Origin of the sequence: Nocardiopsis sp. B62, from assembly GCF_018070675.1 — a bacterium.
Classification (GTDB): Bacteria; Actinomycetota; Actinomycetes; order Streptosporangiales; family Streptosporangiaceae; genus Nocardiopsis; species Nocardiopsis prasina.
The window spans coordinates 1-111,971 of sequence record NZ_JAGPXK010000001.1 but is presented as its reverse complement, the minus strand read 5'-3'; the positions used below and the strand labels follow the sequence as shown (position 1 = coordinate 111,971).

At 72.1% G+C, this 111,971-nt stretch carries 101 protein-coding genes and 2 pseudogenes (1 of these 103 running past the window's edge); 37 read left to right on the top strand and 66 right to left on the bottom strand.

What is annotated here, in order from left to right:
• Positions 1-1,711 carry the 3' portion of a DUF6351 family protein gene (locus tag KBX21_RS00515; protein WP_210840639.1) on the top strand. It extends 545 nt beyond the left edge of the window, so only the last 1,711 of its 2,256 coding nucleotides appear in the window; the start codon falls outside the window, past its left edge; its stop codon occupies positions 1,709-1,711.
• A gap of 41 nt (positions 1,712-1,752) precedes the next feature.
• Here KBX21_RS00515 and KBX21_RS00510 read toward each other — a convergent pair whose 3' ends face one another.
• Positions 1,753-2,301 (bottom strand): winged helix-turn-helix domain-containing protein, encoded by a 549-nt coding sequence (locus tag KBX21_RS00510; protein ID WP_049575259.1) that lies wholly within the window; start codon positions 2,299-2,301, stop codon positions 1,753-1,755.
• Between the two features lie 74 nt (positions 2,302-2,375).
• Between KBX21_RS00510 and KBX21_RS00505 the strand changes: the two genes are divergently transcribed.
• The gene (locus KBX21_RS00505) at positions 2,376-3,710 is read left to right on the top strand and encodes an MFS transporter (protein WP_369801097.1); all 1,335 of its coding nucleotides are present in this window, start codon (positions 2,376-2,378) and stop codon (positions 3,708-3,710) included.
• 90 nt (positions 3,711-3,800) lie between these two features.
• Positions 3,801-4,649 (top strand): phosphotransferase enzyme family protein, encoded by an 849-nt coding sequence (locus tag KBX21_RS00500; RefSeq protein ID WP_210840638.1) that lies wholly within the window; start codon positions 3,801-3,803, stop codon positions 4,647-4,649.
• A gap of 45 nt (positions 4,650-4,694) precedes the next feature.
• Here the strand turns inward: KBX21_RS00500 and KBX21_RS00495 are convergent, their stop codons facing one another.
• Positions 4,695-5,396 (bottom strand): class I SAM-dependent methyltransferase, encoded by a 702-nt coding sequence (locus KBX21_RS00495; protein WP_049575263.1) that lies wholly within the window; start codon positions 5,394-5,396, stop codon positions 4,695-4,697.
• A 554-nt stretch (positions 5,397-5,950) separates the two neighbouring features.
• Between KBX21_RS00495 and erm the strand changes: the two genes are divergently transcribed.
• The 3 genes from erm to KBX21_RS00480 all read left to right on the top strand — a co-directional run bounded on the left by erm (position 5,951) and on the right by KBX21_RS00480 (position 7,809).
• Positions 5,951-6,832, top strand: coding sequence for an ErmE/ErmH/ErmO/ErmR family 23S rRNA (adenine(2058)-N(6))-methyltransferase (gene erm, locus KBX21_RS00490; RefSeq protein WP_210840637.1), 882 nt, complete (start codon positions 5,951-5,953; stop codon positions 6,830-6,832).
• A 24-nt stretch (positions 6,833-6,856) separates the two neighbouring features.
• Positions 6,857-7,438, top strand: coding sequence for a hypothetical protein (locus tag KBX21_RS00485; protein WP_049575271.1), 582 nt, complete (start codon positions 6,857-6,859; stop codon positions 7,436-7,438).
• Positions 7,439-7,521: 83 nt separating this feature from the next.
• The gene (locus KBX21_RS00480; protein WP_210840636.1) at positions 7,522-7,809 is read left to right on the top strand and encodes a hypothetical protein; all 288 of its coding nucleotides are present in this window, start codon (positions 7,522-7,524) and stop codon (positions 7,807-7,809) included.
• 32 nt (positions 7,810-7,841) lie between these two features.
• Here KBX21_RS00480 and treZ read toward each other — a convergent pair whose 3' ends face one another.
• The 7 genes from treZ to treY all read right to left on the bottom strand — a co-directional run bounded on the left by treZ (position 7,842) and on the right by treY (position 16,606).
• Positions 7,842-9,650 carry a malto-oligosyltrehalose trehalohydrolase gene (treZ, locus tag KBX21_RS00475; protein ID WP_210840635.1) on the bottom strand — a complete coding sequence of 603 codons (1,809 nt, stop codon included), beginning with the start codon at positions 9,648-9,650 and terminating at the stop codon, positions 7,842-7,844.
• A gap of 88 nt (positions 9,651-9,738) precedes the next feature.
• Positions 9,739-10,587 carry a putative RNA methyltransferase gene (locus tag KBX21_RS00470; RefSeq protein WP_210840634.1) on the bottom strand — a complete coding sequence of 283 codons (849 nt, stop codon included), beginning with the start codon at positions 10,585-10,587 and terminating at the stop codon, positions 9,739-9,741.
• Between the two features lie 79 nt (positions 10,588-10,666).
• On the bottom strand, positions 10,667-11,119 hold the full coding sequence (locus tag KBX21_RS00465) for a thioesterase family protein (RefSeq protein WP_210840633.1): 453 nt from the start codon (positions 11,117-11,119) through the stop codon (positions 10,667-10,669).
• Positions 11,116-12,105 carry a 3-hydroxyacyl-CoA dehydrogenase NAD-binding domain-containing protein gene (locus KBX21_RS00460; protein WP_049579162.1) on the bottom strand — a complete coding sequence of 330 codons (990 nt, stop codon included), beginning with the start codon at positions 12,103-12,105 and terminating at the stop codon, positions 11,116-11,118. The genes KBX21_RS00465 and KBX21_RS00460 overlap by 4 nt, the downstream gene beginning before the upstream one ends.
• Positions 12,106-12,236: 131 nt before the next feature.
• Positions 12,237-13,136 carry a 3-keto-5-aminohexanoate cleavage protein gene (locus tag KBX21_RS00455; protein ID WP_049579163.1) on the bottom strand — a complete coding sequence of 300 codons (900 nt, stop codon included), beginning with the start codon at positions 13,134-13,136 and terminating at the stop codon, positions 12,237-12,239.
• A gap of 52 nt (positions 13,137-13,188) precedes the next feature.
• On the bottom strand, positions 13,189-14,070 hold the full coding sequence (locus tag KBX21_RS00450; RefSeq protein WP_049579165.1) for a TetR/AcrR family transcriptional regulator: 882 nt from the start codon (positions 14,068-14,070) through the stop codon (positions 13,189-13,191).
• 166 nt (positions 14,071-14,236) lie between these two features.
• Complete coding sequence (treY, locus tag KBX21_RS00445) at positions 14,237-16,606, bottom strand: malto-oligosyltrehalose synthase (RefSeq protein ID WP_210840823.1); 2,370 nt, start codon at positions 16,604-16,606, stop codon at positions 14,237-14,239.
• Between the two features lie 301 nt (positions 16,607-16,907).
• On the opposite strand from treY, the gene pstS reads away from it, so the two are divergent.
• Positions 16,908-18,047: a phosphate ABC transporter substrate-binding protein PstS gene (gene pstS, locus KBX21_RS00440; RefSeq protein WP_049579168.1), complete on the top strand. Its 1,140-nt coding sequence runs from the start codon at positions 16,908-16,910 to the stop codon at positions 18,045-18,047.
• 161 nt (positions 18,048-18,208) lie between these two features.
• Here the strand turns inward: pstS and KBX21_RS00435 are convergent, their stop codons facing one another.
• The 5 genes from KBX21_RS00435 to KBX21_RS00415 all read right to left on the bottom strand — a co-directional run bounded on the left by KBX21_RS00435 (position 18,209) and on the right by KBX21_RS00415 (position 24,572).
• Positions 18,209-19,888, bottom strand: coding sequence for a glycosyltransferase (locus tag KBX21_RS00435; RefSeq protein ID WP_210840632.1), 1,680 nt, complete (start codon positions 19,886-19,888; stop codon positions 18,209-18,211).
• Positions 19,889-20,062: 174 nt separating this feature from the next.
• Entirely contained in the window at positions 20,063-20,239 is a 177-nt protein-coding gene (locus KBX21_RS00430) for a hypothetical protein (RefSeq protein WP_210840631.1), read from the bottom strand.
• Between the two features lie 90 nt (positions 20,240-20,329).
• Entirely contained in the window at positions 20,330-21,331 is a 1,002-nt protein-coding gene (locus KBX21_RS00425; RefSeq protein WP_049579173.1) for a C40 family peptidase, read from the bottom strand.
• 477 nt (positions 21,332-21,808) lie between these two features.
• Positions 21,809-23,707 (bottom strand): S9 family peptidase, encoded by a 1,899-nt coding sequence (locus KBX21_RS00420; RefSeq protein WP_210840630.1) that lies wholly within the window; start codon positions 23,705-23,707, stop codon positions 21,809-21,811.
• Between the two features lie 403 nt (positions 23,708-24,110).
• A complete protein-coding gene (locus KBX21_RS00415) occupies positions 24,111-24,572 on the bottom strand; it encodes an Rv3235 family protein (RefSeq protein ID WP_049579177.1) in 462 nt (153 codons plus the stop codon).
• Between the two features lie 158 nt (positions 24,573-24,730).
• On the opposite strand from KBX21_RS00415, the gene KBX21_RS00410 reads away from it, so the two are divergent.
• The 5 genes from KBX21_RS00410 to KBX21_RS00390 all read left to right on the top strand — a co-directional run bounded on the left by KBX21_RS00410 (position 24,731) and on the right by KBX21_RS00390 (position 31,718).
• Complete coding sequence (locus tag KBX21_RS00410) at positions 24,731-25,543, top strand: glycerophosphodiester phosphodiesterase (protein WP_049579179.1); 813 nt, start codon at positions 24,731-24,733, stop codon at positions 25,541-25,543.
• Positions 25,544-25,552: 9 nt separating this feature from the next.
• The gene (locus KBX21_RS00405) at positions 25,553-26,950 is read left to right on the top strand and encodes an MFS transporter (RefSeq protein ID WP_210840629.1); all 1,398 of its coding nucleotides are present in this window, start codon (positions 25,553-25,555) and stop codon (positions 26,948-26,950) included.
• A gap of 77 nt (positions 26,951-27,027) precedes the next feature.
• Positions 27,028-30,033 (top strand): DEAD/DEAH box helicase, encoded by a 3,006-nt coding sequence (locus KBX21_RS00400; protein WP_210840628.1) that lies wholly within the window; start codon positions 27,028-27,030, stop codon positions 30,031-30,033.
• Entirely contained in the window at positions 30,030-30,755 is a 726-nt protein-coding gene (locus tag KBX21_RS00395) for a hypothetical protein (protein WP_210840627.1), read from the top strand. The genes KBX21_RS00400 and KBX21_RS00395 overlap by 4 nt, the downstream gene beginning before the upstream one ends.
• Before the next feature lie 126 nt (positions 30,756-30,881).
• Positions 30,882-31,718 (top strand): SAM-dependent methyltransferase, encoded by an 837-nt coding sequence (locus KBX21_RS00390; RefSeq protein WP_049574226.1) that lies wholly within the window; start codon positions 30,882-30,884, stop codon positions 31,716-31,718.
• Between the two features lie 12 nt (positions 31,719-31,730).
• Here KBX21_RS00390 and KBX21_RS00385 read toward each other — a convergent pair whose 3' ends face one another.
• From KBX21_RS00385 to KBX21_RS00355, 7 genes are all read right to left on the bottom strand, one after another.
• Positions 31,731-32,570: an oxaloacetate decarboxylase gene (locus KBX21_RS00385; protein WP_210840626.1), complete on the bottom strand. Its 840-nt coding sequence runs from the start codon at positions 32,568-32,570 to the stop codon at positions 31,731-31,733.
• A gap of 86 nt (positions 32,571-32,656) precedes the next feature.
• On the bottom strand, positions 32,657-33,796 hold the full coding sequence (gene pcaD / locus KBX21_RS00380; protein ID WP_210840625.1) for a 3-oxoadipate enol-lactonase: 1,140 nt from the start codon (positions 33,794-33,796) through the stop codon (positions 32,657-32,659).
• On the bottom strand, positions 33,786-35,159 hold the full coding sequence (gene pcaB / locus KBX21_RS00375) for a 3-carboxy-cis,cis-muconate cycloisomerase (protein ID WP_210840624.1): 1,374 nt from the start codon (positions 35,157-35,159) through the stop codon (positions 33,786-33,788). The genes pcaD and pcaB overlap by 11 nt, the downstream gene beginning before the upstream one ends.
• A gap of 70 nt (positions 35,160-35,229) precedes the next feature.
• The gene (gene pcaG, locus KBX21_RS00370) at positions 35,230-35,811 is read right to left on the bottom strand and encodes a protocatechuate 3,4-dioxygenase subunit alpha (protein ID WP_210840623.1); all 582 of its coding nucleotides are present in this window, start codon (positions 35,809-35,811) and stop codon (positions 35,230-35,232) included.
• Entirely contained in the window at positions 35,808-36,560 is a 753-nt protein-coding gene (gene pcaH / locus KBX21_RS00365) for a protocatechuate 3,4-dioxygenase subunit beta (RefSeq protein ID WP_210840622.1), read from the bottom strand. Before pcaH ends, pcaG begins: the two co-directional genes overlap by 4 nt.
• Positions 36,561-36,648: 88 nt before the next feature.
• Positions 36,649-37,404 (bottom strand): CoA-transferase subunit beta, encoded by a 756-nt coding sequence (locus KBX21_RS00360; protein WP_210840621.1) that lies wholly within the window; start codon positions 37,402-37,404, stop codon positions 36,649-36,651.
• On the bottom strand, positions 37,401-38,279 hold the full coding sequence (locus tag KBX21_RS00355) for a CoA transferase subunit A (protein ID WP_049574204.1): 879 nt from the start codon (positions 38,277-38,279) through the stop codon (positions 37,401-37,403). The genes KBX21_RS00360 and KBX21_RS00355 overlap by 4 nt, the downstream gene beginning before the upstream one ends.
• Before the next feature lie 179 nt (positions 38,280-38,458).
• On the opposite strand from KBX21_RS00355, the gene KBX21_RS00350 reads away from it, so the two are divergent.
• Positions 38,459-39,262: an IclR family transcriptional regulator C-terminal domain-containing protein gene (locus KBX21_RS00350; RefSeq protein WP_210840620.1), complete on the top strand. Its 804-nt coding sequence runs from the start codon at positions 38,459-38,461 to the stop codon at positions 39,260-39,262.
• Between the two features lie 63 nt (positions 39,263-39,325).
• On the opposite strand, the gene KBX21_RS00345 is transcribed toward KBX21_RS00350, so the two are convergent.
• The 5 genes from KBX21_RS00345 to KBX21_RS00325 form a co-directional block, all read right to left on the bottom strand.
• Positions 39,326-40,714, bottom strand: a complete 1,389-nt coding sequence (locus tag KBX21_RS00345; RefSeq protein WP_049574200.1) for a tripartite tricarboxylate transporter permease — start codon at positions 40,712-40,714, stop codon at positions 39,326-39,328.
• Complete coding sequence (locus tag KBX21_RS00340) at positions 40,711-41,160, bottom strand: hypothetical protein (RefSeq protein WP_210840619.1); 450 nt, start codon at positions 41,158-41,160, stop codon at positions 40,711-40,713. Before KBX21_RS00340 ends, KBX21_RS00345 begins: the two co-directional genes overlap by 4 nt.
• A complete protein-coding gene (locus tag KBX21_RS00335; protein WP_210840618.1) occupies positions 41,160-42,428 on the bottom strand; it encodes a hydroxymethylglutaryl-CoA reductase, degradative in 1,269 nt (422 codons plus the stop codon). Before KBX21_RS00335 ends, KBX21_RS00340 begins: the two co-directional genes overlap by 1 nt.
• Before the next feature lie 129 nt (positions 42,429-42,557).
• Positions 42,558-44,441 (bottom strand): helix-turn-helix domain-containing protein, encoded by a 1,884-nt coding sequence (locus KBX21_RS00330; protein WP_210840617.1) that lies wholly within the window; start codon positions 44,439-44,441, stop codon positions 42,558-42,560.
• Positions 44,442-44,524: 83 nt separating this feature from the next.
• On the bottom strand, positions 44,525-45,073 hold the full coding sequence (locus KBX21_RS00325) for a CGNR zinc finger domain-containing protein (protein ID WP_210840616.1): 549 nt from the start codon (positions 45,071-45,073) through the stop codon (positions 44,525-44,527).
• Positions 45,074-45,098: 25 nt separating this feature from the next.
• Here KBX21_RS00325 and KBX21_RS00320 point away from each other — a divergent pair, with 25 nt between their 5' ends.
• Positions 45,099-45,254, top strand: coding sequence for a hypothetical protein (locus KBX21_RS00320; RefSeq protein ID WP_210840615.1), 156 nt, complete (start codon positions 45,099-45,101; stop codon positions 45,252-45,254).
• Between the two features lie 26 nt (positions 45,255-45,280).
• Here KBX21_RS00320 and KBX21_RS00315 read toward each other — a convergent pair whose 3' ends face one another.
• Positions 45,281-45,586, bottom strand: coding sequence for a hypothetical protein (locus KBX21_RS00315; protein ID WP_247665019.1), 306 nt, complete (start codon positions 45,584-45,586; stop codon positions 45,281-45,283).
• A gap of 195 nt (positions 45,587-45,781) precedes the next feature.
• Between KBX21_RS00315 and KBX21_RS00310 the strand changes: the two genes are divergently transcribed.
• Positions 45,782-46,660 carry an aldo/keto reductase gene (locus KBX21_RS00310; protein ID WP_049574182.1) on the top strand — a complete coding sequence of 293 codons (879 nt, stop codon included), beginning with the start codon at positions 45,782-45,784 and terminating at the stop codon, positions 46,658-46,660.
• Positions 46,661-46,758: 98 nt separating this feature from the next.
• Here the strand turns inward: KBX21_RS00310 and KBX21_RS00305 are convergent, their stop codons facing one another.
• Complete coding sequence (locus tag KBX21_RS00305) at positions 46,759-47,280, bottom strand: GNAT family N-acetyltransferase (protein WP_049574180.1); 522 nt, start codon at positions 47,278-47,280, stop codon at positions 46,759-46,761.
• A 215-nt stretch (positions 47,281-47,495) separates the two neighbouring features.
• Between KBX21_RS00305 and KBX21_RS00300 the strand changes: the two genes are divergently transcribed.
• Positions 47,496-49,325, top strand: a complete 1,830-nt coding sequence (locus tag KBX21_RS00300) for a glycoside hydrolase family 13 protein (protein ID WP_049574176.1) — start codon at positions 47,496-47,498, stop codon at positions 49,323-49,325.
• Positions 49,326-49,392: 67 nt separating this feature from the next.
• Here KBX21_RS00300 and KBX21_RS00295 read toward each other — a convergent pair whose 3' ends face one another.
• Positions 49,393-50,139, bottom strand: a complete 747-nt coding sequence (locus KBX21_RS00295; RefSeq protein WP_049574173.1) for a thioesterase II family protein — start codon at positions 50,137-50,139, stop codon at positions 49,393-49,395.
• A 268-nt stretch (positions 50,140-50,407) separates the two neighbouring features.
• On the opposite strand from KBX21_RS00295, the gene KBX21_RS00290 reads away from it, so the two are divergent.
• Complete coding sequence (locus tag KBX21_RS00290; RefSeq protein WP_210840614.1) at positions 50,408-52,714, top strand: penicillin acylase family protein; 2,307 nt, start codon at positions 50,408-50,410, stop codon at positions 52,712-52,714.
• Positions 52,715-52,732: 18 nt separating this feature from the next.
• Here KBX21_RS00290 and KBX21_RS00285 read toward each other — a convergent pair whose 3' ends face one another.
• Positions 52,733-53,704, bottom strand: a complete 972-nt coding sequence (locus KBX21_RS00285) for a YafY family protein (RefSeq protein ID WP_210840613.1) — start codon at positions 53,702-53,704, stop codon at positions 52,733-52,735.
• A gap of 71 nt (positions 53,705-53,775) precedes the next feature.
• Here KBX21_RS00285 and KBX21_RS00280 point away from each other — a divergent pair, with 71 nt between their 5' ends.
• Together KBX21_RS00280 and KBX21_RS00275 are read left to right on the top strand one after the other, a co-directional pair.
• Positions 53,776-56,043: an excinuclease ABC subunit UvrA gene (locus KBX21_RS00280; protein ID WP_210840612.1), complete on the top strand. Its 2,268-nt coding sequence runs from the start codon at positions 53,776-53,778 to the stop codon at positions 56,041-56,043.
• Positions 56,044-56,258: 215 nt separating this feature from the next.
• Positions 56,259-57,608, top strand: a complete 1,350-nt coding sequence (locus KBX21_RS00275) for a PepSY domain-containing protein (protein WP_210840611.1) — start codon at positions 56,259-56,261, stop codon at positions 57,606-57,608.
• Here the strand turns inward: KBX21_RS00275 and KBX21_RS00270 are convergent.
• Complete coding sequence (locus KBX21_RS00270) at positions 57,589-57,915, bottom strand: hypothetical protein (protein WP_210840610.1); 327 nt, start codon at positions 57,913-57,915, stop codon at positions 57,589-57,591. The genes KBX21_RS00275 and KBX21_RS00270 overlap by 20 nt on opposite strands.
• Positions 57,916-57,933: 18 nt before the next feature.
• On the opposite strand from KBX21_RS00270, the gene KBX21_RS00265 reads away from it, so the two are divergent.
• Positions 57,934-58,083, top strand: a complete 150-nt coding sequence (locus KBX21_RS00265) for a hypothetical protein (protein WP_210840609.1) — start codon at positions 57,934-57,936, stop codon at positions 58,081-58,083.
• 172 nt (positions 58,084-58,255) lie between these two features.
• On the opposite strand, the gene KBX21_RS00260 is transcribed toward KBX21_RS00265, so the two are convergent.
• Positions 58,256-59,152, bottom strand: coding sequence for a UTP--glucose-1-phosphate uridylyltransferase (locus KBX21_RS00260; RefSeq protein WP_247665016.1), 897 nt, complete (start codon positions 59,150-59,152; stop codon positions 58,256-58,258).
• Between the two features lie 153 nt (positions 59,153-59,305).
• On the opposite strand from KBX21_RS00260, the gene KBX21_RS00255 reads away from it, so the two are divergent.
• Both KBX21_RS00255 and KBX21_RS00250 read left to right on the top strand, forming a co-directional pair.
• Positions 59,306-59,932: a TetR/AcrR family transcriptional regulator gene (locus KBX21_RS00255; RefSeq protein ID WP_307869117.1), complete on the top strand. Its 627-nt coding sequence runs from the start codon at positions 59,306-59,308 to the stop codon at positions 59,930-59,932.
• Complete coding sequence (locus KBX21_RS00250; RefSeq protein WP_210840608.1) at positions 59,925-60,542, top strand: GNAT family N-acetyltransferase; 618 nt, start codon at positions 59,925-59,927, stop codon at positions 60,540-60,542. Before KBX21_RS00255 ends, KBX21_RS00250 begins: the two co-directional genes overlap by 8 nt.
• A gap of 6 nt (positions 60,543-60,548) precedes the next feature.
• Here the strand turns inward: KBX21_RS00250 and KBX21_RS00245 are convergent, their stop codons facing one another.
• The gene (locus KBX21_RS00245) at positions 60,549-60,878 is read right to left on the bottom strand and encodes a hypothetical protein (protein ID WP_049574145.1); all 330 of its coding nucleotides are present in this window, start codon (positions 60,876-60,878) and stop codon (positions 60,549-60,551) included.
• 271 nt (positions 60,879-61,149) lie between these two features.
• Entirely contained in the window at positions 61,150-61,419 is a 270-nt protein-coding gene (locus tag KBX21_RS00240) for a hypothetical protein (protein WP_247665015.1), read from the bottom strand.
• Between the two features lie 183 nt (positions 61,420-61,602).
• On the opposite strand from KBX21_RS00240, the gene KBX21_RS00235 reads away from it, so the two are divergent.
• Positions 61,603-62,178: a snapalysin family zinc-dependent metalloprotease gene (locus KBX21_RS00235; protein WP_210840607.1), complete on the top strand. Its 576-nt coding sequence runs from the start codon at positions 61,603-61,605 to the stop codon at positions 62,176-62,178.
• 52 nt (positions 62,179-62,230) lie between these two features.
• Here KBX21_RS00235 and KBX21_RS00230 read toward each other — a convergent pair whose 3' ends face one another.
• Entirely contained in the window at positions 62,231-64,108 is a 1,878-nt protein-coding gene (locus tag KBX21_RS00230) for a calcineurin-like phosphoesterase C-terminal domain-containing protein (protein ID WP_210840606.1), read from the bottom strand.
• A 352-nt stretch (positions 64,109-64,460) separates the two neighbouring features.
• Between KBX21_RS00230 and KBX21_RS00225 the strand changes: the two genes are divergently transcribed.
• Entirely contained in the window at positions 64,461-64,721 is a 261-nt protein-coding gene (locus KBX21_RS00225; RefSeq protein ID WP_210840605.1) for a PLD nuclease N-terminal domain-containing protein, read from the top strand.
• 66 nt (positions 64,722-64,787) lie between these two features.
• On the opposite strand, the gene KBX21_RS00220 is transcribed toward KBX21_RS00225, so the two are convergent.
• The 8 genes from KBX21_RS00220 to KBX21_RS00185 form a co-directional block, all read right to left on the bottom strand.
• Entirely contained in the window at positions 64,788-66,140 is a 1,353-nt protein-coding gene (locus tag KBX21_RS00220; protein ID WP_210840604.1) for a carboxylesterase family protein, read from the bottom strand.
• Positions 66,141-66,174: 34 nt separating this feature from the next.
• On the bottom strand, positions 66,175-66,921 hold the full coding sequence (locus KBX21_RS00215; RefSeq protein WP_210840603.1) for a GntR family transcriptional regulator: 747 nt from the start codon (positions 66,919-66,921) through the stop codon (positions 66,175-66,177).
• A 259-nt stretch (positions 66,922-67,180) separates the two neighbouring features.
• Positions 67,181-68,392 (bottom strand): MmgE/PrpD family protein, encoded by a 1,212-nt coding sequence (locus KBX21_RS00210; protein WP_210840602.1) that lies wholly within the window; start codon positions 68,390-68,392, stop codon positions 67,181-67,183.
• A 469-nt stretch (positions 68,393-68,861) separates the two neighbouring features.
• Positions 68,862-69,638, bottom strand: a complete 777-nt coding sequence (locus KBX21_RS00205) for an MBL fold metallo-hydrolase (protein WP_049574120.1) — start codon at positions 69,636-69,638, stop codon at positions 68,862-68,864.
• Between the two features lie 50 nt (positions 69,639-69,688).
• Complete coding sequence (locus KBX21_RS00200) at positions 69,689-70,789, bottom strand: ABC transporter ATP-binding protein (RefSeq protein ID WP_210840601.1); 1,101 nt, start codon at positions 70,787-70,789, stop codon at positions 69,689-69,691.
• The gene (locus tag KBX21_RS00195; protein WP_049574113.1) at positions 70,786-71,547 is read right to left on the bottom strand and encodes an ABC transporter permease; all 762 of its coding nucleotides are present in this window, start codon (positions 71,545-71,547) and stop codon (positions 70,786-70,788) included. Before KBX21_RS00195 ends, KBX21_RS00200 begins: the two co-directional genes overlap by 4 nt.
• Complete coding sequence (locus KBX21_RS00190) at positions 71,544-72,371, bottom strand: ABC transporter permease subunit (protein ID WP_210840820.1); 828 nt, start codon at positions 72,369-72,371, stop codon at positions 71,544-71,546. Before KBX21_RS00190 ends, KBX21_RS00195 begins: the two co-directional genes overlap by 4 nt.
• 80 nt (positions 72,372-72,451) lie before the next feature.
• Positions 72,452-73,495: an extracellular solute-binding protein gene (locus KBX21_RS00185; RefSeq protein ID WP_049574110.1), complete on the bottom strand. Its 1,044-nt coding sequence runs from the start codon at positions 73,493-73,495 to the stop codon at positions 72,452-72,454.
• Between the two features lie 312 nt (positions 73,496-73,807).
• Between KBX21_RS00185 and KBX21_RS00180 the strand changes: the two genes are divergently transcribed.
• Together KBX21_RS00180 and KBX21_RS00175 are read left to right on the top strand one after the other, a co-directional pair.
• Entirely contained in the window at positions 73,808-74,851 is a 1,044-nt protein-coding gene (locus KBX21_RS00180) for a LacI family DNA-binding transcriptional regulator (protein ID WP_210840600.1), read from the top strand.
• A 248-nt stretch (positions 74,852-75,099) separates the two neighbouring features.
• Positions 75,100-76,713 carry a BCCT family transporter gene (locus KBX21_RS00175; protein WP_210840599.1) on the top strand — a complete coding sequence of 538 codons (1,614 nt, stop codon included), beginning with the start codon at positions 75,100-75,102 and terminating at the stop codon, positions 76,711-76,713.
• Here the strand turns inward: KBX21_RS00175 and KBX21_RS00170 are convergent.
• Positions 76,710-77,639 (bottom strand): DMT family transporter, encoded by a 930-nt coding sequence (locus tag KBX21_RS00170; protein WP_210840598.1) that lies wholly within the window; start codon positions 77,637-77,639, stop codon positions 76,710-76,712. The two genes, KBX21_RS00175 and KBX21_RS00170, sit on opposite strands and share 4 nt — an antisense overlap.
• Positions 77,640-77,676: 37 nt before the next feature.
• Between KBX21_RS00170 and KBX21_RS00165 the strand changes: the two genes are divergently transcribed.
• Entirely contained in the window at positions 77,677-79,083 is a 1,407-nt protein-coding gene (locus tag KBX21_RS00165; protein WP_049568846.1) for a PLP-dependent aminotransferase family protein, read from the top strand.
• A gap of 22 nt (positions 79,084-79,105) precedes the next feature.
• Here the strand turns inward: KBX21_RS00165 and KBX21_RS00160 are convergent, their stop codons facing one another.
• Positions 79,106-79,672, bottom strand: coding sequence for a TIGR03086 family metal-binding protein (locus KBX21_RS00160; RefSeq protein WP_210840597.1), 567 nt, complete (start codon positions 79,670-79,672; stop codon positions 79,106-79,108).
• A gap of 129 nt (positions 79,673-79,801) precedes the next feature.
• Here KBX21_RS00160 and KBX21_RS00155 point away from each other — a divergent pair, with 129 nt between their 5' ends.
• Both KBX21_RS00155 and KBX21_RS00150 read left to right on the top strand, forming a co-directional pair.
• Entirely contained in the window at positions 79,802-80,980 is a 1,179-nt protein-coding gene (locus tag KBX21_RS00155) for a trans-acting enoyl reductase family protein (protein ID WP_210840596.1), read from the top strand.
• Positions 80,981-81,029: 49 nt separating this feature from the next.
• Complete coding sequence (locus tag KBX21_RS00150; protein ID WP_307869116.1) at positions 81,030-81,941, top strand: patatin-like phospholipase family protein; 912 nt, start codon at positions 81,030-81,032, stop codon at positions 81,939-81,941.
• A gap of 818 nt (positions 81,942-82,759) precedes the next feature.
• Here KBX21_RS00150 and KBX21_RS00145 read toward each other — a convergent pair.
• From KBX21_RS00145 to KBX21_RS00135, 3 genes are all read right to left on the bottom strand, one after another.
• A complete protein-coding gene (locus KBX21_RS00145) occupies positions 82,760-83,761 on the bottom strand; it encodes a hypothetical protein (protein ID WP_049568855.1) in 1,002 nt (333 codons plus the stop codon).
• A gap of 325 nt (positions 83,762-84,086) precedes the next feature.
• Positions 84,087-85,580: an aminopeptidase P family protein gene (locus tag KBX21_RS00140; protein WP_049568858.1), complete on the bottom strand. Its 1,494-nt coding sequence runs from the start codon at positions 85,578-85,580 to the stop codon at positions 84,087-84,089.
• Positions 85,581-85,744: 164 nt separating this feature from the next.
• A complete protein-coding gene (locus tag KBX21_RS00135; protein ID WP_210840595.1) occupies positions 85,745-86,290 on the bottom strand; it encodes a GNAT family N-acetyltransferase in 546 nt (181 codons plus the stop codon).
• A gap of 185 nt (positions 86,291-86,475) precedes the next feature.
• Here KBX21_RS00135 and KBX21_RS00130 point away from each other — a divergent pair, with 185 nt between their 5' ends.
• A complete protein-coding gene (locus tag KBX21_RS00130) occupies positions 86,476-87,573 on the top strand; it encodes an alanine--glyoxylate aminotransferase family protein (RefSeq protein WP_210840594.1) in 1,098 nt (365 codons plus the stop codon).
• A 47-nt stretch (positions 87,574-87,620) separates the two neighbouring features.
• Here the strand turns inward: KBX21_RS00130 and KBX21_RS00125 are convergent, their stop codons facing one another.
• Together KBX21_RS00125 and KBX21_RS00120 are read right to left on the bottom strand one after the other, a co-directional pair.
• Entirely contained in the window at positions 87,621-87,842 is a 222-nt protein-coding gene (locus tag KBX21_RS00125; protein ID WP_049568867.1) for a DUF3099 domain-containing protein, read from the bottom strand.
• Positions 87,843-87,934: 92 nt separating this feature from the next.
• A pseudogene (locus KBX21_RS00120) lies at positions 87,935-88,840 on the bottom strand (oxygenase MpaB family protein); the annotation flags it as partial.
• A gap of 188 nt (positions 88,841-89,028) precedes the next feature.
• Between KBX21_RS00120 and KBX21_RS00115 the strand changes: the two are divergent.
• Complete coding sequence (locus tag KBX21_RS00115) at positions 89,029-89,742, top strand: nuclear transport factor 2 family protein (protein ID WP_049568870.1); 714 nt, start codon at positions 89,029-89,031, stop codon at positions 89,740-89,742.
• Between the two features lie 18 nt (positions 89,743-89,760).
• Here KBX21_RS00115 and KBX21_RS00110 read toward each other — a convergent pair whose 3' ends face one another.
• Together KBX21_RS00110 and KBX21_RS00105 are read right to left on the bottom strand one after the other, a co-directional pair.
• On the bottom strand, positions 89,761-90,450 hold the full coding sequence (locus tag KBX21_RS00110; protein WP_049568873.1) for a response regulator transcription factor: 690 nt from the start codon (positions 90,448-90,450) through the stop codon (positions 89,761-89,763).
• Complete coding sequence (locus KBX21_RS00105) at positions 90,417-91,832, bottom strand: sensor histidine kinase (RefSeq protein ID WP_210840593.1); 1,416 nt, start codon at positions 91,830-91,832, stop codon at positions 90,417-90,419. The genes KBX21_RS00110 and KBX21_RS00105 overlap by 34 nt, the downstream gene beginning before the upstream one ends.
• Positions 91,833-91,968: 136 nt before the next feature.
• Here KBX21_RS00105 and purB point away from each other — a divergent pair, with 136 nt between their 5' ends.
• Entirely contained in the window at positions 91,969-93,399 is a 1,431-nt protein-coding gene (gene purB / locus KBX21_RS00100; RefSeq protein ID WP_210840592.1) for an adenylosuccinate lyase, read from the top strand.
• A 64-nt stretch (positions 93,400-93,463) separates the two neighbouring features.
• On the opposite strand, the pseudogene KBX21_RS00095 reads toward purB, so the two are convergent.
• Together KBX21_RS00095 and KBX21_RS00090 are read right to left on the bottom strand one after the other, a co-directional pair.
• A pseudogene (locus tag KBX21_RS00095) lies at positions 93,464-93,627 on the bottom strand (IS30 family transposase); the annotation flags it as partial.
• A gap of 14 nt (positions 93,628-93,641) precedes the next feature.
• Positions 93,642-94,889, bottom strand: coding sequence for a sensor histidine kinase (locus KBX21_RS00090; RefSeq protein WP_210840591.1), 1,248 nt, complete (start codon positions 94,887-94,889; stop codon positions 93,642-93,644).
• 271 nt (positions 94,890-95,160) lie between these two features.
• On the opposite strand from KBX21_RS00090, the gene KBX21_RS00085 reads away from it, so the two are divergent.
• Entirely contained in the window at positions 95,161-96,624 is a 1,464-nt protein-coding gene (locus KBX21_RS00085) for an alpha/beta fold hydrolase (RefSeq protein WP_210840590.1), read from the top strand.
• A gap of 83 nt (positions 96,625-96,707) precedes the next feature.
• Here the strand turns inward: KBX21_RS00085 and KBX21_RS00080 are convergent, their stop codons facing one another.
• Positions 96,708-97,013 carry a hypothetical protein gene (locus tag KBX21_RS00080; RefSeq protein WP_049568890.1) on the bottom strand — a complete coding sequence of 102 codons (306 nt, stop codon included), beginning with the start codon at positions 97,011-97,013 and terminating at the stop codon, positions 96,708-96,710.
• Positions 97,014-97,182: 169 nt separating this feature from the next.
• On the opposite strand from KBX21_RS00080, the gene KBX21_RS00075 reads away from it, so the two are divergent.
• The 3 genes from KBX21_RS00075 to KBX21_RS00065 all read left to right on the top strand — a co-directional run bounded on the left by KBX21_RS00075 (position 97,183) and on the right by KBX21_RS00065 (position 99,138).
• Positions 97,183-97,335 carry a hypothetical protein gene (locus tag KBX21_RS00075; RefSeq protein WP_210840589.1) on the top strand — a complete coding sequence of 51 codons (153 nt, stop codon included), beginning with the start codon at positions 97,183-97,185 and terminating at the stop codon, positions 97,333-97,335.
• A gap of 430 nt (positions 97,336-97,765) precedes the next feature.
• Positions 97,766-98,635, top strand: coding sequence for a serine/threonine kinase (locus tag KBX21_RS00070; protein WP_307869115.1), 870 nt, complete (start codon positions 97,766-97,768; stop codon positions 98,633-98,635).
• Between the two features lie 203 nt (positions 98,636-98,838).
• Positions 98,839-99,138 (top strand): hypothetical protein, encoded by a 300-nt coding sequence (locus KBX21_RS00065; RefSeq protein ID WP_234003854.1) that lies wholly within the window; start codon positions 98,839-98,841, stop codon positions 99,136-99,138.
• 7 nt (positions 99,139-99,145) lie between these two features.
• Here the strand turns inward: KBX21_RS00065 and KBX21_RS00060 are convergent, their stop codons facing one another.
• Positions 99,146-100,105, bottom strand: coding sequence for a threonine/serine dehydratase (locus tag KBX21_RS00060; RefSeq protein ID WP_049568895.1), 960 nt, complete (start codon positions 100,103-100,105; stop codon positions 99,146-99,148).
• A 49-nt stretch (positions 100,106-100,154) separates the two neighbouring features.
• Here KBX21_RS00060 and KBX21_RS00055 point away from each other — a divergent pair, with 49 nt between their 5' ends.
• On the top strand, positions 100,155-100,748 hold the full coding sequence (locus tag KBX21_RS00055; protein ID WP_049568898.1) for a flavin reductase family protein: 594 nt from the start codon (positions 100,155-100,157) through the stop codon (positions 100,746-100,748).
• 90 nt (positions 100,749-100,838) lie between these two features.
• Here KBX21_RS00055 and KBX21_RS00050 read toward each other — a convergent pair whose 3' ends face one another.
• From KBX21_RS00050 to KBX21_RS00005, 10 genes are all read right to left on the bottom strand, one after another.
• Positions 100,839-101,510, bottom strand: coding sequence for a maleylpyruvate isomerase family mycothiol-dependent enzyme (locus tag KBX21_RS00050; RefSeq protein ID WP_049568901.1), 672 nt, complete (start codon positions 101,508-101,510; stop codon positions 100,839-100,841).
• Positions 101,511-101,595: 85 nt separating this feature from the next.
• Complete coding sequence (locus KBX21_RS00045) at positions 101,596-102,669, bottom strand: lytic polysaccharide monooxygenase (RefSeq protein WP_210840588.1); 1,074 nt, start codon at positions 102,667-102,669, stop codon at positions 101,596-101,598.
• Between the two features lie 62 nt (positions 102,670-102,731).
• Positions 102,732-103,754 carry a glycoside hydrolase family 5 protein gene (locus tag KBX21_RS00040; RefSeq protein WP_049568908.1) on the bottom strand — a complete coding sequence of 341 codons (1,023 nt, stop codon included), beginning with the start codon at positions 103,752-103,754 and terminating at the stop codon, positions 102,732-102,734.
• 81 nt (positions 103,755-103,835) lie between these two features.
• Positions 103,836-105,599, bottom strand: coding sequence for a glycoside hydrolase family 6 protein (locus KBX21_RS00035; protein WP_049568912.1), 1,764 nt, complete (start codon positions 105,597-105,599; stop codon positions 103,836-103,838).
• 344 nt (positions 105,600-105,943) lie between these two features.
• A complete protein-coding gene (locus KBX21_RS00030; RefSeq protein ID WP_210840587.1) occupies positions 105,944-106,765 on the bottom strand; it encodes an IclR family transcriptional regulator in 822 nt (273 codons plus the stop codon).
• Entirely contained in the window at positions 106,762-107,601 is an 840-nt protein-coding gene (locus KBX21_RS00025) for a carbohydrate ABC transporter permease (RefSeq protein ID WP_017543575.1), read from the bottom strand. The genes KBX21_RS00030 and KBX21_RS00025 overlap by 4 nt, the downstream gene beginning before the upstream one ends.
• Entirely contained in the window at positions 107,598-108,467 is an 870-nt protein-coding gene (locus KBX21_RS00020; RefSeq protein WP_017543576.1) for a carbohydrate ABC transporter permease, read from the bottom strand. The genes KBX21_RS00025 and KBX21_RS00020 overlap by 4 nt, the downstream gene beginning before the upstream one ends.
• A 104-nt stretch (positions 108,468-108,571) precedes the next feature.
• Entirely contained in the window at positions 108,572-109,870 is a 1,299-nt protein-coding gene (locus KBX21_RS00015; protein WP_049568920.1) for an extracellular solute-binding protein, read from the bottom strand.
• A 171-nt stretch (positions 109,871-110,041) separates the two neighbouring features.
• Entirely contained in the window at positions 110,042-110,659 is a 618-nt protein-coding gene (locus KBX21_RS00010) for an FMN reductase (protein WP_210840585.1), read from the bottom strand.
• Positions 110,656-111,759 (bottom strand): LLM class flavin-dependent oxidoreductase, encoded by a 1,104-nt coding sequence (locus KBX21_RS00005; protein ID WP_210840584.1) that lies wholly within the window; start codon positions 111,757-111,759, stop codon positions 110,656-110,658. The genes KBX21_RS00010 and KBX21_RS00005 overlap by 4 nt, the downstream gene beginning before the upstream one ends.
• Positions 111,760-111,971 lie beyond the last annotated feature (212 nt).

Genomic DNA, 111,971 nt, shown 5'->3' with positions numbered 1-111,971 from the left:
TGACCTGGGTGCCCCCATGGACGCCGACTGTTCGGTCGAGACCGTGGTGGGATACGTGTACCGCACCACGGACGGCAGCTTCGCCCCGCTGCCGGAGGGCCGCTCCCTGCCCTCCGACGTCGCCCGCACGACCACCTCCACCGGGGAGGAGGTTCCCTACACGGTCCGGGTGGAGACCGGTACGGCCAACCGGGCCGTGTACGAGACGGCCGTCCTGCACGACCCCCGCGACCCCGAACCCGACCCGTGGACCGCTCCGGAGGGCTGGAACCGCCGCCTGGTGTACAAGTTCGGCGGGGGCTGCCCCGGGGGCTGGTTCGTGCAAGGGGATCGGACCGCCGGGGTGGTGGACCACGGGATGCTCTCACAGGGGTACGCGGTGGCCTCCGCCTCTCTGAACGTGTTCGGGCACAACTGCGACGACCTGCTGGCGGCCGAGACCACGAGCGCCGTCAAGGAGCGATTCGCCCTCTCCCACGGCGTCCCCGACCACACGCTGGGTTGGGGTTCCTCCGGCGGCGCCTACCAGGCGCACCAGATCTCCGACAACTATCCCGGGCTGCTCGACGGGATCGTGGTCTCCCAGAGCTACCCAGACGTCGGCTTCTCGACCGTTCCTGCCGTCTCCGACGCCCTCCTGTTGCGCTCCTACGCCGAGGCGCATCCGGACGCCCTGACCAGGGAGCAGCTGCGCGCGGTGTCCGGGTTCGGCACCTGGGAGGGGATCAGCGCGATGGCGGACGCCGCCGCCCGGCTCGACCCCCGGGGCGTGTGTCCGTCCGCGCTTGCGCCCGAGGAGCGCTACCACCCGGACGACAACCCGGACGGCGCCCGCTGCGACGTGTTCTCCCACGCCCGCAACGTCTACGGAACCGACCCCGACACCGGTCTACCGCGCCGCCCGCTGGACAACGTGGGGGTGCAGTACGGGTTGTCCGCCCTGCTCGACGGCGACATCGACGTCGACCGGTTCCTGCACCTGAACGAGCACGTGGGCGGTCTCGACGAGGACGGCGCCGTGGTGCCCGAACGCACCGTGGGAGATCCGGTGGCGGTCCGGGCCGCCCACGACAGCGGTCGTCTGCTCCACGGAGGCGGCGGTCTCGCCGACGTCCCGGTGGTGGACCACCGCCCCCACCAGGACCACGCCCCGGACGGCGACATCCACATGCGCTACCACTCGTTCAGCACCCGGGAACGCCTGTTGGCCGCCAACGGCACCGCCGACAACCACGTGATGCTGGTGGAGGCGCACCGCGGCGGCGTGTTCTCCGCCGACCAGCCGGTGGCCGGTCGGGCGCTGACCGAACTCGACGCGTGGGTGACCGGCGCCGCCGAGCTGGCCCTGGCCGACCCCGGGGGGACGCCCGTCGACCACCTGCGACGGTCCCGTCCGGAGTGGCTGACGGACTCCTGCTGGATCGATGGGGAACGCGTGGTCGCCCCGCAGCGGCCGCTGCCGGAGGGCCGCGGAGACCGCTGCGCCGACGCCTTCCCCACCTACGGATCACCCAGGATCGGTGCGGGCGGTCCGCTCGCCTCCGACGTCGTCAAGTGCCGGCTCACCGAGTTCGACGAGGCCGCGCACCCGGCGGAGTTCGACGAGGAACAGGCCGAACGCGCCCGGGAGGTGTTCGCGGACGGAGTCTGTGACTGGTCGCGGCCGGGCGAGGGACAGCGGCCGCCCAGGGGTCCGTGGCAGTCCTTCTGACCTGATCACGGGTGCCGCGGAGCAGGAGCGCCGCCAGCCGGTCAGTCCTCGGGGATGTCGTGCCAGAGGAGGGCGCCGCCGCGCAGGGGGCGGTCGCGGCGCTCGTGGTCGGTGGTGACGTACTCGTCCACGACGTCGAGGAGCCGCCGGTTGAACTCCGAGAGCTCCTCGTCGTTGAGGTGCAGGGCGAACCGCCCGACGATCTGTACTGAGTCAGGTCCCGCTTCGTCGAGTTCGGTGGTGAACGCGGTGAGCGGTGAGGAGCGCTCGGCGGGCGGCGTGTCACCGAGGGGGTCATCCAGCCACCAGGTCTCCCCGGTGGCCCGGTAGGGCTTCTCCAACGCTCCGGCGGCGCCCTTGCGTGCAGGACCCGCGACGAGGAATCCGACGTCCACCAGGGTGCGCACGTGGTGGAGCACCGTGCCCGGGTTGGTGTCGAGCCGGTCGGCGAGCTCCCGGTTGGTGCGGTCCCTGATCAGGCACAGACGCAGGATGCGCAGGCGCAACGGGTGCCCGAGCGCCTTGGCCTCACGAGCTGTGGCCGGGCGCCGTCGGCGCCGGGTGGGCTGTTCGGGGTCCGGTTCTGCCATGGGTGCAGCCTAGTCGATTGATTGAACAACCCCAATCGATTGAGTTTTCTCAATCGACATGGCAGGCTCCGTGCATGTCCGATCCCCAAGGGCCGACGCCCATCGATCCCCCCGACTCCGCCACACCCGAACCCCCGCCCGGCACCGTGGACGCGTCCGACTCCGCGAGCGTGCCCGACTCCCTGGGCCACGCCTTCTGGCGGGTGTGGGTCTCCTCCGGCCTCTCCAACCTGGCCGACGGTGTACTGAAGGTCGCCCTGCCCCTGGCGGCCCTGCGCTTCACCGACTCCCCCGTACTCGTCGCCGGGGTCGCCGTGGCCCTGGGCCTGCCCTGGCTCCTGTGCGCCCTGCCCGCGGGGGCCCTGGCCGACCGCGTCGACCGGCGGTGGGCGATGGTCGGGGCCAACGTCGTGCGCGGTGCCCTGGTGCTCGTAGTGGCCCTGGGTCTGGCTCTGGACGTGGGCTCGATCTGGCTGCTGTACGCGGCCGCGTTCCTGATCGGGACGACCGAGACCCTCTACGACACCTCGGCGCAGTCGATCCTGCCGCAGATGGTCCACCGGGACCGGCTCTCCCGTGCCAACGGGCGGCTGTACGCCGTGGAGCTGACCACCAATCAGTTCGTCGGCCCGCCCCTGGGCGGCGCGCTGGTGGCGGTGAGCGTGGCCCTGGCCTTCGTGACCCCGGCCGCGCTGTGGGTGGCCGCCGTGGGCGTCCTGCTCCTGGTCCGCGGCCGGTTCCGGGTGGACCGTACCGGTCCGCCCACCGGCATGCGCGCCGACATCGCCGAGGGGCTGCGGTTCCTGTGGTCCCACCGCCTCCTGCGTTCGTTCGCCGTGATGGTCGGCGTCTCAAACTTCGCGACCAGTGCCGCGTTCGCGATCATGGTGCTGTACGCGGTGGGCCCGGACTCCCCCATGGGCCTGTCCGAACCCGCCTTCGGCGTGCTGCTGACGGCCACCGCCGTGGGCAGCCTCCTGGGTTCGTTCGTGGCGGAGGGGTGCGAGCGGTCGTTGGGCCGGGCCCGTTCGCTGTGGCTGTGCGTGCCCCTGTTCGCCCTGCTGGTCCTGGTACCCGGTCTGACCTCCAGCGCCTGGTTGGTGGGGGCAGGCTTCCTCCTCGGCGGGGTCGGGATCACTGTGTGGAACGTCATCACCGTGTCCCTGCGCCAGCGTGTGACCCCTGCGGCGCTGATGGGTCGGGTCAACAGCGTCTACCGTCTGCTGGCCTGGGGCACCATGCCGTTGGGCGCGGTGGCCGGCGGTCTGATCGCCGAGTTCCTCGGGCTCAGGGCGGTCTTCCTGAGCATGGGGGTACTCATGCTCACCCTGTTGGTCCCCTTGGCGCGCATGGACGAGGCGACCCTGGCCGCCGGGGAGAGCGCGGTCGAAGAACGCGGCACGGTCTGAGGAACGGGGCCAGGGGGCGGGTCCCGGAGCGGTTCCACGGCACGGCGAAACCCGGTGGACACCGTCCGTGCCCGCGGTGAGGATGGCACTGTGACAAGCGACCACCCCTCCGGCCCCGTCCCTCTCCCCGCGGACGACTCCGACGACGTCGAGATCCTGGAGGGCGGCAACGTCTCGGACCAGGTCCTGCGGATCGGCGCGACCGTGCGCAAGCCCTGGCTTCGTTCCTCCCCGGCCGTGACCGCCCTGCTGCACCACCTCCACCGGCACGGGTTCACCGGCGCCCCGGTCAGCCACGGCGAAGTCCCCGAGGGCTACCAGCGGCTGGTGTACGTCCCCGGCACCCTGGCCGACCGGATGCCGCCCCTGACCACGGGTGAACTCCGCGAACTGGGCGCGATGGCCCGGCGGCTGCACGACCTCACCGCTGACTTTCGACCTCCCGAGGGCGCGGAGTGGGACCACCTCTTCCCACCCGAGGAACCCGAGGTGATCTGCCACAACGACCTCGCTCCGTGGAACCTGGTCCGGAATCCGGAGGGCATCCAGGAGGCGTTCGACGGAGGCGGCCCACGGGCCGGGTCCTGGTGCCTCATCGACTGGGACGGCGCCGGTCCGGCCAGCCGCATGGGTGACCTCGGCTACGCCGCGCACGGGTTCGTCCCCCTGCACGCCGGGGGCGACCCCGGGGCCGACGGCGTCAGGCTGCGGGCCCTGGCGGACGGCTACGGCTGTGACACCGAGCAGCGCCGTGCCCTGCCCGGCGCCGCGCTGCGGCGGGTGCGCGGGATGTTCCACGTCCTTGAGGAGGGCTCGCGGACCGGTCGGCAGCCCTGGGCTCGCCTGCACGCCGAGGGGCACGCCGACCACTGGGGTCCGGCCGCCGACTACGTCGAACGGCACCAGGAGCGTTGGATCGAGGCGTTGACCGAACCGTGAGCCCCGCCCCGCAGGGGCAGGGTGCGCGCGGGGCCCCGGGTCCGGTCAGTCCGGCCGGACCCACACGAACGCGGCCGAGATCGGCAAGCCCCGGAACCTCTCCCACCTGGGTTTGGCCGCCACCCAGCCGTCGTCCACGACAGCCTCGTTCAGCTCCTCCAGACGCCAGCCACTGGCCAGGGCGGCGCTCACGTGGTCGCCGAGCAGGTGCACGTGGGTGGTGATGGCGACCTCCTCCCCGGAGGCGTCCGTGAAGTGCGTGGGCATGCCCGAGGCCATGATGAACTGCGGGTGGTAGGCGACCAGCACGCAGTGCCCACCCGGCCTGCTCAGCCGCCACGCCTCGGCGTAGAGGGGTGCGAGGTCGGGCAGGTGTTCGTCGATGAGCGAGGCGATGACGAGGTCGTAGGTGGCGCCCGGCAGACCGCTCGCCCGGACGTCGCCCTGGGTGAGGGTGTCGTGGGCGCCCCGGCTCCGCGCCAGGCCGAGCATTCCGGCGCTGAGGTCCACCCCGTCCACGTGTGCCACGTCCCTGCGGCGCAGCCAGGCTCCGGTGCGGCCGGTGCCGCAGCCGAGGTCGGCGGCGCGTCGGACGCGTGACCAGTCGGGTGCGGTGAGCCCGTCCAGCAGCGCCAGGTCCATGGCGTCGAGCACGGAGTCCTCGTAGGTGCTGGACCACCCGTCGTAGCCGGTGGCCACATCGACCGTGCGGTAGTGGCGGGTGTCGAAGTCGGAGAAGTCGGGCATGGGGCCGAGTATGGCTCGGCCGGAGCCGTCAGCGCGAGTGAGTTTCGCGGGGCCTGAGCTCACCGCTCGGTGGTCCGGGCTGCCCGGGTGGCGTGGACGGAACTCGCCGAAAAACCCGTTGCGGCGTCCTCATCCGCTCCCCTACCGTGCTGTCCATGGCAGCCTTCCACGCGATCTTCCGCGGCCAGCACGCCTGGCCCGTGGTCGCCCACGCCCTCACCCGTCTCCGGTCCGTTCCTCTGGACCGGTAGCCGAACCCCTCCGAGCGCACCGCCGTTTCCGCGCCCCGTTTTCCCCGGGGGCGACGTCGGCGGTGCCAGGGGGGATCGCGTTCACGCTCGGGCACGTCCTGCCTGTGACATGCCTTCGCCGTGACGGGTGTTCGCTCAGCCACGTATCGGTCCAGGCCCCGCCGACGTCCTCCTTCCTTCGGACGGGCAGCCGCGGACCTCTCCGGTTCCTTCTGCGCGCGCCCACCCCCTTGCGGGGTGGGGCGTTCCCTCGTGCTGCCCGTCCACGTCAGCCCGCCTCCAAGGCGGCAGAACGGACCACACGTGGCACGCCACTCCCGCGGAACCCCCGCCCACCGCGACCCCACCCACCGCGAGCGCGGTCCGGGCCGGGACGGGGGCCGACCGAACAACCGGCGGCGCCTCTCACAGAACTTCCTCGCCGACCCCGACACCGCGCGCTGGTTCGTGCGGCTCTCCGGGGTGAGCGCCGACGACCTGGTGGTCGAGGTCGGTCCCGGCGAGGGAGCCATCACCCGGTTCCTGGCACCGACCGCCCGTCGGGTGATCGCCCACGAACTCGACCCCCGGCTGGCCGAGCGGCTGGCCGACCGCTACCGGGACCCCGACGAAGGGGTGCGGGTGGTGCACGGCGACTTCACACGGTCGCGGCCACCGCGCGAACCGTTCTCGGTGGTGGGCAACATCCCCTACTCCCGAACCTCCGACATCGTCCGGTGGTGCCTGGAGGCGCCGATGCTGACCTCGGCCGTACTCGTCACCCAGCTGGAGTACGCCCGCAAACGCACCGGGGCCTACGGAAGATGGAGCCTGGTCACCGTGCTCAGTTGGCCGTGGTGGTCGTGGCGGCTGGCGGGGCGGATCGACCGGAACCGCTTCCGTCCCGCGCCCCGGGTGGACGCCGGAGTGCTGGTGCTGGGCAGGCGCACCGAACCCCTGGTGCCCGTGGGGCGCCGGGCACAGTACCGGCGCATGGTCGAACTCGGTTTCAGCGGCGTGGGCGGTTCGTTGTCGGCGTCCCTGTCCCGGGAGTTTCCGGCCGGGCGCGTGGGAGACGCGCTGCGGTCGGCGGGGGTGGACACGGGCACACCGGTGGGGCTCGTGCGCCCCGACCAGTGGCTGGAGGTCTTCCGCGCGCTGCGCGGTCCCGGTCGGCCGGGGCCTCGGCGCGACAGGCGAGGGTGAGAGCCCCTCACTTAGCGTGGAGGCATGCGACGATTCCTCCCCTGTGTCCTGACTCTTCCGATCCTCCTGCTCACCGGTTGCGGCACCCCCGAACAGGAGGTGTCACCGGACCCGTCGACCGTGACGGAGACCGCCACCGACGACGAATCCGTGCCCGAGGACCCGACCAACGAGACGGAGGAGCCCGAGGAGGGAGGCGACGCCCCCGTCGGGAGCCACGGGGACGGATCGGAGTACCGCTTCGGTGAGGGCGCGGTCCTCCCCCACCCGGTCGGCGCCTACGAGGAGGAGTTTCAGGAGGGCGTCGAGGAGGACGTTGTCTACACGGTGGACGACGTCGTCCTCGCCCCGTCCGGGCGGGTGGGGTTCACGCTGACGGTGGAGGTTCCGGAGCTGGGCCGCGTCTTCGGCACGGGCCTGCTGGACGTGCGGTGTTCCTACGAGGAACTGGAGGGGCCCGCCACCTCCGAGGCGATGCTCGGGGAGCTGGAGACCGGGACTCACGCGGTGGACATGGAGTGCGAGGCGCCGGACTCCCCGTCCTCCGTGCTGATCTCGGTGGTGAACGGGGAGGACGAGGCGGACTTCCGTGGCCCCGTGGGGTGAGCGGTGCGCTCGGTCAAGGAGCGTGGCCGCATACGGCCACGCTCCTTGGCAACCCGACCGGGGATCGAAGGTGTCCGACGAGCATGGACACCTTCGTCGCGTACCTCGGTTCGTCCTCCCCCGTGACCAGCTCCCTGGGAGAGACTCCCGGCCAGACCATCGCCCTCCTCCTCGTCCTCGGCTCGACGCTCCTCTTCCTCTGCGTCACCTTCCTGATCGCGCCGTCCGACAGAGGTGGTCAGCGGGGAGAGCACCGCAGCGGTGCGGGAGGCCACTCCGCCTCGGGCGGTGACGTCGGTGGAGGCGGCGTCAGTGACGGTGGTGGCGGGGGTGGTGGAGGCGGCGGTGACGGCGGGGGCGGCGGCTGCTGAGCACCGCCGCCGCGCCCGTGAGCCGATCCGGTTCAGACGCGCAGCACCGCGAAGGACGCGCCCGGGAGGGCGACCGTGCTCCCGCTGACCCTCGGCCGTCCCTGCTCCAGCAGCACATCCCGGGGCTCCGCCGTCAGCTCCACCTTGGTCTCCTCGTCTCCGAGGTTGCAGACCAGTCGCAGCGAACCCCGGGTCAGGGTCAGCGTGCGGCCGTCCTCGCTCGCGTCGACGCCGAACCGGTCCAGACGCGGATCGGCGAGTTCGGGTTCGGCCCGGCGCAGGGCGATCAGGGCCCGGTAGGTCTCCAGGGCGCGCGCGTGTGGCCCGTGTTCGGCCTCGGACCAGTCCAGCACGGCGCTGTCCCGGGTGGCGGGATCCATCGGGTCGGGCACGTCCTCCTCCGCCCAGCCGAGGTCGGCGAACTCGCGCCGCCGCCCCTGGCGCACGCCTTCGGCCAGGGCGGGGTCGGTGAAGGAGGCGAAGAACGGCCAGGGGGTTGTGGCCCCCCACTCCTCCCCCATGAAGATCATCGGGGTGTAGGGGGAGCAGAGGACGATGGCGGCGCCGCAGGTGAGAAGGTCCGGTGGGACGTGCTCGCCCATCCGGTCACCCCGGGCCCGGTTGCCGATCTGGTCGTGGGTGCTGAGGTAGCCGAGGAACCTGCTGCCGGGGACGCGTGCGGTGTCGACCCTGGCCCCGTGGTCACGCCCTCGGAACGTGGAGTGGGTCCCGTCGTGCCAGAAGACACGGCGGAGCGTCCGGGCGAGCACCTCCGGCCCCTCGAAGTCGGCGTAGTAGCCGTGGTTCTCACCCGTGAGGGCGACGTGCAGCGCGTGGTGGAGGTCGTCCGACCACTGCGCCGTCATGCCGAGGCCGCCGGCCTCCCGGGCCAGGACCGTGCGCGGGTCGTTGCGGTCGGACTCGGCGATCAGGGACAGCGGGCGTCCCAGACCGGCGGCCAGGGCATCGACCTCGGCGGAGAGTTCGGCGAGCAGGGGGACGGCGCGGTCGTCGCGCAGCGCGTGCACGGCGTCCAGACGGAGCCCGTCCAGGTGGTAGTGGCGGAGCCAGTCCAGAGCGCCGTCGACGATCAGCCGCCGGACCGGGTCGGAGTCGGGGCCGTCCAGGTTGAGGGCGGGACCCCAGGCGTTCTTCCCGGAGAAGTAGGGGCCAAAGCGCGGCAGGTAGGCGCCGGAGGGACCGAGGTGGTTGTAGACGACGTCCAGGAGGACGGCCAGGCCGCGGTGGTGGCAGGCGTCGACGAACCCCTTGAGCGCGTCGGGGCCTCCGTAGGGTTCGTGGACCGTGGACCACAGGACCCCGTCGTAGCCCCAGCCGTGGGTGCCGTCGAAGGCGTTGAGCGGCAGGAGCTCGACGTGGGTGACGCCGAGTTCGGCCAGATGCTCGAGGCGCTCGATGGCGGAGGTGAGGGTGCCCTCGGCTGTGAAGGTGCCGACGTGGAGCTCGTAGACGACAGCTCCGGCGAGTGGTCGGCCGGTCCAGGTGGGACGGGCGGTGTCGGTCCACGCGTACGCGGCGTGGTCGTGGACCCGGCTGGGGGCGTGCACGCCCTCCGGCTGCCAGAGGGATCGGGGGTCGGGCAGGGGTCGGGGGTCCTCGTCGAGGAGGTAGGCGTAGTCGGATCCGGGACCGGCGCCCTCCACCCACGCGTGCCACCATCCGTCCGCGGTGCGTTCCATGGGGTGGTCGGCGCCGTCCACGCGCACGCGCACGCGACGGGCCCGGGGTGCCCAGACGGAGAAGTCACCCTGGACGCCGCGTCCGGGGGTGACGGGCGGGACGGGGCTGGACGGGGCGGGGTGCGCGGCCGGTTCGTTCACGGGGGTGGCCTACCCAGGTGACCTGGACGCCACGCCGACCGTGGAATGGAGGGCGTGGTCCGGGCCCAACGCTTTCCGCCCCGGCCCGCTACTCGGCCCTGCGGTAGGTCTGGACGCGGACCGAGGCCGTGGTGGTGAAGGGGTCCGGGAGGGCCGCCACGCGGGACCTCAGCTCCTCGGGGGTGACGTGCCTGGCGCTGGGGCCCATTCCCACCACGGTCAGCACGTCCTCGTGGGCCAGCTCCATGGTGAAGCGCAACTCACGGGTGGCGACGTGGTCGAAGTGGCCCCCCAGGCTGTCGGCCAGGCGTTCGTCCTTGCGCGGGTCGACGTCGAGCAGGCCCAGGGCCTCACGGGGTTCCCGGAGGTGGTCGGGTGCAGGAGTGACGACCAGCAGGACCCCGGCGGGCTGGAGGACGCGGTGGAACTCGGGGGCGTTGCGGGGGGCGAAGACGTTGATCACGGCGTCGGCCGTGTGGTCGGCCAGGGGCAGGCGGCGCCAGGAGTCCGCGGTGACCGCACCGCTGCGGGGGTGCGCCCTGGCGGCCCTGCGCGCGGCGAACTTGGAGACGTCGGTGGTCAGGCCGACAGCGTCGGGGAGCGCGGTGAGCACCTGGGTGAGGTAGTGCCCGGTGCCGCCGCCGACGTCGACGATGACGCGACGTTGCGCGAGCTCCTCGGCCAGGGCCCGGCCGATGGGGTCGTAGTGCCCCCGTTCCTGGAAGCGCTGCCGTGCGGCGACCATGTCCCTGCTGTCTCCGGACCCGGGCGGGGTGGCGCCGGTGAGCAGGCTCGCGTAACCCTCCCTGGCGACGTCGAAGCTGTGGCCGCGGGCGCAGGTGAGCCCCTGGTCCAGAGGACGCGCGCAGACGGGGCAGGTCAGGGAGGCCGCCAGGGAGGCGGGCATGCGCAGCAGGGGGCCGGTCTTGTTCGTCATGATCGCGGTCAGCCTACCGTCTGACCAGGGTGGGGCCCGTCGCACACCCGCGTCCGCCGACGGGACCCCCTGGCTCCGGCTACGGGCCGACGGACCGGCCCGCGTAGTCGGGGGCGGGCTCGGCGAGGGCCGCGAGGTTCGCGGCGACCCCCTCGGGCAGGGGCACCGTCCGTCCCAGGGCCTGGTCGACGTGGAGCGCCATCAGTTCCTCGGTCGCCGCCAGGACGTCTCCGACCCACATCTCGTGGCAGATCCGCACCTTCTTGGCTCCCGGGCGCTCCGGCCCCGGACCGATCACCCGGGTGTGGATCTCGACCTCGGCGTCCGCCGTCACCTCGTTCAGGTACCGCACGTGCGCCTCAACCGTGTACAGCGAACAGCCGGACGCCTCACGGTAGGCGGCGTCGAGACCGACCCGGTCCATCAGCGCGTCCGTGGCGAACCCGAAGACCAGGACGTAGTAGGCCTCGCTGAGGTGGCCGTTGTAGTCGATCCACTCGGGTCGCAGCCGCTGGGTGAGTGTGGCGCTCACGCGGCCTCCCCGTTCCGCTCGGCGGCCTCCGCCCGTTCGACCTCCTCCAGCGCGCGGGCCACCGCGATCAGACGGCGGTCGCGCTGGGCGATCAGTTCGGCGGTGGAGCGCCCGGCCACGACCTCGTCGGTGCCCGCGACCATGCGGTCGCGCAGGTCCTCGGTGAGTTCGGGCGCCTCCAGACGGGTCCACGGCGACTTCAGGGACGGCCCGAAGTGGTCGAGCATGTGGGCCATGCCGCCCTCTCCCCCGGCCAGGTGGAAGGTCAGGCAGGGGCCGAAGAAGGCCCAGCGCAGCCCGGGGCCGCTGGTCATCGCCTGGTCGATCTGCTCGACGGTCGCCTCGCCCTCGGCGACCATGTGCAGGGCCTCGCGCCAGGCGGCCTCCTGGATGCGGTTGCCGATGAACCCCGGGAGCTCCTGGTCCATGCTGATCACGGACTTGCCCGCCGCGCGGTAGAAGTCCGAGGCCCAGTCGACGGCCCAGCGATCAGTGCGCTCACCGCCGACGACCTCGACCAGGGGCACCAGGTAGGGCGGGTTGAAGGGGTGACCGACGACGAGCCGTTCCGGCGTGGCGGCCGCCACCTGCATCTCACTCATGCTGTAACCGGAGGTGGACGAGGCGATGACCACGCCCTCCGGAGTGGCCGCGTCGAGTTCGGCCAGCAGGTCGATCTTGAGGTCGAGGCGCTCCGGAGCGCTCTCCTGCACGAAGTCCGCCTCCGCGACGGCCTCGGCCAGCGTGCCCACCACACGCAGGTTCTCCATGGAGGCGCCCTCGGCCAGGCCCAGTTCCTCCAGGGCGGGCCACGCCGAGGCGACCAGCCCGCGCAGCTTGCTCTCGGCGTCGGGGGCGGGGTCCCAGGCGACCACCTGGTAGCCGCGCCCCAGGTAGTGGGCGACCCAGCCGCCGCCGATCACGCCCGCTCCGACGCAGGCGACCGTGCGCACGGTCTCGGGGGTGGTTCTCGCGTTCTCCGTCATCGTGCTTCTCCTGTCGGGGGGTTCGGGGTGCTCGGTCGTCTTTTGTGGATCATTCCGCGCTCGCGACCACCAGGCCGCTCGCATCGGTGGTGGCTCCGCCGCCACCGGCGAAAGCATCCAAGAAACACGCCCTAGGACGCGCTGCGCAGCTGGAGCATGGCGCGGGCCTCGTCCGGTGTGGCCACCCGGGCGCCGAGCTGCTCGATGATGGAGACGGCCTTCTCGGTGAGCTGGCCGTTGGTGGCCTTCACTCCGCGGCTGAGGTAGAGGTTGTCCTCCAGGCCCACTCGGGCGTGTCCGCCGAGCAGCACCGACTGCGCCACCCACGGCATCTGCTTGCGACCGATGGAGAAGCTCGCCCACTGCGCGCCCGCCGGGAGCAGGTTCACCATCGACTGGAGCACGCCCGGGTCCGAGGGCGCCCCGTAGGGAATGCCGGTGCACAGCTGGAACATCGACGGGTCGTCGATGAGGCCCTCGGCGTGCATCGTCTTGGCGAACCACAGCTGGCCGGTGTCGAAGATCTCCAGCTCGGGGCGGACCCCCAGCTCCTGGATGCGCTTGGCGCCCGCGCGCAGCATGTCCGGGGTGGAGATGTACACCTGGCTGCCGTCCCCGAAGTTGAGGCTTCCGCAGTCCAGGGTGCAGATGTCGGGCAGCAGCTCCTCCACGTGTGGCAGGCGGTCCAGCCCGTTGACGAGGTCGGTGCCCTCCTCGAACCGGAGCGGGTCGTCCTGGCCGATCACCAGGTCACCGCCCATCCCCGCCGTGAGGTTGATGACGATGTCGACGCCGGTCTGGCGGATGCGGTCGACCACCTCCCGGTAGAGGGCGTTGTCACGGGAGGGAGCGCCCGTCTCGGGGTCGCGGACGTGGATGTGCACCACGCTGGCGCCCGCCTCGGCGGCCTCGACGGCGGCGGCCGCGATCTGCCGGGGGGTGACGGGGACGTGCTCGCTGCGGCCGACGGTGTCTCCCGCGCCGGTGAGGGCGCAGGTGAGGATGGGTGTGGGGTTCATGAGGTCGCTCAAGGCGGGGCTCCGTCTCTGGGCGTGTGCGGTGATGGTGCGGGTACGGGGGGTCTCACCCGAGAACGTCTCGGTCGATGACCGAGCGCAGGGTGTGGCGCATGTGGTCGACGGACCGTCCGGGCATCCCGGTCATGACCTGGATGCCCAGGCCGTCGATGAGGGCGGTGAGGCGTCTGGTCGTCTCCTCGACGTCGAGGTCGCCGAAGGTCCCGCTCTCCTTCCCCTCCCGGAGGGTGCGGGCGATGGTCTCGTGCCAGCGCCGGTAGGAGTCGGCGTGCAGCTCACGCATCCGGGGGTCCAGTGCGGCCGCCGTCCACACCTGGAGCCAGATCGACCACTCCAGGCGCAGGCGGTCCGATCCGGGCAGCTGGAGCTCGATGAGCTGGAGCAGGCGCTCGTACGGGTCCTCGATGGTGTGCAGCCCGGCGACCTGGCGGTCGAACGCCTGCTTGACCGAGTGGCGCAGCGCCTCCACGAGGAGGTCGTTCAGGGTCGGGAAGTGGTAGTGGACGGTGGCGCTGGAGGTGCCGCAGGCCTGGGCGACCTGGGCGACGCGCACCGAGTGGTAGCCGTGCTCCGCGATGAGGGTCCAGGCGGCCTCGATGATCTGGAGACGCCGGTTGTGTTCCCGGGCGGCCTTCGGGTGATCCGCCAGACTCGCGGACGGCGGTCTGACCGCCGACGAGTCGCGCGGGGCGGCCGAGACCGTGTCGGCGTCGTCCTCACCGTTGATGAGCCAGTTGACCGTCACCCCGGTCTCGTCGGCGATACCGGCCAGTTCCAGGGCGGTGAACCGCCGGGTGCCGGTCAGGGACTTGGAGAGTTTGCTGGGCTCGATGCCGAGTCTGGTCGCGAACTGCCGCTGGGAGAGACCGGATCGGCGGATCGCCTCCCGGGCCCTGCCTCGTACGTCGTCGACCACGTTGTCGTTCACGATGAGAACGTAACAACGCCATGGCGATTATCGCAACATGTGATCGAGAAACACTTCGCCGCAGACCCGTCGATCCGACCGCTCCGACCTGACCACAACCCCGCACGAGCAGGGACTACCGGCTCGGATGCACCACCTCGACAGTCATGCGCAACTGACTGATTGATCAGTCAGCGAGCGAACCAACGGCGCCCTGCCGGACCAGGACCGCCACCGGGTAGTGGTCCAGGACCTCGGAGAGTCGGGCGGTGGTGAGGCCGTCCACGCGTTCGGGGGCGAGCGTCCGGCCGGTGAGGAGGTCGGTCCACTCCCCGGGCCCCGAGGGCAGCGGCAGCACGGTGTCGGCCCAGCCCCCGGCGTCGGCCAGCGTCACCGGCAGCCGCGTGGCCACCACCGCCAGGGCGGGCTCACGGGAGCCGCGCACCGTGCGGGCGAAGGACAGGGCGTGCGCGGCGGACGGCCCCTGAGCGGCCAGCGGCAGGTACCCGGTCGGGCGAAGCTCCTCACGGGCGCGCAGGCAGGTGCGGACCAGGTGGAGCTTGGCGGCGCCGGACCCGTCCACGGGCGGACGCCACCCCTGTTCCAACCGGTCCAGGAGCGCGGCGCGGGCCTCGTGGTCCACGGGCCTGCGGTTGTCCGGGTCGACCAGGGACAGGTCCCACAGCTCGGTCCCCTGGTAGACGTCGGGCACACCCGGCCCCAGCAGCTGGACGGCCTTCTGCCCCAAAGCGTTGCTCCACCCCGGCTCACGCAGGGACTCGGCCATGGCCCCGACCTCCGCGTACAGGTCGGCGTCGGCGCGCAGACGCTCGGGCCAGGAGCGGACGCGGTCCTCGAAGTCGGTGTCAGGGGCGGTCCAGGAAGTGCCGAGGCGAGCCTCGCGGGCGGCCTTGAGCAGGTAGTCGACCAGGCGTTCGTCGCTCAGTGGCCAGGCCCCGAGCAGGGTCTGCCAGCCGAGGAGGTCCAGTGCGGGTTCGGGCAACGGTACGCGCGCGCCCCAGCGGTGGACCGCGTCAGCGAACTCCGTGGGGACCTCCGACAGGACAGCCAGGCGGGCGCGGACGTCCTCGGAGCGTTTGGTGTCGTGGGTGGAGAGCGCCGTCATGGTGAGGGGTTCGGCGGCCTCTCGGCGCAGGTTGGCCTCGTGGAAGGCGGCCGTGTCGACGCCGAAGCGGGCCGGTTCGCCGCCGACCTCGTTGAGGGCGACGAAGCGGGTCGCCCTGTAGAAGGCGGTGTTCTCGGTGCCCATGGCCACGACCATGCCGCTGGTCTGCTGGACGCGGCGGGCGGTCTCACCGTGGGGGTCGTCGCGGACGGCGCGGTCGAGGGTCTTGAGGGCGGGTTGGAGGTCGGGGCGGCGTTCGGCGGCGGCGCGCACCGCGCGGGCCCAGGCGGGTTCGGCCTCGGGCAGGTAGGAGCGGTAGACGTCGAAGGAGGCGAGGAGTTCGGTGACGGCCTCCTCACTGCCCTCGGCGTCGGGCAGGGTCGCGGCGATCCGGCGCACCTCCGCGCGCAGGAGTTCGTTGGCGGCGTGGGAGCGGGCCTGGTGGTCGACGGCGCCGGTGTCGGTGGGCACGCCGTGGTCGCGGGCCAGGGCGGTCAGGACGGGTTCGGCGTCGGGGTCGACGAACACCCCGCACACCGTGCGCAGCGCCTCGTATCCCGTGGTCCCGGCGACCGGCCAGGAGGCGGGCAGGGACTCACCGGGGGCGAGGATCTTCTCCACCACGATCCACCCGGGGAAGCGTTCGGCGAGACGGCGGAGGTAGCCGCCGGGGTCGCTGAGCCCGTCGACGTGGTCCACGCGCAGACCGTCGACGCCCCAGCGCAGGATCTCGGCGTGGGTGGCCTCGAAGACCCCGGGGTCCTCCACGCGGACGGCGGCGAGGTGGTCGACGTCGAAGAAGCGGCGGTAGTTGAGTTCGCTGTCGCCGCGCCGCCAGGAGACCAGGCGGTAGTGCTGGCGTTCGTGCACGTCCGCCGGGTCGTCGCCGGGGGTGTACGTGCCCGGGGCCACGGGGAATCGCTGGTCGAAGTGGACCAGGTCGCCGTCGGTGAGGGTGAGCTCGGACAGGGCGGCGCGGCCGTCGTCGCCGTCGTCCGCCAGGACCGGGACCAGGATCGGCCCGGAGCCGTGGTCGAGGTCGAAGCAGCGGGCGTACACGGAGTCGCGGCCGTGCCGAAGCACGTCCCACCACCACGGGTTGGCGTCGGGGCGGGCCACGGACATGTGGTTGGGGACGATGTCGACGACCACCTTCATGCCGAGCGCGTGCGCCCGGTCGACGAGGTCCGCTCGGGCACGTTCACCGCCCAGCGCCTCGGAGACGCGTGTGGCGTCCACCACGTCGTACCCGTGGTCCGACCCGGGGGTGGCGGCGAGGAGGGGTGACAGGTACACGGCGCCCACCCCGAGCCGGTGCAGCTGGTCCAGGAGTACGGTCGCCTCGGCCAGGCCGAAACCGGGCCTCAGCTGGAGTCGGTAGGTCGAGGTGGGTGCCTGCTGCCCGTTCGGGTCGGTGCTGTGCGCGCTCATCACCCAGGACCACTGCCCGGTCGTTCGGCGTGTCATACATGCCCGCTCCTACGGGCGCCCGAAGGCTGGGACAAAGGACCTTCACCGGGCGAAAACGCCTCGTTCACCTCCCGTCCACCCGGAGTCCCCCGTGCCGCCACGGACACGTCCGGTTCCGCACACACCCGCGTTGGGGAAGTCGGTCCGGCAATGGTTAAATTCATCGGCGGTGTTCCATCACCAGCGACGACGCGCCGGGTACCGGCGGCCCGTGGTCAAGACAACGAGGACCACCGACTCCGACGAAGGGGATAGAAGCAGCGTGCTCCCGTCCAACAAGCGCACCCGCACCCAGCGCCGTTCGAGCGCCCACCGGGGCGCGGCCTCGGCCGCGCTGGCCGGACTTCTTCTCGCGTCCACCGCCTGCGGCAGCGACGACGCCGTCCAGGGGGCGGGCCCGGCGGTCCCCGACGACCTGGAGTGCTTCTCGGGGAGCCTGCACGGCTCCGGTTCCAGCGCCCAGGAGAACGCGATGACGACGTGGATCGCGGGCTTCCAGTCGGCCTGCGAGGACGCGCGCATCTACTACGACTCGATCGGTTCGGGCGGCGGCCGCAACCAGTTCATCGACGGCGCGGTGACCTTCGCCGGGACCGACGCGGCCATGGACGCCGACGAGAACGCCGACGCCATGTCGCGCTGCGGCGGTTCGGACACCATCAACCTGCCCGCGTACGTGGTGGCGATCGCGGTGGTGTTCAACCTGGACGGGATCGAGGACCTCAACCTGCGCCCGGACACCGTGGCGAAGATCTTCAACCAGGACATCACACGCTGGAACGACCCGGAGATCGCCGAGGACAACCCCGACGTCGACCTGCCGGACCTGGCGATCACACAGGTCAACCGGGCCGACGACTCCGGGACGACGGAGAACTTCACCCGCTACCTGGCCGACGCCGCCCCCGACTCGTGGCCGCACGAGGCCGGCGGACAGTGGCCGATCACCCCGCGTGAGTCCGCGCAGGGCAACAGCGGCATCGCCGACACGGTCTCGCGGGCCGACGGCGCCATCGGTTACGTGGAGATGTCCCACCTGCACGGCCTGCCCGCAGCGAGCATCGGCGTGGGCGACGAGTTCGTGGACATCTCGCCGGAGGCGGCCGCCAAGGTCGTGGCCGACTCACCGCGCCGCGAGGAGAACACCAGCGAGTACGACCTCGCGCTGGACCTGGACTACGGCACCACCGAACCGGGCAGCTACCCGCTGGTGCTGGTCAGCTACGAGACCGTGTGCCTGGACTTCCCGGACCAGGGCGAGGCCGAGCGGGTCAAGGCGTTCCTGCGGTACGTGGTGAGCCCCGAGGGCCAGGAGGCGGCCTCCGAGGAGACCGACTCGACCCCGGTGAACGACTCCCTGCGCGAGGACCTGCTGACGTCCATCGAGGCGATCGGCTCCTAGGACGCACCTTCGTCCACGGGCGCGTCACCACGGTGGCGCGCCCGTCGCACGCGTACGATCCGGTACCTTACGTACTGTCCGGGTAGCGCTGGGTCACGTGTGATTTGCGAGCGCTGTGCGGTGCGTCCGGGTCCGCCGTCCGGGTCGGTGTCTTCCCCCACCTACCCGGTCGCGGCCGGACCCCCGCCGGGGTCGTCCTCGTCGGGCATCTCGCGTCCGCAGGCCCGGCAGGCCCGGTACCAGAGTGAACGGATCCGGTGGCGGGGCCTGCTGCGGCGTCGCCCGCGCCACCAGCGCCCGCGTCTCTCCTCGTCGTCTCCCTCCTCGTCACCGGACCAGTCATCAGTGTCGACGGGCTCGGTCGGGACCGGCCCCCGGAGCCCGCCCGCGGCCCGGAGCGGCGGCGGGACCGAACGGTGCAGGGTGAGGTCGGTGAGGGTGCCCTCTCCTCCGTGGATGCGGTAGCGGCCGTGGAGTTCGGCGACCACGTCGGCTAGGTCCTCCTCGTCGTCGCACACCCGCATGGCCCGAGCCAGGGCCCGGGTGCGCCAGAGCCGCACCCCGGCGTCGCGGGTGGGCGAGGCGGCCAGGAAGAGTTCGGTGAGCCCGGCGCGGGCCCGTTCGGCGCTGGCCAGGAGCCGGGACAGGGCCAGTTCGCCCAACCCCCAGGCGACGGGTACCTGGAGGAGGAACGGGGAGGGGAACCCGGTCCTGGGCGCGGTGGCGGCGAAGGAGATCCGCGGCTCCCGCAGGTAGTTGGCCTGGATCAGGCGCAGGTCGATCTGGGGGCCCTCGAACCCTCCCGGTGCCGCCTCGGCGCCCTCCCAGTCGGCGACCAGGGTCACCGCGAGATCGGTCTCGGTGCCGTTGAGCAGCCGGTCCACGCAACCCCGGACGAGGTCGTAGGGCGCGCCGGACACGTCCACCACGGCGTGGACCAGCGGGGTGCGGCGGCGCGCCTCGGGGACCCGTTCACGGTAGGCGTGCGGGTGCGGCATGAGTTCGGCCAGGACCTCGGTGCGGAAACGTTCCGAGGGCAGGCGGGTTCGGGCGGTGGAGGCCGGGCCCACGTGCCAGGCGGTGGCGGTGGGCTCGGGGACCATGACGGCTCCGGCCTGCCAGAGCCGGTAGCCGAACTCGGTGTCCTGGCCGAGGTCGAGGTCGGGATCCACACCGCCGGCCGCTTCGTAGAGGCTGCGGCGTACCGCAGCCGCCGCGCCCAGGTAGGCGTGGAAGCCGAGGTGGTCCGCGTCGCGCAGGTCGTCGCTCTGGTCGAGCAGGTGCTCGATCCAGTCGTGGCGGCCCCCGGTGTCCAGGTCGTGGTGGAGGTCTCCGGAACGGGCGGCGGCCAGGACCGCTCCGGGTCCGTGGGGGTCGGTGTCGGTGAAGCGGACGCGGCCGAGGGTGACGCACTCGGCGTGGGCGTGCTGCCAACGGGCCTGGGCCTCGACGAACTCGGGGCAGGCGACCATGTCGGCGTCCATCCACATGAGGATGTCGCCGGTGCTGGCGTGGGCTCCGTAGGCGCGGGCGTACCCGGCGCCCCATCCGCCGTCGGGCGCGGCGACCACGCGGCAGCGGCGGGGTCGGTGGTCCGGGAGCGTGAGCGGTGGCGCGGAGTGGTCGTCGACGACGACGACCTCGAAGAGGTGTTCGGGGTAGGTCTGCGCGGAGAGCGAGGCCAGCGCCAGGTCGAGGTGGGCCTGCCCGCCCCGCGCGGGGATGATGACGCTGACCGTGAGTTCGGGTGTCCAGCGGCCGGTGGCGGGTGGTGTCAGCGCGCTCCAGTCGTTGCGGAAGACGCGGGTCGCGACCCGTTCCACCCGGCCACGGTGCGACACCCCGTCGACATGAGACCCTACGTGCTTATTCAGTGACACAGAGTCACTATAGCGATGTTTCCCCACACAGAGTGAGTGTCGACCCTCCTCGATGTGTCATCGAAGCGGGTTCCGGGCGTCACGAGGGACTGGTCCGGCACTCGCGGGGGCGCCGGAGCGGCCCGAGGGGAGGGGTCAGCGGCGCCGGTCGGAGGACTCGGACCTCAGCATGCGCAGGCCCAGCAGGACGACCCCGACGACCAGGGCGATCATCACTCCCCACACCAACAGGCCGACGATCACCGACAGCAGCCAGAACAGGGCGATGACGACCGCGACACCCGCGGCGACCCTGAGAACGAGACGACCCATGCGCCGAAGGATACGCGGGCACCGCTTCGGGCGGAACCCCGGTCCACCCTCCGGGGAAGGTCGACCGGGGAGCACCGCCCGTGGCGTTTCCTAGCCCGGACGGACGGCGCTGGTGAAGACACCGTCCCAGTAGGCGGCCAGTGAGACCTCCTCCAGCGGCTTCGACGGGTTCGAGCCGTGGATCATCATCCCGTTGCCGGCGTAGATCCCCACGTGGCTCGGCGCCGAGACGTCGTAGAAGAACATCAGGTCGCCGGGCTGGAGCTGGTCACGCGAGACCGGGGTCCCGGCGTTGACCTGGTCGTAGGTGGTGCGCGGCAGGCTCACGCCCGCCTGGGCCCACGCGGCCTGGGTCAGACCGGAGCAGTCGTAGCCGTCGGGCCCGGTGCCGCCCCAGACGTAGGGCTTGCCGATCTGCGCGCGGGCGAAGTCCAATACGGCCTGGACGTCACCGGAGACGGCCGCAGTGCCCGCGGCCGATCCGCCGCCCGTGTCGGCGGCCTCGCCCACGGTCGGGTCGACGCCGCCCAGGCTCTCCAGCACGGCGGCCTGCTCCTCCAGCGCGGCCTCGCTCTGGGTCACGGCCTCCTCGGCGGCCTCCATCGACTGGGCCGCGGCCTGCTCGGTCGCCCCCGCCGCGTTGTACAGCTCCTCGGCGTTCTCGACCTCGGTCACGTAGTCGGCCAGGGTCGCCTGCTGCCCCTCGGACAGGTAGTCGAGGTCGGCGATGTTCTGGAGCGCGTTGTCCGCGTCCGCGCCGAACAGCACGCCCATCGAGCTGTGGGTGGCGCCGGTGTAGGCGCCCTGCACGATGACGGAGACCTGGCCGGACTTGGCGTCCAGCTCCTCCTCGGCGTCCTCCAGGCGTTCCTGGAGGTCCTCGAGTTCGGCCTCGGCCGCGGCGTGGTCCTCCTTGGCCTCGTTGAAGTCCGCGTTCAGCCCGGAGAGCTCCTCCTGGAGCTCCTCGTAGCGCTCACGGGCCTCCGACTCGGTCTGGTCGGCCAGGGCCACGCCGGAGGACAGGACCACGGCACCGAGAGCGACGAAGCCGACCGTCGTCAGGCGACGGGTGGGTTCGGGGTTGCGAGTCAAAGCACCGACTGCCTTTCTCCCACACCCGTTTACCGACACTCGGGCATCCCGAAGGCACGCCGAGGGACGGCGCGGGGATGCGTGGTGGAGGGGTACCGGCGGCGACGGGAAGGGTCGCGGGAACTCGCCGGCGTCGTGACGGCCCCCGCTCCTGGGACAAGGACAGCTGCTGAGCGGGGTGCAACGGCAGATCGGACGCTGTCACCCTGGTGGTGACGAACTGGGGCGTTCCGACCTGGGGGAACACTAATTCATCCCCCGGACCCGAAGCGACCCTTTCGTTACTTGCCGATGGGCAACCCGGTCCTCCCGAACCGGGCACGCCCCGTCCCGGAACCCCGCCGGGGGCGCGGGTGGCGCCTCGTTCTTCCCGTGGATGTCGAGTCAAAACCGGACCAAGCGCGGACTTGACCGTGACGCGTCTCACATCCGGGCGGGGAAGGGGTCGGACACCCGGAGGTGTCCGACCCCGCCGCGTCACAGGTGGCGGGCCCACCAGTCGAGGACCGCCTCGAGCCGGGCCACCCGGTGGCTGGGCAGACCGGAACGCGACAGCTCGTGTCCCTCCCCCGGGAACAGCAGCATCTCGGTCTCGTGTCCCCGCTTCCTGAGCGCCACGAACAGGCGCTGGGCCTGCTCCACGGGGCAGCGCCAGTCCTGCTCGGAGTGGATGATCAGGAACGGCCTGTCGATCCGGTCCGCGTGGCTGAGCGGGCTCTCCTTGGCCCAGGTCTCCTCCGGGCCGTACAGCGGCTCCGGGAAGAACCCCCCGATGTCGGACGAGCCCTGGAAGCTGTCGATCGCGTTGACCGCGCGCTCACTGATGGCGGCGCGGAAGCGCTCGCCGTGGTGGGCCGCGATCCACGTGGTCATGAACCCGCCGTGCGATCCGCCCATGACCCCCACTCTGGAGGCGTCCAGCCGCTCGTCCCCGAGGGCCTCGTCCAGGAAGGACAGGACGTCGACGGAGGTGGTGGCGCCCACCGAACCGATGACCGCCCGACCGTGCTCCTGGCCGTAGCCCGACGAACCACGAGGGTTGCAGTAGAGCACCGCGTACCCGGCCGCCGCGTACACCTGGGTCTCGTCGAAGAGCTGCCAGCCGTACTGGGCGAACGGACCACCGTGGATCATCAGCACCACCGGGTGCGGGCCCTCGCCCTCGGGCACCGCCAACCAGCCGTGGACCTCGTTGCCGTCCTCGGTGCGGGCGGTCAGTTCGGTGACCGCGAGCGGCTCCAGCTCCTGGTCCGCGAAGGAGGTCAGGGCCCGGGCGCCGTCCTCGGCGACGACGTACAGCTCACCGCTGTGTCGCTCACCGGCGGCCGCCACCACGGTGACTCCGCCGGCGTGGTCGAAGGAGCCCACCTGGACGCGCCCGCCGAACAGCGTGGTGCGCACACCGCCGGGGGTGACCAGGTACAGCTCGACCGCGCCCCGGTTCTCACCGGCGACCAGGACACCCTCGTCGGTCGCCTGGGTGCGCAGACTCATGCGGGGGTCCTCGGTCCCGGTGAGTCTCCTGGGAGCCTCGGAGCCGTCGAAGGGCACCGACCACAGGCCCGTCACCCGACCCACGAAGTCGTCGAGATCCGGGCCGAGCTCGTTGCCGAGGAAGTACACGGTGGCGCCGTCCTCGGACAGGCTCACCGACCCGACGCCCAGGTCGCCCCGGGTGATCCGGCGCGGCTCCGCCCCCGCCTCGGGAGGGCAGACCCACACGTCACTGACCAGATCGGCGTCGCGCGTCCCGTGCAGTGAGGCGTCGAAGACCAGCCCCGTCCCGTCCGGGGTCCACGACGGGCGACCGTGGTCTGCGTCCCCCTCCGTGACCTGGACCGGTTCGCCCACCTCACCCGACGGGTCGACGGGGGCGCTCACGAAGACGTGCTGACGTCGGTCGATGGTGAACCCGAAGTCGTCGCTGCGGTACTTCAGGGTGGTGATCCGGCGCGGCGGCTCCTGGTCCGGCGCGCCCTCCACGTAGCGGTTCTCCTCGGGCACCCGCGCGTTGTAGGCCAGGCGGGAGGAGTCGGGGCTCCACGTGAACGCTCCGGTGCCGAGCGGGTGGTCGGTGATCTTCCACGGCTCGCCGCCGTCCGAGGGCAGGACGTGGATCTGGGGGCGTTTGTCCTCGTCGGGGCGCAGGAAGGCGATCCAGCGACCGTCGGGTGAGAAGGCGGGGGCGTTGTCGCGCGTGCCCCGGGTGAGCCTGCGGGCGGGTTCGGAGCCGTCGGTGGGAACGATCCAGAGGGAACCGAGGTAGGCGTCCTCCTCCAGGTCGGGGCGGGACACGGCGAGGACCGCCAGGGCACCGTCCGGGGACAGTGACGGTGCGCTGAGGCTGTGCAGGCGAGCGATGTCAACGGGTTTCATACACGAGTGGCGGCCGCGCGCGGGCGCGGTCCGCCTTCTCCTTCCCATGGGTACGGGGATGCCGATGACCGAAGGCGCCCCCCGGTCAGGGGGTCATCCCACACGGACCCTATCGACGCGCGATCGGCCGCATCCATAGCTTTTGCGCCATTGGTGCGTATTCGAGCCGGGTGGTGTCCGTGGTCCGTCGGAGCCGTTTTCTCCCTCCCCCGCCGCCCTTCGGCGACGGCTCCACCTCGACACCCGAGGTGCCCTGGAGCCGCCGCGTGCGACCACCGGGATCCACCGGTGGGTCTCCCCTCGCCCACGAGCCGGCAGCCGTCTCCAGGTCGGGCGGGTGGGGCCCAGTCTCGGCGCGGCCGCCACCGGGGCGCCGTCGAACCCGGGCCCCCAGCGCGCCCCGTCAGCGGGTCCTGTCGGTCTCAAGGCGGGTGCAGACCCAGCGTTCCCCCTCTCGACGAAGACGGAAGGCGAACACCCGGGTACGGCTGTCGCAGGAGATCACGGCGCTGGCCTCCACCCCGCCAGCGCCGAGCGGTTGGTGGAACACCCGCGTCAGCCGGGGCGCCATCGCGCAGTCCACCGATCCGCGCAGGCGGCGCAGTTCCTCCCGCACCGGAACCGTCACGTGGTCCCGCAGCACCTCCGGGGCCCGCCTGCCGACCAGGACCTCCGCCATCTGCTGCGCCAGCCGGTGCACGTCGCCGGGGGTCCGGTGGCCCGCCAGCGGGGACGCCGCGCACCGGCCCGAGGTCATTCCTCGGCGCGGGGAGCGGGCGGGGGTCCGCACCGGTCGCCACGGGTTGGCCGCGCCGCGGGCGCAGACCGGCTGCTGGCAGGGGTGGCGGTGAGAGGAGTGCGACATGAACGGATTCCTTCCGGGGGGGGAACGACACCCTGACGCCCGTCAAGGAGCGGGCGGGCGCTCTCCCGTGCCACCTGGCATTCCAGGTTTCTCACGACCGTCGACACGGCCGCCCCTCGGCGAGCGGGCCCCACCTGGGAACCGTCATACTTCAAGACGTGACTCACGCGTACCTTTCCTCCCCCGTGCCCGTCGCCCTCGCCCACCGGGGCGGGTGGCTCACCGACGACCAGGGTGTGCGCCGCACCGAGCTGGAGAACACGGCGGTGGCCTTCCAGCACGCCGTCGACCTGGGCTACACGTACCTGGAGACGGACGTGCACGCCACCAGCGACGGCGTGCTCATGGCCTTCCACGACCGCACCCTGGACCGCACCACCGACCGGGACGGCGCCATCTCCGCGCTCCCCCACCGGGAGGTCGCCCGAGCCCGGGTGGCGGGCAAGGAACCCGTCCCACTCCTGGAGGATCTGCTCGGCGCCTGGCCGGAGGCGCGCTTCAACATCGACCTCAAGGCGGACGGCGCCGTCCTTCCCCTGTTGGAGGTGCTCCGCCGCACCCAGGCCTGGGACCGCGTGTGCGTGGGCTCCTTCGACCAGAACCGTCTGGAGCGGGCCCGACGGATCTACGGCCCCCGCGTGGCCACCTCCTGCGGCCCCGTCGACGTGGCCCGCCTCCGCCTGGCCTCGCTCTCCCCGCTCCTGCGCCCCACCGCCAGCCGCACCCCGATCTGCGCGCAGATCCCGATGAGCCACGGCGGTTTCCCGATCCTCAGCCGGGACGTGATCAGCGCCGCGCACCGGATCGGCATGCAGGTGCACGTGTGGACCGTCAACGAGCCCGAGGTGATGGAGCGTCTGCTGGACGCGGGCGTGGACGGCATCATCACCGACAACACCGTCGCGCTGCGCGAGGTGCTCCTTCGACGCGGCCGTTGGAACCAGCCCCCCAGAACGACGAAGAACGGATAGCCCCCCTCGATGTCCACCACACCCCCACCCCCGACGGCGGACAACTCCCCCGCGTCAGACCCCGCGCTGCGCAGACGCGAACAGCGCGGCTGGTACACCTACGACTGGGCCAACCAGGTGTTCATCACCTCGGTGGTCACGGTGCTCATCGGCCCCTACCTGTCGGGGCTGGCCTGCTCGGAGGCGGGTGCGGCCGGTGACTGCTCCCAACCGGGCCTGGTGCTGTACCCGCTCGGGGTCGAGTGGTTCAGCCTGCACCCGAACTCCCTGCACCCGATGGTCACCACGGTCGCGGGGCTCATCCTCCTGGTGATGCTGCCGGTCGTGGGAGCCCTGGCCGACCACACCCAGCACAAGAAGCGCTGGCTGTTCTGGCTGGCCGCCGCCGGTTCCCTGTGCGTCAGCTCGTTGTACTTCACCAGCGACTACCAGGTGGCCGTGCTGCTCTTCGTGGCGGGCAACACCTTCTACGGGATGTCCCTGGTGGTGTTCAACGCCTTCCTGCCGGAGATCGCCACGGCCGACGAACGCAACCGCGTGTCGGTGACGGGGTGGGCGATGGCCTACCTGGGCGGCGGTCTCCTCCTGGCCGCGCACATGGGTCTGCTCGCCTCCGCCGACACCCTGGGGGTCTCTGAGGGGCACGCGGTCCGCATCGCCTTCGCCTCGGTGGGCCTGTGGTGGTTCGTGTTCTCGGTGATCGGCATCCGTCTGCTGCGCAACCGCTACGGCAAGCTCGCGGCCGAGCCCGGTCCCCCGAAGCTGGGCGCGTCGCTGAAGCAGTACTGGCGCACGCTGCGGGAGATGCGCCGCTTCCCGAACACGCTGAAGTTCCTCATCGCGTTCGTGCTGTTCAACAACGGCATCCAGGCCGTCATCTACTTCGCGGGCAGCTTCGCCAGCCAGGACCTCAACCTGTCGCTGGCGATCCTGAGCGCCACCATCCTGCTCATCCAGTTCGTCGCCTTCGCGGGCGCGCTCCTCATGGGGTGGGTCGGCCGCCGGTTCGGCACCAAGAACACCGTCCTGGCGAGCCTGGTCGCCTGGTGCGCCCTGGTCACCTGCGGCTACTACCTGCCGCCCAACGACCCGGTGCTGTTCCTGCTGCTGGGCGCGGGCATCGGCATGGTGCTGGGCGGCACGCAGTCCCTCGCGCGGGCGCTGTACTCGCTGCTCATCCCGCGCGGGCACGAGGCGGAGTACTTCAGCCTGTTCCAGCTGGCCGACCGCGGATCGGTGCTGCTGGGCGCGGCCTCGATCACCCTGGTCGTCAACCTGACCGGCGGCTTCCGTACCGCCATCTTCTCGCTGGTGGTCTTCTTCGTCATCGGCGGTGTGCTGCTGTGGCGCACCGACCTGAAGAAGGGCATCGAGTCCGTCGGCAACACGGTGCCCGACAACCTCTGACCCGCGCGTCCCCGAACGTCGTCGGCCCCGGTGATACTGGGTGCCGACGACGTTCGTGTTCGATGCGGGGGGTGTGCGTGCGGGTTCTGCACGCGGTGTGGTCCAGGGACTCGCTGGTGCTCTGGGGCGAGGCGGACGAACGGGTCCCCGCCGCCCCGGCGACGGGGACCCACCCCGGCGCCGTCGGGGTTCAGGAGCTGCGCGCGATGGCCGCCAAGGCCGGGATCGACCCCGACTCCCCCGACTCCGTCACTCCGGTCCTGTGGCTGCCGGGGACGCGGGAGGCCCCCGCCCCGTCCGACACCGGCGACACCGCTCCCGCGGAGTTCCGCGCCTGGTCGGTCCCGGGGCTGGAGCTGTCCCCCGCGCGGGCCGACGCCCTGCTGTCGGCGCTGGACTCCCTCCCCGTGGCACTCGGCCCCGCCCTGACCCACCTTCGGGCGGTGCACGCCCTCGCCGAAGGGCTGGTCCGAGCCGGATGCGTCCTGCCCGACCTGGTCGGCGACCCGCCCCGGGCCCGGTGGCGGCCCGCCCCGCTCGACACCGCCGAGGAGCACCTGTCGGCGCTCACCCGGGCGCTTCCCCCTGCGGCCGTGGCGCACCTGACCCAGGAGGACCGGGGGGAGGCGGCCCGCCTGTGTGTGCTGGCCCCGCTCGAACTCCTCACCGACGCCGTCGCCCGGCGGTTGGCCACGGCGGCACCCGGAGCCCGCGGGAACGCGCGCCCGGACTCCGACGCACCACCGGCCGCACGGCTGGCGGGCGCGCTCACCGGGGCGCACTCCCGGGTGGACGTCGACACCGCACGGGAGCTGCGCGGCCCCCTGCGGGAGTGGCGGTCCCGGGTGCGCGGAGGCGGCCGGGCCCAGCTCCTCTTCGTCCTGCGCGAACCCGAACCCGAGAGCGCGCAAGGCGGTCCGCGCCCCTGGACGGTGGAGTTCTGGGTGCGTTCCACCACCGACCCCGGCCTGCGCCTGCCCCTGGAACGGGTGTGGTTGGGAGAGGGCGCCGCCTGGCTGCCCGAGGACGTCGCGACCACCGCCCTGGCCGACCTGCGCCGGGCCGTACGCCACATGCCCTGTCTCCAGCGAGCCCTGGGCGACCTGGCCCCGGCCCGCCTCGCCATGGACACCGCACGGGCCCAGGCCTTCGTGGGACAGACCGCCGCCCGGCTCACCTCGGCGGGGTTCGGCGTGGTCCTGCCCGAATGGAGCGGCCGCGGCGCCCTCGCGCTGCGCATGACGGTCAGCGAGGAACCGAAACGGCGCGGGCGCGGCGGGGTGGGCCCCACCGAGCTGGTGGACGTGTCCTTCGAGGCGCTGTTGCGCGGCCCCGGGGCGCAGGAGCCACTGGACGAGGGGGAACTGGACGAGCTCGCCGAGCTGGCCCGGCTCAAGCGCTCCCTGGTCCAGGTGCGCGGCCGGTGGATGGAGATGGACCCCGAACGCGTCGAGGCCGCCCTGGACCTAATGCGGCGGAGCGGTCGGGGGCCGATCCGCCGCGAGGAGGCCCTGCGGACGGCGATCGGCGCGGAGCCCACCCCGCTGCCGGTGGCGGACGTGGTGGCCGGGGGGCCGCTGGGCGCCCTGCTGGACGGCGGGGCCAAGGCCGCGCACCGCCCCATGGGCACCCCACCCGGGTTCGAGGGGGCCCTGCGCCCCTACCAGGACCGGGGTTCGGCCTGGCTGCGGTTCCTGGGAGAGCTCGGGCTGGGCGCGGTGCTGGCCGACGACATGGGGCTGGGCAAGACCGTGCAGCTGCTGGCCCTGCTCACCGACGAGCGCGCCGGGAGTCCGGCGCCCGGGCCGACGCTGCTGGTGTGCCCGGTGTCGCTGGTCGGCAACTGGCGCAAGGAGGCGGGGAAGTTCGCCCCGGGACTGCGGGTGCACGTCCAGCACGGGCCGGACCGGCCGACCGGCAACGCGCTGGCGCGGATCGTGGGCTCCTGCGACCTGGTGGTCACCACCTACGGGGTGGTGACGCGCGACGCCGAGGAACTGGCGGGGATGCCCTGGCACCGGGTGGTCTGCGACGAGGCCCAGGCGCTGAAGAACCACGCCACGGCGCAGGCGCGGGCGGTGCGCTCGCTGCCCGCCGCCACCCGGATCGCGCTCACCGGGACCCCGGTGGAGAACAACCTGGGCGAGCTGTGGTCGGTGATGGAGTTCGCCAACCCCGGGTTGCTGGGGACGGCCGCGGACTTCCAGCGCGCGGTGGCCGACCGGGCCGAGGCGGAGGAGGGTGCGGGTGAGGGCACTGACCTGGTGCGTCGGCTGACCGGGCCGTTCGTGCTGCGTCGGCTGAAGACCGACCGTTCGATCATCGCGGACCTGCCGGAGAAGCAGGAGATGCGCACCTGGTGCACGCTCACCCCCGAGCAGGCCTCCCTGTACAAGGCCGTGGTGGACGACCTGGCGGAGCGGATGGCCGAGGCCGACGAGAAGGAGCGCAAGGGGCTGGTGCTGTCGTCCATGTCCCGGCTCAAGCAGATCTGCAACCACCCGGCCCAGTTCCTCGGAGACGGTTCGGCGCTCGCGGGCCGGTCCGGCAAGCTCGACCGCCTGGAGTCGATCCTGGGCGAGGCGGTGGCCGAGGGCGACAAGGCGCTGTGCTTCACGCAGTACGCGCGCTGGGGTGAGCGGCTGGCGCCCTATCTTCGGTCCCGGTTGGGCGTGCCCGTGCTGTGGTTGCACGGCGGCACCTCCCGCGCCGAGCGCGAGCGGATGACCGAGCACTTCCAGACGGTGGCGGGTCCGGTGGTGTTCCTGCTGTCCCTCAAGGCGGCCGGGACCGGGCTGAACCTGACCGCCGCCAACCACGTGGTGCACGTGGACCGCTGGTGGAACCCGGCGGTGGAGAACCAGGCCACGGACCGGGCCTTCCGGATCGGTCAGCGCCGGAACGTGCAGGTGCGCAAGCTGGTGTGCGTGGGCACCGTGGAGGAACGGGTGGACGAGATGATCGAACGCAAGAGCGTGCTGGCCGACGGCGCGGTGGCCACCGGGGAGGGGTGGCTGGGCGGGTTGTCGGTGGAGGACCTGCGCGAGGTCGTGCGGCTGGCGCCGGAGGCGGTCTCGGGATGAGCTGGTCGGAACTGGTGGGCGGGGCCCTGGGAACGGTGGGCGCCGATCCCGGGGCGGTGGAGCGGTTCTCGGTGCGGGCCGGTGAGGTGGGCGCCAGGGTCCGGGGACACGAGGTGAGCCTGATCCGGACCGTGTGGGAGAGCGCGGACTGGGAGCGGGTGGGCGCGGCGCTGGCCTCGCAGCCGCTGTTCAGGGCGCGTCTGCTCGCCGGTGAACTGCCCGAGGCCGCGGCACGCGTGTTCACCCTGCTCGGCCTGGACCTGGTGCCGCAGGGTTGGGCGGGACTGGTCGCGACGTGCTCCTGCGACTACTGGGGCGGACGGTGCGCGCACCTGACGGCGGTCGCGGCCGCGCTGGGGGCCGAGGCCGACCGTGACCCCTTCGCGCTCACCCGGTGGGCGGGCCGGGAACGGCGCGCCTTGGTGGAACTGGTCAGGACCCGGCCCATCGGCCCGAAGGTCCCCTCGGCCGGTGGCACTCAGTTCGAGGAGGACGGCTCCCCGGGCCATTCCCGGGAACTCAGTGAAACCGGAATCGACGTTTTCGCCGCCCAGGCACAAACAACCAATCCCCTTTCCCCGGCGGGCTTCTGGTCCCACCCCGTGACACCCCCGCCACCACCACTGCCGGAGGGGATCGGAGACCGCGTGAGGGCCGTCGCCCCAGGGCGTGTAGCCGATCACCTGCCCGGTTTCGACCGTTCCGTGAAGCGCTATTCGTAGACGGGCGATGACCCCCGAGGTGTCCGATCGATTTTCTTGTGGAAAACGCCGGTAAGAACGCCGAAACACGGTTACGATTCGCCTGGAGATGACCCCGCACGACTAGTCCTGATTGGTACCTCTCCTATGGCCGATCGCTTCCCCCCACACCTCGACATGGACACTCCGAGCATCGCGCGGATGTACGACTACCTGTTGGGAGGGAAAGACAACTTCGAGGCGGACCGCAAGGCCTGCGAGACGTTGGCCGAGGGCATCCCCGAACTGGTCGCCTTCGCCCGCGACAACAGGGCGTTCCTGGGCCGGGCCGTCGAGACGGTGAGCTCCCGGGGGGTGGAGCAGTTCCTCGACCTCGGGGCCGGACTGCCCACGGGGGAGAACACCCACCAGGTGGCGCAGGCGATCAACCCGGGGGCGCGCGTCCTCTACGTGGACCACGACCCCATCGTGCTCGCCCACGGCCGGGCCCTGGTCACCGACAGCGCCGGGACGGCGTTCCTGGGAGCGGACGTCCGGGACGTCGACGACATCCTGAACTCCTCCGAGGCGGAGGGGCTGATCGACCCGGACCTTCCGGTCTGCGTCATGCTGGTCTCCCTGCTGCACTGCCTGCCGGACGAGAGCGACCCCTTCGGCATGGTGCGCGGCCTGGTGGACCGGCTCGCCCCGGGTTCCTGCGTGATCTTCTCCCACATCGTCTCGGACGACCACGCGGCGGGGGCGTGGATGACCGAGAAGATCCTTTCCTTCGGCACCCCCTGGGGTCGGGTGCGCGCCCCCGAGGAGGTGACCACGGTCTTCGACGGGCTGGAGTTGGTCAGTCCCTGGACGGACGGGCGCGACCAGGGCCCACGGGCGGTGGACTGCGCCACCTGGCGCCACCCCGAGCGCGACCCGCTCCGGCGCCCTGACGACGCCGACACCAAGCGGTGGGAGATGGCCGGGGTCGCCTTCAAACACTGATCCGGCGGGGCGTCAGTCCCTGAGCGACCCGTCGACCTCGGACTTCGACACCGCCTCAGTCATCCGCCCGAAGGTCCCCTGCTGCGCGACCTCCCGTGCCGCTGCCAGAGCGCCGGACAGCGCGGACCTCGACAGCCCCGAGCCGAGGCTGATCCGCCGGGCGCCCAGGGCACCCAGCTCCGCCACGGACATCCCCGCCGCCGCCCCGGAGGCGAGCACGTTGACCGGGCGCTCCACCGAGGAGCACACGGCTCGGATGGCCTCGGCGTCCGGCAACCCGGGTGCGAACAGGACGTCGGCCCCGGCCTCCTCGAAGGCCCTGAGCCGACGAATGGTGTCCGCCAGGTCCCGTCTGCCGTGGAGGAAGTTCTCCGCGCGGGCGGTCAGCGTGAACGGGAAGGGCAGGGTCCGTGCCGCCTCCACGGCCGCACGGACCCGCTCGACTGCCAGCTCGAACCCGTGGATCGGGGCGTGGGGGTCGGCGGTGGTGTCCTCCACCGAACCCCCCACGATCCCCGTGGCACCGGCCTCCACGATGGTGCGGGCCACTTCCTCGGGGGCCTGCCCGAACCCGTCCTCGAGGTCTGCCGAGACCGGCAGGTCCGTGGCGGCCGCGATCACCGAGGCGTTGCGCAGGGTCTCCTCGCGCGAGACCAGTCCGGCGCCGTCCGCCCTTCCCAGCCCGTGCGCGAGCCCCGCGCTGGTGGTGGCCAGCGCCGCGAAGCCGAGCCCGCCCAGCAGCCGCGCCGACCCGGCGTCCCAGGCGTTGGCGATCACGAAGGGCTCCGGCCCCCTGTGCAGCTCGCGCAGCCGTTCGCCCCGAGCCGTCAGTTCCTGTGCGCTGTGGTCCATACGGTCCCTTGTACATCAGGCCACCGACGGAACGGGGCGGGGATGTGCGCCGGGCCGTTCTGACGGCGGCCCTCACTCCGTGCCGTTCACTCCGTCGGATCCTCGTCGAGGACTCCCTGAGCGATCGCGAACGCCTTGTTCGCGGCCGGGACACCGCAGTAGACCGCGGTCTGGAGGAGGACCTCGCCGATCTCGTCCGGGGTCAGACCGTTGCGCAGGGCGGCCCGCACGTGCATGGCCAGCTCGTCCCAGTGCCCCTGGGCGACCATGGCGGTGAGCACCATGCAGCTGCGGGTGCGCCGGTCCAGTCCGGGCCGGGTCCACACCTCACCCCACGCGTAACGGGTGATGAGGTCCTGGAAGGGCTCGGTGAAGGCGGTCCTGCGGGCCTCGGCCCGGTCCACGTGGGCGTCCCCGAGGACGGCGCGACGCACCCGTGTCCCGGCTCCGCGTCGGTCGGCCTCGGCCAGGTGCTGTGTGATGAGCGTGTTGACGCGGGCCGCGTGCGTCCACGACAGAAGGTGGGCGGCGCCCTCCAGCACCACGAACCGGGCCCCGGGCACCCGCTCCGCGATGAGCGCGGCGTGGCCCTCGGGCGGGGTGGAGGGGTCCTCGGCCCCGGCCAAGACCAGTGTGGGCGCGGTGATCCGGTGCAGGTCGTCGCGGACGTCGTGGTGCTCGATGGCGCCGCAGCATCCCGCGTAGCCCTCGTCCGGGGTGTCGACGATCTGGTCGCGCAGGAGTGTGACGTCGTGGGGGTGCTCGGAGGCGAAGGCCGGGGTGAACCACCGTTGCACCACCCCGTCGGCCAGGGCGGTGGTGCCCTGGTCCCTGGCCATGGCGGCCCGGTCACGCCAGTTCTGGGCGGGGCCCATGTGGGGGGAGGTGGCCATCAACACGAGGCTGTCGACGCGCTCGGGCGCGTGGATGGCCAGCCACTGGCCGACCATGCCGCCGATGGACAGGCCCGCGAAGTGGGCGCGCCCGATCCCGAGCCGGTCGAGCAGGGCCACGACGTCGCCGCCCAGGTCGGCCATGCTGTAGGGGCCCTCCGGCGCGGGTGACTCCCCGTGTCCGCGCAGGTCCACGCGGATCACCCGGAAGACGGCGGAGAGCGCTTCGACCTGTGGCTCCCACATCCGCCCGGTGGTGCCGAGGGACCCGGCCAGCACCAGCGGCGGTGCGTCCGCCGGTCCGCTCACGACGTGGTGGAGGTCAACGCTCATCGGTTCCTTCTTCGTTGTCGGTGGGGTCCGTCCGGCCGGTCCTACCCGTCACCCGGTCGGCGAACACCGGTGCGGCGCCAAGGTAGTCGGCGGGGTCGAGCAGCGAGCTGATCCGGTCGCGGGTGCGCAGGCCGTGGAGGTGTTCGGCCAGGACCTCCACCGGGTCGCGGCCCTCGTCCACGGCGGCCCGGCAGGCGGTGGTGACGCGCTGGTGGGCCTCCAGGCGGCCGAGTTCGGGGGTCAGGTCCGCGGTGAGTCGTTCGCTGAGGGCCAGCCCGCCGGTGAGGTCGAGGTTGGCGGCCATGCGGTCCGGGTGCACGCGGAGGCGTTCGACGCTCACGCGCAGCCAGGAGACGGCGGAGCCGGTGCGCCGGAGCAGGTCGGTCAGGGGCAGCCACTCGGCGTGCCAGGCCCCCGCCGCGCGTTGGTGCTCCTGGATCTGCGCCGCGAACAGGGTGGCCACGAGGCCGGGTGTCTGGCGGGCGGCGGCCAGCGCGCTGACGGCGGCGACCGGGTTGCGCTTGTGCGGCATGGTGGAGGAACCGCCCACACCGCTTCCGCCCTCCTCGGAGACCTCGCCGACCTCGGTCTGGGCCAGCAGCACGATGTCCTGGGCGACGTTCCCGGCCGCGCCGCTCACCCGGCCGAGCGCGGCGGCGATCTCGGCGATCCGTCCGCGTTCGGTGTGCCAGGGCAGGAGGGGTTCGGGCAGGTCGAGGCGGGCGGCGAAGGCGGACGCCACCGCCGGGCCGTGCGGGTGCAGTGAGGCGAGGGTGCCCACGGCTCCGCCGAGCTGGGCGGCCAGGTGGTGGTCCAGCACGTGGTCGAGGCGGTCGGCCGCACCGGCCAGTCCGGACGTCCAGCTCGCGGCGACGGCGCCGAAGGTGGTGGGCAGGGCCTGTTGGAGCAGGGTCCGGCCGGGCGCGGGGGTGGCGCGGTGGCGGTGGGACAGGGATCGCAGGTCCCCCGTGAGTGCGGCCAGTTCGGTGCGCAGGGCGGTCCCGGCCCGGCGGACCAGGAGCATGGCCGCGGTGTCCATGACGTCCTGGCTGGTGGCCCCCTGGTGGACGTGCCGGGCGGCGTCGGGATGGGTCGCGCGCACGTTCTGGGTGAGCCGTGCGACCAGCGGGATGACCGGGTTGCCGCCGGCCGCCGCAGCCCTGCCGAGGTCGGCCGGGTCGTAGCGGTCGGCCACACACGCGGCGGCGACGGCCTCGGCCCGCTCCGCAGTGATGAGGCCGGTGTCGGCCAGGGCTCGGGCCAGGGCGGCCTCGGTGTCGAGCAGGGCCCGGAGCCAGGCGGTGTCGTCGGTGAGCGGCCCGAGGGGGCCGTGGTTGAGGACACCGTCGAACAGGCCGGTCATGGTGGTCCCTCACTGGGTCGGGTGGGGTTGCGGAGCGGGTCGGGGCCGACGGGGCGGCGGGGAGCTCGGGTCAGACGTCGAAGAAGACCGTCTCCCCCTCGCCCTGGAGGCGGATGTCGAAGCGGTAGCCGCCCTCCTCCCGGCTGGCGACGAGGGTGGCTCGGTCAGCGGGGTCGGTCACGGAGCGCAGGACGGGGTCGGCCGCGTTGGCCGCCTCCTCCTCGGGAAAGTACAGGCGGGTGACCACCCGGTGCAGCATGCCGCGCGCGAAGACGGAGATGTCGACGTGGGGCGCCTGCTCGCCACCGGGCCCCGGAACGGATCCGGGCTTGAGGGTGAGGATCTCGTAGGAGCCCGCCGCGTCGGTGGGGCAGCGACCGAACCCCCGGAAGCCGGGCAGGGAGCGGGCGCCGCGCGGGTCGTCCGGGTGGTCGAACCGCCCGTGCGGGTCAGCCTGCCAGGTCTCGACCAGGGCGTCGGTGACCGGGGCGCCCGCACCGTCGTACACGGTGCCGCGCAGTCGGACGGCGCCGGGCGTGCCCTCGGCGACGGCGAAGGGGCCGTCCGGCCAGGGCAGGCCGATGTGCAGGTAGGGGCCGACGGTCTGGGACGGGGTGGTGGGCACCTGGTCGGCGGTGGGTCGGGTGGTCATTCGTCGTCCTCCAGGACCTCTTCCTCGGACTCGAACGGGGTCTGGTCGCGTCCGCGCAGCACGATGTCCCACCGGTAGGCCAGGGCCCACTCGGGTTGGGTGGAGTCGTGGTCGTAGCGGGCCAGCATGCGCTCGCGGGCCCGATCGTCGGGGACCGACTGCCACATGGGGTCCTGGAAGAACAGGGGGTCGTCGGGGAAGTACATCTGGGTGACCAGCCGCTGGGTGAAGGCCCGTCCGAACAGCGAGAAGTGGATGTGGGCGGGGCGCCAGGCGTTCTGGTGGTTCTTCCAGGGGTAGGCGCCGGGCCGCACGGTGACGAACCTGTAGCGTCCCTCCGCGTCGGTGAGGACACGCCCCACACCGGAGAAGTTCGGGTCGAGCGGGGCGGGCCAGTTGTCACCGGTGTGGCGGTAGCGTCCGGCGGCGTTGGCCTGCCAGACCTCCACGAGGCTGTGCGGCACGGGGAGGCCGTCGCTGTCACGGACCTGACCGTGGACGATGATGCGCTGGCCCTGGGGTTCGCCGTCGTGCTGGCGGGTGAGGTCGTGGTCGTGGGCGCCGAGGCGGTCCTCGCCCAGGACGGGTGAGGTGATCTCGGTGAGCGTGTGCGGCAGCAGGGTGAGCGGGCGCTGGGGATGGCGCAGCGCGGTGCTCCCGTAACCGGGGTAGTCCAGGGGCGGGTGGGAGCCGTGGTCGCGGACGTATCCGCGCGGGTGCGACCCGGACCCGTCGGAGGTGGTGGGCATGCGGTCCTTCCTTTCGGAGCGGGCCCCGGGGGGACGGCCGGGTCCCGGGGCCTCCAGCGGCGAGGGGGTGGGTCCGTGAACGGGTGGTTCAGGCGGCGCCGGTCAGGGAGCGGACCACGGAGAGTTCGGTGTCGGTGGGTGCGGGAGTGCGGACGAGGTCGTCGGACACCCGCAGGTCCCAGCCGGTGGCCTCCTGGACCTGCGGGAGTTCCACACCCGGGTGCAGTCCCACCAGGGTGAGCTCGCGTGTGGTGGGGTCGGGTTCGAGGACCCCGAGATCGGTGATGACCCTAACCGGCCCCGCCCCGGTCAGTCCGAGCCGCTCGCGATCACCCGGGCCCGATCCGTGGCCCACCGAGGTCACGAAGTCCACCCTCTCCACGAACGCGCGGCGGCTGTGACGCATGATCACGATGACCTCGCGGCAGGAGGCGGCGATCTCGGGGGCGCCGCCCGCTCCGGGCAGGCGCACCTTCGGGTCCGCGTAGTCGCCGATGACGGTGGTGTTGATGTTGGCGAACCGGTCGATCTGCGCGGCGCCGAGGAACCCGGCGTCGATGCGCCCGGCCTGGAGCCAGTAGTTGAAGACCTCGGGGACCGAGACCACCGTGTCGGCGGTGTCGGCCAGGATCCCGTCCCCGATGGAGAGCGGCAGGTGGTCGGGGGAGGCGCCCAGGGTGCCGGACTCGTAGATCATCCACAGGTCGGGGGCGTGCGTTCGACTGGCCACGTTCGCGGCGGTGCTGGGCAGGCCGATACCGACGAAACAGGCCATCCCGTCGCGCAGCGAACGCGCGGCGGTGACGGTCATGATCTCGTCGGAGGTCCAGGTCACGGTGGTCACGCGCCTCTCCCAGCGGGCTCGGTGTCGCTGTCCGGGGACTCGGGCGACGGGGTGGCGGGAGGGGCGGAGCGGGGCTGTGAGCCCGCGGTGAGGTCGGCGAGCCAGGCGGTGAAGGCCTCGCGGTCGCGCCCGACCTCGTCCCAGGCACGGTAGGCGGCGTTGTCCCGCTCGTAGTAGCCGTGGGCGTAGGAGGGGGCGGCGCCGCCGGGAACGACGCTGACCGCGTCCACGACCCGGCTGGGCAGGATCACCTGGCCCGGGACGGGATCGAGGGTGTCCACGACCTCCTCCACCGTGACCAACACCCGGTCGGACGCCAGGGCGGCCTCCTTCTGGATTCCGGTGATGCCCCACAGCTGGACGTTGCCCCGGGTGTCCGCCCGCTGGGCGTGGATGACGGCGACGTCGGGGTTGAGCGCGGGCACAGCGGCCAGCTCCTGCCCGGTGAAGGGGCAGGTGATGGTCCTGATGTGAGGGTTGTGCTCGACCAGATCGGTACCGGCGTACCCGCGCATCACCGCGAACGGCAGGCCCGAGGCGCCCGCGACGTAGCGGTTGGCCATCCCCGCGTGACTGTGCTCCTCGATCTCCAGCGGGACCGGCCAGGAGCGGGTGACCGCGTCACGGAAGCGGTGCAGCGAGCCGACGCCGGGGTTGCCGCCCCAGGAGAAGACCAGGCGACGCGCGCATCCGGCGCCGATGAGCTGGTCGTAGACGATGTCGGGCGTCATACGGACCAGGGTCAGGTCCCGCAGGCCCTGGCGGATGATCTCGTGCCCGGCGGCCACGGGGATGAGATGGGTGAACCCCTCCAGAGCGACGGTGTCGCCGTGATGGATGAGCTGCCGGACCGCCTCGTCCAGGGGCACGGCCATGGCGACCCTCCGGTTCGTATAGCGAATTGATGTTCACACTGCGAACAATTGGGAATGACGTTAGCGCCGATCACAGGAAGGGTCAAGGCTCGTCCCAGCTGTTCGGTATGAGAACATCGCGATGACCGTGACCCGAAGCGGCGCGACCGCCACTTCCGCACCCGGACCTGGAAGGCCCCATGACCACCGAAGACGCCCCCGAACGCGGCGCACACTTCGTGCAGTCCCTGGAGCGGGGGCTCATGGTCGTCCGCGCCTTCTCGGCCGAGCGTCCGTCGATGACCCTGAGCGAGGTCGCGCGCGTCACCGACCTCACCCGGGCCGCGGCCCGCCGCTTCCTGCTGACCCTGGGTGACCTCGGGTACGTGCGCACCGACGGCCGGATGTTCGCCCTCACCCCGCGCGTGCTGGAGCTGGGGTACGCCTACGTGGCCTCCGCCGGGCTGCCCGACGTGGCCCAGCCGCACCTGGAGGACCTGTCCGCCAAGGTCCGCGAGTCAGCCTCGGTGTCGGTCCTGGAGGGGGACGACGTCCTCTACGTCGCCCGAGTGGCGACCTCGCGGATCATGGCCGTGTCCATCGCCGTGGGCACCCGTTTCCCCGCCTCCACCACGTCCATGGGCAGGGTGTTGCTGGCGGGCTACGGCGACTCCGAGCTCGACGCCTACCTGGACCGGGTCGAGCTGAGGCCGCTGACCCGCTTCACCCTCACCAGCTCCGCCGCCCTGAGGACCGAGATCCTGCGCGTGCGCGAGCAGGGGTACGCGATCGTCGACCAGGAACTGGAGGAGGGGCTGCGCTCACTGGCCGCGCCGATCCGCGACGCCAGCGGCCGCGTCATCGCCGCGACCAACGTGTCCGCGCACGCCAACCGCTCCTCCATCGAGGACGTGCGACGCGACCTGCTCCCCGCCCTGTTGGAGACCACCGCGCGCATCGAGGCCGACCTCGCCTCCGTGGCCCGGCGCGACGCCGCGCACTGACCCCCGGACACGGCTCCGCGGCCCGACCAGGACGGGGTCGGGCCGCGGAGTTCCCCTGTGGGTTCAGGCCGCCAGCGCGAGCAGCTGGGGGACGGTCAGGACCGCCACGTAGAAGCCCATGAACTGCACACCGCTGTGCATGTTGAACATCTTGCCGAAGAGTCCGCCGACCAGGCCCACGGTGAGGGTCACGCCCACCGCGAGCAGACCGCCCTCGTACAGGCAGATCACCAGGATCAGCCCGGCGAAGGCGCCGATGATCGCCTCGTGCGAGATCCGGCGCATGACGAACGACGCCGCCCGGTGCGCGTAGGTCATCGCGAACGGGTAGGCGATGACGGAGGCGATGATCACGCCCAGCAGTCCGTAGACCAGGAACTCGCCGCTGGACATCAGGTCGTGCAGGTTGTGCGTCTCGCCGGTCTCGGTGTTGACCGTGTGCACCGGCGGCGCGTTGAACAGCGGCGCGGCCGGTCCGGCGGCCATCGGCGAGAGCGGCAGCCCCAGCGCGATCAGCGGGATCAGCGTCTCGGCGATGTAGGTGGACTCGGTGGTGCCGTTGCGCACCGACATCACCGTCGTGAGCCGGTGGTACCCGTTCTTGATCCGGGCACCGACGATCTCGCCCATGAGCACCGTCATGGCCACCGGGGAGAACACGAACGTCGCGCTGGAGACTCCGGCGGCGGCGCTCGTGTACGCGACCTGCTTGCGGTCCAGCACCTTGAGCGGGTTGGGCAGGCGCCCGGACCAGGTCCGGGTGTCGGGGGCCAGGTCGAAGCGGCGACGGGCGCGGCGCCGCAGCGTGGCCCGGCCCGAGGGCGCCAGCGACAGGAACAGGTCAGCGATCAGCGGCCCGGTGGCGATGCCCAGGAAGAAGCTGATGGTCAGCGTCCCCCCGGTCGTCTGGGACACGAAGGCCTGCATGCCCACGACGAGCAGGACGAACGGCACCAGGGCGAGTACCGCCGCCAGCCTCCCCTTGGACGTGTAGGCGATGAGCACGGCCGCGACCACGAAGATCCACGGCGCCGCCTCGCCGATGGCGTCGGCGAAGGGGCTCAGCGCCCACGCGAACAGCACGGCCAGGGGCACCGACAGGAAGGCGGCGATCACGCCGCCCGAGATCGCCTTGCGCAGCGCGATGTGCGGCACCCCGAGCTCACGGAGCAGCTGGGCGTCCCTGAGCATGGGCACGGCGAGGGTGTCGCCGGGGATGCCCAACAGGGCCGTGGGGATGGCGTGGGTGATGTGCTTGGCGACGATCCCCGCCATGAAGAAGGTGAACACTCCGGCGGGCGGAACTCCGAGCAGCACCACCAGCAGGGTCAGCGGCGCGATCGTGGCCGTCTCGTCGGTGTAGGAGGCCAGGCCGATGAAGGCGAAGACCACGGCGCCGATCAGGCCCATGCCCAGGGCCCATGAGGCGTCGGTCAGCAGTTCGGGACTCACGGGTTCTGCTCCTCGCCGCGGCGGCGGTGCTGCGCCAGCAGGTCGTCGAAGAGTCCGAGCGCACGCAGTTCCCTCTGCACGGGTTCGGACAGTTCGGTGGGGTCGCCGAGCGGGCCGTAGTCGGCCTCGACGGCGTCCATGGCGGCCCGCCTGCTCTGCTCGGTGGGTGCGTGTTCGGTGACCACGCGCTTGGGCGGGAACAGCAGCGCCCCGCCGAACCCGGCCAGCAGACAGCCGACGAGTCCGACCAGGAGGGCGTAGGTCCCGGCGACGGTCTGGTCGTCGACCAGGCGGGAGAACAGCAGTTCGGCCCCCAGGTACAGGGGCACGGTCAGACCGATGCCCAGGGCGATCGCCCAGATCGTGTGGCGGGAGTCGACGGTGTCGCCCCAGATCTCCAGGAGGCGGCCGCCGTCCTCCTCCTGCTCCGTCGTGGGTTCGGTCATCATCGTCCCCTCAGCTGGCCGAGGACCGCCTCGGCCCGGTCCTGCCGGATGGCCTTCTCCTGGACGAGGACGGCCACGACGCGGTCCACCTCGTCGCCGCTCGCTCCGGCGGCGACCGCGATGTTCCTGGCGTGCAGCGACATGTGGCCGCGCTGGATGCCCTCGCCCGCGAGGGCGCGCACCGCGGCGATGTTCTGGGCCAGCCCCACGGCGGTGATGAGCTCACCGAGCTCCGTGGCGTCGGCGACCCCGGTGAGGGCGACGGCGGCCTGGGCGGCCGGGTGGGTGCGGGTCGCGCCGCCGACCAGGCCCACGGGGGTGGGCAGTTCGAGCGTGGCCACGACGTTGCCGTCGGCGTCGCGCTCGAAGGTGGACAGCGAGGTGTAGCGACCCTCGGCGTCGACGGCGTGGGAGTGGGCCCCGGCCTCGACCGCTCGGGTGTCGTTGCCGGTGGCCAGCACGACGGCGGAGACACCGTTCATGATGCCCTTGTTGTGGGTGGCGGCGCGGTAGGGGTCGGCGGCGGCCAGGCGGTAACCATGGATCATGTCGGTGGCGATGGCCTCGCCCCCGAGGGCCTCGGTGTCCAGGACGGCCCGCGCGCGGGTGAGCCGCAGGTCAGCCTTGTTGGTGAGGATACGCAGGACCGGACGGCCCCCGGCGGCCTCGGCCAGGCGGGGCGCCACCGCCTCGGCCATGGTGTTGACCGCGTTGGCCCCCATGGCGTCGCGCACGTCGACCACCAGGTGGGCCACGACGTAGGTCTCCTCGAACGCCCTGACCGTGCGCACGGTGAGGTCACGCACGCCACCGCCGACCTCGACGAGTCGGGGGTCCTGTTCGTTGGCCAGTGCCACGAGTTCGGCGCGGGCCTCCAGGACGCGCAGGCGGGCGGCCTCGGGGTCGGCCACGTCCACGACCTGGATCTGCGCCTGCATCACCGGGCCGGTCGAGCTCGTGCTGAACCCGCCCCGGACCCGGGCGATGCGGGCGGCGTTGCTGGCGGCGGCCACCACCGAGGGCTCCTCGGTGGCCATCGGAACGAGGACGTCGCGTCCGTTGACCGTGAAGTTGGTGGCGACGCCGACCGGGACGCCCATCACGCCGACGGCGTTCTCGATCATGTGGTCGGCCGCCGCCACGCTCAAGCCGTGCTGGTCGAGGGCGTCGAACACGGTCGCGTCCAGGCCGCTGACGGAGGCCAGGCTCGCGCGCCGCTCCTGGACGCTGAGGGAACGGAAACCGGACAACCTGCTGGTTTGCACCACGTGTGGATTCACTCCTGAGGGAAGGGGCGCCCCCAATGTGGGGTACGTCACTGCGGATTGGTCCATCCAAGCAGTGCCGTTCACCCCCGGGACATGTCCGAAACGGACAGGAAACCCACGGTTAACCTGTCACTTCCCGCCCCGTCCGAGCAGGTGGAGGCGGGTGGCCACGGTCACCCGGAACATGGAGTCGGCGGACCGCCAGTCCTCGCCCAGCAACGAGGTGATCCTCTCCAGACGCTGTTTGACGGTGTTGGGGTGGACGTACAGGGCGCGCGCGGCGCGGGTCACGCTCCCGCCGTTCGCGGCGAGCGCGGTGATGGTCCCGGTCAGGTCGGAGTGGTGCCGCTCGTCCCAGGCGAGGACGGGGCCGATCACCCGTTCGACGAAGGTCAGCGCGCGGCCCCCGTCGGTGCCGAACATCGCCAGGTAGGGGGCGTAGTCGTCCACCTCGAAGGCTCCCCGGCGCACGCCCAGGGCGGGCAGGAACGCGGCGCACTCCCAGGCCTCCGTGAGGACGGCGGGCAGGTCGGGGAGGGTGCCGACCGCCGAGCCCACCGCCAGGACCGGTGCGTCCGTGGCCGTTCCGACCCTCTGGGCCACCTGTTCGGCGGCGGCGGTGGGGTTCCTTCCGGGGACGAGGACGCTCACCCCCTCCCCCTGCGGTGCGGCCATCCACCCCTGATGAACGGCCAGGGCCCGGTGCAGGGCGTGCCGGTGGCGGTCGGGGACGGGGACGACGACCACGGTCCAGGGCTGGTCGAGGACGATGCCGCGCGCCGAGGCCCGGCGGCGGAGGGTGTCGGTGTCCGCCGTGCCGGAGAACAGGTCGAGGGCGAGCTCACCGCGCACCCGTTCCTCGGCGTGGGCGACGGCCTCGCTCTGCATGGTCAGCAGGGCCAGGATCTGCCCCGATCGTTCGACGGTGCGGCGCTCGACGTCACTGAGGACGCCGTCGCCCTCCCCCACCAGCAGCATGCCCAGCAGCTCGGCCCCCGCGGAGACCGCTGCCACCACCTCGGGGCCCGGCCCCTCCACCGGAACGCAGTGGCCGGACTCGCGGCTGCGAGCGAGTGCCCTCGTGGCGGCGGGGGCCAGTCGCCCGTCCGGCCACCACCCGGCGGCCTCCTCGGAGGTGCGGGTGACCGCTTGGTGGTCGCGGTCGGCGATGGCGACGGTGCGCCCCAGGGACTCCGCGAGGGTCAGGGCCACCTCGCGGGGGCCGTGCCCGGACAGGACCAGGGCGGTCAGCCGTTCGTGCACCCGCGCGGCGGCCGCCATGGCCTCCGCGTGGCGCTCGGCCCGCTCCGCCGCCTCCGTAGCGGCGGCGAACAGGCGGGCCGTGTGCAGGATGACCGCCGCCTGGTCGGCGAAGGCCGAGAGCAGGGCGATCTCCTCCCGGGCGAAGGGGCGCGATGCGCGGTCGGCGGCGAAGAGGACACCCAGGATCTCCCCGTTGGCGGACATCGGCACACCGACGAGGGAGCGCAGCTGTTCCTCGGCGATGGCGGCGTCGATCCCGGGGTCTCGGTCGAAGTCGTCCCGCACGCCGTAGTCGGAGGTCCACTGGGGGGTGTTGGTGCGCACCACACGGCTCGCGATCCCGGCCCCGGCGGGGACGCGCAGTCCCGGGAAGCGCGGGGAGACCGTGCCCCGGCTGGCCCGCACGAAGAGTTCGTCGGTGTCCCTGTCGTGGACGGACAGGTAGGTGACGTCCGTTCCGACGAGGTCGTGGGCGCGGTCGACCAGCCGCCTGAGCAGTGGTTCCACGTCACGGACCTCGACGAGGTCGCGTGTGCTGGCGATCAGCGCCGAGAGTTCTCCCTCGCGGCGTCGGAGTCGGGACAGGCGTGCGGACAGGCTCCTGACGCGCTCCACCAGAGCGTCGTCCACGGGGCCGAGGAGAGCGGTGACGTCGTCCGTGGACGGGTGTTCGCCCTCCTCCAACCGGACCAGCAGCTCCGCGAGCGCGCGCTGGCTGCTCGCGTCGAAACGCGGGAGACCTTCTTGCATCGCACCAGTCTCACATCCTCGCTGGTGGGGCGGTGCGTCCGCCCTGCGGTTCGGCGCGTGCGGCCCGTCCGCGCGCGGTCGGATCAGAGCGCGGCGTCGGCACCTTCCGGTTCGTCGGCGGCGCGGGCGCGGTGGCGGCGGACGGCGTCGCGGTTACCGCAGGCGGGCGAGCAGTACCGCTGGCGGCCGTTGCGGGAGAAGTCGGCGTAGACGAGTGCGCAACCGCGGGCGGCGCAGCGGCCCAGGCGGTGCATGCCACGGCCGGTCAGGTGCAGGGCGGTGCCCACGGCGATCAGCGAGGCGATCTGCCGATGGGCGGGCAGGTCGTCGGGGCGGTAGTGCAGGTGCCAGCCGGTGCCCGCGTGGTCGGTCAGCCTCGGCGGACCGGAGTACTCGATGAGCAGGGCGTTGAGGCGTTCGGCTCGGGTGGGCGGGTCCGCGCTGTCGACGACGGCGGCCCACCCGGTCAGGAAGTCGTGGACCCGGGCGAGGTCGCCCTCCCCCACCGCACGTTCCAGGAGGAAGCCCACCTCCGCGCAGCGGCGCTCCAGGTCGGCGGTCTCGGAGCACGGCCGGTTGGCCAGGTCCACCGCCAGGGAGAGGGGACCCTGACCGTAAGGGTTGAGATGCATAATGCCATTACATCAGACTGAGGCCATGACCGAGCACGAACACCGCTGGACCACCGACTCCACCCATCCCACCAGTGAGGGCGTGGTCATCTACCTGCGCTGCCGCTGCGGGGAGCACCGCGTGGCCCTGGCCGCGCCGATCCTCCAGACGCACACGTCCACCCGGCCGGGGCACGACTGACCTTCCACCAAGCTGTCTCCCCCCGATCACCTCCGGACGCCGATCCCCCGCTCCAGGGTGCGCACGACCGCCGGGGCCACCGCGTGCCGGGGCATCTGTCCCCGTGAGGCCCGCTCCAGCCCGGTGAAGACCAGCGCCCACAGGACCTGCACCGCCCATGCGGGATCGGCGTCCGGGTCGAACACCCCCTCCTCCTGCCCCCGGCGCACCAGGCCCGTGAGGATCTCGGGCTCGGGTTCCGTGGCGTCGGGGGCGTCGTCGAAGACCTCGCTGGCGGTGTCGCCGAAGGCGAAGACCACCCAGTCCCCCACCTCCACGTGCGCGGCGACCACCTCGGCGCCTTCCGGTAGTCGCGCCCCGACCGGATCGCCCCGGCCGGGTCCCGGGTTGCTTGCGCGCCCCGGCGCCACCTGGAATCCTGCGGTCCCCGGCCGAGGGCGACACGGGGCGGCGGACACCGGCCGCACCCGCGCCGACCTGGCACCATGGCACGAACCCGGCCGTCGTGCCGCAGCGGAAGGAAGACAGTGACCGACGCACACACCACTCCCCACGTCGCAGAGCAGGCGGGCACCCTCCTCCTCGGAGGGGACCTGCCGGTCCACCGTCTGGGGTTCGGGGCCATGCGGATCGTCGGCGAGGGGGTGTGGGGGCCGCCCCGCGACCGCGACGAGGCCCTGGCCGTCCTGCGCCGGACCGCCGAACTCGGGGTGAACTTCATCGACACCGCCGACTCCTACGGCCCGCAGATCAGCGAACAGCTGATCCGTGAGGCGCTCTACCCGTACGCGGACGACCTGGTCATCGGTACCAAGGCCGGTTTCGTGCGCACCGGCCCCGCGCAGTGGCACCGGCTGGGACGCCCGGAGTACCTCAGGCAGCAGGTGGAGCTGAGCCTGCGCAACCTCGGTGTGGAGCGCATCGACCTCATGCAGCTGCACCGGATCGACCCGGACGTGCCGCTGGCCGACCAGCTCGGTGTGCTCACCGAACTCCGGAGCGAGGGCAAGATCCGGCACATCGGACTGAGCGAGGTGGGCGTGGACGAGCTGTCGGCGGCTCGCGCGATCACCCCGATCGCCTCGGTGCAGAACCAGTACGCGCCGTCCTTCCGTCAGTCCGAGGACGTCCTGGAGCAGTGCGAGAAGGACGGGATCGCCTTCCTGCCGTGGGCCCCGGTCGGCCGCGGCGAGATGGCGGCGGCCGACTCCCCGCTGGCCGGGATCGCGGCCCAGCACGGCGTGAGCCCGGTCCAGCTGGCTCTGTCCTGGCTGCTGCACCGCTCCCCCGTGATGCTGCCGATCCCGGGGACCTCGCGCGTGTCCCACCTGGAGGAGAACACGGCCGCGGCCGCCGTCCGCCTGTCCGAGGAGGAGGTCGAGCGGATCAGCCAGCTCCTGTCCTGACCCGCGCTCCCCCGGACACGGGCGCGGCCCGGCGGAGCGTTCCTCCGTCGGGCCGCGCCCGTGGGACCGCCCGTCGCCGCGGCGGCCTTCGTCCCGGGTCAGCCAGGACGCATGCGGAACACCTGGAGACGCATGTCGTAGTACTTCTCGGTCTCGCCGACCCATTCCATCCCGAGTCTGCGAGCCACCGCGAGCGCTCGCTCGTTGCGGGGGCGCGCGACCGCGAACACCTCCTCGATCCCCTGGCGGAAGGCCCAGTCGATGATGGCCCGGCTCGCCTCGGTGGCGTAGCCCTGCCCCCACACGTCCGGACGCAGCACCCAGGAGAGCTCGAAGTCCTCCTCGAAGGGCGGGAGCAGCTTAAGGGACAGCCCTCCCACCAGTTGTCCGTCCTTCTGGTTGATGATCGCCCAGCGCCCGGCGGGTGGGATGAGGTTCGGTCCCGCCTCGATCCACGCGTGGAGCACTGAGCGCATCGCGCTGATGTCGGTCACCGGGTGCCACTCCGGTGTCAGCCAGTGCGCGACCTCCTCGGCCCCGTAGATCTGGAGGGCCGCGTCGGCATCGCCCAGCTCCCACTCCCTGATCAGGAGTCTTTCGGTTGGCAGCTCAAGGCTCATATACCAACGGTAACCCGGAAGAATCCGGCGGGACAGGGGGGCGGCCGAAGAGACTGGGCCCGTTGCGACTCCTCCCCGGTCATCGGAGCGAGGGAGCGGTCCGGGGCCCGTGCGAATCTCGGATTCTGCAAGAGAACTGCGTAAGAACTTTCGCATCGACGACGTTTTCTTGCCATGATGTGACTTGCACTTTCCCTCGGTACCTGGAGTCCCACATGCTCTTCAGCCACGACCCCCACCACGACGGCTCCCCCGGCCACGTGATCCTCGACGGGGACCGGGCACGGCTTCGGGTGCGGGTCCCCGGCGGCGCGGACTCCGTGTACGCGTACGTGGTGGAGGACGGTGAGGCGGGCCTGGTGGAGGGGTCGCTGGAGAGCAATGCGAACGGGGTGAGCTGGTTCGTCGTCGAGATCCCCCTCCAGCCCGTGGTGACCCCCTACCGATTCGCGATCGTGCGCGAGCGCCGCTACACCTGGCTCAACCAGGCGGGCGCCCACGATCACGAGGTCACCGACGACGCCGACTTCCGGCTGGTGAACGCGCCCAACCCGCCCTCCTGGGTCCCGGGGACCACCGTCTACCAGATCTTTCCGGACCGCTTCGCCCGCGACGACGACTCCGTGGACGCCCCGACAGAACACCCCGAGTGGGCGACGCCCCGGGCCTGGGACGACGAACCCTCCGGCTCCGGCCCGGCGGCCCCCGGCGAGTACTACGGAGGCACCCTGGAGGGGGTGCGCCGCCATCTGGACCACCTAGCCGACCTCGGCGCCCGGGTCGTGTACCTGACCCCCTTCTTCCCGGCCCGGTCCACGCACCGCTACGACGCCTCCAGCTTCGACGAGGTGGACCCGCTGCTCGGCGGTGACGGGGCCCTGCGCGCGCTGACCCGCGAGGCGCACGCGCGCGGCATGCGGGTGATGGGCGACCTCACCACCAACCACACCGGAGACGAGCACGAGTGGTTCCTGGCGGCCAGCGCCGACCCGGACTCGGAGGAGGCAGGGTACTACTACTTCGACGAGCACCCCGACTCCTACGTGAGCTGGCTCGGCGTGCGTACGCTGCCCAAGCTCGACTACTCCTCGGCCGCCCTGCGCGAGCGCGTCTACGGGGCCGACGACTCCGTTCTGGTGGACCGGCTGGGCGGTGACGAGGGCCTGGACGGCTGGCGGATCGACGTGGCCAACATGACCGGCCGCCTGGGGGCCCAGGACGTCAACCACGAGGTGTCCGGCGAGATCGCCGCGCGGGTGCGCGAGGCCGCGCCCCAGGCATGGCTGCTGGCCGAGCACTTCTACGACGCCGGCCCCGACACCCGCCACGACGGCTGGCACGGGGTGATGAACTACGCCGGGTTCACGCGGCCGGTGTGGGCCTGGCTGAACACCGGCCCGGAAGGGGTCCGGTACGCGGCCACGCACACGTCGGCGCCGCTCCCGAGGAGCGGGGCCGTCGAGGCCGTGCGGGCGATGCGGGCCACCAACGCGGGGCTGCCCTGGCGGGTGCGCGTGCACAGCGTCAACGCCCTGAGCACCCACGACTCCGCGCGGTTTCGCACCGTGGTGGGCGATCCCCTCCGCCAGGCGGTGGGAGTGGCGGCGCAGGCCGCGCTGCCGGGTGTTCCCTTCGTGTTCGCGGGGGACGAGATCGGGCTGGAGGGGCGCGACGGGGAGAACGGGCGGCGCACCATGCCCTGGCACCGTCCCCAGGACTGGGACCGGAGGGTGCTGGACTCCCACCGTCGCCTGCTCGCGCTGCACCGGGACCTGCCCGCGCTCCAGGGCGGCGGGCTGCGCTGGCTGGACGCGGGCGAGCACCACATGACGTTCCTGCGGACACTGGGCGAGCAGGTGGTGCTGGTGCACCTGACCGACGGCCCGCACGAGGAGCGCACGGCCGCGCTGGGCGATCTGGACGCGGCGGGGCTGGAGGTCGTGGAGAGCGACGGCTCGGTGCGGGCGCGGCTGGGCGACACGGTGGTGCTGTCCGCCGAGGGACCCGGCTACCTCTTCGCGGTCGGAACGCGGTCCGTGGGCTGAACACGGTCGGGGCGGTCGAGGAGCCGCCCGCCCCGCAGCCGCGCCGCCGGGGCGGGGCGTCGGCGGATCAGTCCAGGAGGGGTTCCACGTCCTGGGTGATCCGGTTGACCACCTCGGCTGTGCGGCCGCTGAAGTAGAAGTGGTCTCCGGGCAGGGTGTGGTGGGCGAAGCCGCCCTCGACGTGCTCGGACCAGCCGGCGAGACGTTCGGGGGTCATGCCCCGGTCCTGCGCGCCGCCGAAGACCGACAGCGGGACCCTCAGCGGCCGCTCCCTGGGGGTCGGACTCCAGGTGTCGACCAGTTCCAGGTCGGCGCGGACCAGCGGCTCCACGAAGGACCACAGGTCGGGGTCGTCCAGAGCGCGTCGGGGGGTGCCACCCATGCGGGCGATGGTCTCGCGCAGACGGTCCGCGGAGACCAGGTGGCGGGGCGCGGCGCGTTCGGGACCGGGCGCGGGGCTCCAGGCGGAGGCGCCGAGCCAGAGCGGCGGCGTACCCGCGTCGGTCAGGCGAAGGGCGAGTTCGTAGGCGACCAGCGCGCCCATGCTGTGCCCGAAGAGGCCGAAGGGCCGGTCGAGTTCGGGGCGGACCACCTCGTGCATGCGCTCGGCCAGGGCCTCGGCGTTGCGCAGGGGTGGCTCGTGGGCGCTGCGGGCGCGTCCGGGCGCGTCCAGCAGGCAGATCTCCCAGTCTTCGGGGAAATGGCGGACCCAGCCCCGGTATCCCAGGTGGGAGCCGCCCGCGTGGTGGAGGACGAAGAGCCGGAACCGGCTGTGGGGGACGGGTCTGAGCCGGTTCAGTGCGCCCTCGTGCACGGCTCTCCACTCCTTTCTACCGATGGGTAACAACGCGAACCTACCAGTCGGTAATCGGCTTCGGGTAACCCGGAGAACCCGGGCCACTCCCCCGCGTGAGCGCGACCACACTCGCCCCTCGTTCCCCTCCCCCGTGTAGCCCCACTCCCGTCGCCGCCACCAAAGTCCTTCCCGCTCCGCACGGTGACAAAGGAGCTCGAAGGGTACGAAGCGTGCTAGCCACCCCTGTTACCGTCGCCCGGCCCGCGCTCCGTCCTGAGAGGTCCCCATGGAACACACCCACGTCGTCGCCGGGCTCACCTCGCCGGTCGAGGTGGTGTACGACCACTGGGGCGTTCCGCACGTGCGCGCGCACGGAGCCGACGACGCGTTCGTCGCCCAGGGCTTCACCGCGGCGCGGGACCGGCTGTTCCAGCTCGACCTGTGGCGGCGCCGCGGCCTCGGCCTGCTCTCCGAGGTCCTGGGCGAGCGGTACCTGGAACGCGACCGCGCGGCCCGCCTCTTCCTCTACCGGGGCGACATGGAGGCCGAGTGGTCCGCGTACGGCGAGGGCGTGCGCCGGATCGCCGAGCTCTTCACCACGGGGATCAACGCCTACGTCGACCTCACCGAACGCGAGCCCGGGCTGCTCGGACCGGAGTTCGCCGAGCTCGGGTTCGCTCCCTGCCGCTGGGCCCCCGAGGACCTGGCCCGCATCCGCTCCCATGGCCTCTACGCCAACGTGGAGAAGGAGCTGGCCCGCGCCCTCACCCTGCGCGACCTCGGCCCCGAGGCCGAGGACCTGCGCGCGGTCCGTGAACCCAGTGGTCCGCTCCGCGTCCCCGAGGGCCTGGACCTGGACGTCCTGCACCCCGAGGTCCTGGACGTGTACCGGCTGGCCTGCGCGCCCCTGGACCTGTCCGGCGCGGCGCCGCCGCGCGCCCCGCACGAACCCGACGGCAGCAACAACTGGGTGATCGGCGCCCAGCGCACCGCCACCGGCCGCCCGATCCTGGCCAACGACCCGCACCGGGCGGTCGGCGATCCGGCGTTGCGCTACCTCACCCACCTGAGCTGCCCGGAGTTCGACGTGATCGGCGCGGGCGAGCCCGCGCTGCCCGGGGTGTCGATCGGGCACAACGGGCACGTCGCCTTCGGGCTCACCATCTTCCCGATCGACCAAGAGGACCTGTACGTCTACGAGCTCCACCCCGACGACCCCGGACGGTACCGCCACCGCGACGGCTGGCGGGCCCTGGAGAGGGTCACCGAACGCGTGCCGGTGCGCGGCGGGCCCGACCGCGAGGTGCGGCTGGAGTTCACCGTGCACGGTCCGCTCGTGCGCTCCGACCCCGAGCGCAACGCCGCCTTCGCGGTGCGCGCGGCCTGGCTGGGGCCGGGGATGGCCCCCTACCTGGGCAGTGTGCAATACATGCGGGCCCGCAACGGCCGCGACTTCCGCGACGCCCTGCGGGTGTGGGGCGCCCCGGGTGAGAACCAGGTGTACGCCGACGCGGAGGGGTTCGGCTGGATCGCGGCGGGCCGGGTGCCCGTGCGCCCGAACTGGGACGGCTCACTTCCCGTGCCCGGCGACGGGAGCCACGAGTGGGCGGGCTTCCACTCCGGTGGGGACCTGCCCGCCGTGCACCGGCCGGAACAGGGGTGGTTCGCCTCCGCTAACGAGTACAACACCCACCGGGCGCCCGGGTGGGAGTCGTTCACCGTGACCCGGGACTGGGCGGCTCCGCTGCGCTACGAACGCATCGCCGAGGAGCTGTCGGCGCGCGCCGACTGGACCGTCGAGGACGCGTGTCGCCTCCAGGGCGACCACGTGAGCCCGGTCGCGCGCGCCGCCCTGACCATGCTGGACGGACTTCCCGACACCTTCCCCGGGACCGCCCAAGCGCTGGAGCTGCTGGGCGACGGGGGTTGGGACGGGACGATGGCGGTCGACCTGGCCCAGCCGACCCTCTTCGAGCACTGGTTCGCGCACCGGCTTCGCCCCGCCCTGCTGCACGAGCGCCTGCTGGGGCTGGTCGGCCCCGACCGCGTCGAGGCGGCGGTCGCGGCGCTCACCCCGGATCCGGACCGGGCGGCCGACCCGCGCGTGTGCCTGCGCCTGCTGGCGGAGGCGGTCCTCAGCGAACGGGGGCTCGCGCTGGTGGCGCGCTCACTCGGGGAGGCCCACCGGGACCTGGCCGAGCGTCTGGGTCCGCCCGGCCCCGCCTGGCACTGGGGAGAACACCACTTCGCCCGACTGGACCACCCTCTGGCCGCCCTCCCCGACCCTCCGCTGTGGGCTCAGGGGCGGCGGGTGGCCCGGCCCGGCAGCGCGGACACCGTCGACCTCACCGCCTCGGACTCCTCGGGCCGCCAGTACCACGGCGCCTCCTTCCGGATCGTGGTGGACGTCGGTTCCTGGGACGAGTCCGTGGCGGTCAACGCGCCCGGCCAGTCCGGGGACCCCCGTGACCCCCACCGTGACGACCTCACCGACCTGTGGGCGCGGGGTCGCCACTTCCCCCTGCCCTACTCCCGCGAGGCCGTGGACCGCCACCGCGCCTCCACCCTCCACCTGGTCCCGGCCACTCCGTGACCTCCCGGCCGGGTCGCGTCACGGAGTTCGGGGTGTGACCGCACGTTCGAGCCGGGCGGAGAGTTCGGCGGTGTGGGTCCGGAACTCCTCCGGCCCCTCCACGGTGAAGTCCAGTCCGGTCAGGGCCAACAGGAGGGCGATCCACTCGTAGGAGTCCACCCGGGCCACGTACCGGCAGCGGTCGGGACCGACGGCCTCCAGGGAGCCGTCCACCCGGGTGAGCCGGGCGGCCACCTGCGCCGCGGGAGCGTGGAAGACCACCGTGACGGTGTGCCGGGCGCGGCCCGCGCCGAACCCCTCCTCCAGGTACGCGGCCAGATCCTCGGCCGGGAGTTCCCTCGGGGGGAACGCGGCGCGGGTCGGGGTGAGGCCGCTGATCCGGTCCAGCCGGAAGGACCGCCAGTCCTCGCGGTCCCGGTCCCAGGCGAACAGGTACCAGCGCCTCCCCAACAGGAGCAGCCGGTAGGGGTCCACGTGGCGGCGGAGTTCCCGACCGTCGCGGCCCCGGTGGGTCATCCGGATCCGGTGCCCGGCGGCGACCGCCTCGCCCAGGCCGGTGAGCACGTCGACCGGCGCCCCGGGCCAGACACTGCGGCCGGGGTCCACCGCGGACGCCAGGGAGCTGGCCCTCCGGGACAACCGGGACGGGAGCACCCGTTCGATCTTGCCCAGGGCGCGCTCGGCGCCCTCCTCCGTGTCCTGGACACCGCTGAGTCCGCCCGCTACCATCCGCAGCCCCAGCGCCACGGTGACCACCTCGTCGTCCTCGAACATCAGCGGCGGCACGGCGTTGCCCGCCACCAGCCGGTAGTGGCCGCCGGGGCCGCGCAGGCTCTCCACCGGGTATCCGAGCTCGCGGAGGCGGTCGATGTCGCGCCGCATGGACCGGGGACTGGTGCCCAGAGCCTCGGTCAGGGTGGTGCCGGACCAGGCGCGTCCGTCCTGGAGCAGGGAGAGCAGGCGCAGCATGCGCTGACTGGTGTCGGCCATGCTCGCATTCTTCCCGATCGCCGCCGAGTTGTGGCCGGAATCTGACCGCAACCCCGCCTACCGTGACCACCATGAGCACCACACCACACGCCAAGCCGGGGATCACCGTGACCGGGGCCCGCGAGAACAACCTGAGAGGGGTGGACCTGACCCTGCCCCGGGAACGGCTCGTCGTGTTCACCGGGGTTTCGGGGTCGGGCAAGTCGTCCCTGGTGTACGGCACCATCGCGGCGGAGTCCCAGCGCCAGCTCAACGAGGCCCACGACAGTTTCACCCGGAGCCGCATGGCCCACCTGGGCGTGCCGGACGCGGACCGGTTGGAGAATCTCACCGTGACCCTCGCCGTTGACCAGAGGCGGTTCGGCGGCAACGCGCGCTCGACCCTGGGCACCGCCACCGACCTCGCCCCGCTCCTGCGTCTGCTGTTCTCCCGGATCGGTCGGCCCTGGGCGGGCTACTCCCCCGCGTTCTCGTTCAACGATCCCAGCGGCATGTGCCCGGAGTGCGAGGGCCTGGGCGCCGTCCGGCGCGTGGACGCCGACGCCCTCCTGGACGACACCCTCTCCCTGGACGAGGGGGCGATCCGGCTGCGCACCTTCGCTCCGGGGACCTGGCGGTGGAAGCGCTACGTGCACGCGGGACTGTTCGACCGGCGCAAGCCGGTGGGCCGCTACACCTCCGAGGAACGCGACCTGCTCCTGCGCGCCGAGGGGGTCAGGCCCCCGGACCCGGACCCCGAGTTCCCGGTGACCGGGGTGTTCGAGGGGGTGGTCCCCCGCATCACCCGCAGCCTGCTGGACGTGGCCAAACTCAGGCAGACGGACCGGGACGAGCTGGAACGGGTGGTGTGGCGCGGAACCTGTCCCGAGTGCGAGGGCGCGCGCCTGAACCCGGCCGCGCTGGCCTGCCGGATCGGTCGGCACAACATCGCCGACCTGTGCGCGCTGCCGGTGTCCCTGCTCGCTCCCGAGATCGCGGAGATCGACGACCCGCGCGTGGCCCCGGTGACCGCCGCGCTGCTGGAACGACTGCACGGCTTGGAGGAGGTGGGGCTGGGCTACCTCAGCCTGGACCGGCACTCGGCCACGCTGTCCGGCGGCGAGGCCCAACGGGTAAGGCTCGTGCGGCACCTGGGTGGTGCCCTGACCGGGCTGACCTACGTGCTGGACGAACCCAGTTCCGGGCTGCACCCCGCCGACGTGCACCGGCTCACCGGCCTGCTGCGGCGCCTGCGCGACAAGGGCAACACGGTGCTGGTGGTCGAACACGACCCGGACGTGATCGCGGTGGCCGACCACGTGGTGGACCTCGGACCGGGCGCCGGAAACGAGGGCGGCCGCGTGGTCTACGAGGGGAGCGTGGAGGGTCTGCGCCGCGCCGCCACTCCCACCGGCCGCTACCTGCGTCAGCCCCGTTCGGTGCGGTCCCGCACGCGTACCCCCGACGGGTCGGTGGAGGTGCGCGGCGCACGTCTGCACAACCTGCGCGGGATCGACGTGTCCGTGCCCACCGGGGTGCTGACGGCCGTGACCGGTGTGGCGGGATCGGGCAAGAGCTCACTGGTGCACGGGGAACTGCCCCGGGTCCGCCCGGACGCGGTGGTGCTCACCCAGGGCACACTGCACGGCGGTCCCCGGTCCACGCCGGTGACCTACCTGGGGATCCAGGACACCCTGCGCGCGCTGTTCGCCCGCGCCAACGGGGTGGCGTCCGGGTGGTTCAGCGCCAACTCCACGGGCGCCTGCCCCACCTGCCGGGGGCGCGGCGTGATCGTCACCGACCTCGCCTTCCTCGACGACGTCGAGACGGTGTGCGAGCGCTGCGGCGGACTGCGGTTCAACGACCGGGCACTGTCGTACACCCTGGGCGGGCGCACGATCGCCGACGTGCTGGCGATGACGGCGGCGCGCGCACGGGAGGTGTTCGATGGGCCGGTGTCCGAGGCACTGGACCGGATGGAACGGGTCGGGCTGGGCTACCTGCGCCTGGGGCAGGCACTGGACACGCTCTCGGGCGGGGAGCGCCAGCGTCTCCGGTTGGCTCGCGAGCTGGCCGAACCCGCTCGGCTGTACGTGCTGGACGAACCCACCACCGGCCTGCACGGCGGCGACGTGGCCGGGCTCGTCGCCCTGTTCGACCACATGGTTGACGAGGGCGCGACGGTGGTGGTCGTCGAGCACCGGATGGACGTGGTGGCGGCGGCCGACCACGTGGTGGACCTGGGTCCCGGCGCGGGGAGCGAGGGCGGACGCGTGGTGTTCGAGGGGACGCCCTCGCGGATGGCCGCCTCCGGGAGGGGTGCGACGGCTGACGCCCTGCGCTCCCACCTGGCCGGGTGAGACCCGCGTGGGCGGCACCACCGTGACGCGACCCTTCGCCCCGTCCCTCCCAGCAGGGGGGAACGGGGCGAAGGCAGCGAAACAAGGGCCGGTGCTGTCGCGGTGCGATCCGGGCGTTCGGTGCGTTTCCGGCAACGAATTCCCTTCCTCGGGAACTCCTCGGGTCCGCCGGACGACATCAGTGTCGACCGGGACGGCGACGCCAGAGGAGACCCATGGAACCGGAGACCACGAGGCCCGTGACCGAGGACGAGGCACCCCCGCCGAGGCCGGGCGTGTGGGCCCAGCTCAGGCCGCTCGTGCTGCGACTGCACTTCTACGCCGGCGTGCTGGTGGCGCCCTTCCTCCTGGTGGCGACGATCTCCGGGCTGTTGTACGTGTGGACGCCCCAGGTCGAACAGGTGCTGTACGCCGACCAGCTGAGGGTGCCCGCCTCGGAGGGATCGCTGCCCCTGGCCGAACAAGTGCGGATCGCCCGGGCCGAGGTACCCGACGCCAACGTGCACTCGGTACGCCCGGCCACCGCCCCGGAGGACTCCACATGGGTGCTGATGGACCTGGCCGAGAGCGGCACCGGGGCGCGCACGGCGGTGTTCGTCGACCCCCACGCGGGCGAGGTCCTGGGGGTGTCCGAGAGCTACGGGACCAGCGGCGCGCTGCCGGTGCGCACCTGGATCGACCTGCTCCACCGGCAGCTGCACCTGGGTGAGGTCGGGCGGCTGTACAGCGAACTCGCGGCGAGCTGGCTCGGGGTGGTCGCCCTGGGCGGGCTGGCGCTGTGGGTGGCCAGGCGACGACGCGGACGCCAGCGCGGAGCGCGGGCGCGCTCGGTCTCCCTGCACGCCACCACGGGGGCGTGGATCCTCCTGGTGCTGCTGTTCCTGTCCGCCACCGGCCTGACCTGGTCCCAGTACGCGGGCGCGAACATCTCCGACCTGCGGGAGCGGATGTCGTGGACCACCCCGGCGGTGTCCACGCAGACGCCCTCAGCCAGCCCCGGGGTGGACGTCGGTCCGGACGCGGTCCTGGCCAGCGCCCGGGAGGCCGGGCTCGACGGGCGGGTCACCGTCGACCTGCCCACCGACCACACCTCTCCGTACGTGGTCACCCAGCTCGAACGTTCGTGGCCGACCCAGGCGGACTCGGTCGCCGTCGCCCAGGACACCGGCGAGGTCGTCGACGTCGTCCGCTTCGATGACCACCCCCTCATGGCGAAACTGAGCCGCTGGGGTGTGGACGCCCACATGGGGCTGCTGTTCGGCGTGCCCAACCAGCTCGTCCTCACGGCCGTCTGCGGTGGGCTGCTCTGGGTGATCGTCCTGGGCTACCGGATGTGGTGGCGGCGCAGGCCCTCGCGGGCCGGGGCATGGGCTCTGGGCAGGCCGTATCCGCGTGGTGCGTTCCTCGCGCTCTCCTGGCCCCTGAGGATCGCGGTCGTGCTGTCCTGCGCGGCCCTCGGCCTGGCCCTGCCCCTGCTGGGGGTCTCGCTGCTGGCCTTCCTGGTGATCGACGCCCTGGTCGGACGGTTCTCCGGGGGCGGTCGGGTCAGGACCGGTTCCGGGTGAGTTCGGGGAACCGCCGGAGCGCCCGGTCGGCCACCTGGGACGGGCCGAGGTCGGTGTCGTCGACCGCCAGGTCCGCCCATGCGGCCATCCACTCCCGGTGGGCACGGTAGAACGCCTCGGCCCTGGAGCTCCGGAAGGCCCGGGCGTCCTCGCTGACCTCGGGGTGCCCTGGGGCGACCTCGTGGTCGGCGATGCGCGCCGCCAGGGCGGCACGGTCGGGGCGCAGCAGAACTCGGCGCACTTCCGGGCCCTCGGCGCGCAGGCCCCTGAGAATCTCGTCGGCGTAATCCCGGCGCAGGATGCTCATGGGGGCGACCAGGGTCCGGTGATCGAGTCCTTGCTGGCGGTCCGTGGCCTGACACTGCGGGGCAGTGTCCTTGGCGTCCCCAAGGACCTGGACGTACGGACCCGCCTCCTGGAAGCAGGGGTCGCGGAGGAGGATCTCGCTCGACTGCGGGCACGACTCATGGGCTGATCTGAACCCAAGAACCCTCGTGGGCCATTCCGCGGTCGTTCGGCGCCCCTGGGGACCGTGCCCGCACGGCGCCGGGCACGACCGTCCGGCGTGACGCGTGCGGCCCGTCCCCTGCGGCGAGAGAGCCCCGGTCCCCCGTGCGGGCGGTCCACCTCCTGGCAACCCCCGTGGCTCAGGGGGTTTCGGGGTGGGCGGCGAGACGGCGCAGGAGCGGGCCGTACTCGGGGTGGGCCAGGGCGGAGGCGAACTGGGCGACCAGGTAGTCGGCGGGGTTGCCGGTGTCGTACCAGCGCCCCTGGATGACCTGTCCGTAGACCGGGTGGTCGGCGGCGTGGGCGTTGATGGCGTCGGTCAGGTAGATCTCGCCGGTGCGGTGCGTGTACCAGCGCTCGGTCTGGGCGCGCAGCTGGTCGACGATGTCGGGGGTGACCACGTAGCCGCCGATGGCCGCGTAGGCGGAAGGGGCGTCCTCGGGCTTGGGCTTCTCCACCAGTCCATCGATGCGCAGGAGTCCGTCGGACAGGTCCTCGGCGACCCGGGGCACCCCGTAGCGGCGGGATTCCTCGGGCTCCATGGGCATGAGGGCGAGCACGGGGTGGCCGGTGCGCTCGTAGGCGCTCACGAGCTGTTGTGCGCGGGGGACGTCGGCGACGAAGACGTCGTCGGGCCACAGGACGAGCGCCGGTTCGTCGCGGGCGTCCCGGTAGGCGTTGAGCACCGGTGTCCCGTTGCCGTAGGGGCCGTGTTGGTCCAGATAGGTGATGTGTCCCAGGCGGGCCAGTTCGGCGACCTCCTCGACGGCGTCGGCGTACTCCCGTTTCCCGTCACCGCGCAGACGCTCGACCAACGCGGGGTCGGGGCGGAAGTGGTCCTGGATGAGGGTCTTGCCGCCGGAGACGACGATCGTGATGTCGGTGATGCCCGAGGCCACGAGTTCGCGGACGGTGTGTTCGATGACGGGCTTGTCACCGACGGGGAGCATCTCCTTGGGAGTGGCCTTGGTGAGTGGCAGGAGCCGCGATCCCATGCCGGCCGCGGGGATCACTGCGCGTCGGATCGTCCTGGTCATGAGTCTCCCCTGGTCGCGGCTGGGTGCGGTGGAGGCCGATGGTATCGGCGCGGGGGTCGGCGGGCCGGGATGGCGGGGCCCGGGTCCTGGGGTCGGTTGCGATCAGGATAGAATGAACAGATGTTCATTCAAAAATTCGGGAGTTGAGGCCCGGTGCCACGGAGTCCGGAGCAGCACGAGGCGATGCGCGCCGCCACCCGGGAGCGGGTACGGTCCGCCGCCGTGCGGCTGTTCGCACGCCAGGGGTTCGCCGCGGTGAACATGCGACAAATCTCGGCGGAGGCGGGTATCAGCACCGGCTCCATCTACCGCCACTTCAGCACCAAGGAGGAGCTGTTCGAGGGGCTGGTCGCCGAGGCCGCGACAGGGATGGGCGCCGTCGTGGAGCTGTTCCGGGGCTCGCAGGACCCCGTGGATTCCCTGCGGACCTTCACCGACGAGTTCCTGTCGGACCTGGCCGGACCCGGGGACTTCGTCGAGTTCTTCCAGCTCATGCATCAGGCGTTCACGCAGGGGGACTCCTCGGAGGGTGACGCACCCTCTGTGGTCGGCGATCTGGTCAGCCGCAACACGGAACTGCTCCGCGCGGCAGTGGAGCTCATGGAACGCGGCCAGGAGCGCGGCGCGCTGCGGGAGGGCCCCGCCGACGAGTTGGCGTCGTGCTACTTCGCCCTGTTGGACGGTCTGGTGACGATGCGTTCGGCCATGGGCGAGCGGTGTGTGCTGCCGAGTACGTCCACGGTGATGGGTCTGCTCCTCAAGGAGGGAAACGATGGGTGACGAAAGCGGGGAACCGGTGGTGATCGAGGTCCGGCGCGGCGACGTGCTGGGCGAGGGGTACCGGAGGGCGATCGCGGAGGTGTTCGTCGAGGGCTTCGGCGAGGACCTGGCCTGGTTCGCGAAGGACCCAGCGCTGCTCACCGAGGCCGTGGAGCACATGCTGGTACTGGAGCGCTTCCACGTGGCGCTCATCGACGGCCGACCAGCGGCGCTGGCCAGCCTCACCGAGGGCGGGCAGGAGGCGATCGACCACGACGCCCGCACGTTGCGCCAGCACCTGGGTCTGTTCAGGGGCACCGTCGCGGACCGGGTGTTCCGTTCCCACTTCCAAGGAGGCTCCGCCGAGTCCGGACCCGGCCGCGCCGAGATCGGGTTCGTCGCCAGCGCCCGGCGCTTCCGGGGGCGGGGCGCCGCCAAGGCCGTGCTGCACCACGTCCTTTCGTTGCCCGGATACGACGAGTACACGCTGGAGGACATCAAGGACACCAACGCTCCCGCTCTCGGGCTCTACGAGCGCGTGGGCTTTCGCGAGTACAGGCGGCGCGGGGTCGGCCACTCCCGGTGGAGCGGGTTCCACGCGTACGTGTCCATGAAGCTCACCCAGGGATGACGGGGTTCACAGGACGGTGACGTCGACCCGTCGGCCGTCGGGATCGGTCAGCAGGTGCTCCCCACGGGAGAGCGGAGGATCGGTCTCGGTGACGTCCAGGGCCAGGCTCAGCCGGAGGTCGCTGGCCCCGTGGCCGTCAGGAGCCGTCTGTATCTCCAGAACGGGCCCCAGAGGGAGCCGACTGGTGTAGCGGCTCGGCCCGTCCCGGACGGGATCGGGCTCCTCTCCGAAGGCCAGGCCCAGCGCGTTGTAGAAGTCCCTGCACTCCTGGGCACGGGTGGTGTAGAGGACGATGGAGTCGAGGCAGGCGTGCGTGGCGAAGATGGATTCCGGCATGGCGTCCCTACTGCTCGGAGGGTGGGAGGAGGGGGTACTCCTCCCAGTCTGCGAGGCGGTGCGGGCGGCCACAAGTGGGTCTGCTCCGGCTGTGGACAACCCGAGCTCGGAGGTCCAGGGATCGCAGAACCGGACGTGCGGGTGCCTCGGCACCCCCGGGTCCGTACCCGCGCCCACGGACCGGAGGCGGGCCGGACGCAGAGGTGACCGGGTCCACCACGGCGCGGGCCCTCCGCTTCGTTTGCCGCGACGTGTGACCGCTCCTCGTGGCTCAGTCCTGCTCGGGCAGCCGGTAGACGGACACGTGGGAGCCGGAGTCGCCGGTGAACGGGCCGCCCTTCCAATCCTCGTGCCTGGACTCCAGCGCGAAGCCGGCCATCGGCGCCATGAGGTCCAGCTCGGACGGCCACACGTAGCGCTGCTTCACCCGGATCACGCTGGGTTCGCCTCCCTCCTCGAACCTGATGTGGTGCGAGACCAGGTGCTGGTGTTCGAGGTCGAAGGTGTCCAGCCCCACGTAGCCGTCGCGGTGGGCGAACACCAACCCGTCCTGGCCGGGAGGGAGCCGCCGCGGTCCCGAGCCCCGCCCTCGGTGGCCCCGCGGGGAGGCGCTGCGCAATCTTAGCGTTATGCCCTCCTTGTGGTGATGGGTCGCTACACATAGCATCACCGCGACCCCACCGGGTCACGAAGATCATCAGCACCCTCACCCCAGGGAGACCCCATGCTGAGACGCGTCCTCACGCCCCTCCTGGTCGCGCTGAGCGCACTGGCACTCACGCTGGTGGGCACCGCACCGGCGAGTGCGGCGCCCACCGATCCGTCCCTCCAGCAGAACCCGACCGTCCTCTACTACGACTCCAGCCAGGCCGCCGAGTTCACCTCGGTCGTCGCCTCCGCCGTGGACGTGTGGAACTCCAGCGTCGACAACGTCCGCCTCGAACCCGCCTCCCCCGGGCAGCGCGCCGAGATCCGCGTCATCGCTGACGACGGCTGGCCCCGCGCCCACCTCGGACCGGTTCGTCCGGGCGGTCAGGTCACCGTCTGGATGGGTCGTCAGGGCACCGCGGAGGGCCACGACCCGCTGCGGATCGCCGCGCACGAACTCGGCCACAGCCTGGGCCTGCCCGACGCCAAGCCCGGCCCCTGCTCGTCCCTGATGTCGGGCTCCACCGGCGGCGTGGGCTGCACCAACGCCCAGCCCAACGCCTCCGAGCGGTCTCGGGTCGAGGCCAACTACGGCGGCGGCCTGGCTGGCGGGCAGGCCGCTGACGGACAGCTTCTGGTCGACCGCCACTAGGTACACGGGAGGGCCGACGCGGACGCGTCGACCCTCCTCCCTTCGTTCCGGGCTACTCCACGACCTCGAACTCCAGAGTGTCGGTGAACGAACGCCCGTGGGCGTCGGTGGCGGTGACCTCCGCCGTGTGGGCGCCGGCCCCGAGGTCCTCGGGCAGATCGAAGCGCCACAGGTGCATGGTGCGGTCGGCGAGGCTGCCGCCGTGGACCAGCTGCTGGGCGACGGCGTGGGGGTCGGAGTACTCCACACCGACGTTGACGGCCTCGCCTTGGAGCTGCTGGGTGCGCTCGGCCTCTGCGGCGGGTGCCCCGTCGAGGCTGACCTCCACGGTGGAGCCCGTGGACCCGAGGAAAAGGTTGGTGGTCAGCCAGGTGCCCCTGGCCAGGTCGTCGGCGTCGACCACCAGCGGTTCCGTGAGCTCGGGGGCCTCACCGACGGGGTCGGCGTTCCACTCGCGGCGTTCGGTGTACCACTCGCGGTAGGTGGGGCTGTTCAGGCCGAGCTGGGTCTGCACCTCGTCGGACTCCCCCGTCACGGTGTAGCGCTCCGCGAACCGGTTGCCCTCGATGTCCAGGGTCACCACACCGGGACGCCCACCGTCACGACCGAGGGCCGTGGGGTAGCCGTCCTCGCCGACCTCTCCCGAGTACCAGTCGCCCGAGATCGCGCCCACGGTGATGTGCGGGAACGGCAGTCCCTCGATCCCGAAGAGCTCCCGCCAGCCTGCGACGTCGTCACCGGTCCTCAGGTTCTCGATGCTGTGGCTGTGTCCGGCCACCGCCACGGCCTCGCGACCCTCGAGGAGTTCGTGGACGCGCGTGACCTGGTCGACCTGGTGGACCGGGGAGCCCTCGTCGGCGTAGTTGAGCAGACCGATGTGGCCCGCCACGACGATCAGCTTGTCCTCGTCGACGTTGGCCAGGTCCTGTTCGAGCCAGGTGAGCTGGTCGTCGCTGATCCGGCCGTTGTAGGCCGGGGAGCCCCCGGGGTCGCAGTGCGCCTCGATGCCCTCGGGACTGTCGCCAGCCGCCGTGCACGGGTAGTCGACGGTGTTCAGGGCCACGACGTGCGCGTCGCCGACCTCGTAGGAGTAGTACGCGGGCGCCAGCGTCGCACGGAAGGTGTCGAAGGAGTGGTCCGCGTGGGGCGCGTCGAAGTCGAGGTCGTGGTTGCCGGGCAGGAAGCGCGCCGGACCGTTGGTCTCGGCGACCAGTTCCTTGATGTCGGGGTAGAGCGACAGGTCGTCACCGGCGACGTCGCCGACGAACAGCGTGCCGCAGCCCGCGTAGTCGTCGCGCTCGGACAGGTCCTTGATGGCACCGGCGCGCGCGTACTCGATCTCCTGTCTGTCGTAGGTCTGGAGGTCCCCGGCGATGACGCAGCTCTGGGTGTCGGCGGCGGTCAGCTCGCTCTCCACGAGCGGGAAGTTGACCTCGGACGGCAGCGGACCGGTGGGCTCGATGCCGCCGTAGCGCAGCTCCGGGGAGCCCTCGGGCAGGTGGTTGTAGTGGAACTGCGGCACGTTGTACTCGTCCAGCGGCACCTGGTAGCCGGACGGCTGCGTGATCGACACCGTCATGTTGTCGAACGCCGGCAGCTGGTAGCGGCCCTGGTCGTCGGTCCGGACCACGTCGCGGCCGTTGGTCACCACTACCCCGGCGAGGCCGGGTTCGTCGTCGCTGACGCCGTCGCGGTCGGTGTCGACGAACACCCTGCCGTCGAGCCGCGGGGTGTCCGGGGAGTCATCGGGGGTGCGGACGATCTCGACCGCGCCTCTGTAGACGGGCTCGTCCCCGCCGTCCGAGGGCGCCGCCACGGCCGGGGCGATCGCCACGGTCACGGAGGCGGTGAGGGTGACGACCACCGAGGCGGTCAGCGCGGCACGCAGTCCGCGGCGGGTCCGGTCGTTGGGGGCGTGTGTCGTGAGCATGCGGTTGCTCTCCGATACGTGAGGGGGCCTGACCGGTCGGGGGACCGGCGCAACGCCACCCTCCTCGACGAGACTGAACGCGGGCACAGGCGCCAGCCAACGGACGACCACCGTTCGGTGACCAGTGGTCTCACTCCGTGACCGCGCACCCCCGACGAAAGTCGGTGCGTGCCGTCCGCCAAAAGACCCACCCGGGGCGTCGTGTCGCCTTCTTAGGCGACCCGACGGAGCGTCCCGCAGGTGGATGCGACGGAGGGTGTGCTGGACCTAGCGTTGAGTACGTAGCCAGGGGGTCCGGTTCCGCACCACGACGGGGGCGGCCGGAACCCGCAAGAGACTGAGGAGACCCGCGATGACGCTGTTGAACCTGTTCGAGTCGATGACCCCGGAGACCGGGATCGCGTTGGCCCTGATGATCGGCGCGCTGCTGGTGAGTCTGGCCGCCGTCGTGCTCATCGTCGCGGCCGTGTTCAGCATCCTGTTCTCCCGGCTGGACGTCCCCATGAAGCTGGTCTGGATCATCCTCGTCTTCCTCGCGCCTCTGATCGGTGCGCTCCTGTGGTTCCTGATCGGACGCAACCGGGTTCCGGCCCAGCAGTACGGGTACCGCTGACCCTCGAACCCTCAGCGGGCCCGAGCCACCGTCCGGGGCTCGGGCCCGCTGGCGTGCGGGAGGGTGTCAGGAACGGTGGACGGTGAGGCTTTCGGCGGCGGCTTCGGCGTTGCTCGGGCGGACCGTCCCGGTGCGGGCGAAGTCGGCCCACAGGCGCCGGACCACCCGGCCGCGCCGGTCGAGTTCCGCCCAGCTGGTGCGGCCGACGAGCTTGGTGTTCTCCCAGGCCTTCCGGTTGCCGAGCAGCAGGGGAACGTCCACGATGTGGGCGGCGCCGTAGGGGCTGCCCTTCGGTCGCCAGGTGACGGTGTAGCGGGTGGCCCTTCCGCCTGACCTGCGGTGGTGGCGGGCGAAGCGCTTGGTCGGGCCGGTGTAGATGCGGTACGTGGTGGCCCACACCAGGAACCGGCGCAGCGACGCCCCCACGAGCGGCAGCGCGGCCAGGCGTCGGATCGCGGGGAGGAACTCGGCGAACAGCCCGGTCTCCTCGCTGGTCGCGCCGATCAGCAGGTCGATCCCGGGGGCGGCCGCGCCCCAGGCGCGGAGCCGGATCGTCTCGGCGGGCAGGGGGGCGTGCCCGTACTGGGTACCGAACGGCATGGCGCTGGCCAGGCCGTGCCCCTTGGCGGCGGCGCCGGCGCGCTCTTCGAGGGCCACCAGCTCGGTGGCGGTCGCTTCGGGGTCGGGAACGCCCACGGCCCGCGCCATGGCCTCGGACATCCGGGAGCGTCCGGTGATGATGCCCAGCGGGGCGCTCTGGACCACGGCGCGTCGGAAGAGGCCCTCGGCGCCCTGGCTGATCATGAGGTGGGCGACGGCGTCGCCTCCCGCGGACTGGCCGAAGAGGGTGACGAGGTCGGGGTCTCCCCCGAAGGCGGCGATGTTGGCGCGGACCCAGCGCAACGCCTGGATCTGGTCGAGGAGACCGAGGTTGGCGGGGGCGGAGTCGCCGATGCGCAGGTAGCCGAGCACCCCGAGACGGTAAGTGACGGCGACGACGATGACGCGCTGCTCGGTGACCAGGCGGGTGGGGTCGAAGATCTCCATGTCTCCGGCTCCGGTGACGTAGGAGCCGCCGTGGATCCACACCATGACGGGCAGGCGCTCGTCCTCGGAGAGGTCGGCGGGGAAGGTGACGGAGAGCCGCTGGCAGTCCTCGTCGTGGCGGCCGACCGAGACGCCGTCGACCGCCGCCGACACCACCTTGGAGGTGAGCTGCGGTGAGGCGGGCGCGGGCCGGGTGGCCTCGAAGGGTTCGGTGAACGGGGGCGCGGGCCGGGGCGGGGCGAACCGTTCGGCGCGCGCGTAGGGGATGCCGAGGGCTCGGACCACCTCTCCCCGGACCGCGCCGACGACGGGTCCGGTGGGGGTGTCGACGCGGCGGAGCTCGTCCCGGGAGACGGAGGTCTGTTCAGTCATGGTTTCCCTGTTCGGTCGGTCCGGTGGTGGGCCGTCAGCGCGTGCTGCGTCGCAGCCGGACACGGTAGGAGTACTGCTCCGGCAGGAAGTGGCTGGTGGCCAGCTCGACGGGGGACCCGGTCACGTCCAGGTAGACGCGGTCCACCCTCAGCAGGGGCTGCCCGGGTGCGCATCCCAGGTCCCTTGCGATGTCCTCCCCCGCGTCCACGGCGGTGATGCTCTGCTCCGCTTCGGCGATGGGGTGGTCCAGCCCCGGATCGAGCAGCCCGATGACGGTGATGGTACTGCTCACGCCCTCGGAGGCCAGTTCCGGCACGGCGCCGAGCACGGATGCCACGGTCGGCGGCAGGTGCACCGTGGTCACGCAGAACGGCTGTTCCGCATGCGAGCGCACGAAGTCGACGGAGCACACCGTGTCGTTGTCCAGGCGCAGGCGGCCCGCCGCGTCGATGTCCACCCTGCGGCGCAGGGGTCGGAGCACACGCATCCGGGTGTCCTCGGACAGGGCCATGAGGTCGTCGATCGAACCGAACTGGCGCAGGTAGCGTCCCTGGTCGCGGGGGGCGGGAAAGGTGCCCCGGCCGCGGACCCGGTGGACCAGCCCCTCGGAGACCAGGTCCTGGAAGGCTCGCCGGACCGTCTGGCGGCTGACGTGGTACCGGTCGGCGAGCTCGGCCTCGGTGGGCAGGCGGGAGCCGTCGTCGAACGTGCCGTCGAGCAGCGCCGAGCGCAGTTCCCGCGCGACCTTCTGGTAGGCCGCCTCACCGTTGTTGACCGCCATCGCCCCCGACCTCGCCCGAATGTTCCGAGGTCCCATTGTCCCCGGCCCGGGAGGGGACGGGGACAACGCGCGCCCGGGGGCGTCGGACCGCCCCCTACTCGACCCGGTGGCCTTCCACCGGCTGGCGGACGTTCACGTCGCACTGGATCTCGTCTGCATCGCGGCGGGTGGCGAAGGCCTCGGTGAAGCCTGTTCCGGGCCGTGGCTGTGACACCGGCGAGCGCGGTTGGCTCATCCGTGCACCTCGGTGTTCGGAGCGTTACCCCGTGGCACGCCCCCCGGGGGCTCCGGGAAACCGGGAGCGCAGCAGATCCGGGGCATTGGACCAGGCGCTCCTGTCCAACAGCTCCGGGACGTCGGCTCCGCAGTCGGCGAACTTCGCGGCGAGCTCGGTGTCGGTCGCCGGTCGCCGGGGAGCTCCGGCCGGCAGGTCCAGGGTGGTGTCGAGCACGGCGCCGTCCCGGGTGCGGACCCTGACCGTGGTGGACCCGTCGAGGAGACCGTGGCCGCCGGGGGTGGTCCGGACGTCCACCGCCGCGACCAGGCGCCGGGCCTCGGGGCGCTGGGCGGCCCGATCGGTGAAGCCGGCGAATCCCGGGTGGCCGTCCATGACGGCGGCGGCGAGCGCGTACTCCAGGCTGAACTTGGCCTGGAGCCCGGTGTCGGGCCGGTGGTGGATGAGCGGGTGCAGGGTCGCCTCCGGGGCCTCGACCTCGATGCGCTCGACGGCGGAGTGGTCGATCGGCCCCAGCGAGCGGACCGCCTCGATGGGCCGCTGCATGGCGTAGCAGCAGGGATGGATCTTGGTGGCCAGGCCGTCGGGGACGGCGTCGCCACCGGTGTCGAGGGCCGCGGGTTCGCCTCCCATGATGGCGAGCCACTGGTCGAGCGCGGTCGGGTCGGCGTCGGCTCCGGCGGCGGCGAGGCGGGCTGCGCGGACACCGGCGTGCGCGGCGAAGCCGACCTGGAGGGACTTGGCGTCGGTGCCGAACGCGCGCTGGACTCCCCCCGCGGCCGGGACCGCCAGGGCCATGGCGGTGGCCACGCGGTCGGCTGGGAGCCCGAGTGCCAGGGCCGCCCCCGCCGCCGCGGCCGGTGCGCCCGCCGTGCAGGTGGCGTGCCAGCCGTCCGTGTAGTGCCGCCACCCCAGCGCCGTACCGAGTCGCGCCATGACCCCGGCCGCGGCCAGGTAGTCGCGTTCGCCTCCCCCCACGGCGAGCACGGCGGGAACGCACACGACGCTGATGTGGGTCGTCGAGGGCAGGTGCAGGTCGTCGAAGTCGAGTACGTGTCCGATCGCGGCCCAGCGGGCCTCTTCCGGGAGGCCGTGTGTCAGCGGAACCAGGGGGTGGTCGCGTGCGGCCAGGGTGACGGCGAGCGTGTCGCGGAGCGAGCGACGCGCCAGGGCGCGATCGTCCTCGCTGGGATCCAGGTCGTGGGCCCAGTCGGCGAGCGTTCGGGCGGCGGCCATGCGCGGGGCTCCCTACGGAGGGGAGGGTCGGCGACCCTCGGATGGATTTGTACGGCCATTTTCAGTACGCGGACTCGCGTTGTCAATGAACCTGGAGCCCTGGCCCATTTGCACTCCCAGGCAGGGTGGCACTCGAAGCCTTGGCACACTGGCACTGAAATGGCCGTACATATTGGGGCGCGAGATGCGGAAGAAGGATCCGCAGACCACGACGGGCCCGCCACCGCTACCGACGGGGTTTCGGTGCCTCCCGCCAGCACCCAGGGGGCGGACTGGAGCAACGGGACGCGGGTGATCCACCCGACCAGACAGGAACCACCCTCCGCACGTCCCCCCGCCCCCGCCTGCCGGGGCCACGCGACCTCGGCCCCGGGAACCTCGGACCACGCTGGGAGGGAGGGGGCTGGGCGCGGTGTCCCTGACGGCGGTCCCGCCCGTACCGGGAGACCGCTGTCAGGGGCCGTCGTCGTCAGAACCGGCGGCCCGGGACGGCGACGCTGATCCTGCCTCCGAAGGCACCCTCCGCGTGACGGCGGCCCTCGTCCCAGTCGGCGGGGCTGGCGAAGTGGGTGAGCACAAGGTGGCGCGCCTGCGCCTCGGCGGCCAGCTCCCCCGCCATCCGCGCCGTGAGGTGTCCGTGGCCGTGCAGAGCCCGCTCGTCCGCCTCGAGGTAGGTGGCCTCGCACACGAACACGTCGGCCTCGCGGGCGGCCTCGGCGACCGGGGCACAGTAGCCGGTGTCGGAGGAGAAGGCGACGACCCGCCCGTCCGGCGACTCGAAGCGCAGCGCCGCGGAGGGCACGCTGTGGTGAGCGGCGTACGAACGGAACGCGACCCCGTCCACCTCGTGCACGGTCCGGCCGTCCCTGGGCATGGCGGTGATCCCGAAGGACTGTGTGATGGGCTGGTTCATGGTCGGCAGGGTGGGGATGCCGAAGACCGCGTCGAAGGCGGCCACGCGCTCGGCCTCACCCTCGGGGAGGAAGAGCGGGACGCGCGGCAACACCTCGGGGAAGGTCCACCGGTAGGCCCAGGCCATGAGGTCCAGGCTGTGGTCGGCGTGCATGTGGGTCACGACGATCCCGCGCAGCTGCTCCAGCTCGTACCGGGAGCAGTAGGCCAGCAGCGACCCGGGCCCGGCGTCCACCAGCACCAGGCCGGTCTCCGTGTGGAGCAGGTAGCAGGAGGCGGGCCCCTCCTTGGTGGGCGCGGTCGCGTTCGATCCGAGGATCTCCAGTTCCAGCATGCGTGTTTCCTCTCGTGGCTGTCGTCGGGGGTGGGTCGGGGGCGGTCGGATCAGGGGCGCAGCAGGGTGGCCCGCCCCGGGGCGACCGCCAGCGCCACCGAACGGCCGATCCGCGCGTCGGGCGGTACCCGCACCCCCAGGAGGTGTTCCCCCGCCCGGACGGTGAGGTGTACGCCGTCACCGGTGAACTCCGAGTGGGTCACCTCCGCGACCAGCGCCGACTCGTCCGCCTCGTCGGTGACGGCGAGACTGTCATGGCGCAGCAGTAGTCGGACGGCACCGTGCGCGGTGGAACGCACCGCCAGGTCCGCGACCGGGAGCCGCCAGCGCCCGTCCAGGGCCACGGCGTGGCCGTCGGCGAGTTCGGCGTCGAGCAGGACCGCGCCGGCGAGGAAGTCGGCAGCGAAGGCGTCAACCGGGTCGTCCCAGAGCTTCTGGGGGGTGTCGAACTGAACCAGCTTCCCGTCGCGGAGCAGGGCGATCCGCGACCCCAGCGACAGTGCCTCGCGCTGATCGTGGGTGACGATGAGGGTGGCGCACTCGGTCGCGGCCAGCATGGCGGCGAGTTCCCGGCGCAGTCCGCCGCGCAGCTGCGGGTCCAGCGCGGCCAGGGGCTCGTCCAACAGCAGGGCGTCCGGCTGGATCGCGAGAGCCCGGGCCAGAGCGACCCGTTGGCGCTGTCCTCCGGAGAGCTGGTCGGGGCGGCGTTCGGCGAGGTCGGTGAGGTGGGTCAGCTCCAGCATCTCCCGCACCAGCCGCTCGCGGCGGGCCGCCGCCGTGCCCCGGGCCCGCAGTCCGTAGCCGATGTTGGCCGCCACGCTCATGTGCGGGAAGACGGCGTAGTTCTGCGGGACCAGTCCGATGTTGCGCCTGGCGGGGCCCAGGCCGGTGACGTCCCGCCCCGCCAGGGTGAGGGCTCCCCCCGAGACCGGGACCAGCCCGGCCACGGCGCGCAACGTGGTGCTCTTGCCGCAGCCGGAGGGGCCGATCACGGCGACCGTCTCGGCCGGGGCCACGTCCAGGGAAACGCGCTCCACGGCGGTGGTGGAGCCATAGCGCACGGTGAGGTCGTCCACGGCCAGCCCGGACGCGCGTGCGACGGCTGGCGCTGGTCCGGTCGTGGTGTCGGGTGCGGTGGCTTGGGTACTCACGGGGTTCTCCTCGGGGCCCGGCGTCGAGCCAGGACGATGGCGGTCAGCACCGGCGCGACGAAGGCGACGAAGATCATCGACTGCGCCGAGGCGAGTTCGAGGCGCTGAGTGGAGTAGGAGTCGAACAGGGCGAAGGGTGCGGTGGGCGTGGCCGGTGGGTTCACGAAGAAGCTGACGTTGAACTCCCCGAACGACAGCGCGAACACCATGGTCACCGCCTGGGTGACGGCGACCAGGCAGGCCGGGACGGTGACGGTGCGAAGGACGCGGACCGATCCGGCGCCGAGGCTGCGCGCGACGCCCTCGTTGGTGCGCAGTTCGTCGTTGGCCAGGGCGGGCACCAGGGCCGCCAGTGTGAACGGCAGGGTGAAGACGAGGTGGCCCAGGACCAGCAGCAGACCGCTGGGACGCAGCATGGGATAGGTGCCGACGAGTGCGACGCTCAGCGCGATACCGGGCACGGCCAGCGGCACGTTCACCAGGTAGCCGGTGAGGCGGGTGAGCACCGAGGGGTGGCGGGCCACCCACCAGGCGAGCGGCCCGCCGACGGCCAGGTTCAGCAGCACCACCAGCGCGGCCACGGCCAGGCTGCGGCCGATCACCGGGGCCAGTGGCGGCCACGCGTGGGCGAACCAGTCCAGTGTGGGCCCGCCGCCCCAGGGCCCCTGGGAGAAGTCGACGCTGGTGGCGGCGATGAGGGTGGCCAGGAGCGGGATGGCCACGAACGCGCATGTCAGGCGGGTGATGATCCGGGTCATGAGGACACCGCCCGGCGGACGACTCGGGCCAGGACCCGGCCCAGGACCAGCGCCAGCACGGCCGTGGCGGCGAGGATCACCGCGAGGGTCGACGAGGCGGCGAGCCGGTAGCCGGTGGTGAGTTCGTTGGCCACGTTCAGCGGCAGGAGCCGCACCCCCTCGGACAGGGTGGCGACGGTGCCGTACCCGCCCAGGGCGACCGCGATGGCGGTGCCGCTGGTCTCGATGGCGGCGGGCAGCAGCAGCGGCAGGGTCACGGTGAGGAACACGCGCGGACGGGAGGCGCCCAGGGTGCGGGCGCTCTCGGGCAGGGAGGGGTCCAGGGTGGCGGCGGCGCCGCGCAGTGGGCCGAGCACGCGGGGCAGGGAGAAGTACAGGTAGGCGATGAGCAGTCCGGGGAAGGTGTAGGCCAGGCCGGAGAAGCCGTCCCACGCCAGACCCAGCAGTCCGGTGCGTCCGGTGAGGACGATCGCGAAGAACCCGATGATGATCCCGGGCAGGGCGATGGGCAGGGTGAGCAGGGCATCGGTGGTGGCGCCGCCCCGGCCCTCGCGGTCGTCGTCGGCCTGGCGCAGCACCACGGGCACGGCGACGCAGAGCGTGAACAGGACCGAGCCCACGGCGATGTAGAGCGAGTTCAGGAGGGCGTCGCGGACGGCGGCCGAACCGAACGCCCGGGCGTAGTGCTCCAGCGTGGGTCCTCCGTCGGCCGGGGGCTGGCCCAGACCGAGGGAGTTGGCGACCATCACGGCGACGGGGTAGGCGCTGAACAGGCCGATGACGACCAGGGCGGGGAGCGCGGCGAGCCAGGCCGGGGGTGCCAGGGCGCGTCCGTGGACGGCGGGGGCGGTGCCCTCTCCGGTGGCGGGTTCCGTGCGGCTCCCGACGGCGGTGCGGGAGGGCACTAGAAGCCGACCTCGTCCTGGTAGAGCTCGATGAACTCCTGCTGGCGCAGTCCCTGCTCGACGTAGTCGACGGTGGCGGCCCGCTCGTAGTCCTCGGGCGGCAGCACCCTGTCCGCGAGTTCGTCGGGCATCTCGCCGGTCACCGGGCGCATGTACCCGGCGGCGAACAGGGCCTGGCCCTGCTCGGAGAAGTAGAAGTCGAGGAGCTCCCTGCCGTTGTCCTCGTTGGGGGCGCCCTCGACCAGTCCGACGATGTAGGGGATCTGGAGCGATCCCTCCTCGGGGATGACCACGGAGACGTTGGCGCCCTCGTCGCGGAGCTTGTAGCCGTTGAAGTCGGTGTCGATGAGGATGGGGATCTCGCCCTGGGCGACCTTGGCGGTGGCGGTCTGGGCGGAGGTGGCGGCCCCGTTGTCCCTGAGGGCGTTGAGGTAGTCCAGGCCCGGGCCCCAGTCGTCGAAGTCGCCGCCGAGGGCGACGTTGACGGCGGTGGCGGCGGAGTAGCCCACGGCGGCCTGGGTGGGGTCGAGGTAGCCGACCCTGCCCTCGTAGGCCGGGTCGAGGAGGTCGTCCCAGCTCTGGGGCACCGGGGCTCCGTCGAGGTGGTCCTCGTTGACGATGAGGGCGATGGTGCCGGTGTGGACGCTGGTCCAGGCGCCGTCCGGGTCACGGAGTTCGTCGGGGACCTGCTCGGCGCCCTCGGGCACGTACTCCCGGAGGACCCCGGCCTCCACCAGCTGCTCGCCGAAGGCGATGCCGGTGTAGGCGACGTCGGCGACGGGTGAGCCCCTCTCGGCCTGGAGCGCGGCCAGGGCCTGCCCCGAGTTCTTGGGGTCGTTCGGGGCGCTGATGCCCGTCTCCTCCGTGAAGGCGCGCAGGACCTCGCCGTAGTTGCCCCACTCGGAGGGCGAGTTGTAGGTGATGACGACGTCGCCGTCGCCCGAGGCCGATCCCGCGGGGGCGTCGACGTTGCCGCACGAGGTCAGGGCCAGGACGGAGAGGGTCACGACGGCGCCGGTGATCGCCGTGCGTCGGTGGGACATGAGGGCTCCGAGGGTGATCAGGCGGCCCGGTCGGCGGGCCGAGGGTGGGTTGGGGGTGCTTCGTGATGAAACGATTCAGCATGGGGGTGACCTGCACTGTCGTGATCAGTGTCCGGCGGGCCAACACCCTGGGAATCCTCGGCCAACGCCGCCACCCGGTCCCGCCCGGCCCTGCGCCGAAGACCCGCTGTCCAGGGCGGGCACGGGCCCCGCTCGACCGCCGGGCACCGGCCCCCGCCCGCCCGGACCGCCGTGGCACACCCGCCGCCGCCCCGGCATCATGGCCGGACACCTCCCTTCGGAAGGACCACCATGCCCGCCTCTCGCAAGCGCGTGACCCTGCGCGACGTCGCCACCCGAGCCGGGGTCTCGGTCGCCCAGGCCAGCTTCGCGCTCAACGGCCAGGGGCGGGTGGCTCCGGCGACCGTGGAGCGGGTCCGCCGGGCCGCCGCCGACCTCGACTACCAGGTGGACGGTCGGGCGCGGGCGCTGCGCACCGGACAGAGGTCGGCCTACGGGGTGGTCATCCGCAACATGCGCAACCCCTTCTTCCTGGACGTGCTGCGGGGCATGGAGGTGCGGGCGCATCGTGAGGGCGCGTTCCTGCTCATCCTCAGCTCCGACTACGACGTGGACCGCGAGGCCGCCGCGCTGCGCAGGCTCGCCGCCGAGGGGGTCGGCGGGGTCGCGATCAGCCCGATCGGTCGGCACGGTCCGCTGACCGACTGGCTCCCCCGTCACCCCGACGTCCCCGTGGTGGCCTTCAACCGCACGCCCGACCCCGCGCTCTCCGGTGGGGCGCGGCTGTCGACGGTGGGCCCCGACGACGGGGCCGCCGTCGCCCTGGCACTGGGGCACCTGCGCGCGCGGGGCCATCGGGGGGCCACGCTGGTCGTGGCCCCCGAGGGGCTGGCCGCCGACTGGGGACGCGAGGAGGAGTTCGTCCGTCGATGCGAGGAGTGGGGCCTGGCGGGAACCGTGGTGCGCTGTCACCTGGACCACGACAGCGTCGCCCGCATGGTGGTGGAGCGGCTGGGCGTCGGCTCCCGTGGGCGCGGCGGGGCGGGCGGGCACGAGGCCTTCGTGGTCAACTCCGACTACCTGGGCTCGGCCGTGTACGCCGCCGCCCGCTCCCTGGGGATACGGGTCGGTCGGGACGTGAGCGTGGTCGGGCACGACGACCTGGCCACCTCCGGGCTGCTCGACCCGGGCCTGACCACCGTGGGCCTGGACCGGGAGCTGCTGGGCGATCACGCCATGCGCCTGCTGGTCTCCCCGGACGAGGACCCCGAAGGGCGCCGCGTCCGACTTCCCGTGCACCTGGTGGAGCGGGACTCGGTGGCCCTCCTCTGTTGAGGCGGCCGCTGTCGTCCCCGAGCCGGGGGGCGACGGTGGGTGGCCGGTACGACGGATCGCCCCGTGCGCGGGGGTTCTCGGCGCCTGCGCCGTACGCAGACACCGGCGCGAAAGCGTTCACGGCCACACACCGGCGTGGCGCGACGCACCCTCTCATCTCCGCTCCAACCTGGACGAACGCACGTAGACTCGGCCGGTCTGCCGGGGCTTCCGGTGGATGATTCCAATCGAGGGGCATCCTCTACTCCATGTCTTCCACCCCGAGCACACGCGTGCCCGAAACCGGCCGACGACCGGATCCCTGGGTCGTCGGAATCTCCGGCGGCCTGCTGATCGCCTTCGTCCTGGCGGCGCTCGTGTCCCCCTCCGGTGTCAGCGCCGCCGTTGACGCCGCGTTCGCGTGGTCGGCGCGCTGGTTCGGCGCCTACTGGCAGGTCCTGCTCCTGGCCACCGTGGTCATCGCCACGATCCTGGCCTTCTCCCGCTACGGGCGGGTGCGGATGGGCGGAACCGACGCCCCCGGGTTCACCTGGTTCCGGTGGGTCGCCATGGTCCTGACCACCCTGCTGGCCGCGGGCGGCGTCTTCTGGGCCGCCGCCGAGCCCCTGGCCCACTACGTCGACCCGCCGCCGCAGTACGCGCACATGGCGGGCGGCATGGAAGGCGCCTCGGTCGCCCTCGCGCAGACCTTCGTCCACTGGGGCTTCCCGGCCTGGGCGATCGGTGGTTCGCTGGCCACGCTGGTGATGATGCGCGGTGTGGAGAAGGGCATGCCCCTGCGACCCCGCACACTGCTGTGGCCGCTCATGGGTGAGCGCATCCGCACCCACTGGATCGGCACCGTCGCCGACATCAGCTGCGTGGTCGCCGTGGTCGCCGGAACCGTCGGCCCGATCGGTTTCCTCGGTCTCCAGATGTCCTACATCGGCGGCGAGATGTTCGGGGTGGGTTCCGGGTTCGGCACCCAGGTGGCGATCATCCTGGGCCTGACGGTCGTGGCGACCATCTCGGTACTCAGCGGCCTCGACCGGGGCATCCAGCTGCTCAGCCGGATCAACGTCTGGGCCGCGCTGGTGCTGATCGTGTGCGTCGTCGGGCTTTCCTCCCTGCCCTTCGTCGTCGACCTGTTCCTCCAGGCCAGCGCCGTGCACGTGCGTGAGTTCGTACCCATGGCCCTGTTCCGGGGCGACACCGAGTGGCTCGGCTACTGGACCGTCTTCTTCTTCGGCTGGTTCATCGGCTACGGCCCGATCATGGCCATCTTCATCGCTCGCATCTCGAAGGGCCGCACGGTCCGCCAGATCTATGTGGGCGCCACGGTGCTGCCCGCCGTCGTCACCTCCGTGTGGTTCACCGCCCTGGGCGGCAGCGGGCTGTGGCTCGAGCAGCGCGACCCGGGGGCCGTCTCCGGCCCGTACGAGGAGCACGGCCTTCCCGCCGCGGCACTGGCCATCGTTCAGGCCCTGCCGCTGAGCGCGGTGCTGGCGCTGATCATGGTGGTCGTCACGCTCATCTTCTTCGCCGCCACGCTCGACGCCATGTCGTACTCGATCTCCTCCGCCAGCATGCACTCGGGCGAGCCCTTCCCGTGGGTGCGGGCGTTCTGGTGCCTCGGTATGGGCGCCGCCGCCATCGTGCTGCTCACGGTGGGCGACAACGGCGTGCAGGCCCTCCAGTCGTTCATCGTGGTGACCGCCGTACCGGTGGGGCTGATCCTGCTGCCCACGCTGTGGAGCGCTCCGCGCCTGGTCCGGGAGATGGCGGTGGAGCAGGGGATCGTCCCCGCCCCCGCTCCCCGCGCCGCGGGCGAGGACGAGGGTTCCGAGACTGACGCCGAGGCGGAGCGGGTGACCACGGGTTAGGTCCCGCTTCTCCGTACGGCGGGGCCGCCCCTGACCACCGTCGTCCGTCCGAGCCTGGACCGGACGGCGACGGTGGCGCACAGGACCACCGCGGCCCCGCCGAGGACCGTGGGCCAGGTCAGGTGCTCACCGAGCAGCAGGGCGGCCCATCCGAGGGTCATCACCGGCTGGGTGAGCTGGATCTGGCTCACCCGGGTCATCGGGCCGATCGCCAGGCCCCGGTACCAGGCGAAGAAGCCCAGGTACATGCTGACCACCGCCAGGTAGGCGAACGAGGCCCACTCGGCCGGGGTCCCGCTCGGCGGCTGCTGGGCCACCGCGACCCCGCACAGGGCGATCATGAACGGGGCGGAGAGCACCAGGGCCCAGGAGACGGTCTGCCACGCGCCGAGCTCGCGGGCGAGGAGACCGCCCTCCGTGTAGCCGATCGCGGCCGCGATGACCGCGCCGAACAGCAGCAGGTCGGACCAGACCAGGCCGGAACCGGCCCCCGCTCCCTGGAGGCTCGCGAAGCCTACCGCCGCGGCCGCGCCCACCGCCGCCATGGCCCAGAACACCGCCGGGGGCCGTTCGTGACCACGCAGCACCGCCGTCACGGCGGTCGCGGCGGGCAGCAGAGCGATGACGACCGCGCCGTGGCTGGCCGACGCGGTGGTGAGGGCGAACGAGGTCAGTAGCGGAAACCCCGCCACCACTCCCCCGCCGACCAGCGCCAGACGGAACCACTGGCCGCCCCGGGGAAGACGCTGCCGGGTGAGCGCGAGCGCGGTGCCAGCCAGCAGGGCGGCGGCCACCCCGCGCCCTGAGCCGACGAACAGGGGTGACATGGTTCCGCCCGCCACCGCGACGCGGGTGAACGGGACGGTCAGGGAGAAGGCCGCGACCCCCAGAAGCCCCCACCAGAGCCCGGTTCGAGTGGATAGCACCCTGGGCTGATCATGAGTAGCGCTACTATTGATCCTCATGTCCAACGATAGCAGTGCGCGAATCGTCGAGGGGCTGCGCGCGTGGATCGCCGGCGCGCCGCCCGGAGCCAGGCTGCCCTCGACCCGGGCCCTGGTGGCCGAGTACGCCGCGAGTCCGGTCACGGTGCAAAAGGCCCTGCGAACGCTGGCCGCGCAGGGAGTGCTGGAGAGCCGTCCGGGCGTGGGCACCTTCGTTCGCGCGATCCGGGTTGCCCGGCCTCACGACTACGGGTGGCAGACCGCCGCGCTCGGCGCGCCCCGGCACCGCTCCCCCGGTCTGAACACGGCGCTGCGCACCCCGCCCAACGACGCGATCGCGCTCCACTCGGGCTACCCGGACCGGGAACTGCTCCCCGAACGACTGGTGCGCGCCGCCTTCGCGCGCGCGGCCCGCAGCGAGGCGACCGTGGCCAGGCCCCCGTCTGCCGGGTTGCCCGACCTCCAGGCCTGGTTCGCCGCCGGGCTGACCGCGCACACCCCCGTGGGTGTCACGCCACCCGCGCCCGGCGACGTGCTCGTCCTCCCCGGAAGCCAGAGCGGGTTGAGCGGTGTGTTCCGCTCCCTGGTGGGTGCCGGACGGCCCGCCCTGATCGAGTCACCCACCTACTGGGGCGCGACCCGCGCGGCCGCGCAGGCGGGTGTGGAGGCGGTTCCGGTGCCCAGCGGGATCCACGGACCGGACCCGGACGAACTGGACCGCGCGTTCGAGCGGACCGGGGCGCGTGTGCTCTACGCGCAGCCCAACTTCGCCAACCCCACCGGAGCCCGCTGGTCCACCGACCTGGGCGACCGGGTGCTGGAGATCGTGCGTCGCCACGGCGCCTTCCTCGTGGAGGACGACTGGGCGCACGACTTCGGGATCGACGCGCGGCCGACCCCTCTGGCGGCGCGTGACGACGGCGGGCACGTGGTGTACCTGCGCTCACTCACCAAGAGCGTGTCACCGTCCGTGCGCGTGGCCGGGCTGGTCGCCCGGGGTCCGGCCCGGGAGCGCGTGCTCGCGGACGCGCAGTCCGAGGCCATGTACGTCAGCGGGGTTTTGCAGGCGGTGGCGCTGGACGTGGTCACCCAGCCCGCCTGGCGCACCCACCTGCGGGGGCTGCGCCAGCAGCTGGCCGCGCGCCGCGACCTCCTCGTCGAGGCGCTGCGCGAGCACGCGCCCAGCACGTATCTGGAGGCGGTTCCCCAGGGCGGGCTCAACCTGTGGCTGCGGCTGCCGGACGCCACCGACCTGCCCCGTGTCGTCCGCGAGTGCGAGGAGGCCGGGGTCGTCGTCGCCCCCGGCGGCGAGTGGTTCCCAGCCGAGCCCACCGGCCCCTACCTCCGGCTCAACTACGCGGGCCCACGCCCGGGTGCCTTCCCCGAGGGGGCCCGCGTGCTGGGCCGGGCCCTGGAGCGCGGCTGAGGGCACCGCCCGGGGACTCCGTCTAGGCCTTGCGCCCGGTCAGGGCGAGGAGCCGGGTCTGGGGGTCGGCGTCGGGCCCCACGGGGACCTGTTCGGCGAACAGGCTGCTGCCGGACAGCACCGCCTGGTTCTCACCGGCCCATTCGAGGAGCTCCGCGACCAGAGCGGGATCGAGCCGCTCGTCGGCGCCGACCGCCCTGGCCAGGTCCCAGGCGTGGACCCCGAGGTCGAAGGTCATCTGCCACAGGTACACGTGGCCCGGGACGTCGCCGAAGGACAGGTGCACCGTCCGTTCCAGCGCGGAGGGGGCCAGCCAGGCGGTGCGGGCCTCTCGGGAGGCCACGGACCAGGTGGCGGCCGGTTCCTCGCCGAGGACGTCGCCGTCGAAGCGGTCCCCGACCTCCTCGATGCTCGCTCCGTCCAGCAGGGACGGCACCCACAGCTGCTCCGAGGTGAGGTGGTTGACCAGGTCGTGCACGTCCCAGTCCGTGCAGGGGGTGGGTCGTGCCCAGTCGGTCAGGGCCACCTCCGCCACTCGGCGGTCGAACTCCGCCATCGCGGTGCCGTGCAGGTCGACCAGGTCGGCCATGGTGTCTCTCCTGTGCTCGGATGCCGTTCCGGAGCTGCCTACCCGGTGGCCCCGGCCCGCCAAACCGGCTGGACCTGGCGTGCGAGACTGAGTCCGGCTCATGGAGCAGATCTGAGAGGTTGGACCACCGTGGAACGCGGTCATGACATCGTCCTGTTCGGCGCGACCGGCTTCACCGGTTCGCTGACCGCCGAGTACCTGGCCACCAACGCCCCACGTGGGCTGAGGTGGGCCATCGCGGGGCGGGACCGCGACCGGTTGGAGGCGGTGCGGGCGGAGCTGGCCGAGATCGATCCGGATCGGCCCCTGCCGGAGCTGCTGCTGGCCGACGTCGACGACCCCGCCTCGATGCGTGCCCTGGCCGCCTCCGCCCGGGTCGTCATCTCCACGGTGGGACCCTACGCCGAGCGCGGCGAACCCCTGGTGGCCGCCTGCGCGGCCGAGGGCACCGACTACGTGGACCTGTGCGGCGAGCCCGCCTTCGTGGACCTCATGTACGTCCGCCACCACGCCACCGCGGTCCGCACCGGCGCGCGGATCGTGCACGCCTGCGGTTTCGACTCGATCCCCCACGACCTGGGGGTGCTGTTCACCGTCGAGCGGCTGCCCGAGGGGGTTCCGCTGCACGTGGAGGGGTTCGTTCGTGCCCGGGGGAACGTCTCCGGGGGCACCCTGCACTCGGCCGTGGACGCCTTCGCGGACTCGGCGGGCATGCTGGCGGCGGCGCGGGAGCGGAGTCGGGTCGAGGACGGGCCGCGGGATCGGCGGGTGCGGATCGACAACCGTGGTCGGCCGCGCACCCGGCTGGCGCGGGGGTGGACCCTGCCCCTGCCCACCCTGGACCCTCGGGTCGTGGTCAGGTCGGCGGCGGCCCTCGAACGCTACGGACCGGACTTCACCTACGGCCACTACGCGGCCTTCCGGCGGCTCGGCAGCGCCCTGGGCGCGGTCGGCGCGGCCGCCGGGGTGATGGCGGCAGCCCAGGCACCGCCGTTGCGGAATCGTCTGAAGTCGCTGCGTCCGCCGGGCGCGGGCCCCTCCGAGGAGCAGCTGGCCAACGGGTGGTTCACCGTCCACTTCGCGGGGTCGGGCGGCGGCCGTCGGGTGCACACGCTGGTCTCGGGTGGCGAGCCCGGGTACGGGGCGACCTCGGGGATGCTCGCGGAGTCGGCGCTGTGCCTGTGGGAGGACGACCTCCCACCGACCTCGGGCCAGGTGACCACCGCCGTGGCCATGGGCGACGCGCTCATCCGGAGGCTGCCCCGGGCCGGGATCGACTTCGAGGTCCTGCGCACCGTCGAGGAGTGAGGGGCCGCCCAGGCCGGTTCCGGAGCGCCTCCCTTCCTACACTGTCCGGGTGACAGACGCGCCTGAGACCCCCCGTGGCACCACCCCGCCCATCGCAGCCGACCCCCCGGACACCCCCACCGGTGGACGCGACCCCGGTCCGGTGGCGTTCGTGCTCGGCGGGGGCGGGGTGCGCGGCGCCGTCGAGGTGGGCATGATCCGCGCGCTGCTGGAGGAGGGGATCGCACCGGACCTGGTGGTGGGGACCTCCATCGGCGCGATCAACGGCGCGGTGCTGGCCGCCGACCCCTCGGCGGCGGCGGTGGAGCGGCTGACCCGCACCTGGACCTCGGAGGAGGCCAACACGGTGTTCGGGGAGGCGGTGGGCCGTCAGCTGCACCGGATCGTGACGACCCGCACGCACCTGATCTCGCCCGAACCGCTGCGCCGCCTCCTGGTGAAGATGCTGGGCCCCGATCCCGCCTTCGAGGACCTGGCGGTACCGCTGCGTGTGGTGGCGGCCAGCATCGAGCGTGCGGCCGAGCACTGGTTCTCTGAGGGGCCGCTGATCGAGGCCGTGCTGGCCTCCTCCGCCGTCCCGGGGCTGCTGCCGCCCACCCGGATCGACGGCGAGCACTTCATGGACGGCGGGATCGTCAACTCCATCCCGATCGAGGCCGCCGTTCGGGCGGGTGCGCGCACGGTGTACGTGTTGCAGGTGGGGCGGGTGGAGGAGCCGCTGTCGCCGCCGACCAACCCGGTGGAGACGGCGCGGGTGGCCTTCGAGATCGCGCGCCGCCACCGTTTCGCCCGGGACCTCGCGACGCTGCCGGAGGACGTCCGGCTGCACGTACTGCCCAGCGGGGGTTCGTTGGACGGCGACGACAAACCGTTGGCGTTCCGGCGGCTGGACACCGTACAGAGGCGGATCGACCGCGCCTACGAGGCCTCACGGGGGTACCTGGCCGGGGTCGACGCCTGACCCGCTCCCCTCGTCGGTCCTGACCTCGACCAGTTGCCCGTCCAGGGGGTCCCCGCCGAGCTCCACGCGGCGTAAGCGGAGGCCGGGGCGGACCGCGTCGTCGCGGGCGCGGACCGCGCGGGGTGGTTGGAGGAGGGACTTCGTCGCCGAGGCCAGCGCCCTGCCGCCCGATCGGCCCGGGACCGCTGGGCACGCTGTCACCGGCACGGGAGACGCGACCGGTCCGGCCACAGGGCTGCCCGCGGTGCCATGACCCGACCGGGGCGGCCCCTGGGCCAAGGGGTGTCTTCTGGATGTTTTCACCGGTGGCGGCGGAGCCGCCACCAGTGTGAGCGGCTATCTCCCCTACAGTGCACCGCTACGCAAGCTCCGCAGTCTCACACAGCGGGGCCCGGCCATCCCTCGCGGGCCGTGGAGCGAGGCTGCCCCTGCTGTGCGCTGCCACGCAGGCTCCGCGGTGTCGCACAGCGGGGTCTGCCCGGGGTTGGCTTCTGAGCTTCGTCGGTGCGGTGAGAGGCCGCCTGGTGTGACGCGAGGAGACCGCGCCGCAGGCGTCCGTTGAGGCCGGTGGAGGGCGACGGGTGGGCAAGCACCGCGCCACAGGCATCCCTTGAGGGCGGTGGAGGGCGACGAAGAGGGAAAGCACCGCGCCACAGGCATCCCTTGAGGGCGGTGGAGGGCGACGAAGAGGGAAAGCACCGCGCCACAGGCATCCCTTGAGGGCGGTGGAGGGCGACGAAGAGGGAAAGCACCGCGCCGCAGGCGTCCGTTGAGGGTGGTGGAGGGTGACGGGTGGGCGGAGGGAGCCAAACCACGACCTAGGGCTTCACGTTCAGGGCGTACACACCCTCGGTGGTGGCCAGGACCACCACCCGGTCCGGTGCGGCGACCAGGTCCTCCAGGTCGCCCGGCCAGGTCTCGGGGATCTCCACGACCGGCTGTCCCGGGCGGTCCAGGTACCGGACGCGCAGCCGGTCCAGGTACCAGGAGCCCAGACCGCCGGGGCGGGCGTCCTCCTCCTGGTAGACGGCGACCGCCTCGCCCTCCCACTCGGCCAGGGACACCAGTGTGCGCGGCCCGCCGAGCTCGGCGACCAGTTCGAGGTCGGGCAGCGAGTGGACCCTTCCGGCCACCGCCAGCAGGGATCGTCCGCCCACCCGGGCCGCCACCGTCTCGGAGTCGGCGTGGCTCTCCACCTCGCCGAGGTACTCGCCGTCCTCCAACCGGTACACGCGCTCGCGGGGGTGTTCGTAGTCGGCGAGGATGACCGGGTCGAAGCCCGGGTCCTGACCGGGGGCGACCAGGAAGTCACCGGCGAAGGACATCCGCTCCCCCCGGGCCTCGTGGCCGGGCCGGGAGTCGGCGAGGTCGGGCACGGTCTCCCCTGTAAAGGGGTCCACCGCCCACCACCGGGTGCCGCCGTCACCGTCCTCACCGAAGAGGAGCACCACCGCCTCCTTGTCCAGGACGCGCAGGGCCACGTCGTCTGGCCACAGCTCACCCGGCTCGGCGAGGTCGGTCTCCAGCAGCGGCGTGCCGGTGCTCGGGTCGCGCACCGTCACCGAGCGCCGGGAGGCCTGGACCAGGACCGTGCCGGGCCACTGCTGCCCGTCGGGCGCCCGCGCCAGGTTGACCGGTCCCTGCGCCTCGAAGGCGGTGCCCAGGGGGCGCAGGGAGCGGGTGTCGAAGGCCCGGGCCTCGTACCGCGACTTCCTGGGGTCGGGGTTGGGGTCGACGTCGCCGTGAACGAGGACCGTCCGCTCCGCCAGGAACAGGCGGGGAAACCTCAGCCCCCTGCGCCACAGCCGTTCCGCGCGCACGCGTGAACCTCCCCCAGTTCTGTCTTACGTATCCGCTCGCCACAAAAACCGTAGCGGGTGCCAGATCGGACCGCTCCCTGATCGGGAAGGCCGTCGGTGGATCAGACTGATGGTTCCATACCCGCCCCGTTGAATATCCGGACAGGGCGGGCATGCCACATTCCCGCCCACGATCGGAGCGAGGCTACGGACAGCCGAAATCCTCCGGCCACCGCCGCTACACAGGCCCACCGGTGACCGAATTCCGGGCCGGACACGGCGCACGGGCCGCCTTCCTCCGGGGAAGACGGCCCGTGCGCCGGTTCGGGCCTCGGGAACGCTGCGGTCAGCGCGGCAGGCGCTCGGCCAACCAGGCCTCGACGTCGGCGGAGGACCTCGGCAGGCCGGCCGACATCACGGTGCGGCCCTCCTCGGTGACCAGGACGTCGTCCTCGATGCGCACGCCGATGCCGCGCAGCTCCTCAGGGACGGTGAGGTCGTCGGGCTGGAAGTACAGGCCCGGCTCCACGGTGAGCACCATGCCCGGCTTCAGTTCGCCGTACAGGTGGGTCTCCTGACGGGACACGGCGCAGTCGTGCACGTCCATGCCGAGCATGTGGCCGGTGCCGTGCAGCGTGTACCGGCGCTGGAGGCCCAGCTCGAGAACGCGGTCGACCGGACCCTCCAGCAGGCCCCACTCCACCAGGCCCTCGGCCAGCGCGCGCTGGGAGGCCTCGTGGAAGGCGGTGAAGGGCTGGCCCGGGGCCACGGCGGCGATCCCGGCCTCCTGCGCCTCGTAGACCAGGTCGTAGACCTTGCGCTGGAGGTCGGTGAAGGTCCCCGAGACCGGCATGGTGCGGGTGACGTCGGCGGTGTAGAGGGTGGTGGTCTCCACCCCGGCGTCCAGGAGCAGCAGGTCGCCCTCGCGGACCGGGCCGTCGTTGCGGGTCCAGTGCAGGGTGGTGGCGTTGGCGCCGGAGGCGGCGATGGTGCCGTAGCCGACGTCGTTGCCCTCCACCCGGGCCCGCAGGAAGAAGGTGCCCTCCACGAAGCGCTCGGAGGTGTCCCTGGCCTGCGGGAGCGCCTTGGCGACGTCGCCGAAGCCGCGCGCGGTGGCGTCGACGGCCAGCTGGAGCTGGGCCACCTCCCACTCGTCCTTGACCAGGCGGTGGTCGGCCAGGGCGACGCCGAGGTCCTCGTCGAGTTGAGCGGACTTGGCGCGGGCCTCGTCGTCAGCGTCGGCGCGCAGCTCGTCCACGAGGGCGTCGATCTCGGCGTCGTGGCCGCGCACCACGCGGGTGGTGACGGAGGCGTCGCCGCGAAGCTCCGCGGGAAGGGTGCGGACGTCGGCGGTGGGCACGCCGAGCAGGTCGGAGGCCTCGCCGAGGCTGTTGCGGCGTCCGGTCCACAGCTCGCCGTAGCCGCCGAGCCAGAACTCGCCGTTGTCGCGGTTGGAACGCGGCTTGAGGTAGAGGACCACGTCGTGGCCGCCGTCGGCCTTCGGGGTGAGCACCAGGCAGTTGCCGTCGGTGGTGTCACCGGTCAGGTAGGCGTAGTTGGTGGCGGCGCGGAAGGGGTACTCGGTGTCGTTGGAGCGGGTCAGGAGCTGCCCGGAGGGGATGACCAGGCGGTCGCCGGGGAAGGCCGCGCTGAGCGTGGACCGGCGGCGGGCGGTGTGCTCGGCCTGCTCGATCGGCTCGAGGTCCCGCAGTTCGGTGTCGGCCCAGCCGGTGGTCATCCACGCCGCGAGCTCGTCGGAGACCGACTGCGCCTGGCCGTTCTTGCGCGGCCTGAACACGGGGGCGTCGACCTCGGCCTCGGGACGCTGCTGCTCGCTCACGTTGTGACTCTCCAGAGTTCGTCGAAAGGGTGCGGGGAGCGCGGACCGCTGGTGGCGGTCGCCCTGTCCTCATCGTACGGGGGCCTTCGTACCCCTGTCCGCACGCCGGACATAGCGCTCCCCATAACGTCGGGACCAGCGCCGGTGTGCCCGTGCGCCGCCGGTCAGACCCGGTCCGGGGCCAGGTCGTGGGCGAAGGGGATGGCCTTCGGGTAGGGCAGGTCCTCGACGGTGGCCGGGTCCACCCAGCGGTAGCCGATCCGCTCGTACAGGGCGACCGCCTCGGGCTGGGAGGGCCCGGTGAAGAGGATGACCCGGGTGTAGCCGAGGTCACGCGCCGCACCCTCGAGCGCGCTCATGATCCGCCGTCCCAGTCCGCGCCTCCGGTGCCGGGCGCTGGTCCACACGCGCTTGAACTCGACGGTGTCGGCCTGGATCGCGCGGTCCCGGTGGTACGGCCGCAGCGCTCCCCCGGCCACGACCTCGCCGTCGAGTTCGGCCAGGACCAGGCAGCCGTGCGGGGCGACGAACTCGGTGACCGGGTAGCGGCTGAGTTCGTTGGCCGCGCCCTCGGCGCCGTAGCGTTCGGTGTACTCCTCAAGGAGCCCGGCGAGCAGCCCGTCCACCCGGGGGTCGTCGTGGGCCACCCGCAGCATGCGCACGCCGTCGGTGTCGGCTCGTGTGGCCGCCTCGGTGTTGGTGTCGGTCATGGGTGGTTGGGCGTGCGGGGACCAGCCTCCGGCTGGGCGCGGGACGCCCGTCTCCTTCCTGGTCTGGGCCGCTTCGGGACCGGTGCGAGGTGGGGGGAGCGGCGGGTGGTGGCGCGAGAGCCGGAGCACGGCCCCCGGATCACCCCGTTTGGGCCCGGTGGGCCCGTCCCGGCTAGTGTTCGACCATGTCAGTCAGCGAACGCACCCTACTGGGCCCCGGTCCGAGCAACCCCTACCCGGAGGCGACTCTGGGCCTGACCGCTCCGCTCCTCGGGCACCTGGACCCCGAGTTCATCACCCTGCTGGAACGCACCTGCGAGCGGCTGCGTTCCCTCTGGGGCACCGAGAACCCGCTCACACTCCCCCTCTCCGGTACCGGTTCCCTCGGCATGGAGACCGCCTTCGCCAACACCGTGCACTCCGGTGACGTCGTGGTGGTGGCGGTCAACGGCCTGTTCGGCGAGCGGATGTGCGAGGTCGCCGGGCGTTACGGCGCCGAGGTGGTCCGGGTGGACCACGAGTGGGGCCAGCCCGTGGACGTCCAGCGCGTCCTGGACGCCCACCCCGCCCCGAAGCTGGTGGCGGCCGTGCACGCGGAGACCTCCACCGGTGTGGTCAGTGACATCGGCGCGCTGGGCCGGGCCCTGCGCGAACGGTCCGATGACACCCTGCTGCTGGCCGACTGCGTCACCTCGCTGGGCGGAATGCCGATGGACCTCGACGGGTGGCGGGTGGACATCGCCTACTCCGGCACCCAGAAGTGCCTGGGCGTGGCGCCGGGGCTGGCGCCCTTCACCTTCTCCGAGCGTGCCTGGGAGCGCAGGGTGCAGGCCCCGCCCGTGTGGTACGTGGACCTCGGCCTGCTCGGCGCGTACGTGCGCGGCGGCCCTGGTGGGCGCGCCTACCACCACACCGCCCCGACCGCGATGGTCGCCTCCCTGGACGCGGCGCTGGCCCGGATCGTGGAGGAGGGCGTGGACTCCGTCGCCGCGCGCCACGAGGCGGCCGGCGCGCGCCTGCGCGAGGGCCTCCAGGAGATGGGTCTCGAACTGTTCGCCGCCGAGGGGCACCGGTTGTCCCAGCTGACCTCGGTGCGTGTTCCCGAGGGCGTGGACTCGGGCAAGGTGCGCGAGCGACTGCTGCGCGACTACAGCCTGGAGATCGGCGCCGGTGTGGGCCCGTACGCGGCGACGGTCTGGCGGATCGGCCTCATGGGCCACAACGCGCGACTGGACCGCGCCGAGCTGGTCCTCGGCGCTCTGAGGCGCGTCCTGGAGCGCTGACACCGGGGTGCGGGTCCGGCGCGGGGCCGGGCGCGGTCGGCGTCGGACTACTCGGCGTTGGGCCCGTACCTGTTGTCATGGTCGCGCGGGTCGTCCGGGTCGGAGATGCTGCCCAGGGTCATCGCGATCGGTGGCAGCACCATGGCCACCAGGCACATCCCCACCGCCCACCCCGTGCCGAGCAGGTAGTAGGCGGGGGTGGCGCCGACGAAGAGCACCAGGCACGTCCCCATGACGAGCGCGTACCGGACTTTCCTTCGTTTGACCATGTCACCTCCGGTGTCCCGTTGGTGAGGCCGCCCCTGGGACCCACGTTAGTCCGTGGGGTCGGCGCGGTCGAGGTCCGGCTCCGTTCGTGGAGGGCCCGGGCGTGCGGGGACGAGGGCACGGCGCGGGGACGCGCGAGACGCAACCCGTCCTCCACGCGGTATCCGGCCGCGAGGAGCCGTCGCCTGGCCTCGTCCGCGCTGCGCACGGTGGCTTCGTCGAAGAGCAGGTCGTAGTAGCGCTCGGGCACCCGGTTGAGCCCCGAGCGCAGCGCCCGCAGGCTCGCGGTGGCCGCTGCCCCCGCCCCGGGCACCTCCGGGAGCGTCCCGTAGGCCCTGCGTGCCCACGGGGGCAGCGTGGCGTAGGACAGCGCGCCGATCGGGAACCAGAGCGGTTTGAGCGGTGTGAGCCAGGCGAGTCGGTCGGGAATCCTGGGCCAGAGCAGGAAGCGCACCGCCTGGCGGGCTTCGGGAGTCACGCGCAGGCTGGGCCGGACGGCGGCCAGGTAGCGGCGCATGTCGGCGACGTCACGGGGAACGTCGCCGGGTGACAGTCCGACGTGGGTGGCGGTGTGCGCCTGCTCGTCGAGGTAGCGGTCGAGGTCGGCAGCGCTCAGTTCCACCCCGGCACGGTGGCAGGTCTCCAGGTACGAGGTGACCTCGGCGCAGTGCACCCACACGAGCAGGTCGTGCCGGTCGACCCGGTGGAGCCGGCCGCTGGCGGGGTCGGTGAAGCTCAGCGCGCGGTGGACGCGGCGGACGTGTCGGCCGAGTGCGTCGGCCTCGGTCAGACTGCCATAGGTGGTGACCGCCACGAAGTGGGCGGTGCGCAGCAGGCGCCCGGTGGGGTCGGAGCGGAAGTCGGAGCGCTGCCAGACCCCCTGCATGGCGATCGGGTGCAGCGCCTGGAGCATGAGGGCGCGCACACCCGCCACCCACATGGAGCGGTCCAGGTGCACCCTCCAGGTGACGCTCTCGGGAGCGGCGACCGTGGGCCTCATCGTGCCTCCTGGGGGTCCGGGGTGTTCCCCCTCGCCGTCCCCGATCGTTCCCCCTCTCCCGGCACGGGCAAACCCAGGCCTGACCCGGGATTGGTCGAACCGGGGGCAGGGAGGGGAGGAGGGTGGAGGGAGAGACACCCGTGAGTCGAGCGTGTCTTTCGAGTTCCCAGCGGAAAGGGGTCCGCACCATGTCTGTCAACACCAGCAGCACCGGATTCGACATCGAGGTCTTCCGGCGGGCCATCGAGGAGGGTGACACCGAGACGCTCGCCCGCCAGTTCACGCAGGACGCGGACATGGAGACCGTGGACCGCCGCACCCCGCCGAGCGCTCCCACCGTCCTCCACGGCCGTGAGTCGATCGAGGACCAGCTCCGGCAGGTGTACTCGATGGACCTGGAGCACGAGGTCCTGGAGTGCGTCACCGACGGCGACCACGCCGCCTACACGGAACGGTGCACGTACCCGGACGGGCTCACTGTCAAGAGCATCTCCATGCTGGACCTGGTCGACGGCAGGATCGTCCACCAGTCCATGGTGCAGGCCTGGGACGAGGAGTCCCCGGGCGCCGTGCGGATCGGTGACTTCGACGCCTCCGACGACCGCATGGAGTTCGACCACGGGCACGTGGAGTCCATGCGCCTGGGCGGCCTGGTACTGAACCGCCTCACCCTCGAGCCGGGGTGGCGCTGGAGCGAGCACATGGGGCCCGAGGCGGGCACGGACCTGTGCATGGCCACCCACTCGCTCACGCTCCTCCAGGGAACCATGGGGTTCCGCACCTCCGACGGCGCCGAGCGCGAACTGCGCGCGGGCCAGGTGGCGTTCGTTCCGCCCGGTCACGACGCCTGGGTCATCGGCGACGAGTCGGCCGTGGTCGTGGACCGCTCCATGGACGGCTGAGTGTCCGCCGCGCCCGGGTCAGTCGGCCTGGGCACGGAGGAACGCCAGTACCGCCTGGACGCGGCGGTGGGTGTCGTCGTCGGGCGGCAGGTCGAGTTTGGCCAGGATGTTGCCGACGTGCTTGCCCACCGCCGCGTCGCTGACCACCAGCTTGCGGGCGATGGCCCCGTTCGAGTGCCCCTCGGCCATCAGCTCCAGCACCTGCCGTTCGCGGGCGGTGAGTCGTTCGAGGGGGTCGGAGCTGCGGCGCAGCAGCTGCCGGACGACCTCGGGGTCCACGAAGGTGGCGCCCTCCACGACCCTTCGCAGGACCGAGGCGAACTCGCGGACGTCGCCCACCCGCTGTTTGAGCAGGTATCCCACGCCCTTGCCGTCGCCCGAGTCGAGCAGGTCGGTGGCGTAGCTGAGTTCCACGTACTGGCTGAGCGCCACCACCGCCAGCCCGGGGTCCTCTCGGCGCAGGCGCACGGCGGCGCGCAGCCCCTCGTCAGTGAAGTCGGGGGGCATCCGGATGTCGGTGACCACCAGGCCGGGGCGGTGCTCGGTCACCGCCTCGACGAGGGCGTCGCCGTCCTCGACGGCGGCGACCACCGGGAAGCCGAAGCGCTCCAGCACGCCCACCAGGCCCTCACGCAGCAGCACTCCGTCCTCCGCGAGCACGGTCGGTACGGGGGTCACGGAGTCGGGTTCGCGGGGATCGGTCCGCACGGCAGCTCCACTCGGATTCGGGTCGGCCCGCCTTCGGGGCTCGCGAGTCTCATTGTCCCGCCCATCACCGCGACCCGGTCACGGAGCCCGGTGAGTCCGCTGCCGCGGTCGGCGTCGGCACCGCCGACCCCGTCGTCGGTGACCTCCACGGAGAGGACGGCGGTTCCGTCGTCCTGCGGCGCGCCCGGGGCCCCTGGTGTTGCGGACCTGGGGTGTCCGGAGGCCAGGTGGGCACGCACGGTCACGGCGTCGGCTTGGGCGTGCTTGTAGACGTTGGTGAGAGCCTCGGCGACCACGAAGTAGGCGGTCCCCTCCACGTGCGCGGGCAGGCGGTGCGGGATCGCGGTCTCCACGGTGACGGGTGCCGGGCAGTGGTCGGCCAGCTCCTGGAGGGCGTCGCGCAGTCCGCGGTCGGTGAGCACGCGCGGGTGGATGCCGCGCACCAGTTCACGGATCTCGGTGATGAGGTCGTCCGCCTTGACCTGGGCCGCGGCCACTCGGAGGTCGGCGGGTGAGCCCTCGTCCAGGTCCACGCGGGCCATGCCCAGGTCCATGCTGAGGGCCACGAGTCGCTGTTGGGCACCGTCGTGCAGGTCGCGTTCGATCCGGCGGCGCTCGTACTCGAAGGCGTTCACGAGCCGGGCGCGGGACTCGGTGACCTGGTCGAGTTCGGCTCGCAGTTCCTCCTTGGGCGGTCCGACCAGGAGGGCGCGGGCGATGACCCCGTGGCCGTAGGAGATGAGCCCGCAGGCGTAGAAGAGCAGGGCCGCCGTGAGTGGGGCGGCCAGGGCGTAGGGCAGCGCCTCGGCCGGGGTGGTGAGGGTGGTCCAGCCCAGGGCGATCGGGCCCTCGTTCTCGTCGCGCAGCAGGACGGGTCCCGCCGCAAGGATCGCCGTGGCCACCGTCAGCGAGACGGTCACCAGCAGGCAGAGGCCGAGGATCGGGAACATGACCGCGGCGTAGGCGACCTCCCGCCACGTGGCGGCCTCGGAGTAGCGGGTGCGCACCCAGCCCCACAGGCCGGGCGGCGGGGGCCGGTGTCCGCTGCGGTTCTCCTCCGGCATCACCAGGTACAGGCGTCGGCGTTCCAGGGCGCCCAGGGGGATGGCCACCAGTGGGGCGAAGCAGAGCACCATGAGGAGCCCGAACAGGAACCACGACGTCAACGAGCCCGCGTCGTCAACGGTTCCGAGCCGCGCCACGAACACCGCCCAGGGCGCGTACACGGGCGACGCCACGACGACCAGGGTGCCCCCGACGGCCAGGGTCGTCAGCTGGTAGGCCAGGGACCGCCACGGCCAGGCCGAGAGCAGGTACCGGGGGCTGGCGAGCGACTGGAGCAACGTGCTCGGCCCTGTGCGGCGAACGTTCGGGGAGATCATGCCTCCACGCTAGGGCGCGGCTCGGGGCGGGGACATCCGCCGGACCCACCGTTTCGGGGTAGGGACGGCACTACCGGTGAACTGGGGCTGGACCGACGCGCGACCGCCCTGCTCCGGGGCGATAGGGTGGGACGACGTGAGCGCGAAACCTGTGATCCCCGATGTCCTGGCTGCCCGCTACGCGTCCGCGGAGCTGACCCGGCTGTGGTCCCCTGAGTACAAAGTGGTCGCCGAGAGGCGACTGTGGCTGGCCGTTCTGCGCGCCCAGGCGCGTCTGGGCGTGGACGTTCCGGCCGGTGTGGTGGAGGACTACGAGAAGGTCCTCGAACAGGTCGACCTGGCCTCCATCGCCGAGCGCGAGCGAGTCACCCGGCACGACGTGAAGGCCCGGATCGAGGAGTTCAACGCCCTCGCCGGTCACGAGCACGTCCACAAGGGCATGACCTCTCGTGACCTCACCGAGAACGTCGAGCAGCTCCAGGTCCGCGACAGCCTGCTCCTGGTGCGCGACCGCGTGGTGGCGCTGCTGGCCCGGCTCGGTCGGCTCTCCGCCGAGTACGGCGAGACGGTCATGGCGGGCCGTTCCCACAACGTGGCCGCTCAGGCCACCACGCTGGGCAAGCGGTTCGCGTCGATCGCCGACGAGGTGCTGGTGGCCCTGGGGCGCCTGGACGAGCTGATCGCCCGGTACCCGCTGCGTGGAATCAAGGGTCCGGTGGGCACCGCCCAGGACATGCTGGACCTGCTCGGCGGTGACCGTGCGGCGCTGAACACGCTGGAGGACGAGGTCGCCGCCCACCTGGGCTTCGAGCACCGGTTCACGAGCGTGGGCCAGGTGTATCCGCGTTCGCTGGACTTCGAGGTGCTGACCTCGCTGGTGCAGCTCGCCGCGGGCCCGTCCTCCCTGGCGAAGACGATCCGTCTGATGGCCGGGCACGAGCTGGTCACCGAGGGGTTCGCCGAGGGCCAGGTGGGCTCGTCCGCGATGCCGCACAAGATGAACACGCGCTCGTGCGAGCGGGTCAACGGCCTCACCGTGATCCTGCGCGGGTACGCGTCGATGACCGGTGAGCTGGCGGGCGACCAGTGGAACGAGGGCGACGTGTCGTGCTCGGTGGTGCGCCGGGTGGCGCTGCCTGACGCCTTCTTCGCCTTCGACGGGCTGGTCGAGACGATGCTGACGGTCCTGGACGAGTTCGGTGCCTTCCCCGCCGTGGTCTCCGCCGAGCTGGACCGCTACCTCCCGTTCCTGGCCACCACCAAGATGCTGATGGCGGCCGTGCGCGCCGGGGTGGGCCGGGAGACCGCGCACGAGCTCATCAAGGAGCACGCGGTGGGCTCCGCGCTGGCCATGCGCCAGGAGGGCGTGGGCAACCAGCTGCTGGACCGGTTGGCCGCCGACGAGCGCTTCCCGTTGGACCGCGCCGCACTGGACGCGCTGCTGGCCGACCGGATCACCTTCACGGGTGCGGCCGCCGACCAGGTGGCGACCGTGGTGGCGCGGATCGAGGAGATCACCGCCGCCCGTCCGGACGCCGCCGCCTACGCGCCCGGGTCGATCCTGTAGGTACGTGCGACGAAGGGCCCGGAGTGCCTGGTCGGATTCTGGTGGTCGTCGCAAACACCGATGACTAGCTGCTCGCTTGGAGCAGCTTGGCGAGGCGCTCGGCTGGGGTATCCCAGCCGAGCGTTTTGCGTCGGCGCCCGTTGAGCTGGACCACCCCTCCAGGTGTCCGAGTGAGTGCGCGGACAGATCGGTGCCCTTGGGGAAGTACTGCCTGAGTGGCCCGTTGGTGCCCGCGCCGCCCCTCAGGCGGGCTCGGGGGGCGCCTCCACCGCGGGGAGTTCGGCGGTCAGTCGCCAGCCGCCACCGGGGGTCCCCTCCGAGGTGAGTCGGCCGCCCAGGGCGTCCACCCGTTCCCGGAGCCCAGCCAATCCGTACCCGCTCTCGGGCGGCGGCACCAGGTCGCTCGGCGGTTCCGCGTTGGCGACCTCCACGGTCAGGATCTCCCCGCCCAGCCGGACAGACACGGTCACGTCGGCCCCCGCCGCGTGCTTGGCGGCGTTGGTCACCCCCTCCTTGACCACCTGGAAGGCGGTGCGCTGGACCGGCAGCGGGAGGTCGCCCGCCCCGGGGAGCCCGTCCCGGAGTTCGACGGTCATCCCCGCCTCACGCCACTCGTCGAGCAGCTCCCGCACCCGTTCAAGGGTGGGCTGCGGCTGGTCGGGCGCGGGGCCCGAGGGCAGTTGGCGGAGCACCCCGAGGATGTCGCGCAGCTCTCCGAGTGCCTGGCGTCCCGTCCCTCGAATGAGCCCCGCGGTCTCCAGGGCCTTCGGATCGCTGGTGGAGACCTCCAGCCCTCCGGCGTGCAGGACGATCAGGCTGACCCGGTGGGCGACCACGTCGTGCATCTCCCGCGCGATGCGGTTGCGTTCGGCGCTCACCGCCCGTTCGGCGAGCAGGTGCCGTTCCCGGTCGAGCCGTTCGGCCCGCTCGGTGAGCCCATCCACGAGCTGGCGACGGGTGCCCACGTACAGTCCCAGGGCCAGGAGCAGCAGCACGGCCATCACGCCCATGAACACGAACTGGGCTTCGTCCTGGTAGACGACGACCACCGCCGCCGCGAAACACAGCGACCAGGCGACCGGGGAGAGCGGGCTCCGGGCGAAGGCCGCGTAGGAGTAGACGGCCACGAGGGCGGGGACGACGTTGCCGAACCCCAGGAGTAGCAGGAGGGCCAGCACCAGCAACCAGAGTGGGTGGGTACGCCGGACCAGCATCGCCGCCGACGCGCACAGCGCGGGCAGGGCGACGTACAGCAGCCCCGGAAGCTCAGGGCCGTACAGCTCGGACTGGGTCTCGAGGAGAGTCCCCGTCCAGGCTCCGGCCAGGCCCCAGCCGTCCAGGGCCTGGATCTGGAACTGGACGGTGAAGAGCAGGGTGCCCAGAGCGTAGAGCCAGTCGGCGGCGGTCCCGCGCCACTCGCGTCGACTGAGGGGGTCCAGGCCGCGCCATCGGGCGAGGCAGCGGCTGGGAAGAGGGATCCGGGTGCGCATGAGGGCTGAGTTTAGGGCGCCCGTGCCGTGTCCGGGGCGCCGTCACCCGGCCGAGCGCTCGACCCCCCACCAAAGTCGGTGGCCGAACCGACCAAGGACACACCGCGACGGCCTCCACCCGGTACTTCGGAGACCCGTCGGATCATCCGCCAGGGGCATGCCCGGAGGGGGTGGCCGTACGTAGCATTGCGGCGACTCCGAGACACCGGGGCGCCACGTGCTCCGGTCAGCTCTCTCGGACGCGTCCCCGATCCCACGAGTGGAGACCCCCATGCCCCTTGCACGCGGTACGGCCCTGACCGCCCTGTCGGGACTGATGCTCACGACCGGAGCCGTCCCGGCCGGTGCGGTGCCCGCCCCGGAACCGGACTGGCGGCTCTGCTCGGAGGTGGCCGCCGGTTGGGACGAGGACGACGAACGCACGCTGTGCGGGACCGTGACCGTGCCCCTCGACCACGACGACCCCGGCGGTCGCACCATCGAGATCGCCCTGACCCGGGTGCCCGCCGCCGAGGACAACACCTACCCGGTGCTGTTCAACCCCGGAGGGCCGGGACATCAGGGCGTGACCATGCCCGGACGCATCCTCGACAGTGAGGCGCGCGAACTGGGGCTACGGCACGACCTCATCGGGTTCGATCCGCGCGGTATCGGTCACAGCGCGGCCCTGGAGTGCGAGGACGACTACGTCGCGCCCGATCCCTCGCCCGACCTGAGCGCGGAGGAGCGGGCGCGCGGAGTCGCCGAGGAGCACGCCCGGATCAACGCGGAGTGTCACGCCAACGACCCGGAGCTGGTCGACTCCCTGACCGTGGAGAACGTGGCCCGTGACATGGAACTGGTCCGCCAGGCACTGGGCGCGGAGACCATCGGCTACTACGGGGTCTCGTGGGGGTCCCTGCTCGGCGTGACCTACCGTTCCCTGTTCGACGACCGGGTGGAGGCCATGCTCCTGGACTCGGTGGTGTCCCCGGACACCAGCGTGTCCCGACTGGAGGAGGGCCAGGCGGAGGCGGGCGAGGAGGTCTTCCACCGGTTCACCGACTGGATGGCCGAGCACGACGACGTCTACGGTCTGGGTACGGAGGGCGGGCCGGTACGGACGCGGGTGCTGGATCTGCGTGACGAACTGGCGGAGGAGCCGCGCACCACACCCGACGGAACGGTGGTGGACGGCGACGCGGTGACGGCGCTGCTGTCCACACCGGAGCGCGAGTGGCCCGACAACGCGACCGCCCTGGTGGCCCTGCTGGACGGGGGCGTCCCCGAACTGGGGCAGCCCCACGCCGAGGGGTTCGGTTGGGACACCGAGACCGACGGCGGTACCTTCTTCGCCCAGATGGCGCTGCTGTGCAACGACTCCGAGAGCCCGCGTGACTTCGACCAGGTGTGGCAGCACCGGACCGAACGGGCCGAGCGTCTGCCCGCCATGGGCACCCTGGGCTTCTACGAGCACCTGTGCGTGGGCTGGCCCTCGGCGGGCCTGGCGCCGGAGCTGAGCCGGGGTGAGAGCCCGCTCCAGCTGGTGGGGCACACCCGCGAGATGGTCACTCCCCACCGTTGGGCCCTGGACATGAGTGAGGTCGTCGGCGGGCGGGTCCTGAGCGTGGAGGACGACGGCCACGGCACGCTGTCCAACCTGCCCTGCGCCGAGACGGCGGTGGAGTTCTTCGAGACCCGTGAGGCGGTCACGGAGACCTGCCCGGGTACGACTCCGCCCACTCCCCGGGGCTGAGCGAGCGGCCCCGTGTGCCCTCCCGTCACTCGGGAGGGCACACCACTTCGGGTCCGCCTGGTCGCGGTCAGCCGGGGTCGCGGTCAGCCGGGGTCGAGGTCGCCCAGCGCCCGTTCCCAGCGGCGGCGCCTGTCGTCGACGGGCAGTTCCCACCAGGGTGTGCCCCTCTCCCCCAGGCCCTCCTTGGCGCGCCCCACCTTCGCCCGAGCCTCCCTCTCCGCCTCCGCGTCACCCGCCCGCAGCGCGGAGGCCACCTCTCGGCGCGCGGCCATCAGGTGATCGACCAGGCGCTGGCGCACCGGCGCGGGGAGCTCCGGGTCACTGGCCCGCCACTTTCGTCCCCGGACCACGACATAGCGACCGTCTGGAGTGGGTTCGGCGTCCGACATGACCGGGAGCCTGCCCTGGTCCCGTCTCCGCCACACCGGTCGGCCCCGGCTGCGGGGCGGCGAGGCACCCGCGGCTTATGACGCAGTTCACTCTGGTTTACACTGGGTCTGAAAGTTAACGCATATTACGGTTGGAGGCGTCGGCGCCCTCGAACCCCCGGAGCTACCCATGATCGACGCCACCTCGTTCGGCACCGCCCTGACCACACTGGCGGTCATCGTGACGCTGGTGATCGCCTTCGGCCTGGCCATCCTGTCCGACATGGCCATGCGCCGACGTGAGGACCGCGCCGCCTCGGCCCGGCGCGCCACCGAGGACTGACACGACGCCGAGCCGAACCACGGGGCGCGCTGGAGGGGCGGCGCCCTTCCTGACCAGCCGCCCCTGGCGCCCGTGTGGACGGCTTCGACCCGTGCTGCGGTGTCGGGCACGGCCGCGCTCGCTCCCGTACTGCCGTGAGCGCGCGGCGAGACCGGGCCGCTCCCACGCTTGGGCGATCGCCGTGGAAGCCGGGATCTTCGCCCGCTCGACGCCCCCGGGCCCGTCGTGCCTGGCGACCGCGCTGTGAGCGCTCTCCGCCTCTCTCGATGGTCCGCACCCACTCCCCACGCCCCGTTATGGTGGCATTCGCCGCATGGTGCGGCACGGTGATCGGCGCCCGCTCCGCCCTCACGGATCCTGAGACGGAGCCCGTATGACCCATCCCCCATCCGTACCCGGGGCTGTCCCGGGGCGGAGGAGACTCTCCCCGTTGGCCAGGATCGGCCTGGGGTGCGGCGGCTGCGCGACCCTGGCCTTCCTCGGCTTCGTCGCGCTCATCGTCCTCGCGCTGATCCTGCCGCCGACGGCCGAGGAACCCGCGTCCGCTTCCCCCGCGGAGGAGACCGTCCTCGAACTGGTGGGGCTCGACCTGCCGGACGCCGAGGAACAGCTGGACGAGGCCGGTCTGGACCTCGACGACCTGGTTCTGGGAGCGCTCTCCGAGGACGCGCCGTGGACCCGCTCGGCGATGGTCGTGTGCGACCAGGAACTCACCGAGGACACCGCGGCGCTGACCGTGGTTCCCGAGGGGGTGGACTGCCCAGAGGACGACACCACCGAGGAGTGGCCCACGCTCCCCGACCTCACCGACGGGCAGGTCGGCGAGGCCCGGGAGTGGATCGAGGGCGCGGGCCTGGCCATGGTGGTCGGGAGCGCCTTCGGGGACGTGGACGCCCCGGAGGCGGCGGACGCCGACGGGCACACCGTCTGCGGACAGGAGCCCGAGGAGAAGAGCGCCACCGCGCCGTTCTCCGACACCCTCGAGGTGGAGCTCTTCGTGGTCTCCGCCGACCTCGACTGCCCCGGGGAGATCGGCGACCCCAGCCCCACGCCGGAACCGGAGCCCGAACCTGAGCCGGAGCCCGAACCCGCACCAGCTCCGGAGCCCGCACCGGCGCCCGCACCCGCACCCGCACCAGCGCCCGATCCGGAGCCCGCGCCGGAACCGGCCCCGGTCCAGGGCGTGCATCCCGGCGCTTTCTGCTCGCAGCACTGGCAGTTCGGCCGCACCAACAACGGCACGCTCATGCAGTGCACGACCACGGCGGAGGACTCGCGCTACCGCTGGCGCGCCGCCTGAGGACTGCGTGTGGGGTCAGGTGAGAGGCTTTCCCGCGTCAGCCTCTCACTTGGGCCCCACCCCGCTCCGGCGTGGCTAGGGTGACCACGCGTCCGACGCTCCTCGACGGTCGTGTCCGCCCCTGAAGCAGCCCCAAGGTTGGAGTCCCCGTGCGTTACGCAGGTCCGATCCCGCACCGTGTGGTCCGTCCCTTCAATCAGTGCGTGACGGCGCTGCGTGCCTCACCCCGCTGGGGCCGGCCGCTGCGCCGACACCTGACGGTGGTCACCTACACGGGGCGGCGGTCCGGGCGCGAGTTCTCCACCCCAGTGGCCTATCGGCTCAGCGGATCGACGGTGACCATCCCCGTCGCCATCCCCGAACGCAAGAAGTGGTGGCGCAACTTCACGGGTGAGGGCGGACCCCTGTCCCTGGAGTTGCCCGAAGGGGTGCGGTCCGGGCACGCGGTGGCCAGTACGAACCAGCGGGGCCGGGTCGCCGTCACCGTGCGTCTGGACGACTGAGCCGGGCTCAACCCACGGCGGTCAACCGAGTGAACAGGGCGGGGTCCACGTTGCCGCCCGAGACCACCGCGACCGTGGCCTCCGGCCGCCCCGGCACCGTCTCCACCTTTCCCGCCAGGACCGCCGCCGTGGCCAGGGCACCGCTGGGTTCGGCGACCAGCCGGGCCCCGTGGGCGAGGGCGGACACCGCTCCGGCGATCTCGTCCTCGGAGACGGTGACGATCTCGTCCAACCGGGCCGCCAGGTGCGCGAAGGTGCGTTCGGACAGGCCGACGCGCACCCCGTCGGCCATGGTCCGGTGGGTGCGCTCCGGTTCCCAGGCGACCAGACGTCCCTCGCGCAGACTCTCCGCGGCGTCGGCTGCCAACTCGGGTTCGACGCCCACCACGCGCACCCGGCGGGGGTGCACCGTCCAGGCCGCCGTGGTCACCCCGGACGCCAGCCCTCCCCCACCCACCGGCACCACGATGGTGGTGACCTCGGGTGACTGTTCCAGGATCTCCAGGCCCACGGTGCCCTGCCCGGCGATCACCCGGGGATCGTCGAAGGGCGGGACCAGCGCGAGGAGTTCACGGTCGCGGAGCTCGGTGGCGGCGGCCAGGCGTTCAGCGGGCGGCACCGTCACCACGCGCGCACCGTATCCGCGTATGCGGTCCACCTTGACCTGCGGGGAGCCCTCCGGCACCACGACGGTGCAGGGCACCCGCTGCCGGGCGGCCGCGAGGGCCAGCGCGAGACCGTGGTTGCCCGAGGAGTGCGTGACCACCCCGTGTGCACGCTGGACCGGGGTGAGCTGGGCGACGGCGTTGGTGGCGCCCCGCAGTTTGAAGGCGCCGGTGGGTTGCAGGCTCTCCGGTTTGAGGAGGAGGTCGGTCCCGTGCGGCCCCGCGGTGAGGGGTGTGCGCACCACGTGTCCCTCAACCCGGGCGGCGGCTGCGCGGACGTCGTCGGCGGTGACCAGTTCCATCCGGTGGATATGCCCGCGTCCACCACCCGCACACGGGATACTCGTTGTGATGCGTACTGAATACACCCCCGTCGCCCTGCCCGGCCGGGACTTCTACAAGCTGATGTCGTCCGTGGTCCTGCCGCGCCCGATCGCGTGGGTCTCCACCACCTCCGAGTCCGGTGTGGACAACCTCGCGCCGCACTCCTTCTTCACGATCTCCTGCACGGAACCGCCGATCGTGCAGTTCACCTCGGTGGGCCGCAAGGACTCCCTGCGCAACGCCGAGGCCACCGGGGAGTTCGTGGTCAACCTGGCCACCGAACCGCTCCAGGAGCAGATCAACGCGTCCGCGACGGACTACCCGCCGCACCTGAGCGAGTTCGACGAGCTGGGTATCGAGCGGGAGGCGAGCACCACGGTGCGGCCGCCCCGGGTGGCGGCGTCGCCGGTGGCGCTGGAGTGCTCCCTGCACTCGACCCTGCGCCTGGGTGACTCCACGGTGGTGTTCGGCCGGGTCCGGACCGTGGCCGTGGACGAGTCCGTCCTGGTGGACGGCCTCCCGGAGGTCACCCTGCTGCACCCGATGGCCCGGCTCGGGCGCAACGAGTGGTCCACCCTGGGTGAGGTGCGCGCCATCGACCGCATCCCCTACACACCCTGAACCACTGACCGCGCCGTCACCGAGCGCCCGACCGGCGAGGGAACGTCCGCGCCTCCGCCCGCGCCTGGGCCCCTCCTCTGGGAGAAGCGATCAGACGGTGAGATCGGCCTCGGGGGCGGGCAGGGTGGGCAGGAACGGAGCCACCCCGGCCGGGTCGCCGCCGGTCCAGTCCATGGCCGTGATCTGGCGGACGCTGCGCCGCCCGGTGACCGCCCGGGCCAGTTCGAAGGCGGTGCCGCTCAGGGTGAGGACCCCGCCCTCACCGAGCTCCCACTCCTGGCCGGTGTCGGTGGCGACCACTCGCAGGGCGGGACCCTCGGTGGGCCAGGCCTTCGCCAGTCCGCCGAGCGGGAAGTCCGCGAGCTGGTCGGCGTCCTCGGTCTGGGCCGCCAGTCCGAGGGCGCCCCGCAGATCGTTCTCGTGGTGCCACAGGTCGAGGGCGAGCAGACCGTAGCGCCTGCGCTTGTTGGTCCTCAGCAGCTCCAGCACGGCGGGGGCCTCCTTGCGCCACTGGGCGGCGACGGAGCCGATGTCCAGCTGGGCGCGGTCGGCGACCTGGCGCGCCGTGACCTCGTCACTGACCGGAGGCGTGACGTCGCCCCTCACCACGTCCGCGCCGAGCCCCGCCAGGTGGGCGTACACCTGCTGGACGGTCCAGTCCGGACAGGCGGGGACGACCCTGGCGAGCTGGTCCCGGTCAAGGGTGGCGGCCAGGTCGAGGAGTCGGTCCTGACAGTTCTGGTAGATGCGCGCGGAGTCCATCGGCCCAGGTTACCTAACACCGTTAGGGGCAAGAGGGCCGGTCCCGGAGATCGAGGCCCCGGGACCGGTTCCGACGTGTCACCGGTCAGGGCCGCTGACACTCCACGCCGGGCAGGATGTTGGCTCCCTCGAAGGTCGCGGTGAACCCGAAGGAGGTGGAGTCACCGGCGGCGAGCGTGCCGTTGTGTGCCACGTTGGAGGCCTCGAAGTGCGCGCCGTGGTTGACGAGCGAGGCGTTCCACACGTTGGTGATCTCCTGGCGGTTGGCGAACACCCAGTCCACCATCCACCCGGTCACGCCGTCCTCCCCCGCGGTGACCTCGACCTCCGCCTGGAAGCCGTCGCTCCACGCGTTGGTGACCCTGTACTCCGCCGTGCAGTAGTCCTGCGCGGGCGGGTTCGTGGGCTCGGGGTCGGGCGGGTTCGTGGGCTCGGGCGGGTTCGTGGGCTCGGGCTCCGTGGGGTCCGGACCCGGCCCCGGATCGGTCCCCGGGTCGTCGCCGAAGACGACGTCGGAGCAGTTGTAGAAGGCCTCGGGGCTGTCAGAGCGCTCCCAGACCGAGTAGACGAGGTGGCGCCCCTCGCGGTCGGGGAGGTCCACGTCCCAGTAGTACTCGGCGCCCGCCTCGCCTCCGCTGCGCAGCGGGGGGTCGACGACCTCGTCGATCAGTTCCAGGTCGTCCCAGGTCAGAGGCGAGTTGGGGTTCCAGTCGTCAACCGTGACGTAGGTGAAGAAGGTCCCCGGGTGGGGCGCCCACGCGTTGTGGTGGAACTCCACCGTGGTGTTCGGCTCCAACTGGGTGGACGGCCAGTCGGTGCGGGCCGCGTTGAAGGCGGCGAACTGCTCGGTCGGACCGCACAGCTCTCCGTCGGCCACGAACTCCCGGTGCTGGCCGGCGGAGTTGCCGATCAGGTTGCCGAACCAGTTCCAGAAGGCGTAGTCGCCGCCCTCGGCGAGGGCGTCGGCGCAGGCCGCGTTGACGGGCTGGAGGGCGCCCCCGGAACTGCCGCCGGTGGCGTCCTGGAAGCAGGCGTAGGTGCGTGAGGCGGGATAGGTGAAGGCCCCATGGGCCTCGGCCGGTTCGGGCGCGGCGACGACGGCGTAGCCGATGGCCAGGCCTCCGAGCGCCACCGCGGCGATGGTCTGACGTGACCGCATAGGTCACTCCTCGTGTGTGCGTTGGGGGAACCCGGCCGCGCGGTGTACGCGGCCGGGGGCTTTCACGTACGTGCGCGCGGGCCGGACTGCTCCGCGCCGTACACGGGAGCCCGGACCGAGGTCTGGGCGATGCCGTCGGGGCCGTGGAAGATCCGTTCACCCCAGGGCGTCAGGGAGTCGACGTCGAAGTCCTCGACCATGTCCAGGTAGGCGACCTCGTCGCTGTTGCCGCTCCAGGACCAGCCGATGTACCCCAGGCCGAGCCGTTCGGCGTGGCGCATGATGGCGTCCTCGTCCGGGTCGCCGTCACTGTGGTCGAATCCGAACTCACCGACGACGAGGGGCAGACCGCGGTCGGTGAAGTACTCCAGGTAGTCGACGATCACCGACTCCTGTTCGTACACGCCGTACATGTGGATGGAGAACACGGTGTTGGCGTGGGGGTCGGAGTCGAACACGCCCTGGGCGCCGTCGCGCATGGTGTGCGTCCAGTCCTGACCCCAGTTCGGGGCGTCGACGACCAGCGTGTGGTCGAAGCCCGCCGCGCGCAGGCGCTGGATCGCCTCCGAGGTGGCGGAGGCCCAGGAGGCGTTGGTCGCCTCGTCGTTGCCGAAGGGCTCGTTGGCGATGTTGACCAGGACGTGGTCCTCCTCGCCGGCGACCGCGTCCTGGATCCGCAGCCAGTAGTCGACTGCCTGGTCCAGCGTGGCGGCCTCGGGTTCCTCCCCGTAGCCGGTGGTGTCGTGCACCTCCAACATGCAGATCAGACGGTTCTCCTTGCAGTCGGCGACGATCGCGGCGACGTCGCCGACATCGTTCTCCTGCCAGCGGTCACCGCTGCTGAGGACCACGCGGACGGTGTTGGCGCCCAGCGAGCCGATGTCGGCCAGGGCTCCGGTCTGGTGGGTGTACCAGGCGTGCGGGTGGCTGACCCCGCGGATGACGAAGTCGTTGCCCGCGGCGTCGACGAGGCGACCGTCACTGACTCGGAAACCGGTGTCGGCGTGGGCGGGGATCGTGTGGGCGAACAGCGCGGCCAGGAGTGCGAGGACCGCGGTGAGGGCGAGTGTCAGGCGTTGCTTCACGAGGCCTCCGTTCGGGGAGGGGCCCTGCCGGGCGCCCGCCGCCGGGGGGTGTGCGGCGGGCGCCCGATCCGGGAGGGCCTCCTACTGGACGGGCGGGTACGCGTTGGCCAGCAGCTCCTGGAACTGCTCGGAGAACCAGTGGCCGGAGACGGGCGCGTCGGCCAGCGCGCCGCTCATGTTGTGGCCGTTGCGCGGGTTCCCCTCATAGGTGGGGTCGCACATCCGGTCGAACCCCTTGCCCTCGTCGTTGGGGATCTCCGTGCTGGAGCCGTCCGACTCACCCGGGGGCTTCATCCACACGTAGGCGTCGATCCCCGGTTCGGGGGCGGTGGTGGGCCGCTCGCCCAGCCCGGCACCGGACTGGTTGCACCAGTTCCCGGACTGGATACGGCGGTCGAAGCGGCCGCCGTCGACGTAGGCGTCGACGTCGGTGGTCGGACCGGCGCTGACCGGCCGGTCGGAACCGCCCCAGCCGTTGCGGGAGGTGTCGATGAGCATGCCGATGCCCGAGTCGAACCCCTGGGAGACCAGCTCGGCGCGCAGGGCCTGGGCGAAGGAGAGCTCGTCGACGTAGTTGTTCCAGTCCACCCAGGTGGACTGGCGCACCGAGGTGCCGTTGATGGTCTGCCCGACCGCGAAGTGCTCCTCCTTCAGAGCCGAGTAGTTGGCGGTGTTGGCGATGAAGCCGTGCACGTCGTCGGGGGTGGCCCCATTGGCGTTGGCGGCCTCGTGGAACAGGGCCGCGGAGGGCGCGAAGTTGTCCTCCCAGCCGATCCAGCCGTGGTGGCCGGCGTCCACGTAGTTGTAGACGTTGTCGATCGCCCCGAGCTGGGCCAGCGCGTAGCCGACGCCGTTGACGTAGTTGCCGTTGGCCAGCATGACGTCGCACTCGGGGGTGGAGGTGTCGCGCGGCGACACATTGGTAATCAGATTGGGCAGCGAGTCGATCTCGATCGTGGTGACGATCCGCAGGGAGGTGTCCTCGTAGTCGCGCAGGATGTCCGCGATCGGGTCGACGTACTCCGACTCGTAGCGGTCGATCTCGTCAGGTCCGAGTTCGCCGTTGGAGGCCAGGGCGGCGCAGTCGCGTCCCGGCAGGTTGTAGACGACCAGCTGGAAGACCAGCGGCTCTCCGGCCGCCTGCTCGACGGCCTCGTCGAGGTGGTCGCGCAGGCCCATGTCACCGGTGGTGGGGCTTTCGTTGCCCTCGATGGCGCTGATCCGGTCCATCCAGACGCCGGTGGGCTCGTTGGCGACGGCCTCGCCACCGGGTTCGGCCGCGGCGTTGGCGGACCAGATCGGGTTCACGTAGACGTCGGCCCCCACGTAGGGGTTGTCCACCCGTTCGCTGGGGCTGGGCCCGGGTCCCGGGTCGGGATCGGGGCCCGGTTCCGGGTCGGGCCCCGGGTCCACGCTGCCTTCGCAGAGGACGCCGTTGAGAGTGAAGTCCGTCGGTGCCGTGTTGCCGCCCGAGTAGTCGGCCTGGAACCCGAAGGACGCGGTCGCGTTCTGGGAGATCGTGCCGTTGAACCCGGCGTCGGAGACCGAGACGCTCGTGCCGGACTGGGTGTGGGTTCCGCCCCAGCTGTGGCTGATGCTCTGGTTCCCGTCGAAGGTCCAGTCCAGGGTCCAGCCGTTGACCGCGTTCCCGAGGTTGGTGATCTCGACGTCGGCGGTGAAGCCGGAGCCCCAGTCGCTGACCTGGTAGTCGACCGAACAGCCGGTGGCGGCGGTCGCGGGGGCGGAGGCGGTGAGTGCGGTGGTCACGCCCAGCAGCAGGGCGGAGGCCAGGGCGAGTGCGCGCCGTGGCCCGGTCGAGTGTTCGTGGGAGGGGGATCTGCTCATCTTCGTTTCCTCGCGTAGGGGGGGTGCCAAGGAGAGTGAGCTTGCGGAGGGCGTCGCACGAGGTCCCGGAGAGGCTGAGTGGGGGCGACGCGGTGCGCGGACTCGGCCGGGAGGGAACTCCCGCCGCCGGGTCGTGCACCTGTCGGTCGTGGTGCGGTCCGGACTGCGAGCGCGGGCCGTCACCCGGATTCGGGAGCGCTCCCATGCTTCGCTTTCCGGAAAGTTAACACCATTGAAAACTCGCTGCAATGGGTGACGGACAGAAAACTCTTCGGAGGTTTCGCCCGATCACGGAAGCCGCTGGTCCACCCGATCAGCCGGGCATGGTCCGGATCCCCGTCGGCCTACGGCGCCCCGTGGCCTCCGCCCGTGGCGTCCGCGGGACGCCCGCCCAGCTGCGCGGACACCCGTGCCGCCACGGCGGCGACCTCCGGGCCGAGCCTGCGCACCCGCGCTACAGGCAACTGGCTGACCAGCGAGGACACACTGATCGCCGCCACGGGGTCGCGGTTGTGGTCGAAGACCGGGGCGGCCACGCACCGCACCTCGGGTTCGTTCTCACGGTCGTCGATCGCGTATCCCCGCTCCCGCACCCTCCGCAACTCCTCGGCCAGGACCCGGGGGTCGGTGACCGTTCGCGTGGTGACGGCGGGCAGACCCCGCGCCACCACGTCGGCCACCAGGTCGTCCGGGCTGAACGCCAGGATCGCCCGCCCCACCGCCGTACGGTAGGCGGGCATCCGGGCACCGATCCGCGAGGCCATCCGCACCGTCGAGGCGTTCTCGACCTTGTCCACGTAGACGACGTCGTGCACGTCCAGCACAACCAGGTGGCAGGTGTGCCCGGTGTGGCGCATCAGGCCGCGCAGGTGCTCCGACGCGACCGAGCGCAGATCCATGTGGTCCAGGTAGGACTGCCACAGCAGCAACGCGGCCGTGCCCACGCGGAACCGGCCAGTGCGCGCGTCCCGGGTGAGCAGGCCGTACTCCACCAGCGGGACGGACAACCGCAGCACGGTGCTCTTGTTCACGCCCAGACCCTCGGCGAGTTCGGTCAGGGTGGTGCCGCCGCGCTCGGGCGGGGTGGAGCGGACCTGCTCCACCAGCGCCAGAGCGCGGCGCAGCGACGCCGAGGCGTTGCGGCGGGGTTCGGACTCCGAACTCACCCCTTGACCGCCCCGCCCAGTCCGTTGGCCAGCCGGTGCTGCACAAACAGGAAGAACACCAGGACCGGGAGCGTCATCAGGACCGAGCCCGCCATGATCCCGCCCCAGTCGTTCTCGTCCGGCTTGAACAGGGACAGCAGGGCGATGGGCAGGGTCTGGTTCTCCTGGGCGGAGATGATGAAGGTGCGGGCGAACAGGAAGTCGTTCCAGGTCATGATGAACGAGAAGATACTGCACGCCACCACGCCGGGGGCGACCAGTGGGAACAGCACCCGGGTGACGAAGGTCAGGCTGCCCGCGCCGTCCAGCCACGCCGCCTCCTCCAGCTCCTTCGGCACCGCCGCCACGAAGCTGCGCAGCATCCACACGGCCAGCGGGATGGCGAACGCCGTGTGTACGAGCATGAGCGAACCCAGCTGGTTCAGCCCGATCCCGGGAATGCTGTACCCCAGGGTGCGCATGAGGAAGAACAACGGGATGGTCAGCGCCTCCACCGGCACCATCTGCGCGGTCAGCACCATGATGAGCAGGGTGGTGCGCAGCCGGAAGCGGTAACGGGTGAGTGCCACGGCCGCCAGGAAGGCGCACAGGGTGGAGACGGTCACGACCACGACCGCCACCAGCACGCTGTTCAGCAGGTACTGTCCGAACCCGTCGATCAGCAGCACCCTGCGAAACGACTCCAGGGTGGGTTCGAGCGTGTAGGGGGCTGGGTCCCCGGCCTCCAGGGCCGCCCGGGGCTTGAGCGCCGAGAGCAGCATCCAGTACAGCGGCAGGGCGACGACCAGCGCCACCAGCAGCCCGGCGACGTCGTTCCTGAGTCTGCGGAGCGTCACAGTACCTCCCCTTGGCGGCGCAGGGCGCGCAGGTACACGAGGGTGATCAGCAGCAGGAGCAGGGTGGTGATCACGCCGATCGCCGATCCCAGGCCGTACTGGCCGGAGGCGAACGCCTTCTGGTACGCGTACACGTTGAGGACCAGGTTCTGTCCGGCGATCCCCCCGCCCCCGGTCATGATGTAGATCTGCGTGAAGATCTTGAAGTCCCAGATGATGGACTGGATGGTGACGATGGTGACGGCCGGGCGCAGCATCGGCAGCATCACCGACCACGCGATCCGGGACGTGGAGGCGCCGTCCAGCCGGGCGGCCTCCACCACCTCCTCGGGGATGGCCCTGATCCCGGCGTAGAGCGTGACCATGACGAACGGGAACGAGCACCAGACCACCTGGGCGCCGACCAAGGCGAAGGCGGACCACTTGTCGTAGGTCCACGAGTGTCCGGAGAAGTCACCGAACCCCAGCCAGGTCAGTGCCTGGTTCACCGGACCCAGGGTGGGGTCGAACAGGTGCAGCCACACGGCGCTGCCGGTGACGGCGGGGGTGGCCCAGGCGCCCAGCGCGGCGAGGAAGAGCACGGTGCGCACCCAGGGCGTCAGGCGTGTGGCCAGCACCGCGAGGGAACCGCCCACGGCGAGGGTGCCGAGCACACAGGCGGCGGCGAAACCGACGGTGTTGAGCAGCACCTCCCAGAACTGGGGGTCCGAGAGCAGCGTCCGGTAGTTGGCCCAGCCGACGAACTCCAGGGGTTCGGCGCCGGTGACCTGGGGCTGGCGGTAGTCGAAGAACGACACCAGGACCAGCTGGTAGAGCGGGTAGACCAACATGACGCCCAGTACCAGCGCGGCCGGTACCAGGTACATCCAGGGTTCGATCCGGCGGTTCCGGGAGCCCGGGGGCCGACCGGTGGGACGCCGTGGCCGGGAGGTCGTGGGGGCGGCGGTCGGGGGTCTGGCGTCCACGTGCGTCACTCTCCCCCGAAGGCGTCGTCGAGGGCGCGGGCGGCCTCGTCGGTGGCCTGGTCCACGGTGGTGTTCCCGGCGGCGACCCGCTGCACCATGGCGGGGAGGATGCCCTCGGCGTCCACCGTCGCCCAGGCTCCGGTGACCGGCACGAACCGGGTCCCGGCGTCGATGGTCTCGACGAACGGGGTGATCTCCTCGTCGGAGGCGGCCAGTTCCTCGCGCACGTCGGTGTAGGCGGGCAGGTTGCCCATGGCCTCGTACATCTTCAGCTGGTACTCCTTGCCCGCCAGGAGTTTGACGAACTCCACTGCGAGGGTGCGGCGCTCGGTCCCGGCCAGGACGCCGAGGTTGTTGCCCCCGGCGAAGGCGGGCGCGACGGTACCGGGTTCGGTTCCGGGAAGGGGGACGACGGCGGCGTTCTCGGCGACCTCGCTGTCGCGCAGGGCGTTGAGGTTGAAGTTGCCGCCGATGGTCATGGCCGCGTTTCCCGCGAGGAAGTTCTGCACGGAGGCGTCCCCGGTCATCTGCGAGCAGGTCTGGGGCGGGCAGACGTCCTCGGAGAGGATCCGCCCGTACAGCTCCAGCCCCCGCCTGGACTCGGCTGAGTCGATGGTGGCGGCGTAGCTGTCACCCCGGGGTTCGGCGATGTCACCGCCGTGCGCCCAGACGAACGGCATCATGGCGTAGGTGTAGGCGCCGCCCGCGGAGACCCCGAGCATGCCGGGGTGGTGTTCACGCGCGGCGCGGCCGGTCTCCACGACCTCCTCCAGGGTCTGCGGGACCTCCCGGTCCAGTTCCTCCAGCACGTCGGTGCGGTAGAAGAGGGCGCGGGCGCCGAGGAACCAGGGAACGCCGTAGGAGGAGCCGTCCACCCGTGCGGTGGCCGCGACGTCGTCGGCGATGTCCTCGTGCGGCGCCCAGTCGGCGAGGTCCTCGGTGAGGTCCACGAACCCGGCCGACTCCACGTACCCGGCCAGGTCCGTGTTGCCGTACTCGGCGACGTCGGGGGCGGAGGCGGGGTCGAGGAAGGCGCCCTGGAAGCGCTCGGCCCGGGTCTCCACGGGGATGTACTGGACCTGGACGTCGACTCCGTCGTGCGCGGCCTCGAACTCCGCGACGGCCGCGTCGACGACCCGTTCCTTCGGGGCCTGGTCGACCTCGGAGAACAGCCAGACGCGCAGGGTGCCGTCCGGCTCGTCCACTCCGGAGGCGGCCCCGGTGGTCTGCAGGGGCGCGCAGGCGGTGGTCAGGGCCGCGAGTCCGAGGAGCGCGCACAGGCGCGCGGGGGTAGTGAGTCGCATCGAAACTCCCCAGGTCGGAGGTAGGGAAAGCGGTGGCCGACCATTGGTGGGATGACTCTAGGGACGCACTCGGACCAGGCAGAAGGGCGCGGGGACAAAGTTGTGCCCTGCACAACGCGGGGTGCGCAGTGCAGGGCACGGGGACCCGGAGGCCACGGTGTGGGGCCGCGTTCAGCGCCCCAGACCGGACATCAGGTCAGCGAAGGGCGTGGGCTCGTCGTAGGGGTCGGTCGCCGTGGGCGCGGCGTCGGTGACGAGCAGGGCCAGCTGCCGGGCCGCCCGCGCGATGCGCTCGGACAGTTCCCGGCCGCCGCTCTCACCCGCACCCCAGTCCTCGGAGGCGGCGTAGACGCCCGTGGGCACCACCACCGAACGGGTGTAGGAGAACATCGGGCGCAGGGCGTGCTCCAACACCAACGAGTGGCGCGGGCTGCCCCCGGTGGCGGCCACCACGACCGGCTTGCCGTCCATCGCCTCGGTGTCGACGACGTCGAAGAAGGACTTGAACAGGCCGCTGTAGGAGGCGTTGAAGACCGGGGTCACCGCGATGATCCCGTCGGCCTCGGCCACGTCAGCCAGCACCCCGGGCAGGTCGCCCGTGGGGACGCGCGTGGTCATGGCGTTCATGATGTCGTGGGCCAGGTCCCGGAGTTCGACCACCCGGACCTCGACCTTCTCGTCGCGTTCGGTGAGGGCCTCCTCGGCGGCGGCGGTCAGCCGGTCGGCGAGCAGGCGGGTCGAGGAGGGGTTGCTGAGCCCGGCCGTGACGGTGACGAGCTTGCGGGTCATTCCTGGACCTCCGTGTTCGTGGTGGCGCGCTCCTTCGCGGCCAGGAGCGAGGCGTGGTTCGGGGCGTCGGGCACGTGGGCGGGCTTCCTGGCGGCGAACTCCCTGCGCAGCACCGGCACGACCTCCTCGCCGAGAAGGTCCAGCTGCTCCAGGACCGTCTTGAGCGGCAGTCCCGCGTGGTCCATCAGGAAGAGCTGGCGCTGGTAGTCACCGAACGACTCCCTGAACCCCAGAGTACGGTCGATGACCTCCTGCGGGCTGCCGACGGTGAGCGGCGTCTCGCGGGTGAACTCCTCCAGGGAGGGGCCGCCGCCGTAGACCGGCGCGTTGTCGAAGTAGGGCCGGAACTCCTTCACCGCGTCCTGGGAGTTCCTGCGCATGAACACCTGGCCGCCGAGCCCGACGATGGCCTGCTCGGCCCTGCCGTGGCCGTAGTGCTCGAAGCGGCGACGGTACAGGGAGATGAGCTTCTTGGTGTGGGTGGCGGGCCAGAAGATGTTGTTGTGGAAGAAGCCGTCACCGTAGTAGGCGGCCTGTTCCGCGATCTCCGGGCTGCGGATGGAGCCGTGCCAGACGAACGGCGGCACCTCGTCCAGCGGGCGCGGCGTGGAGGTGAAGCCCTGGAGCGGCGTGCGGAACTTGCCCTCCCAGTTGACGACGTCCTCGCGCCAGAGACGGTGCAGGAGGTTGTAGTTCTCCAGCGCCAACGGGATGCCCTGGCGGATGTCCTGTCCGAACCAGGGGTAGACCGGCCCGGTGTTGCCCCGGCCCATCATCAGGTCCACGCGACCCTCGGCCAGGTGCTGGAGCATCGCGAAGTCCTCCGCGATCTTGACCGGGTCGTTGGTCGTGATGAGGGTGGTGGAGGTGGACAGGATGATCTTCTCGGTCTTCGCCGCGACGTAACCGAGCATGGTCGTGGGCGAGGAGGCCACGAACGGCGGGTTGTGGTGCTCACCGGTGGCGAAGACGTCCAGCCCCACCTCCTCGGCCTTCAGGGCGATCCGCACCATCGCGTTGATCCGCTCGCCCTCGGTCGGCGTACGTCCCGTGGTGGGGTCGGTCGTCACGTCGCTGACCGAGAAGATTCCGAACTGCATGGCCGTTCCCCGATCCAAATAGCTTCCTAGGAAAATGCTTTCGATGAAACTATCATGCGGAACCCCACCCGGAAGCCAGGTATTCCCGCGCCCGCGGACCGCGCGCACGCAGAGCCCGCCCCACCAGGAACGCCTACCGAGGAGCCACTATGCCCCGAAGTGCACCGAACTGGGGGAACCGATGCCGGTGGGAGTGCGAAGGGGGCTGGGGG

What these genes read in the sequence shown, in the direction of transcription:
- KBX21_RS00020 (WP_017543576.1), bottom strand. Translation starts at nt 108,467, where the DNA reads ATGTACCTGGTACCGGCCGCGCTGGTACTGGGCGTCATGTTGGTCTAC.
- KBX21_RS00305 (WP_049574180.1), bottom strand. Translation starts at nt 47,280, where the DNA reads ATGAGCCTTGAGCTGCCAACCGAAAGACTCCTGATCAGGGAGTGGGAG.
- KBX21_RS00415 (WP_049579177.1), bottom strand. Translation starts at nt 24,572, where the DNA reads ATGTCGCACTCCTCTCACCGCCACCCCTGCCAGCAGCCGGTCTGCGCC.
- KBX21_RS00420 (WP_210840630.1), bottom strand. Translation starts at nt 23,707, where the DNA reads ATGAAACCCGTTGACATCGCTCGCCTGCACAGCCTCAGCGCACCGTCA.
- KBX21_RS00005 (WP_210840584.1), bottom strand. Translation starts at nt 111,759, where the DNA reads ATGCAGTTCGGAATCTTCTCGGTCAGCGACGTGACGACCGACCCCACC.
- KBX21_RS00010 (WP_210840585.1), bottom strand. Translation starts at nt 110,659, where the DNA reads ATGACCCGCAAGCTCGTCACCGTCACGGCCGGGCTCAGCAACCCCTCC.
- KBX21_RS00080 (WP_049568890.1), bottom strand. Translation starts at nt 97,013, where the DNA reads ATGTCGGACGCCGAACCCACTCCAGACGGTCGCTATGTCGTGGTCCGG.
- KBX21_RS00355 (WP_049574204.1), bottom strand. Translation starts at nt 38,279, where the DNA reads ATGGCCGTGCCCCTGGACGAGGCGGTCCGGCAGCTCATCCATCACGGC.
- KBX21_RS00125 (WP_049568867.1), bottom strand. Translation starts at nt 87,842, where the DNA reads ATGGTCAAACGAAGGAAAGTCCGGTACGCGCTCGTCATGGGGACGTGC.
- pcaG (WP_210840623.1), bottom strand. Translation starts at nt 35,811, where the DNA reads ATGACCACCCGACCCACCGCCGACCAGGTGCCCACCACCCCGTCCCAG.
- pcaH (WP_210840622.1), bottom strand. Translation starts at nt 36,560, where the DNA reads ATGCCCACCACCTCCGACGGGTCCGGGTCGCACCCGCGCGGATACGTC.
- KBX21_RS00195 (WP_049574113.1), bottom strand. Translation starts at nt 71,547, where the DNA reads ATGACCCGGATCATCACCCGCCTGACATGCGCGTTCGTGGCCATCCCG.
- KBX21_RS00175 (WP_210840599.1), top strand. Translation starts at nt 75,100, where the DNA reads ATGTCTTCCACCCCGAGCACACGCGTGCCCGAAACCGGCCGACGACCG.
- KBX21_RS00495 (WP_049575263.1), bottom strand. Translation starts at nt 5,396, where the DNA reads ATGCCCGACTTCTCCGACTTCGACACCCGCCACTACCGCACGGTCGAT.
- KBX21_RS00250 (WP_210840608.1), top strand. Translation starts at nt 59,925, where the DNA reads ATGGGTGACGAAAGCGGGGAACCGGTGGTGATCGAGGTCCGGCGCGGC.
- KBX21_RS00015 (WP_049568920.1), bottom strand. Translation starts at nt 109,870, where the DNA reads ATGCGACTCACTACCCCCGCGCGCCTGTGCGCGCTCCTCGGACTCGCG.
- KBX21_RS00210 (WP_210840602.1), bottom strand. Translation starts at nt 68,392, where the DNA reads ATGGCCGCCGCCCGAACGCTCGCCGACTGGGCCCACGACCTGGATCCC.
- KBX21_RS00045 (WP_210840588.1), bottom strand. Translation starts at nt 102,669, where the DNA reads ATGCGGTCACGTCAGACCATCGCCGCGGTGGCGCTCGGAGGCCTGGCC.
- KBX21_RS00270 (WP_210840610.1), bottom strand. Translation starts at nt 57,915, where the DNA reads ATGAGCATCCTGCGCCGGGATTACGCCGACGAGATTCTCAGGGGCCTG.
- KBX21_RS00405 (WP_210840629.1), top strand. Translation starts at nt 25,553, where the DNA reads ATGTCCACCACACCCCCACCCCCGACGGCGGACAACTCCCCCGCGTCA.
- KBX21_RS00320 (WP_210840615.1), top strand. Translation starts at nt 45,099, where the DNA reads ATGACCGAGCACGAACACCGCTGGACCACCGACTCCACCCATCCCACC.
- KBX21_RS00245 (WP_049574145.1), bottom strand. Translation starts at nt 60,878, where the DNA reads ATGCCGGAATCCATCTTCGCCACGCACGCCTGCCTCGACTCCATCGTC.
- KBX21_RS00390 (WP_049574226.1), top strand. Translation starts at nt 30,882, where the DNA reads ATGGCCGATCGCTTCCCCCCACACCTCGACATGGACACTCCGAGCATC.
- KBX21_RS00205 (WP_049574120.1), bottom strand. Translation starts at nt 69,638, where the DNA reads ATGCTGGAACTGGAGATCCTCGGATCGAACGCGACCGCGCCCACCAAG.
- KBX21_RS00285 (WP_210840613.1), bottom strand. Translation starts at nt 53,704, where the DNA reads ATGGCCGACACCAGTCAGCGCATGCTGCGCCTGCTCTCCCTGCTCCAG.
- pcaB (WP_210840624.1), bottom strand. Translation starts at nt 35,159, where the DNA reads ATGACCGGCCTGTTCGACGGTGTCCTCAACCACGGCCCCCTCGGGCCG.
- KBX21_RS00235 (WP_210840607.1), top strand. Translation starts at nt 61,603, where the DNA reads ATGCTGAGACGCGTCCTCACGCCCCTCCTGGTCGCGCTGAGCGCACTG.
- KBX21_RS00460 (WP_049579162.1), bottom strand. Translation starts at nt 12,105, where the DNA reads ATGACGGAGAACGCGAGAACCACCCCCGAGACCGTGCGCACGGTCGCC.
- KBX21_RS00135 (WP_210840595.1), bottom strand. Translation starts at nt 86,290, where the DNA reads ATGACCGACACCAACACCGAGGCGGCCACACGAGCCGACACCGACGGC.
- KBX21_RS00215 (WP_210840603.1), bottom strand. Translation starts at nt 66,921, where the DNA reads ATGGCGGTCAACAACGGTGAGGCGGCCTACCAGAAGGTCGCGCGGGAA.
- KBX21_RS00510 (WP_049575259.1), bottom strand. Translation starts at nt 2,301, where the DNA reads ATGGCAGAACCGGACCCCGAACAGCCCACCCGGCGCCGACGGCGCCCG.
- KBX21_RS00050 (WP_049568901.1), bottom strand. Translation starts at nt 101,510, where the DNA reads ATGGACTCCGCGCGCATCTACCAGAACTGTCAGGACCGACTCCTCGAC.
- KBX21_RS00340 (WP_210840619.1), bottom strand. Translation starts at nt 41,160, where the DNA reads ATGACCGAACCCACGACGGAGCAGGAGGAGGACGGCGGCCGCCTCCTG.
- KBX21_RS00300 (WP_049574176.1), top strand. Translation starts at nt 47,496, where the DNA reads ATGCTCTTCAGCCACGACCCCCACCACGACGGCTCCCCCGGCCACGTG.
- KBX21_RS00055 (WP_049568898.1), top strand. Translation starts at nt 100,155, where the DNA reads ATGCGTACTGAATACACCCCCGTCGCCCTGCCCGGCCGGGACTTCTAC.
- KBX21_RS00330 (WP_210840617.1), bottom strand. Translation starts at nt 44,441, where the DNA reads ATGCAAGAAGGTCTCCCGCGTTTCGACGCGAGCAGCCAGCGCGCGCTC.
- KBX21_RS00085 (WP_210840590.1), top strand. Translation starts at nt 95,161, where the DNA reads ATGCCCCTTGCACGCGGTACGGCCCTGACCGCCCTGTCGGGACTGATG.
- KBX21_RS00485 (WP_049575271.1), top strand. Translation starts at nt 6,857, where the DNA reads ATGCGACGATTCCTCCCCTGTGTCCTGACTCTTCCGATCCTCCTGCTC.
- KBX21_RS00090 (WP_210840591.1), bottom strand. Translation starts at nt 94,889, where the DNA reads ATGCGCACCCGGATCCCTCTTCCCAGCCGCTGCCTCGCCCGATGGCGC.
- pcaD (WP_210840625.1), bottom strand. Translation starts at nt 33,796, where the DNA reads ATGAGCGTTGACCTCCACCACGTCGTGAGCGGACCGGCGGACGCACCG.
- KBX21_RS00350 (WP_210840620.1), top strand. Translation starts at nt 38,459, where the DNA reads ATGACCACCGAAGACGCCCCCGAACGCGGCGCACACTTCGTGCAGTCC.
- KBX21_RS00060 (WP_049568895.1), bottom strand. Translation starts at nt 100,105, where the DNA reads ATGGAACTGGTCACCGCCGACGACGTCCGCGCAGCCGCCGCCCGGGTT.
- treY (WP_210840823.1), bottom strand. Translation starts at nt 16,606, where the DNA reads ATGAGCGCGCACAGCACCGACCCGAACGGGCAGCAGGCACCCACCTCG.
- KBX21_RS00325 (WP_210840616.1), bottom strand. Translation starts at nt 45,073, where the DNA reads ATGCATCTCAACCCTTACGGTCAGGGTCCCCTCTCCCTGGCGGTGGAC.
- KBX21_RS00470 (WP_210840634.1), bottom strand. Translation starts at nt 10,587, where the DNA reads ATGACGAACAAGACCGGCCCCCTGCTGCGCATGCCCGCCTCCCTGGCG.
- KBX21_RS00130 (WP_210840594.1), top strand. Translation starts at nt 86,476, where the DNA reads ATGTCAGTCAGCGAACGCACCCTACTGGGCCCCGGTCCGAGCAACCCC.
- KBX21_RS00395 (WP_210840627.1), top strand. Translation starts at nt 30,030, where the DNA reads ATGAGCTGGTCGGAACTGGTGGGCGGGGCCCTGGGAACGGTGGGCGCC.
- KBX21_RS00115 (WP_049568870.1), top strand. Translation starts at nt 89,029, where the DNA reads ATGTCTGTCAACACCAGCAGCACCGGATTCGACATCGAGGTCTTCCGG.
- KBX21_RS00385 (WP_210840626.1), bottom strand. Translation starts at nt 32,570, where the DNA reads ATGGACCACAGCGCACAGGAACTGACGGCTCGGGGCGAACGGCTGCGC.
- KBX21_RS00430 (WP_210840631.1), bottom strand. Translation starts at nt 20,239, where the DNA reads ATGGGTCGTCTCGTTCTCAGGGTCGCCGCGGGTGTCGCGGTCGTCATC.
- KBX21_RS00220 (WP_210840604.1), bottom strand. Translation starts at nt 66,140, where the DNA reads ATGACTGAACAGACCTCCGTCTCCCGGGACGAGCTCCGCCGCGTCGAC.
- KBX21_RS00230 (WP_210840606.1), bottom strand. Translation starts at nt 64,108, where the DNA reads ATGCTCACGACACACGCCCCCAACGACCGGACCCGCCGCGGACTGCGT.
- KBX21_RS00105 (WP_210840593.1), bottom strand. Translation starts at nt 91,832, where the DNA reads ATGATCTCCCCGAACGTTCGCCGCACAGGGCCGAGCACGTTGCTCCAG.
- KBX21_RS00165 (WP_049568846.1), top strand. Translation starts at nt 77,677, where the DNA reads ATGTCCAACGATAGCAGTGCGCGAATCGTCGAGGGGCTGCGCGCGTGG.
- KBX21_RS00290 (WP_210840614.1), top strand. Translation starts at nt 50,408, where the DNA reads ATGGAACACACCCACGTCGTCGCCGGGCTCACCTCGCCGGTCGAGGTG.
- KBX21_RS00180 (WP_210840600.1), top strand. Translation starts at nt 73,808, where the DNA reads ATGCCCGCCTCTCGCAAGCGCGTGACCCTGCGCGACGTCGCCACCCGA.
- KBX21_RS00275 (WP_210840611.1), top strand. Translation starts at nt 56,259, where the DNA reads ATGGAACCGGAGACCACGAGGCCCGTGACCGAGGACGAGGCACCCCCG.
- KBX21_RS00280 (WP_210840612.1), top strand. Translation starts at nt 53,776, where the DNA reads ATGAGCACCACACCACACGCCAAGCCGGGGATCACCGTGACCGGGGCC.
- KBX21_RS00185 (WP_049574110.1), bottom strand. Translation starts at nt 73,495, where the DNA reads ATGTCCCACCGACGCACGGCGATCACCGGCGCCGTCGTGACCCTCTCC.
- KBX21_RS00160 (WP_210840597.1), bottom strand. Translation starts at nt 79,672, where the DNA reads ATGGCCGACCTGGTCGACCTGCACGGCACCGCGATGGCGGAGTTCGAC.
- KBX21_RS00035 (WP_049568912.1), bottom strand. Translation starts at nt 105,599, where the DNA reads ATGAGCAGATCCCCCTCCCACGAACACTCGACCGGGCCACGGCGCGCA.
- KBX21_RS00480 (WP_210840636.1), top strand. Translation starts at nt 7,522, where the DNA reads ATGGACACCTTCGTCGCGTACCTCGGTTCGTCCTCCCCCGTGACCAGC.
- KBX21_RS00505 (WP_369801097.1), top strand. Translation starts at nt 2,376, where the DNA reads ATGTCCGATCCCCAAGGGCCGACGCCCATCGATCCCCCCGACTCCGCC.
- KBX21_RS00260 (WP_247665016.1), bottom strand. Translation starts at nt 59,152, where the DNA reads ATGACCAGGACGATCCGACGCGCAGTGATCCCCGCGGCCGGCATGGGA.
- KBX21_RS00225 (WP_210840605.1), top strand. Translation starts at nt 64,461, where the DNA reads ATGACGCTGTTGAACCTGTTCGAGTCGATGACCCCGGAGACCGGGATC.
- KBX21_RS00075 (WP_210840589.1), top strand. Translation starts at nt 97,183, where the DNA reads ATGATCGACGCCACCTCGTTCGGCACCGCCCTGACCACACTGGCGGTC.